97 protein-coding genes, 2 tRNA genes and 1 riboswitch are annotated in these 99,631 nt (G+C 72.2%); of the genes, 57 read left to right on the top strand and 42 right to left on the bottom strand.

Translation table 11 applies throughout. The features are described 5' to 3' along the window. The first annotated feature begins 446 nt into the window (after positions 1–446). The 4 genes from ACXN5W_RS12795 to ACXN5W_RS12780 all read left to right on the top strand — a co-directional run bounded on the left by ACXN5W_RS12795 (position 447) and on the right by ACXN5W_RS12780 (position 4,227). Positions 447–719 (top strand): GlsB/YeaQ/YmgE family stress response membrane protein, encoded by a 273-nt coding sequence (locus tag ACXN5W_RS12795; RefSeq protein ID WP_473158443.1) that lies wholly within the window; start codon positions 447–449, stop codon positions 717–719. Between the two features lie 261 nt (positions 720–980). Beyond that, positions 981–2,273: a sugar ABC transporter substrate-binding protein gene (locus ACXN5W_RS12790; protein ID WP_473158442.1), complete on the top strand. Its 1,293-nt coding sequence runs from the start codon at positions 981–983 to the stop codon at positions 2,271–2,273. Then, on the top strand, positions 2,270–3,286 hold the full coding sequence (locus tag ACXN5W_RS12785; RefSeq protein ID WP_473158441.1) for a carbohydrate ABC transporter permease: 1,017 nt from the start codon (positions 2,270–2,272) through the stop codon (positions 3,284–3,286). Before ACXN5W_RS12790 ends, ACXN5W_RS12785 begins: the two co-directional genes overlap by 4 nt. Before the next feature lie 107 nt (positions 3,287–3,393). Continuing rightward, complete coding sequence (locus ACXN5W_RS12780; RefSeq protein WP_473158452.1) at positions 3,394–4,227, top strand: carbohydrate ABC transporter permease; 834 nt, start codon at positions 3,394–3,396, stop codon at positions 4,225–4,227. Positions 4,228–4,233: 6 nt separating this feature from the next. Here ACXN5W_RS12780 and ACXN5W_RS12775 read toward each other — a convergent pair whose 3' ends face one another. From ACXN5W_RS12775 to ACXN5W_RS12765, 3 genes are all read right to left on the bottom strand, one after another. After that, positions 4,234–4,974 (bottom strand): SDR family NAD(P)-dependent oxidoreductase, encoded by a 741-nt coding sequence (locus ACXN5W_RS12775; protein ID WP_473158440.1) that lies wholly within the window; start codon positions 4,972–4,974, stop codon positions 4,234–4,236. A gap of 121 nt (positions 4,975–5,095) precedes the next feature. Next, entirely contained in the window at positions 5,096–5,923 is an 828-nt protein-coding gene (locus ACXN5W_RS12770; protein ID WP_473158451.1) for a hypothetical protein, read from the bottom strand. 87 nt (positions 5,924–6,010) lie between these two features. Next, positions 6,011–6,814 (bottom strand): enoyl-CoA hydratase-related protein, encoded by an 804-nt coding sequence (locus tag ACXN5W_RS12765; protein ID WP_473158439.1) that lies wholly within the window; start codon positions 6,812–6,814, stop codon positions 6,011–6,013. 18 nt (positions 6,815–6,832) lie between these two features. Between ACXN5W_RS12765 and hemW the strand changes: the two genes are divergently transcribed. Then, positions 6,833–8,056 carry a radical SAM family heme chaperone HemW gene (gene hemW / locus ACXN5W_RS12760; RefSeq protein ID WP_473158438.1) on the top strand — a complete coding sequence of 408 codons (1,224 nt, stop codon included), beginning with the start codon at positions 6,833–6,835 and terminating at the stop codon, positions 8,054–8,056. A 24-nt stretch (positions 8,057–8,080) separates the two neighbouring features. Here hemW and ACXN5W_RS12755 read toward each other — a convergent pair whose 3' ends face one another. After that, the gene (locus ACXN5W_RS12755; RefSeq protein ID WP_473158437.1) at positions 8,081–8,860 is read right to left on the bottom strand and encodes a DUF4870 domain-containing protein; all 780 of its coding nucleotides are present in this window, start codon (positions 8,858–8,860) and stop codon (positions 8,081–8,083) included. Between the two features lie 185 nt (positions 8,861–9,045). On the opposite strand from ACXN5W_RS12755, the gene hrcA reads away from it, so the two are divergent. The 3 genes from hrcA to ACXN5W_RS12740 are packed head-to-tail and all read left to right on the top strand — an operon-like array spanning position 9,046 to position 12,006. Then, the gene (gene hrcA, locus ACXN5W_RS12750; protein WP_473158436.1) at positions 9,046–10,068 is read left to right on the top strand and encodes a heat-inducible transcriptional repressor HrcA; all 1,023 of its coding nucleotides are present in this window, start codon (positions 9,046–9,048) and stop codon (positions 10,066–10,068) included. A 54-nt stretch (positions 10,069–10,122) separates the two neighbouring features. Further along, a complete protein-coding gene (gene dnaJ / locus ACXN5W_RS12745; RefSeq protein ID WP_473158450.1) occupies positions 10,123–11,262 on the top strand; it encodes a molecular chaperone DnaJ in 1,140 nt (379 codons plus the stop codon). Between the two features lie 9 nt (positions 11,263–11,271). Beyond that, positions 11,272–12,006: a 16S rRNA (uracil(1498)-N(3))-methyltransferase gene (locus tag ACXN5W_RS12740; RefSeq protein WP_473158435.1), complete on the top strand. Its 735-nt coding sequence runs from the start codon at positions 11,272–11,274 to the stop codon at positions 12,004–12,006. A gap of 76 nt (positions 12,007–12,082) precedes the next feature. Here the strand turns inward: ACXN5W_RS12740 and ACXN5W_RS12735 are convergent, their stop codons facing one another. After that, positions 12,083–12,835 carry an SDR family NAD(P)-dependent oxidoreductase gene (locus tag ACXN5W_RS12735; protein WP_473158434.1) on the bottom strand — a complete coding sequence of 251 codons (753 nt, stop codon included), beginning with the start codon at positions 12,833–12,835 and terminating at the stop codon, positions 12,083–12,085. Between the two features lie 111 nt (positions 12,836–12,946). Here ACXN5W_RS12735 and ACXN5W_RS12730 point away from each other — a divergent pair, with 111 nt between their 5' ends. The 7 genes from ACXN5W_RS12730 to era all read left to right on the top strand — a co-directional run bounded on the left by ACXN5W_RS12730 (position 12,947) and on the right by era (position 19,232). Beyond that, the gene (locus tag ACXN5W_RS12730) at positions 12,947–13,300 is read left to right on the top strand and encodes a histidine triad nucleotide-binding protein (RefSeq protein WP_473158433.1); all 354 of its coding nucleotides are present in this window, start codon (positions 12,947–12,949) and stop codon (positions 13,298–13,300) included. A 90-nt stretch (positions 13,301–13,390) separates the two neighbouring features. Then, positions 13,391–14,761, top strand: a complete 1,371-nt coding sequence (locus ACXN5W_RS12725; protein WP_473158432.1) for a serine hydrolase domain-containing protein — start codon at positions 13,391–13,393, stop codon at positions 14,759–14,761. A 168-nt stretch (positions 14,762–14,929) separates the two neighbouring features. Beyond that, entirely contained in the window at positions 14,930–15,979 is a 1,050-nt protein-coding gene (locus ACXN5W_RS12720) for a PhoH family protein (RefSeq protein WP_473158431.1), read from the top strand. A gap of 18 nt (positions 15,980–15,997) precedes the next feature. Further along, complete coding sequence (gene ybeY / locus ACXN5W_RS12715) at positions 15,998–16,465, top strand: rRNA maturation RNase YbeY (RefSeq protein WP_473158430.1); 468 nt, start codon at positions 15,998–16,000, stop codon at positions 16,463–16,465. A 2-nt stretch (positions 16,466–16,467) separates the two neighbouring features. After that, a complete protein-coding gene (locus tag ACXN5W_RS12710; RefSeq protein ID WP_473158429.1) occupies positions 16,468–17,862 on the top strand; it encodes a hemolysin family protein in 1,395 nt (464 codons plus the stop codon). Beyond that, positions 17,855–18,235 (top strand): cytidine deaminase, encoded by a 381-nt coding sequence (locus ACXN5W_RS12705; protein WP_473158428.1) that lies wholly within the window; start codon positions 17,855–17,857, stop codon positions 18,233–18,235. The genes ACXN5W_RS12710 and ACXN5W_RS12705 overlap by 8 nt, the downstream gene beginning before the upstream one ends. Positions 18,236–18,338: 103 nt before the next feature. Continuing rightward, on the top strand, positions 18,339–19,232 hold the full coding sequence (gene era, locus ACXN5W_RS12700; RefSeq protein ID WP_473158449.1) for a GTPase Era: 894 nt from the start codon (positions 18,339–18,341) through the stop codon (positions 19,230–19,232). A gap of 30 nt (positions 19,233–19,262) precedes the next feature. Here era and ACXN5W_RS12695 read toward each other — a convergent pair whose 3' ends face one another. Beyond that, positions 19,263–20,066, bottom strand: a complete 804-nt coding sequence (locus ACXN5W_RS12695; RefSeq protein WP_473158427.1) for a DUF4097 family beta strand repeat-containing protein — start codon at positions 20,064–20,066, stop codon at positions 19,263–19,265. Between the two features lie 187 nt (positions 20,067–20,253). On the opposite strand from ACXN5W_RS12695, the gene recO reads away from it, so the two are divergent. The 6 genes from recO to ACXN5W_RS12665 all read left to right on the top strand — a co-directional run bounded on the left by recO (position 20,254) and on the right by ACXN5W_RS12665 (position 23,826). Next, positions 20,254–21,099, top strand: coding sequence for a DNA repair protein RecO (gene recO / locus ACXN5W_RS12690; RefSeq protein WP_473158426.1), 846 nt, complete (start codon positions 20,254–20,256; stop codon positions 21,097–21,099). An 8-nt stretch (positions 21,100–21,107) separates the two neighbouring features. Then, a complete protein-coding gene (locus ACXN5W_RS12685; RefSeq protein ID WP_473158425.1) occupies positions 21,108–21,908 on the top strand; it encodes an isoprenyl transferase in 801 nt (266 codons plus the stop codon). Between the two features lie 283 nt (positions 21,909–22,191). Beyond that, positions 22,192–22,521, top strand: coding sequence for a hypothetical protein (locus ACXN5W_RS12680; RefSeq protein WP_473158424.1), 330 nt, complete (start codon positions 22,192–22,194; stop codon positions 22,519–22,521). 161 nt (positions 22,522–22,682) lie between these two features. Then, the gene (locus ACXN5W_RS12675) at positions 22,683–22,907 is read left to right on the top strand and encodes a thioredoxin reductase (RefSeq protein ID WP_473158423.1); all 225 of its coding nucleotides are present in this window, start codon (positions 22,683–22,685) and stop codon (positions 22,905–22,907) included. Next, positions 22,904–23,053 carry a hypothetical protein gene (locus tag ACXN5W_RS12670; protein WP_473158422.1) on the top strand — a complete coding sequence of 50 codons (150 nt, stop codon included), beginning with the start codon at positions 22,904–22,906 and terminating at the stop codon, positions 23,051–23,053. Before ACXN5W_RS12675 ends, ACXN5W_RS12670 begins: the two co-directional genes overlap by 4 nt. After that, the gene (locus ACXN5W_RS12665; protein ID WP_473158421.1) at positions 23,050–23,826 is read left to right on the top strand and encodes a pirin family protein; all 777 of its coding nucleotides are present in this window, start codon (positions 23,050–23,052) and stop codon (positions 23,824–23,826) included. The genes ACXN5W_RS12670 and ACXN5W_RS12665 overlap by 4 nt, the downstream gene beginning before the upstream one ends. 88 nt (positions 23,827–23,914) lie before the next feature. On the opposite strand, the gene ACXN5W_RS12660 is transcribed toward ACXN5W_RS12665, so the two are convergent. The 5 genes from ACXN5W_RS12660 to ACXN5W_RS12640 form a co-directional block, all read right to left on the bottom strand. After that, the gene (locus tag ACXN5W_RS12660; RefSeq protein ID WP_473158420.1) at positions 23,915–24,211 is read right to left on the bottom strand and encodes an MTH1187 family thiamine-binding protein; all 297 of its coding nucleotides are present in this window, start codon (positions 24,209–24,211) and stop codon (positions 23,915–23,917) included. 57 nt (positions 24,212–24,268) lie between these two features. Then, complete coding sequence (locus ACXN5W_RS12655; RefSeq protein ID WP_473158419.1) at positions 24,269–25,120, bottom strand: LLM class flavin-dependent oxidoreductase; 852 nt, start codon at positions 25,118–25,120, stop codon at positions 24,269–24,271. A 235-nt stretch (positions 25,121–25,355) separates the two neighbouring features. Further along, positions 25,356–26,204 carry an energy-coupling factor transporter transmembrane component T family protein gene (locus tag ACXN5W_RS12650; RefSeq protein ID WP_473158418.1) on the bottom strand — a complete coding sequence of 283 codons (849 nt, stop codon included), beginning with the start codon at positions 26,202–26,204 and terminating at the stop codon, positions 25,356–25,358. Continuing rightward, on the bottom strand, positions 26,201–27,781 hold the full coding sequence (locus ACXN5W_RS12645) for an ABC transporter ATP-binding protein (RefSeq protein WP_473158417.1): 1,581 nt from the start codon (positions 27,779–27,781) through the stop codon (positions 26,201–26,203). Before ACXN5W_RS12645 ends, ACXN5W_RS12650 begins: the two co-directional genes overlap by 4 nt. Before the next feature lie 3 nt (positions 27,782–27,784). Continuing rightward, positions 27,785–28,360: an ECF transporter S component gene (locus ACXN5W_RS12640; protein WP_473158416.1), complete on the bottom strand. Its 576-nt coding sequence runs from the start codon at positions 28,358–28,360 to the stop codon at positions 27,785–27,787. A 73-nt stretch (positions 28,361–28,433) separates the two neighbouring features. Beyond that, positions 28,434–28,540, bottom strand: a riboswitch (TPP riboswitch). A 177-nt stretch (positions 28,541–28,717) separates the two neighbouring features. On the opposite strand from ACXN5W_RS12640, the gene ACXN5W_RS12635 reads away from it, so the two are divergent. The 5 genes from ACXN5W_RS12635 to ACXN5W_RS12615 all read left to right on the top strand — a co-directional run bounded on the left by ACXN5W_RS12635 (position 28,718) and on the right by ACXN5W_RS12615 (position 34,067). Then, positions 28,718–29,539, top strand: a complete 822-nt coding sequence (locus ACXN5W_RS12635) for an alpha/beta fold hydrolase (protein WP_473158448.1) — start codon at positions 28,718–28,720, stop codon at positions 29,537–29,539. Continuing rightward, positions 29,536–30,585: an AAC(3) family N-acetyltransferase gene (locus tag ACXN5W_RS12630; RefSeq protein ID WP_473158415.1), complete on the top strand. Its 1,050-nt coding sequence runs from the start codon at positions 29,536–29,538 to the stop codon at positions 30,583–30,585. The genes ACXN5W_RS12635 and ACXN5W_RS12630 overlap by 4 nt, the downstream gene beginning before the upstream one ends. Continuing rightward, positions 30,582–31,331 (top strand): sugar isomerase domain-containing protein, encoded by a 750-nt coding sequence (locus tag ACXN5W_RS12625; RefSeq protein WP_473158414.1) that lies wholly within the window; start codon positions 30,582–30,584, stop codon positions 31,329–31,331. Before ACXN5W_RS12630 ends, ACXN5W_RS12625 begins: the two co-directional genes overlap by 4 nt. 102 nt (positions 31,332–31,433) lie before the next feature. Continuing rightward, on the top strand, positions 31,434–31,964 hold the full coding sequence (locus tag ACXN5W_RS12620; protein WP_473158413.1) for a DUF6328 family protein: 531 nt from the start codon (positions 31,434–31,436) through the stop codon (positions 31,962–31,964). Positions 31,965–32,090: 126 nt separating this feature from the next. Continuing rightward, on the top strand, positions 32,091–34,067 hold the full coding sequence (locus ACXN5W_RS12615; RefSeq protein WP_473158412.1) for an acyl-CoA dehydrogenase family protein: 1,977 nt from the start codon (positions 32,091–32,093) through the stop codon (positions 34,065–34,067). 97 nt (positions 34,068–34,164) lie between these two features. Here the strand turns inward: ACXN5W_RS12615 and ACXN5W_RS12610 are convergent, their stop codons facing one another. From ACXN5W_RS12610 to ACXN5W_RS12575, 8 genes are all read right to left on the bottom strand, one after another. Next, the gene (locus ACXN5W_RS12610; RefSeq protein ID WP_473158411.1) at positions 34,165–34,335 is read right to left on the bottom strand and encodes a hypothetical protein; all 171 of its coding nucleotides are present in this window, start codon (positions 34,333–34,335) and stop codon (positions 34,165–34,167) included. A gap of 79 nt (positions 34,336–34,414) precedes the next feature. Beyond that, on the bottom strand, positions 34,415–35,140 hold the full coding sequence (locus tag ACXN5W_RS12605) for a hypothetical protein (RefSeq protein ID WP_473158410.1): 726 nt from the start codon (positions 35,138–35,140) through the stop codon (positions 34,415–34,417). Then, complete coding sequence (locus ACXN5W_RS12600) at positions 35,128–35,529, bottom strand: Fur family transcriptional regulator (protein ID WP_473158409.1); 402 nt, start codon at positions 35,527–35,529, stop codon at positions 35,128–35,130. Before ACXN5W_RS12600 ends, ACXN5W_RS12605 begins: the two co-directional genes overlap by 13 nt. Positions 35,530–35,565: 36 nt before the next feature. Beyond that, positions 35,566–35,865 (bottom strand): ArsR/SmtB family transcription factor, encoded by a 300-nt coding sequence (locus ACXN5W_RS12595; protein WP_473158408.1) that lies wholly within the window; start codon positions 35,863–35,865, stop codon positions 35,566–35,568. 29 nt (positions 35,866–35,894) lie between these two features. After that, complete coding sequence (locus ACXN5W_RS12590) at positions 35,895–36,764, bottom strand: metal ABC transporter permease (protein WP_473158407.1); 870 nt, start codon at positions 36,762–36,764, stop codon at positions 35,895–35,897. A 43-nt stretch (positions 36,765–36,807) separates the two neighbouring features. Continuing rightward, positions 36,808–37,563 carry a metal ABC transporter ATP-binding protein gene (locus ACXN5W_RS12585; protein ID WP_473158406.1) on the bottom strand — a complete coding sequence of 252 codons (756 nt, stop codon included), beginning with the start codon at positions 37,561–37,563 and terminating at the stop codon, positions 36,808–36,810. A gap of 76 nt (positions 37,564–37,639) precedes the next feature. Further along, the gene (locus ACXN5W_RS12580; RefSeq protein ID WP_473158405.1) at positions 37,640–38,587 is read right to left on the bottom strand and encodes a metal ABC transporter substrate-binding protein; all 948 of its coding nucleotides are present in this window, start codon (positions 38,585–38,587) and stop codon (positions 37,640–37,642) included. A 62-nt stretch (positions 38,588–38,649) separates the two neighbouring features. Then, a complete protein-coding gene (locus ACXN5W_RS12575; RefSeq protein ID WP_473158447.1) occupies positions 38,650–38,919 on the bottom strand; it encodes a hypothetical protein in 270 nt (89 codons plus the stop codon). A 71-nt stretch (positions 38,920–38,990) separates the two neighbouring features. Here ACXN5W_RS12575 and ACXN5W_RS12570 point away from each other — a divergent pair, with 71 nt between their 5' ends. The 3 genes from ACXN5W_RS12570 (at position 38,991) to ACXN5W_RS12560 (ending at position 41,652) form a co-directional block, all read left to right on the top strand. Beyond that, complete coding sequence (locus tag ACXN5W_RS12570; protein WP_473158404.1) at positions 38,991–39,332, top strand: antibiotic biosynthesis monooxygenase family protein; 342 nt, start codon at positions 38,991–38,993, stop codon at positions 39,330–39,332. Positions 39,333–39,564: 232 nt separating this feature from the next. Then, positions 39,565–40,041 (top strand): Rv0361 family membrane protein, encoded by a 477-nt coding sequence (locus ACXN5W_RS12565; protein ID WP_473158446.1) that lies wholly within the window; start codon positions 39,565–39,567, stop codon positions 40,039–40,041. 231 nt (positions 40,042–40,272) lie between these two features. After that, the gene (locus ACXN5W_RS12560; RefSeq protein ID WP_473158403.1) at positions 40,273–41,652 is read left to right on the top strand and encodes a glycine--tRNA ligase; all 1,380 of its coding nucleotides are present in this window, start codon (positions 40,273–40,275) and stop codon (positions 41,650–41,652) included. Between the two features lie 127 nt (positions 41,653–41,779). Here ACXN5W_RS12560 and ACXN5W_RS12555 read toward each other — a convergent pair whose 3' ends face one another. Continuing rightward, the gene (locus ACXN5W_RS12555; protein ID WP_473158402.1) at positions 41,780–42,436 is read right to left on the bottom strand and encodes a type IV toxin-antitoxin system AbiEi family antitoxin domain-containing protein; all 657 of its coding nucleotides are present in this window, start codon (positions 42,434–42,436) and stop codon (positions 41,780–41,782) included. A gap of 178 nt (positions 42,437–42,614) precedes the next feature. On the opposite strand from ACXN5W_RS12555, the gene dusB reads away from it, so the two are divergent. Continuing rightward, complete coding sequence (gene dusB / locus ACXN5W_RS12550; protein ID WP_473158401.1) at positions 42,615–43,817, top strand: tRNA dihydrouridine synthase DusB; 1,203 nt, start codon at positions 42,615–42,617, stop codon at positions 43,815–43,817. A gap of 88 nt (positions 43,818–43,905) precedes the next feature. Further along, on the top strand, positions 43,906–45,321 hold the full coding sequence (locus tag ACXN5W_RS12545; protein WP_473158400.1) for an amino acid permease: 1,416 nt from the start codon (positions 43,906–43,908) through the stop codon (positions 45,319–45,321). Between the two features lie 72 nt (positions 45,322–45,393). On the opposite strand, the gene ACXN5W_RS12540 is transcribed toward ACXN5W_RS12545, so the two are convergent. Next, positions 45,394–46,929 (bottom strand): M4 family metallopeptidase, encoded by a 1,536-nt coding sequence (locus tag ACXN5W_RS12540; protein WP_473158399.1) that lies wholly within the window; start codon positions 46,927–46,929, stop codon positions 45,394–45,396. A 116-nt stretch (positions 46,930–47,045) separates the two neighbouring features. Continuing rightward, the gene (locus tag ACXN5W_RS12535; RefSeq protein ID WP_473158398.1) at positions 47,046–48,698 is read right to left on the bottom strand and encodes a beta-N-acetylhexosaminidase; all 1,653 of its coding nucleotides are present in this window, start codon (positions 48,696–48,698) and stop codon (positions 47,046–47,048) included. Positions 48,699–49,008: 310 nt separating this feature from the next. On the opposite strand from ACXN5W_RS12535, the gene ACXN5W_RS12530 reads away from it, so the two are divergent. The 5 genes from ACXN5W_RS12530 (at position 49,009) to ppdK (ending at position 57,124) form a co-directional block, all read left to right on the top strand. Further along, entirely contained in the window at positions 49,009–49,269 is a 261-nt protein-coding gene (locus ACXN5W_RS12530) for an acyl carrier protein (RefSeq protein ID WP_473158397.1), read from the top strand. Beyond that, positions 49,259–50,566, top strand: a complete 1,308-nt coding sequence (locus ACXN5W_RS12525) for a beta-ketoacyl-[acyl-carrier-protein] synthase family protein (RefSeq protein WP_473158396.1) — start codon at positions 49,259–49,261, stop codon at positions 50,564–50,566. The genes ACXN5W_RS12530 and ACXN5W_RS12525 overlap by 11 nt, the downstream gene beginning before the upstream one ends. Next, positions 50,559–51,650: a beta-ketoacyl synthase N-terminal-like domain-containing protein gene (locus ACXN5W_RS12520; protein ID WP_473158395.1), complete on the top strand. Its 1,092-nt coding sequence runs from the start codon at positions 50,559–50,561 to the stop codon at positions 51,648–51,650. Before ACXN5W_RS12525 ends, ACXN5W_RS12520 begins: the two co-directional genes overlap by 8 nt. A 69-nt stretch (positions 51,651–51,719) precedes the next feature. Continuing rightward, positions 51,720–53,912, top strand: a complete 2,193-nt coding sequence (locus tag ACXN5W_RS12515; RefSeq protein WP_473158394.1) for an AMP-binding protein — start codon at positions 51,720–51,722, stop codon at positions 53,910–53,912. 479 nt (positions 53,913–54,391) lie between these two features. Next, the gene (gene ppdK / locus ACXN5W_RS12510) at positions 54,392–57,124 is read left to right on the top strand and encodes a pyruvate, phosphate dikinase (protein WP_473158393.1); all 2,733 of its coding nucleotides are present in this window, start codon (positions 54,392–54,394) and stop codon (positions 57,122–57,124) included. 24 nt (positions 57,125–57,148) lie between these two features. Here ppdK and ACXN5W_RS12505 read toward each other — a convergent pair whose 3' ends face one another. Next, positions 57,149–57,658: a roadblock/LC7 domain-containing protein gene (locus tag ACXN5W_RS12505; RefSeq protein ID WP_473158392.1), complete on the bottom strand. Its 510-nt coding sequence runs from the start codon at positions 57,656–57,658 to the stop codon at positions 57,149–57,151. A gap of 241 nt (positions 57,659–57,899) precedes the next feature. On the opposite strand from ACXN5W_RS12505, the gene ACXN5W_RS12500 reads away from it, so the two are divergent. The 6 genes from ACXN5W_RS12500 (at position 57,900) to ACXN5W_RS12475 (ending at position 64,102) form a co-directional block, all read left to right on the top strand. Further along, positions 57,900–58,256 carry a VOC family protein gene (locus ACXN5W_RS12500; RefSeq protein WP_473158391.1) on the top strand — a complete coding sequence of 119 codons (357 nt, stop codon included), beginning with the start codon at positions 57,900–57,902 and terminating at the stop codon, positions 58,254–58,256. Then, a complete protein-coding gene (locus ACXN5W_RS12495; RefSeq protein ID WP_473158390.1) occupies positions 58,257–59,489 on the top strand; it encodes a deoxyguanosinetriphosphate triphosphohydrolase in 1,233 nt (410 codons plus the stop codon). Between the two features lie 69 nt (positions 59,490–59,558). Beyond that, the gene (locus tag ACXN5W_RS12490) at positions 59,559–60,392 is read left to right on the top strand and encodes a siderophore-interacting protein (protein ID WP_473158389.1); all 834 of its coding nucleotides are present in this window, start codon (positions 59,559–59,561) and stop codon (positions 60,390–60,392) included. Positions 60,393–60,737: 345 nt separating this feature from the next. Then, on the top strand, positions 60,738–60,956 hold the full coding sequence (fxsA, locus tag ACXN5W_RS12485) for an FxSxx-COOH cyclophane-containing RiPP peptide (protein WP_473158388.1): 219 nt from the start codon (positions 60,738–60,740) through the stop codon (positions 60,954–60,956). Positions 60,957–60,965: 9 nt separating this feature from the next. Next, a complete protein-coding gene (locus tag ACXN5W_RS12480; RefSeq protein WP_473158387.1) occupies positions 60,966–62,186 on the top strand; it encodes an FxsB family cyclophane-forming radical SAM/SPASM peptide maturase in 1,221 nt (406 codons plus the stop codon). Beyond that, a complete protein-coding gene (locus tag ACXN5W_RS12475; RefSeq protein ID WP_473158386.1) occupies positions 62,186–64,102 on the top strand; it encodes an HEXXH motif domain-containing protein in 1,917 nt (638 codons plus the stop codon). The genes ACXN5W_RS12480 and ACXN5W_RS12475 overlap by 1 nt, the downstream gene beginning before the upstream one ends. Here ACXN5W_RS12475 and fxsT read toward each other — a convergent pair. From fxsT to argS, 6 genes are all read right to left on the bottom strand, one after another. Next, the gene (fxsT, locus tag ACXN5W_RS12470) at positions 64,072–68,412 is read right to left on the bottom strand and encodes an FxSxx-COOH system tetratricopeptide repeat protein (RefSeq protein WP_473158385.1); all 4,341 of its coding nucleotides are present in this window, start codon (positions 68,410–68,412) and stop codon (positions 64,072–64,074) included. The two genes, ACXN5W_RS12475 and fxsT, sit on opposite strands and share 31 nt — an antisense overlap. Further along, a complete protein-coding gene (locus ACXN5W_RS12465; protein ID WP_473158384.1) occupies positions 68,409–69,470 on the bottom strand; it encodes an AAA family ATPase in 1,062 nt (353 codons plus the stop codon). Before ACXN5W_RS12465 ends, fxsT begins: the two co-directional genes overlap by 4 nt. 22 nt (positions 69,471–69,492) lie before the next feature. Further along, positions 69,493–70,935, bottom strand: coding sequence for a VMAP-C domain-containing protein (locus tag ACXN5W_RS12460; RefSeq protein WP_473158383.1), 1,443 nt, complete (start codon positions 70,933–70,935; stop codon positions 69,493–69,495). Between the two features lie 246 nt (positions 70,936–71,181). After that, a complete protein-coding gene (locus ACXN5W_RS12455; RefSeq protein ID WP_473158382.1) occupies positions 71,182–73,062 on the bottom strand; it encodes a caspase, EACC1-associated type in 1,881 nt (626 codons plus the stop codon). Then, positions 73,059–73,442, bottom strand: coding sequence for a hypothetical protein (locus tag ACXN5W_RS12450; RefSeq protein ID WP_473158381.1), 384 nt, complete (start codon positions 73,440–73,442; stop codon positions 73,059–73,061). Before ACXN5W_RS12450 ends, ACXN5W_RS12455 begins: the two co-directional genes overlap by 4 nt. Positions 73,443–73,522: 80 nt before the next feature. Beyond that, positions 73,523–75,325 (bottom strand): arginine--tRNA ligase, encoded by a 1,803-nt coding sequence (gene argS / locus ACXN5W_RS12445; RefSeq protein WP_473158380.1) that lies wholly within the window; start codon positions 75,323–75,325, stop codon positions 73,523–73,525. A gap of 546 nt (positions 75,326–75,871) precedes the next feature. Between argS and ACXN5W_RS12440 the strand changes: the two genes are divergently transcribed. From ACXN5W_RS12440 to ACXN5W_RS12400, 9 genes are all read left to right on the top strand, one after another. Next, positions 75,872–76,759, top strand: a complete 888-nt coding sequence (locus ACXN5W_RS12440) for an ABC transporter ATP-binding protein (RefSeq protein ID WP_473158445.1) — start codon at positions 75,872–75,874, stop codon at positions 76,757–76,759. Beyond that, on the top strand, positions 76,756–77,607 hold the full coding sequence (locus tag ACXN5W_RS12435; RefSeq protein WP_473158379.1) for an ABC transporter permease: 852 nt from the start codon (positions 76,756–76,758) through the stop codon (positions 77,605–77,607). Before ACXN5W_RS12440 ends, ACXN5W_RS12435 begins: the two co-directional genes overlap by 4 nt. A gap of 13 nt (positions 77,608–77,620) precedes the next feature. Beyond that, positions 77,621–77,875: a helix-turn-helix transcriptional regulator gene (locus ACXN5W_RS12430; RefSeq protein WP_473158378.1), complete on the top strand. Its 255-nt coding sequence runs from the start codon at positions 77,621–77,623 to the stop codon at positions 77,873–77,875. 60 nt (positions 77,876–77,935) lie between these two features. Further along, the gene (gene dnaG, locus ACXN5W_RS12425; RefSeq protein ID WP_473158377.1) at positions 77,936–79,819 is read left to right on the top strand and encodes a DNA primase; all 1,884 of its coding nucleotides are present in this window, start codon (positions 77,936–77,938) and stop codon (positions 79,817–79,819) included. A gap of 4 nt (positions 79,820–79,823) precedes the next feature. Next, positions 79,824–80,363, top strand: coding sequence for a hypothetical protein (locus ACXN5W_RS12420; RefSeq protein ID WP_473158376.1), 540 nt, complete (start codon positions 79,824–79,826; stop codon positions 80,361–80,363). 70 nt (positions 80,364–80,433) lie between these two features. Continuing rightward, positions 80,434–81,363 carry an ABC transporter ATP-binding protein gene (locus ACXN5W_RS12415; RefSeq protein ID WP_473158375.1) on the top strand — a complete coding sequence of 310 codons (930 nt, stop codon included), beginning with the start codon at positions 80,434–80,436 and terminating at the stop codon, positions 81,361–81,363. Positions 81,364–81,382: 19 nt separating this feature from the next. Next, positions 81,383–82,177 (top strand): ABC transporter permease, encoded by a 795-nt coding sequence (locus ACXN5W_RS12410; RefSeq protein ID WP_473158374.1) that lies wholly within the window; start codon positions 81,383–81,385, stop codon positions 82,175–82,177. Between the two features lie 9 nt (positions 82,178–82,186). Then, the gene (locus ACXN5W_RS12405; RefSeq protein ID WP_473158373.1) at positions 82,187–82,996 is read left to right on the top strand and encodes an ABC transporter permease; all 810 of its coding nucleotides are present in this window, start codon (positions 82,187–82,189) and stop codon (positions 82,994–82,996) included. Positions 82,997–83,108: 112 nt separating this feature from the next. Continuing rightward, positions 83,109–84,209 (top strand): YihY/virulence factor BrkB family protein, encoded by a 1,101-nt coding sequence (locus tag ACXN5W_RS12400; protein WP_473158372.1) that lies wholly within the window; start codon positions 83,109–83,111, stop codon positions 84,207–84,209. Positions 84,210–84,352: 143 nt separating this feature from the next. Here ACXN5W_RS12400 and ACXN5W_RS12395 read toward each other — a convergent pair whose 3' ends face one another. Continuing rightward, the gene (locus ACXN5W_RS12395) at positions 84,353–84,742 is read right to left on the bottom strand and encodes a hypothetical protein (RefSeq protein WP_473158371.1); all 390 of its coding nucleotides are present in this window, start codon (positions 84,740–84,742) and stop codon (positions 84,353–84,355) included. A gap of 294 nt (positions 84,743–85,036) precedes the next feature. Between ACXN5W_RS12395 and ACXN5W_RS12390 the strand changes: the two genes are divergently transcribed. Next, positions 85,037–85,109: transfer RNA gene (locus ACXN5W_RS12390), tRNA-Asn, on the top strand. 175 nt (positions 85,110–85,284) lie between these two features. Here the strand turns inward: ACXN5W_RS12390 and ACXN5W_RS12385 are convergent. Next, positions 85,285–85,920: an NADPH-dependent F420 reductase gene (locus ACXN5W_RS12385; RefSeq protein ID WP_473158370.1), complete on the bottom strand. Its 636-nt coding sequence runs from the start codon at positions 85,918–85,920 to the stop codon at positions 85,285–85,287. Then, a complete protein-coding gene (locus ACXN5W_RS12380; protein ID WP_473158369.1) occupies positions 85,917–86,225 on the bottom strand; it encodes an SDR family oxidoreductase in 309 nt (102 codons plus the stop codon). The genes ACXN5W_RS12385 and ACXN5W_RS12380 overlap by 4 nt, the downstream gene beginning before the upstream one ends. Here ACXN5W_RS12380 and ACXN5W_RS12375 point away from each other — a divergent pair. After that, positions 86,224–86,835, top strand: a complete 612-nt coding sequence (locus ACXN5W_RS12375) for a TetR/AcrR family transcriptional regulator (RefSeq protein WP_473158368.1) — start codon at positions 86,224–86,226, stop codon at positions 86,833–86,835. The genes ACXN5W_RS12380 and ACXN5W_RS12375 overlap by 2 nt on opposite strands. 173 nt (positions 86,836–87,008) lie before the next feature. On the opposite strand, the gene ACXN5W_RS12370 is transcribed toward ACXN5W_RS12375, so the two are convergent. After that, the gene (locus ACXN5W_RS12370; protein WP_473158367.1) at positions 87,009–88,301 is read right to left on the bottom strand and encodes a GAF domain-containing protein; all 1,293 of its coding nucleotides are present in this window, start codon (positions 88,299–88,301) and stop codon (positions 87,009–87,011) included. A gap of 607 nt (positions 88,302–88,908) precedes the next feature. On the opposite strand from ACXN5W_RS12370, the gene ACXN5W_RS12365 reads away from it, so the two are divergent. The 3 genes from ACXN5W_RS12365 to ACXN5W_RS12355 all read left to right on the top strand — a co-directional run bounded on the left by ACXN5W_RS12365 (position 88,909) and on the right by ACXN5W_RS12355 (position 92,575). Then, on the top strand, positions 88,909–91,137 hold the full coding sequence (locus ACXN5W_RS12365; protein ID WP_473158366.1) for an MMPL family transporter: 2,229 nt from the start codon (positions 88,909–88,911) through the stop codon (positions 91,135–91,137). After that, the gene (locus ACXN5W_RS12360; protein ID WP_473158365.1) at positions 91,112–92,356 is read left to right on the top strand and encodes an NAD(P)/FAD-dependent oxidoreductase; all 1,245 of its coding nucleotides are present in this window, start codon (positions 91,112–91,114) and stop codon (positions 92,354–92,356) included. Before ACXN5W_RS12365 ends, ACXN5W_RS12360 begins: the two co-directional genes overlap by 26 nt. A 142-nt stretch (positions 92,357–92,498) precedes the next feature. After that, positions 92,499–92,575, top strand: a tRNA-Ile gene (locus ACXN5W_RS12355). A 173-nt stretch (positions 92,576–92,748) separates the two neighbouring features. Here ACXN5W_RS12355 and ACXN5W_RS12350 read toward each other — a convergent pair. The 3 genes from ACXN5W_RS12350 to ACXN5W_RS12340 all read right to left on the bottom strand — a co-directional run bounded on the left by ACXN5W_RS12350 (position 92,749) and on the right by ACXN5W_RS12340 (position 94,802). Continuing rightward, the gene (locus ACXN5W_RS12350) at positions 92,749–92,943 is read right to left on the bottom strand and encodes a hypothetical protein (RefSeq protein WP_473158364.1); all 195 of its coding nucleotides are present in this window, start codon (positions 92,941–92,943) and stop codon (positions 92,749–92,751) included. Positions 92,944–93,741: 798 nt separating this feature from the next. Next, entirely contained in the window at positions 93,742–94,086 is a 345-nt protein-coding gene (locus tag ACXN5W_RS12345; protein ID WP_473158363.1) for a replication initiator, read from the bottom strand. 317 nt (positions 94,087–94,403) lie between these two features. Continuing rightward, the gene (locus ACXN5W_RS12340) at positions 94,404–94,802 is read right to left on the bottom strand and encodes a winged helix-turn-helix transcriptional regulator (RefSeq protein ID WP_473158362.1); all 399 of its coding nucleotides are present in this window, start codon (positions 94,800–94,802) and stop codon (positions 94,404–94,406) included. Between the two features lie 77 nt (positions 94,803–94,879). Here ACXN5W_RS12340 and ACXN5W_RS12335 point away from each other — a divergent pair, with 77 nt between their 5' ends. Beyond that, complete coding sequence (locus ACXN5W_RS12335; protein ID WP_473158361.1) at positions 94,880–95,812, top strand: NADP-dependent oxidoreductase; 933 nt, start codon at positions 94,880–94,882, stop codon at positions 95,810–95,812. A gap of 333 nt (positions 95,813–96,145) precedes the next feature. Here the strand turns inward: ACXN5W_RS12335 and ACXN5W_RS12330 are convergent, their stop codons facing one another. The 6 genes from ACXN5W_RS12330 to ACXN5W_RS12305 form a co-directional block, all read right to left on the bottom strand. After that, positions 96,146–96,580, bottom strand: a complete 435-nt coding sequence (locus ACXN5W_RS12330) for a PIN domain-containing protein (RefSeq protein ID WP_473158444.1) — start codon at positions 96,578–96,580, stop codon at positions 96,146–96,148. Further along, entirely contained in the window at positions 96,580–96,825 is a 246-nt protein-coding gene (locus ACXN5W_RS12325) for a FitA-like ribbon-helix-helix domain-containing protein (RefSeq protein ID WP_473158360.1), read from the bottom strand. Before ACXN5W_RS12325 ends, ACXN5W_RS12330 begins: the two co-directional genes overlap by 1 nt. Before the next feature lie 371 nt (positions 96,826–97,196). Next, positions 97,197–97,583, bottom strand: coding sequence for a hypothetical protein (locus ACXN5W_RS12320; protein ID WP_473158359.1), 387 nt, complete (start codon positions 97,581–97,583; stop codon positions 97,197–97,199). 5 nt (positions 97,584–97,588) lie between these two features. Next, a complete protein-coding gene (locus ACXN5W_RS12315; protein WP_473158358.1) occupies positions 97,589–97,828 on the bottom strand; it encodes a DUF7161 family protein in 240 nt (79 codons plus the stop codon). Positions 97,829–97,946: 118 nt separating this feature from the next. Next, on the bottom strand, positions 97,947–98,612 hold the full coding sequence (locus ACXN5W_RS12310) for a GAD-like domain-containing protein (RefSeq protein WP_473158357.1): 666 nt from the start codon (positions 98,610–98,612) through the stop codon (positions 97,947–97,949). Positions 98,613–99,120: 508 nt separating this feature from the next. Beyond that, a partial coding sequence (locus ACXN5W_RS12305; RefSeq protein ID WP_473158356.1) for an RICIN domain-containing protein occupies positions 99,121–99,631 on the bottom strand: 511 nt, incomplete at its 5' end.

The following is a 99,631-nucleotide window of genomic DNA, read 5'->3' as shown; positions in this document are numbered from 1 at the left end:
TTTTGTTTCTCCTCTTTCACTCCCTCTCTTTTTGGGTGGATAGGTTTGTTTGTTGTGTGTTCGCCCCCCCCCGAAAACCCCAGCGTGGGTGGGCCTGATTCCGTCGTGGGCGGGCCCGGCGGGACCCCAGCGTGGGTGGGCCTGATTCCGTCGTAGGTGTGTTCCGGGCGGACCTTCTGGGTGGGGCCTGGCTCGACGGGGTGGATTTTTGGGGCGGGTCGGCGGTGGGCTTCGGGCTGCGATTCGCCCGGGATCGGGCGTTCTGAGCTGCTCGAACGCGGCCGTGCCGGCGACGGCGGATCGGGCGGTAGCGGACACGCCGCGACAAGTTGGCCGGCGAGTTCGGTTTGAGTTTTCGGGCCCTCGGGAACTACGTGTGCAACACAGCAAGAACAACAGACATTGTGAATGTGTGACGCACCCTGAGGAGGGCGACCGTGACTGTAATGGGGATCATCACCGCGCTCATCGTTGGTCTCGTTGTCGGCGCGCTCGGCCGTCTGGTCGTCCCGGGCCGCCAGAACATGCCGATGTGGCTGCACATGGTGATCGGTGTCGGTGCCGCCCTGCTGGGCACCGTCATCGCCCGCGCCGCCGGGATCGCGACCGAGACCGAGGGCATCGACTGGACCGAGCTGCTGGTGCAGGTTGTCGTGGCCGCCATCGCCGTGGCGATCGTGGCCGGTGTCGGTGGCCGGCGCGGCGTGAGCCGGTACTGACGCACACCATCACCATCGGTTAACCCGCGAGGGGGGGGGGCAGGGGGGGGTCGCTCGTCGAACGGCTCGCGCCCCCCTCGACCGTTTCCGGCCTCCTGCGCGGTCCGCCGACGACCGGCACGGTATAACCCGTGTTCAGCGGGGTCGCGAGGGGTCCGGCGGAGCGACGGATCCGGCCTTGGTGCCACCCCTGTCGTAAAGGAATTTTTCCTACTAGGGTGCGGCAGAGAAGGTTAGTGCCAAGCGCGAGGGAGACGTGTCGTGAAGAGGTGGAGAGGGCTCGTCCCGGTCACCGCCGTGGCGGCCTCGGCAGCGATGCTGCTCGCCGCGTGCGGCGGGTCGGACGCCGACAAGGCGGCCGACAACAGCAAACTGACCGTCTGGATGATGGGTGAGGGCGGCGAGGCGCAGAACTCGTTCCTCGACGGCGTCGAGAGTGAGTTCAAGCAGAAGCACCCGGAAACCGACGTGGTCATCCAGTACGTGCCGTGGCTTGAGGCCCCGAAGAAGTTCCAGGCCGCACTGGCCGGAGGCGAGGGCCCCGACGTCACCGAGCTTGGCAACACCGAGACGCAGGGCTGGGCCCAGCAGGAGGCGCTGGCGGACCTCACCGACCGGATGTCCGGTTGGGCCGAGGGCAAGGACATCCTCCCGGACCTCGTGCAGAACGCCCAGCTCGATGGCAGGCAGTACGGGGTGCCGTGGTACGCCGGCGTCCGGGGCATCTACTACCGCACCGACTGGTTCGCCGAGGCGGGCATCAAGCAACCCCCGACCACCTGGGACGAGCTGGTCGCCGACGCCAAGGCCGTACAGGCCAAGAAGCCCGGCACGTACGGCATCGCCCTGCCCGGCAACTCCGAGCTGCCGTTCTACTCCTTCCTGTGGGCGGCCGGCGGAGAGATCGCGACCAAGCAGGGCGACACCTGGAAGTCCGGCTACACCACCCCGGAGGCGCGCCGCGCGGTCGAGTTCTGGACCGGGCTGGTGACCAGGGAGAAGGTGGCCCCGCCGGCCGCCGCCGGCTGGAACGAGGTCGACGCCCGGACCCAGTTCGCCAGCGGCAAGGCCGCGATGACCTTCGCGGGCAGCTGGCAACAGGGCGCCATGAAGAAGGACAACCCGGCCATCGAGAAGTCCTGGGGCACGTTCCCGATCCCGGGGCCGGACGGCAAGCCGGCGCCGGCCTTCGCGGGTGGTTCGGACATCGCGGTCTGGAAGGACAGCAGCCGCCAGGAACTGGCCTGGGACTATCTGACCGTGCTGCTGAGCAAGGCCAACGACGGCAAGTGGGCCAGCAGCCTCGGCTTCTTCCCGGTCTACCAGGACCTGGTCGCGGGTGGCACGTACGCGAGCGACCGGATGATGGCGCCGTTCGCGACCGCCATGCGGGACACCAAGCTCACCCCGCTCACCCCGAAGTGGGTCGAGGTCAGCCGGAACAAGACGGTCACCCAGGCGATGAACAGCGCGGTGATCAAGGGACAGAAGTCCGTCGACCAGGCCACCTCGGATGCGGCCACCGAGATGGAAAGCATCCTCAACAGCAAATGAGCGTCCTCACCAGGGACCGTACGAGAGCCGGGGTCGGTGGCCGGGTCCGCAGGACCCGCCGCTGGCCCCGGTCCGGACGGACGTCGTACCCGCCGCGACGGTCGTCGCTGCCGTACCTGCTGCTCCTGCCCAGCCTCGTCATCATCGGCGTGCTGCTGCTCTGGCCACTCGGCCAGGTCGTGGCCATGTCGTTCTTCCGGCTGAACAACGTCCGGCAGCTACGGGGTGACCGGGAGTGGCCGTGGGCGGGGCTGGACAACTACACGGAGATCCTGACCGACCCGTTCTTCCGGACGGTGCTGCGGAACACCGTGCTGTTCGCCGCGGCCAACGTGGTGCTCACGATGATCCTCGGCACCCTGGTGGGGTTGCTGCTCAACCGGCTCGGCCGGCGGATGGCGACGTTCGTCGGCAGCTGCGTGATGCTGGCCTGGGCCACCCCGGCGCTGACCGGGGCGATCGTCTGGAAGTGGATCTTCGACGACACGAGCGGCCTGGTGACCTGGCTGTTCAACGCCCTGCCCGACGGGTTGTCCACGGCGCTGTTCGGCCGCACCGACTGGACCGGTTACGGCTGGTTCAACTCGCCACTGCTGTTCTTCGCCATCCTGACCCTGGTGGTCGTCTGGCACTCGTTCCCGTTCATCGCGGTCAGCGTGCTGGCCGGGCTCAAGAGCGTGCCGAGCGAACTGCACGAGGCGGCCCGGGTGGACGGGGCGGGCCCGTGGCGGATCTTCTGGGCGGTGACCTTCCCGCTGCTGCGGCCGGTCTTCGGCATCCTCGTCGTGCTCTCCACGATCTGGGACTTCAAGGTCTTCACCCAGCAGTACGTGCTGGCCGGCGGCACCCAGGACCGGCCGACGTTCATGCTGTCCATCTACTCGTACGCCTCGGCCTTCTCGCCACCGCCGAAGTACGGCCTGGGCGCCGCGATCGCGGTGATCCTCACCGTGATCCTGCTCGTGGTCACTGGCCTCTACGTCCGCATGGTGCTCAGGCAGGAGGAATCATGACCGCGAGGCGCGCACGGACGGGCCGGACCGCGCGGCGGGCAGGGACGGGCCGGACCGCGCGGCGGGCAGGGACGGGCCGGATCGCGCGGCGGGCAGGGACGGGCCGGATCGCGCGGCGGTTCGCGCTCAACGGGGCCGGACTGCTGGTGGCGCTGTTCGCGGTGTTCCCGGTCTACTGGATGGTCGCCACCTCGCTGAAGTCCAACCAGGACATCTTCGCCGCCACCCCACAGCCGGTGCCGGCCCATCCCACCCTGGCGCACTACCGGGAGATCCTGACCGGCAACCTGATCCCCGGCGTCACCTTCCTGGACTTCTTCGTCAACAGCGCCATCGTGGCCGGGGCGACCGTCCTGCTCAGCGGCCTGGTCGCGCTGCTCGCGGCCACCGCGGTGGCCCGGTTCCGGTTCCGGCTGCGCACCACCTTCCTGATGCTGCTGCTCGTGGTCCAGATGATCCCGCTGGAGGCGCTGGTCATCCCGCTGTTCCTGATGATCCAGCGGCTCGGGCTCTACAACACCCTGCCCAGCCTCATCCTGACGTACCTCGGATTCTCGCTGCCGTTCGCGATCTGGATGCTGCGCGGCTTCGTCGCGGCGGTACCCAGGGAGTTGGAGGAGGCGGCGGCGATCGACGGTGCCAGCCGGCTCCAGACGTACCGCAAGATTCTGCTGCCGTTGGTTGCCCCCGGCCTCGTGGCGACGAGCATCTTCTCCTTCATCACCGCCTGGAACGAGCTGATCTTCGCGCTGACCTTCATCAACGACCAGCAGCGGTACACCCTCCCGGTGGCGATGACCTTCTTCTTCGGTCGGGACGACACGGCGTGGGGATCGGTGATGGCCGCCTCAACCCTGTTCACCCTGCCGGTCATCGTCTTCTTCGTGCTGGTGCAACGCCGGATGGCAGCCGGCCTGGTCGCCGGGGCCGTGAAGGGCTGAGCCGCGTCAGACGGCGAACCCGCCGTCGGCGTTGACGACGGCTCCGGTGACGTACCGGCCGTCGGCGCCGGCCAGGAACGAGACCACGGCCGCGATCTCGTCGGGTACGGCGTAACGGCCCAGCGTGGTCAGCGCGGCGATCGTTTCGGCGTTGGGTCCGTCCGCGGGATTGGCGTCGGTGTCCGTCGGACCCGGATGCACCAGGTTCACGGTGATGCCGCGCGGCCCGAGTTCGCGGGCGAGGCCCTTGGTCATGCCGACCAGGGCGGTCTTGGTCAGCGCGTACAGCGTCATTCCGCCGAACGGGACCCGCTCGGCGATGTTGCTGCCGATGCTGATGATCCGGCCACCGTCACCGAGGTGCCGGGCGGCGGCCCGCGACACCAGGTACGGGGCGCGGACGTTGACGGCGAGGGCACGATCGAGAGCCGCCGCCCCGAGGTCGGTCAGCGGACCCACCGGGAAGGTGGCGGCGTTGTTGACCACGATGTCCAGCCGTCCGAAGTGGTCCACCGCCCCGTCGACCGCGGCCGTCACCGCCGCCTCGTCGCCGCCGTCGGCCCGGACGGCCAGGCAGCGTCGTCCCGACCTTCTGACCTCGTCGGCGACCGCCGCCGCCCGTTCCTCGGCGCGCTCGTAGGTCAGCACCAGGTCCGCACCCTGGGCGGCCAGGCGCCGTACGATCGCCGCTCCGATGCCCCGGCTGCCGCCCGTGACCAGCGCGACCCTGTTCGTCAGTTCGTTCATGCGGTAGAGCCTGGCCGACCGTGGACGGCGCGTCTGGCGACAATCGGACCGGGCGTTGGGCTGCCGCCATTGGGTTAAGCGGGGGCCCTTCCTATACCGAAAGCGATAAAGGTGCCCTTCCTTACCGGAACACCTCGGCGATGACCAGGCCGGTGCTGGGCACGTCGTCGCGGACCGCCGACCAGGTGCCGTCGCCGGCGGTCCACTGGAGATCGGCGAAGCGGACCCGCTTGATTCCGTTGTCGTCGGCGTGCGACACCAGCCAGTGCGCGTACCGCCAGCCGGCCCGGGCGTCACCGGCGGTCAGGGTGAAGCCGGGCGAACGGTCCGGCGTGGAGGCCGTCACGGCACCCCAGTCCAGCGCGACCATGCTGGTCAGCGCGGTCGTCGCGGCGGCACCGCGCAGCGCCGGTTCCCGGGCGACGGTGCAGGCCACCGCGCCGGACGCATCGCCCAGCAGGGCCCGGGAAAGCACCGCGGCATCGTCGGCCCACTGCTGGTACGCCTCGGGGAAAGCCGAGCGCTGCACCCGCTGGGCCGCCTCGGTGATCCGCATGTGCTGCCAACCCCGGACCTTGGCCAGCGCCTTGTAGAACCGCTCGGCCGCGTAGCGCGGATCCCGGATCTGCTGCGGGGTGCCCCAACCCTGGCTGGGTCGCTGCTGGAACAGCCCGACCGAGTCCCGGTCGCCGCCGGTGAGGTTCCGCAGTCGGGACTCCTGAAAGGCGGTCGCCAGCGCCACCACCACGGCCTGCTCCGGCATGTGCCGCCGGATGCCGACCGCGGTGATGGTGGCCGCGTTGGCCATCTGGTCGGGGTCAAGGTTGACCGTGCCCTCGGCCTGTACCACGCAGCCGACCGCCCGGGGGAGTTGCCCCTTCAGCCCGTTGACGCCCGCGTACAGACCACCCACGACCAGCACCGTGACCACCACGGCGACCGCCACCATCGTCCGAGCCCGCAATACGTACCCCCTGCCGACAGGTTCCCCAGCCTACGTCGAACCGGACAGTGAGTTGATTGCACGAACGGTCATTCAGGCGTCGAGTCCCGGTTGGTCGTCGGGCACCCAGCGGGCCGGCCGCTTCTCCCGGAACGCGAGGACACCCTCCCGGCCCTCGTCGGAGCGGAAGTAGTCGACGGAGCGGGCGGACAGCTCGGCCAGTTCGGCGCGCAGGTCGGCGCCGACCGGCCGGCGGAGCAGTTCCTTGGTTCCGGCCAGCGCGTCGGGGGCGCCGCGCACCAGGGCGGCGCAGTACCGCCGTACCGTTCCGGCCAGCTCGTCGGCGGGCACGGCGGCGGTGACCAGCCCGACCCGTTCGGCGCGGACACCGTCGAAGACCTCGCCGGTCAGGTACAGCTCGGCGGCGGCCCGGGGGGCGAGCCGGCGCAGCACGGTGGCGGAGATGACCGCTGGGATGACCCCGAGGCGGACCTCGGTGAACGCGAATGTCGCGGCCGAGGCGCAGACCGCGAGGTCGGCCGCCGCGATCAACCCCAGGCCACCGGCCCGGGCCGGCCCCGCGACCTGGGCCAGCACCGGCTTCGGGCACTCCCAGATCGCCGCCAGCACCTCACCCAGCATCCCGGCCGGCACGGTGCCACTGGCGTACGCCGCCGCGGTCTCCTTGAGGTCGGCGCCCGAGCAGAACACCGGGCCGGTGTGGGCCAGCACGACCACCCGGACCGCGTCGTCGGCGACCGCCACCGCGAGCGTGTCCAGCAGCTGGGTCATCAGCGGGGTGGACAGCGCGTTGCGGTTGTGCGGGCTGTCCAGGGTGAGCGTGGTCACCCCGGCGGCGGTGGACACCCGGATGAGCTGGTCGACGGCCTCAGTCATGCGCGCACAATAGTCGTCATGCCCGGTGCCCTCCCAGATGGTGAACCCGTACCCGACGACGGCGCCCTGCCCCGGGCGGCGCTCGCCGACGTGGGCGGGCGTGGGTTCGGCGTGTACGTCCACGTACCGTTCTGCGCCAGCCGCTGCGGATACTGCGACTTCAACACCTACACCGCGAGCGAGCTGGGCGGCGGCGGGAGCCGCGAGACGTACCCGGATTCGGTGCTGGCCGAGCTGGCGCTGGCCCGGCGGGTGCTCGCGACCGCGCCGCCCCGTCGGGTGGACACGGTCTTCGTGGGCGGCGGCACGCCGACCCTGCTCAGCGCCGACGACCTGGCCCGGATCCTGGACGGCATCGACCAGACCTGGGGGCTCGCGCCCGACGTGGAGGTGACCACCGAGGCCAACCCCGAGTCGGTGACCCCGGAGTCGCTGGCCGCGTTGCGGGCGGCCGGCTACAACCGGATCTCCCTGGGCATGCAGTCGGCCGCGCCGGGGGTGCTGGCCGTGCTGGACCGCAGGCACCGGCCGGGGCGGGCCACCGCCGCCGCCCGGGAGGCCCGGGAGGCCGGGTTCGCGCACGTCAACCTGGATCTGATCTACGGAACCCCGGGGGAGAGTCCGGAGGACTTCGCCGAGTCGCTGGCCCAGGCGACAGCCGCGGGAGTCGACCATGTCAGCGCGTACTCGCTGATCGTCGAGGACGGCACCCGGCTGGCGGCCCGGGTGCGTCGCGGGGAGCTGCCGTACCCGTCCGACGACGTGGCCGCGGACCGCTACCTGGCGGCGGAGGCCGCGCTGTCGGCCGCCGGCTTCGGCTGGTACGAGGTGTCCAACTGGGCCACCTCGCCGGCGGCCCGCTGCCGGCACAACCTGCTCTACTGGACGGGCGCGGACTGGTGGGGCCTCGGCCCGGGGGCGCACAGCCACGTCGGCGGCGTGCGCTGGTGGAACGTCAAACACCCCACGGCGTACGCGAAGCGGCTGGCCTCGGGCCGCTCACCGGGACAGGGCCGGGAGGTGTTGACCGAGGCGGACCGGCGGACCGAGGACGTGATGCTGCGGCTGCGGCTGGCCGACGGGCTGCCACTGGCGACGCTGGACGAGTCGGGGCGGGCGGCGGCGAAGCGGGCGCTGACGGACGGCCTGCTCGAACCGGCGCCGTACGCCACCGACCAGGCCGTGCTCACGCTGCGCGGCCGGCTCCTCGCCGACGCCGTCGTGCGCGACCTCCTCCCCTGAGTCCCGGTCCGGTTTCCCGCGCGGTCAGCGCTTCACGAAGTCGTAGCTGGCCGGGTAGCGGTAGAGCTGACCCTCGTTGGCCTTGACGCCGCCGATGATGCCGAAGATCACCGGTACCAGCCAGACCAGCAGCGGGATGAAGAACAACAGCCCGCAGGTGATCCCGGCGACCACCCAGCCGAGCGCGACCGCGACCGCCCAGGTGATCTGGAAGTTCAGCGCGCCGATCGAGTGGGCCCGAACCGCCGGCGACTGCTGACCCCGCCCCATCAGGGCGACCAGCGGGGCGACCCAGCCGAGCAGACCGCCACCGACCACCACCCCGACCGGACCGCCGAAGTGCGCCACCAGCGCCCAGACCCGGTCGTCGTTGCTGGCGTACCCGCCGGGGACCGGGCCGCCGTATCCGCCGGGGCCGCTGCCTGGGCCGTACCCGCCGGGGCCGCTGCCTGGGCCGTATCCGCCGGGGCCGCTACCCGGGCCGTATCCGCCGGGGCCGTACCCGCCGCCCGGCGGATATCCGGGCCCACCGGGACCCTCGGGGCCACCGGGGCCGGGGCTTCCGCCGTAGCCCCCGGTCGGTGGTTGCGGGGCGTCGCCGGGTGGGTAGCTGCCGCCCGGCGGCGGATATCCGGCGGCCGGGGGAGCCGAAGCCGGGGGCTCGGGGTCCGGGGCGGCGGAGGGGGCCGGAAAAGCGGAAGTCGGGGATGCGGAGGACGGCGCCTGTGGTGGAAGCTGAGCGGTGGGGTCCGCGGACTCGTCGCCGGAACCGGGCGCGGCCGGTGGGCGAGGTGGTTCGGTCATGGGGTCACGGTAGGGGGCCCGCGCACCTCGCGCCAGCACCCCCGGATCGCCCGGCGTCGACCCGTGGGTGGCGGTTTCGGGCGCGGTGCGGAAAGCGATGATCGCGGTGACGGGACCGGGCGTCGTAGACTGGCACTCGCTACAGTCGAGTGCCAGGCACAGGTGTCGGCGGTCGGGAGGTGAAGATGGGTCTCGACGAACGCAAGCTCGACGTCCTGCGGGCGATCGTGGAGGACTACGTCGCCACCCAGGAGCCGGTCGGCAGTCGGGCGCTGGTCGAACGGCACCAGCTCGGTGTGTCGCCCGCCACGGTCCGCAACGACATGGCCGTGCTGGAGGAGGAGGGCTACATCCGGCAGCCACACACCAGCGCGGGCCGGGTGCCCACCGACCGGGGCTACCGGCTCTTCGTCGACCGGTTGTCCCGGGTCAAACCGCTCAGCCCGGCCGAGCGCCGGGCGATCGAGCGGTTCCTGGTGGGCGCGGTCGACCTGGACGACGTGGTGCACCGGACCGTACGCCTGCTGGCCCAGCTCACCCGCCAGGTCGCCGTGGTGCAGTACCCGAGCCTGGCCCGGTCCTCCGTGCGGCATCTGGAACTGGTGTCGATCTCCACCACCCGGCTGATGCTGGTGATGATCGCCGACACCGGCCGGGTCGAGCAGCGGTTGGTGGAACTGCCCGGTCCGGTGCCGGCCGAGGATGTGCTCGACCTGCGGCGGCTGGTCAACGAGAAACTGGTCGGGACCAAGCTGTCCGACACACCCCCACTGGTGCAGGCCCTCGTCGACGAGGCGGTGCCGCGCCTGCGGATGGCCATGGCCACGCTCGCCAGCGTGTTGCTGGAGACACTTGTCGAACGGCACGAGGAGCGGATCGCGCTGGCCGGAACGGCCAACCTGACCCGGGCCGGGCTGCTCGACTTCCAGGGGTCACTGCGACCCATCCTGGAAGCGTTGGAGGAGGAGGTCATCCTGCTCAAGCTGATCGGGGAGGCGGAGCCGAGCATGACCCGGGTCCGGATCGGCGACGAGAACGAGATCGACAATCTGCGGGCCGCGTCAGTGGTCAGCACCGGCTACGGCCCGGGTGCGACCATCGTGGGCGGGCTGGGTGTGCTGGGACCGACCCGGATGGATTACCCCGGCACGATCGCCACTGTGCGTGCCGTGGCACGCTACGTGGGTGACCTGCTGGCGCAGAACTGAACCGACCTGCCGACCGGCGGCCGACGCGAGATCGACATGGGGACACGGAACGCAGTGACCAGGGACTACTACGGGATCCTCGGCGTGAGCCGGGACGCCTCGGATGACGAGATCAAGCGCGCCTACCGCAAGTTGGCGCGGCAGTACCACCCGGACGTCAACCCGGACCCGGCGGCGCACGACCGCTTCAAGGAGATCAACGCCGCGTACGAGGTCCTCTCCGACGACCAGAAGCGGCAGATCGTCGACCTGGGTGGCGACCCGCTCGCCCCCGGCGGGGGTGGCGGGGCCGGCCCGGGCGGCGCCGGACCGTTCGTCGGGTTCCAGGACATCATGGACGCCTTCTTCGGTGCGGCGGGCGGCGGCGCGGGTCGTGGGCCACGGCCCCGGACCCGGCCCGGCTCGGACGCGATCCTGCGGCTCGAACTCGACCTGCACGAGACCGCGTTCGGGGTCGAGGCGCCGATCACCGTGGACACGGCGGTGCTCTGCACCACCTGCTCGGGGGCGGGCACGGCGGCCGGCACCCACCTGGCCACCTGCGAGACGTGCGGCGGTCGGGGTGAGGTCCAGTCGGTGCAGCGCACCTTCCTGGGCCAGGTGGTGTCGTCCCGGCCGTGCGCGGTCTGCCAGGGCTACGGGACGATCATCCCGCACCCCTGTCCCACCTGCGCCGGTGACGGCCGGGTCCGGACCCGCCGGTCGCTCACCGTCAAGATCCCGGCCGGGGTCGAGGACGGGATGCGGATCCGGCTGGCCCAGCAGGGCGAGGTGGGCCCCGGCGGCGGCACGGCGGGTGACCTGTACGTCGAGATCCACGAGCGACCGCACGACGTCTACTCGCGAAAGGGCGACGACCTGCACTGCCGGGTCACCGTTCCGATGACGGCGGCGGCGCTGGGGACCCGACTGACGATCAAGACGCTGGACAGCGAGGAACCGGTCGACGTGAAGGCGGGCACCCAGCCGGGCAGCACCCTGCGGCTGCGGGCCCGGGGCGTACCGCACCTGCGCGGCACCGGTCGGGGCGACCTCTACGTCCACCTGGACGTGCGTACCCCCACCAAACTCGACGCCGACCAGGAGCGGATGCTGCGCGACTTCGCCAAGACCCGGGGCGAGGAGGTCGCCGAGCTGACCAAGCAGGGCGGGTTCTTCTCCCGGATGCGGGACGCCTTCAACGGCCACGCCTGACCGGTACCGATGAGCGCGCCGTTGTTCCTGGTCGAGGCGTTGCCCGACGGTGAGACGTACCTGCTCGACGGTCCGGAGGGGCACCACGCGGCGACCGTGCAGCGGCTGCGGCCGGGCGAGGAACTGCTGCTCGCGGACGGGCGGGGTGGCACGGCCGGCGCGGTGGTCCGGGCCGTCGGCCGGGGCAGTCTTGAGCTGTCCGTCACCACCCGCTGGTACGCCGAGCCGCCCGACCCTCGGCTCGTGGTCGCGCAGGGGATCGCCAAGGGAGACCGGGGCGAGCTGGCGGTGCAGGCGATGACCGAGGTGGGTGTCGACGAGATCGTTCCGTGGGCGGCCGCCCGTTCGGTCGCGCAGTGGCGTGGCGACCGGGGCGACCGGGCCCGCCAGAAGTGGGTGGCCACGGCCCGGGAGGCGGCCAAGCAGTCCCGCCGGCCGTGGCTGCCGGTGGTTTCCGGCGACCCGGACTGCTCCACCGGGGGGCTCGCTGCCCGGCTGTCCGGCGCGAGCGCCGCGGTGGTGCTGCACGAGGAGGCCACCGAGCGGCTCACCGCGCTCGACCTGCCGCCAGGTGGGGAGATCATCCTGGTGGTGGGGCCCGAGGGTGGCATCACCCCGGACGAGCTGGCGACGTTCGTGGCCGCGGGCGCGGTGCCGGTGCGGTTGGGCGACGCGGTGCTGCGTACCTCGACCGCTGGCGTTGCCGCGCTGGCCGTGCTGTCGACCCGGCTGCGCCGCTGGTGACGCCCGTCCCTCGGTGACGGCCCGCACCACGAGCGGCGCCGGGGCGGTGTTCAGGTGGGTCTGTGCCGGGTGGTGTTCAGGTGCGCAGGTACGAGGCGCCGTTGAGGTCGATCACGGTGCCGGAGGCCCACTCCGCCGCTGGTGAGGCGAGCCAGTGGACGGCCGAGGCGATCTCCTCCGGCTGGGCCACCCGGCCGAACGGGCTCTGCGCCCGGATCGCGGCGCCGCGCTCGGCCTTGAGGTGTTCGTTCGTCATGTCCGTCTCGACGAAGCCCGGCGCGACGGTGGCGACGGCGATCCCGTGCGGCGCCAGCGCCACCGCGAGGGACTGGCCCAGCGCGTTGAGACCGGCCTTGCTCGCGCCGTAGGCCGGGGCGTCCGGCTCGCCCCGGAACGCACCCCGGGACGAGACGTTGATGATCCGCCCGCCACCCCGTTCCCGCAGGTGGCGTACGGCGCACCAGCAGGCGTTCGCCGGGCCGAGCAGGTTGGTGTCCAGGGTGCGACGCCAGTGCCGTTGCCACTGGTCGTAGTCCGTCTCCACGATGGGGTGCGCCGTGAACAGGCCGGCGTTGTTGACCAGGACGTCCAGCCCGCCCAGTTGGTCGGCGGCGCTGTCCACCATGGCCCGTACGGCGTCCGGGTCGGCCAGGTCGGCCTGGACCACCGTGTGCCCGCCGCCGGGCAGCGAGTCGCGCAACTGCTCGGCCAGCGCCGCCGAGTCCCGGTGGTGTACGGCCACCCGGTCGCCGTCGGCGGCGAACGCCATCGCGATCGCCCGCCCGATGCCCCGGGACGCCCCGGTGACCAGTACCGCCCGTCGCCTCATGCCGATCATCCTGCCCCACGACCGCACCGGGCCGGCTGCCGGACGGTGCCGTGCGCCGCCCGACCGTGCCGCCTGGCCGGGGGCCCTCACTTCGTGGCCTACCATGCGCTGGTGGGAAACGACGACTGCCTGTTCTGCCGCATCGTGGCCGGGGAGATCCCGGCGACCATCGTCCGGGAGACCGACACCACGCTCGCGTTCCGGGACATCAACCCGAAGGCCCCGGTACACGTGCTGGTGATCCCGAAGGAGCACTTCGCGGATGTGGTGACGATGGCCGAGGCTGACCCGACGGTGACCGCCGAGGTACTGGCCACCGCGGCGGTGGTCGCCGAGCACGAGGGGGTGGCGGCCGACGGGTTCCGGCTGATCTTCAACACCGGGCCGAACAGTGGGCAGGAGGTCGCGCACGCCCACGCCCATGTGCTGGGCGGTGCCCCGCTCGGCCCCATGCTCTGTCCCTGACCCGCCGACCGCCATGCTGAGCAGCGAGTGGGCCACCGGCCGGTACGCCGGGCCGGGTGACCGCGCCGGGCGGAGTCGGGGGACGCGGCGATGACGGACGTACAGCGGCAACTGGAACGGATGACCCGGCGGGTGCAGGCGTCCGGCCGGATACCCGCGTTGGCCGTCGCACTGCACCGGGCCGACCGGCCGCCGTGGTTCTGCGCGGTCGGCTCGACGGGCAACGACACCCCGCTCGACGCGGACACCCGGTTCCGGATCGGGTCGGTCACCAAGACCCTCACCGCGGTGCTGGTGTTGCAGTGCCGGGATGACGGGCTGCTCGACCTGGACGACCCGATCGGCCGCCACCTGGACGTGCCCGAGCATCGTGAGCTGACCGTGTCCCGGCTGCTGTCGCACACCGCCGGCCTGCAACGGGAGCCGCCCGGCGATGTCTGGGACACGCTGCGGAACCCGGACGTGGACCGGCTGCTGGCCGAGTTGGCCGAGGCCGAGCGGGTGCTCCCGCCCGGCCGGCGCTACCACTACTCGAATCTGAGCCTGTCCCTGCTGGGCCACGCGGTGGGCCGGCTGCGCGGCGGTACCTGGGCCGAGGTGCTGGCCGAGCGGATCCTCGGGCCGCTGGGTCTGACCGGCACCGGGATCGAGCCGGGACCCCGGGCGGCCACCGGGTTCCTGGTCGACGCGTACTCCGACGAGGCGCGGCCGGAGCCACCGATCGACCTCGACGCGGTCTCCCCGGCGGCGCAGCTGTGGAGCACGGCCGGCGACATGGCGCGCTGGGCGGCGTTCCTGGCCGACCCGGCGACCGTGGACCCGGACGCGAGGGTGCTGCGACCGGAAACCGTGGACGAGATGCGCTGGCCCCGCACGGTCGTCGAGGAGACCTCCTGGCGGGCCGGGTTCGGCCTCGGGCTGATGCTGGTGCCCCAGGGGGATCGGGTGGTACATGTCGGCCACGGTGGCGCCATGCCGGGTTTCCTGGCCGGGGTGTACGGCCGGCGTGGCGGGGCCGACACCCCGAAGGCCATGGGCTGCGCCGTGCTCGCGTCCTCCGGCACGGCGATCGAGATCGGCGAGTTGCCGCACGAGCTGATGGCGGTGGCGGTCCGGGACGATCCGGCCGACATCGAGCCGTGGGCGCCGGGTGAGCCGGCGCCCCCGGCGTACCGGGGGATGCTGGGACGCTGGTGGGGCGAGGGTTTCGAGTACCTCTTCTCCTGGCATGACGGCGCCCTGCGGGCCAGCGCCGCCGACAGTCCGGCGGGCGTCCCGCCGGCGGTTTTCGCCCCACTTCCGGACAATCCAGACATGTTTCGTACGGTTTCCGGGCGAGAGGTGGGAGAGCTGCTGCGGCTCACCCGGGACCGGACCGGCACGGTGGTACGGATGCACTGGGCCACCTACCGGTTCACCCGCCGCCAGGAGGCGTTCGACCGGTACGACTTCCGGGCCTGACCCCGGCCCACGATCCGGCGAGGCGGGCAGCGGACGCGGCACGGGCGGAAATGGGCGGGGTCGTCCCGGCGTTCAACGGATACGATGGTGGGTACGACCGCACGTCGCGCCACCGGGGCGCGGCACCGAGATCGAGAGCAGGTGGCGTAGGGCCGTACGGCCCGACCTATGACCGGCACTCCACCCCCCGGCCAGCCCCGGGTGCAGACCAGGATCACGGTGCCCGACCCGCAGATCATGGTCAACCTGCTGGGCGCCGGCGATGAGATCCTCCGACTCGTCGAGCGCTCGATCGGCAGCGACGTACACGTCCGTGGCAACGAGATCACGATCACCGGTGCGCCCGCCGACAACGCGCTCGCCGAGCGCCTCTTCACCGAACTCCTCGAACTGATCGAGAAGGGCGAGACACTGACCACCGACGCCGTCCGGCGTACCGTCGGGATGCTCGAGCAGGGCACCGCCGAGCGGCCCGCCGAGGTCCTGACGCTCAACATCCTCTCCCGGCGCGGGCGGACCATCCGGCCCAAGACGCTCGGGCAGAAGCACTACGTCGACGCGATCGACGTCAACACGATCGTCTTCGGCATCGGCCCCGCCGGCACCGGCAAGACCTACCTGGCCATGGCCAAGGCCGTGCAGGCGCTCCAGGCCAAGCAGGTCAGCCGGATCATCCTCACCCGACCGGCGGTCGAGGCGGGGGAGCGGCTGGGCTTCCTGCCGGGCACCCTGTACGAGAAGATCGACCCCTACCTGCGCCCGCTCTACGACGCGCTGCACGACATGCTGGACCCCGACTCGATCCCCAAGCTGATGGCGGCCGGGACGATCGAGGTGGCGCCGCTGGCGTACATGCGTGGCCGGACGCTCAACGACGCGTTCATCATCCTGGACGAGGCGCAGAACACCACCCCCGAGCAGATGAAGATGTTCCTGACCCGGTTGGGTTTCGGCTCCAAGATCGTGGTCACCGGCGACATCACCCAGGTCGACCTGCCCGGCGGCACGTCCAGCGGGCTGCGGGTGGTGCGGGAGATCCTGACCGGCGTGGAGGACGTCCACTTCGCCCAGCTCGGCAGCGCGGACGTGGTCCGGCACCGGCTGGTCAGTGACATCGTGGACGCCTACGCCAAGTGGGACGCCGAGCGGGAGTCGCAGCAGGGTCAGGGCGTACACGCCGTTCCGGGGCGGGCCGCCGGAACCAGCCGACGGCGCTAGAGCGAGCAGGGGAACGAGTTGTCCATCGAGATCGCCAACGAGTCCGGCGCCGACGTCGACACCGACGCGGTGCTCGCCGTCGCCCGGCACGCTCTCGACGAGATGGGGGTCAACCCGCTCGCCGAACTGTCCGTGCTGCTGGTCGACGTCGACTACATGACCGAGCTCAACCACCGGTGGATGGGTGGCGACGGGCCGACCGACGTCCTCGCGTTCCCGATGGACGAGGGCAGCGTCGACCACGGCCCCGGCGAGGTCAGCGGCGGTGAGCCGGGCCTGCTCGGCGACATCGTGCTGTGTCCGGAGGTGGCCGCCAAGCAGGCCGCCACGGCCGGTCATCCGACCGCGGACGAGCTGCACCTGCTCACCGTCCACGGCGTGCTGCATCTGCTCGGCTACGACCATGCCGAGCCTGAGGAGGAACGCGAGATGTTCGGCCTACAGGCCCGGCTGCTGTCGAGCTGGCGCGCGGCCCGGTCGTCGTAGCCATGCCCGGCCACTTAGCCACCCAGCTGGCGGCGGCGTCGACCGCCAGCACCGCCGGACTGCCCGACGGCCAGCTGCTGGCCTTCGGGGCGGCCCTCGTCGTGCTGGCCGGTCTGTTCGCGATGACCGAGTCGGCGCTGGCCGTGGTCTCCCCGGCACGGGCCGGGGAACTGGCCCGGGACGGCGGCCGGGGGGCGCGGGCGCTGCAACTGGTCGCCGTCGACGCGGTCCGGCACCTCAACCTGCTCCTGCTGCTGCGACTGCTGTGCGAGCTGACCGCCACCACCCTGGTCGCGCTGGTCGCCGTCGACACCTTCGGGGCCGGCTGGCGGGCGGCGCTGGTCACCGCCGGGGCCATGACGGTGGTGAGCTTCGTCGTCGTGGGGGTCGCCCCCCGGACGATCGGCCGGCAGCACGCCTACGCCGTGGGTCGGGTGGCCGCGCCGGTGGTCCGCGGGCTCGGCCGCGCGCTCAACCCGCTGGCCTCGCTGCTCATCCTGGTCGGCAACGCGGTGACGCCCGGTCGCGGCTTCCGGGAGGGTCCGTTCGCCACCCAGGTCGAGCTGCGCGAGCTGGTCGACCTGGCCGAGCAGCGCGGGGTGGTCGAGCACGGCGAGCGGCAGATGATCCATTCGGTGTTCGCGCTGGGCGACACGATCGCCCGCGAGGTGATGGTGCCGCGTACCGAGATGGTGTGGATCGAGGGTCGCAAGCGGCTCTCCCAGGCCCTCGCGCTCTTCCTGCGGTCCGGCTTCTCCCGCATCCCGGTGGTCGGCGACAGCGTCGACGACGTGCTCGGGGTGCTCTACCTCAAGGACGTCGTCCGACACATCCAGGGCGGCGACCAGGAGTTCCCGGTGGCCGAACTGATGCGCCCGGCCACCTTCGTGCCCGAGTCCAAGCCGGTCGACGACCTGCTGTCCGAGATGCAGGCCGCGCGCACCCACATGGTCGTCGTGGTCGACGAGTACGGCGGCACCGGTGGCCTCGTCACCATCGAGGACATCCTCGAGGAGATCGTCGGCGAGATCACCGACGAGTACGACGTGGAACGCCCGCCGGTGGAACGACTGCCCGACGGCGCCTTCCGGGTCACCGCCCGACTGCCGGTCGAAACCCTCGGGGAACTGTTCGACACCGAACTGCCGGCCGACGAGGTGGAGACCGTCGGCGGGCTGCTCGCCCAGGCGCTCGGCCGGGTGCCGATACCGGGTGCCGAAGCGGAGGTGGCCGGTCTGCGGCTGCTCGCCGAGGGGACCACCGGGCGGCGCAACCGGATCGACTCGGTCCTGGTCCACCGGGCCGACGGGCCCACCGAGCCGGACCAGGCGGGCGAGTCGGACCACGCCCGGGCCCACCCGCAACGTTCCGAGGAGAGGCAGCACGCCGATGCCTGAGACATCCGTACCCGCCGACCGGGCGACCACCCCCGGCCCGGAACTGGTCGCCGAGGACGCCAAGCTGGTCGTCCTGGCCCGGGGAGCCCGGGGACGGGTCGGCGCGGTCGAGGGCGCGGCCGTACGCGACCAGGACGGTCGCACGTACGCCGCCGCGACCGTCGCGTTGCCGTCGCTGACCCTCACGGCGCTGCAACTGGCCGTCGCGTCGGCGGTCGCCGCCGGTGCCACCCGGCTGGAAGCGGCGGCCGTGGTGTCCGAGGCGTCTACGCTCGACGGCGCGGGCCACGCGGCGGTCCGGGACCTGGCGGCGGAGGCGCCGATTCACCTGGCGGCCCCGGACGGTACCCTCCTCGGCACGGTGGTCGAGTAATTTCGCAGGTACGGCAGGGTGGGGCGCGAGGCCGGTCGGCCGCGCTCCGGGAACCGGCCGGCGAGCCAGTGCGACGGAGACGGGGCAGTACGTGAGCGATCCAGTGGCGCGGGCCGAGCGACCTTACCGGGCCGGGTTCGCGTGCTTCGTGGGCCGGCCGAACGCCGGGAAGTCGACCCTGACCAACGCGATCGTCGGGCAGAAGATCGCCATCACCTCAAGCAAGCCGCAGACCACCCGGCACGTGATCCGGGCCGTGCTGCACCGGGCCGACTCCCAGCTCGTCCTCGTGGACACCCCCGGCCTGCACCGGCCGCGTACGCTGCTCGGCGAGCGGCTGAACGACCTGGTCCGGCAGACCTGGAGCGAGGTCGACGTCATCGGCCTGTGCATCCCGGCCGACGAGCCGGTGGGGCGCGGTGACCGGTTCATCTCGCAGGAGATCGGCGAGTTGAAGGCCACGGTGGTGGCCGTGGTCACCAAGACCGACCTGGTGGACCGGCGCCGGCTGGCCGAACAGTTGCTCGCGGTGAGCGAGCTGGGCGACTTCGCCGAGGTGGTGCCGGTCAGCGCCGTCAGCGGGCACCAGGTGGACACCCTGGTCGACGTGATGACCAAATACCTGCCGCGGTCCCCGCAGCTCTACCCGGACGACATGCTCACCGACGAGCCGGAGCAGGTGCTGGTCGCCGAGCTGATCCGGGAGGCGGCCCTGGAAGGCGTCCGGGACGAACTGCCGCACTCCATCGCGGTGATCGTCGAGGAGATGATCCCCGAGGGCGACCTGATGAAGATCTACGCCGACGTGTACGTCGAGCGGCCCAGCCAGAAGGCCATCGTGATCGGGGCACGGGCCAGCCGGCTCAAGGACGTCGGCACCCGCTCCCGCCGGCAGATCGAGGAGTTGCTCGGCACCCGGGTCTATCTCGACCTGCACGTCCGGGTCGCCAAGGACTGGCAGCGCGATCCGAAGCAGCTCCGCCGGCTGGGCTTCTGAACCGACGACCGGCGCCGCCCGACGAAGCGGTCAGCTCCGCCGCACCGAGATGTCGCCGCTGCCGGTTTCGAGATCCAGCAGCAGGGTCGCGGTGGCGTCGTCGTCGACCGAGACGTGCCGGGATCCCGATCCGGTCTGCGTCCGTACCCGGTAGGAACCGGCCGGCACGGCGAGGGTGACCGAACCCGACCCGGCCTTGGCGCGGACCGAGTTGGCCGAGGTCAGCGTCAGGTCGACGTCACCCGAGCCGGTCCCGGCGGTGACCGCCCCGCCGCCCAGGGCGCGGCCGGTGACGTTGCCGGACCCGGCGTGCAGGGTCACCTCTCCCTTGACGCCGGTGACGGAGATGTCGCCGGAGCCGGTGCGGGCCTGCACCGCCCCGCTCACGTTCTCGATCCGCAGGTTACCCGAGCCGACCTCCAGGTCGACCGCGCTGACCCCGCTCAGCTCGACGTCCCCGGAGTGCCTGGAGTCCGAGCCCCGCACGGCCACGCCCGCTGGAGCGGCCACGTCGTACGAGACGGTGCAGTTGTGTCCGCAGTCGGTGTCGAGGATCAGGGACGAGCCATCGACCTTGTACGTCGCGTCCTTCGGCTCGCTCGTGCGGTACCGGACGACCCGCTTGATGGTCGTCCCGGTCCCGGACCCGGTGTGGATCACGACGTTCCCGGCACCGGGGCTCAGCACGATCGTGTCGATGGCGGCCGGCTCGGTGCGGGTGAAGTCCAACCGTTTCTCCGAGGCGGTGGACAGCGCGGAGCACCCGGTCAACGCCGCCAGCGCGGCGACGCCGGTGAGGGCTGTGGCGGTGACGGCGACCCGGGGAACTCTCATGACCGGAACCCTACGGACGGCCCGGGGTCGGTCACATCCGGGATTTCCACGGCGCCACCCCGGATCGAACCCTGAGATCACCCCCGGTCGCGGCGCCTACGACGCGCCCCGGCAACCCGGCGCGCTACGACGCGCCCCGCAACACCCACCGGGCGGCGGGCCGGGCCGGACCGGGCAGAATGGGGCGGTGCCCGGATACCGCCGCCAGCTCTACCGCGACGACGCGGTGGTGCTGCGCGTGCAGAAGCTCGGCGAGTCCGACCGGATCATCACGCTGCTGACCCGCCGGCACGGCCGGCTGCGGGCCGTGGCCCGGGGGGTACGCCGGACCAGTTCCCGGTTCGGGGCCCGGCTGGAGCCGTTCGGTCACGTCGACCTGCAACTCGCCGGTGATCCCGAGGGCAACATCGGCAGCCCGTTGCACACGGTCAGCCAGGTCGAGGGGATCGACCTGTACGGCAAGCGGTTCCTCGGCGACTATCCGCGGTACACGACGGCCAGCGCCATCGCCGAGACCGCCGAACGGCTCACCCCGGTGGAACGCGAGCCCTCGTTGCGGCTGTTCCTGCTCACCCTGGGCGCGCTGCGGGCGCTGGCCGAGGGCAGCCACGACAGCACCCTGGTGCTCGACGCGTACCTGCTGCGCGGGATGGCGCACGCCGGTTGGTCGCCCGCGCTGCTCGCCTGTGCCGTCTGCGGCACGCCGGGCCGGCACGGCGCGTTCTCCGTACCCGCCGGGGGGTCTGTCTGCCGGGACTGCCGGCCGCCCGGCGCGGCCCACCCGGCCCCGGCCACCATCGACCTGATGTCCGCGCTCACCAGCGGTGACTGGCGGGTCGCCGACGCGGCCGAACCGGGAGTACGCCGGGAGTGCAGCGGCCTGGTCGCGGCTCATCTGCAATGGCATCTGGAGCGCGGGTTACGCTCGCTGCCGCTGGTCGACCGGGGCGGGCCGGGGTCCGGTGGGCGGACGCCGGGGTTCGAACCGCGACCGCCGGCCGATGGGCAGACGAGCAGGGGGACGACGACGTGATCCGAGGTATGACCCGGCGGGACCGCCGCGAACCGGTGCCACCCACGCCACACCCGTCCGGTGCCCGGCCACCGGCGCTACCCACCGAGGCGCTGCCCCGGCACGTCGCCGTGGTGATGGACGGCAACGGCCGATGGGCCAAGGAGCGCGGGCTGCCGCGTACCAAGGGCCACGAGGCGGGGGAGCATTCGCTCTTCGACACCATCGAGGGCGCGATCGAGCTGGGCATCCCGTACCTGTCGGCGTACGCCTTCTCCACCGAGAACTGGCGGCGGTCGCCGGACGAGGTCCGGTTCCTGATGGGCTTCAACCGGGACGTGATCCGACGCCGCCGCGACCAGCTGGTCGACCTCGGCGTCCGGGTGGTCTGGTCCGGTCGGGCCGGGCGGCTCTGGAAGAGCGTCATCTCCGAACTCCAGACGGCCGAGGAGATGTCCCGGAACAACTCGACGCTCACCCTCCAGTTCTGCGTCAACTACGGCGGTCAGGCCGAGATCGCCGACGCCGCCGCGGCGCTGGCCCGGGAGGTGGCGGCCGGCCGGCTGCATCCGGACCGAATCACCGAGAAGACCATCGCGCGGTACCTCTACCACCCGGAGGTGCCGGAGGTGGACCTGTTCCTGCGCCCCTCCGGCGAGCAGCGGCTGTCGAACTTCCTGCTCTGGCAGTCGGCGTACGCCGAGCTGGTGGTGCTGGACACGCTCTGGCCGGACTTCGACCGGCGGCACCTGTGGTACGCCTGCGAGCTGTACGCGCAGCGGGACCGCCGGTTCGGCGGCGCGCTGCCGAACCCGGTCGCCCCCAGCTGACGACGTAAGGAAGGGCCCCCTGTTATCGCTTTTCGGATAGCAGGGGGCCCGCTTAACGCCCCGAGCGGTAAATCGGGTGCGTGCCCCGAGCGGGTCGGATACCTTCCTCGCATGCGCTTCTGACGCCCCTCTTTCCAGTCCGGCCCGCCCCGTCGTGGCGCGCCGATGACCCGGGCGTCCCGTAAAGCTTCCGACGTGTGATGTCGACGTGCCGTCCGGGTGGTCCCTTTTCGCCTGCCGTGATCGGCTTCGCGAGCACGGCTGACCCGTCAAGGAGGCACAGATGCCTGCCACCAGCCCCACCCCGGACGGCCCGGACCCGTACGCCGATTCCGCAGCGCTGGACCCGCACGCCGATTCCGCAGCGCTGGACCCGCATGCCGGCCATGGACCGCTGGGCCTGCGTGTCGACCCCGTGGCGCTGGCAGCGGACGCCCTGACCGGGCCCATCGCGGTACCGCTGCCCGATTCCACGGCGGCGGACGAGGCCGGCCTGGACCGGTCGGCCGGTACGCCGCGGAACGGACCGACGGAACGCGGCGGCAAGGGCCGCGGCGTCGGGCCCGGCCGTGCCGCGGGGCCCGGCCGCCGGTACGCCTTCCGGCGCAGCTGACCAGCAAGGAAGGGCCCCTTCCTATCGCTTTTTGTATAGGAAGGGGCCCTTCCTGACCTCGTGCCCGGTCTGATTCTCATGATCAAATTGGCGGTCGGCCCGCCGGCCCGGGACCGGTCCGTACGATCGCTGGAGGGGGAACATCGCGGACGGGGGAGGCTATGGACGAGCTTCGGTACAAGATGATCATGGGGCTGAACGCGGCTGATCTGGGTAGCCCGCTCTGCGAGCAGGTGGCCGAGATCTGTGCGGAGATCGCCGAACAACACTGCGCGCAGCTCAACCACATCGCCACCGCGCCGGCCGGGGAGATCGCCGAACTGGCCGGCGGCGAACCCGCGCTGGCCTGGAGCCCGGCGGCCGGTCAACCCGGGACCGCATGGTGACCGCTCCGCTCGGCGTACCAGGGGACCGGGTCGCGCCGCTCGGTGCGCCGGGGGAGTGGGCCGCGTCGCTCGGCGTACCGGGGCAGTGGGCCGTGGCCGCCGTGCTCCGGGATCGCACGGCAGGTGCGGCCGGGGGTGCGCCGTGACCGGCGCGATGGCGCTGTCGCCGTCGGTGGCGATACAGCGGGCCGACGACCGGTTCGCCACCCGACTGTCCTGGTTGGATTCCCGGCACTCGTTCTCGTTCTCCCGACACTACGACCCGGGCAACACCCACCATGGTCTGCTGCTGGTGAACAACGACGACGTGGTGCGACCGGGTACCGGCTTCGAGACCCATCCGCACGAGGACATGGAGATCGTCACCTGGGTGCTGCGCGGCTCGCTCGTACACCAGGATTCCACCGGGCACACCGGGGTCATCTACCCCGGCCTGGCCCAGCGGATGAGCGCCGGTACCGGGATCATGCACTCGGAGAAGAACGACGCCTGGCGGGTTTCGGACACGACCCCGCACTCCGAGCCGGTCCGCTTCGTGCAGATGTGGGTGTTGCCCGACGAGCCGGGGATCGATCCCGGGTACGAGCAGTTGGAGATCGGGGACGAGTTGCTGCGGGGTGGCCTCGTACCGGTCGCGTCCGGGATGGACGAGCACGACGGCGCCGCCGCGATCCGGATCCAGAACCGGTACGCGGCGCTGCACGCCGCCCGCCTCCAGCGAGGAGACACGGTCACCCTGCCGGACGCGCCGTTCCTGCACCTGTACGTACCGGTCGGAGCGGTCACGCTGGAGGGCGCGGGCGGGTTGACCGCCGGAGACGGGGCCCGGATCACCGCGTCCGGTGGCCAGCGGGTGACGGCCACCGAACCCGCCGAGATCCTGGTCTGGGAGATGCACGCGACCATCGGCGAGGCGTGACCGGGCCACGCCTCGCGGCGCCGGCAGGGCCGCACCGCGCGGCTGAACGGCCGGGGGTCGCGGGCCGGGTCAGGCGGTGGCGGGCCGCTCAGTCCTGCGCCAGTCGTGCCTCCACCCGGGCCACCTTGCCGGTCAGCGCGTCCGTGACGCTGTCGCGTACGTCGGCCTTGAGCACCAGGCTCACCCGGGGCGCCTGCGCGGCCACCACGTCGACGGCGCGTTTCACCACCGCCATCACCTCGTCCCACTCGCCCTCGACGAGCGTGAACATGGCGTCGGTCGAGTTCGGCAGGCCGGATTCGCGGACCACCCGGACCGCCTCGGCCACCAGGTCACCCACCGACTCGCCGGTACCGAGCGGAGTCACCGAGAACGCGATAAGCATGCCGTCGATCCTGCCAGTCGATCGACCGCGCCGCGATGACCCCGCCCGGACACTGGTTCAGCCCAGTACGTCGGCGAGCCGGTGTACCTGGTCAGGGTCGACGGCCCAGCAGTAGAGCATCAGTTCGTCCGCGCCGGTCCCGGCGATTGCCGAGACCGCCTCCCGGACACCGTCGGCGGTGCTCAGCATGCTCCGTGCCGCGTGCTCCGCGTACTCATTCGGTTGGTAGTAGGCGAGCAGGGCCCGGCGGGCGGCGTCGACCACGTCGTCGGGGCCGATGGCGACGTTGACCTGCGCGACCAGCCGTGGCCGGCCGGGCCGGCCGGCGACCGTCCAGGACCGTTCCACGGACCGGAACAGCCGGTCCAGCCCGGCGGGTGGGAGCGCCGCGCCGAGGAAGCCGTCGCCCCAGCGGGCGATCCGGGCGAGCGCTGCCGGTGCGAAGCCCCCGATCAGCACCTCGGGGCCGCCCGGCCGGGCCGGCCGGGGTCCGACGGGGGCGCCCGCCGCCGGGTGGGGCTCACCGGCCCAGAGCGTGCGCAGGGTGGCGAGCTGGTCATCCAGTCGACGTCCGCGGCGCCGGACGTCCAGCCCGGCCGCGGCGTAGTCATCGGTACGACCGCCGAGGCCGATGCCGAGGGTGAAGCGACCGGCGGAGAGCAGGTCCAGCGTGGCGGCCTGCTTAGCCAGCAGTGCGGTGCGGTGCAGGGGCGCCAGCAGCACCTCGGTCTGCAACCGGATCCGCTGGGTGGCTCCGGCGGTGACCGCGAGCGTGACCATCGGTTCGGGGTTGTGGTAGACCAGCCGGTCGAGCAGGCCGAGGGTGCGGAACGGGCCGGCGTCGGCACGCCGGGCCCAGGTGAGCAGGGACGTTGGGTCGTCGATGGGCAGACCGAGACCGAAATGCACGGTTTGTTCCTTCCGAAGGGTGTACGACATCGCTGCCGCCCCTTCGGACCGACCCTGGCCGGTTGTGCCCCCCGCGCTGCGGCGTGATTCCGGGGGAGCACCCGTGGAAGTTCCGTCACCCTAGCCCACCGGCCACCACCCCGGCACCCGAGATTCGGCCCGGTGCGCCGCGCCTTGCGACGGGCGGTAACAGGGGGCCCTTCCTATACAAGAAGCGATAACAAGGTGCCCTTCCTTACAGCAGGGGGCGGAAGGTTCCGGCCAGCACGCTCACCGTGAGCGCGGCACCGGCCAGGGCCGCCGCGCCGGCCACCAGCAGGACGTCGGCGGGTCCGAACCGCTGCAGCCGGGCCACCGTGCGGGGGGTGGCACTGTCGAAGCCCCGGGCGTCCATCGCGGTCGCCAGCCGGGTGCCCCGGCGGATTGCGCCGACCAGCAGCACGAACGCGGTGGAGGCGAAGAGTCGTACCCGGGCCACCGGGTTCCGGCCGGCGTCCAGCCCTCGGGCCCGTCGGGCCATGCTGATGGTCTGCCACTCGGCGCCGAGCAGCGGCACCAGCCGGAACGCCGCGAGCGTGCCGATGGCGAACCGGGCCGGCGCCCGGGTGTTCTGGATCAGCGCGTCGGCCAGGTCGGTCGGATCGGTACTGGCGAAGACCAGCACGCCGGGCAGCGCCACCGCGACCAGCCGCAGCCCGAGACCGAACGCGGTCAGCAGCACCCCGGTGGTCACCGTCACGGGTCCGAGCCGGGCCAGCACCGCACCGGACCGATCGACGGAGAACAGCACGAGTGTCAGGGTCAACCCGGCGAGGCTGGTCAGCACCGGCCAGCCACGCCGGGCCAGCTCCGCGTACCGCAGTCCGAACGCCGGCACCACCGCCAGTTCCATCGCGATGGCAAGGGCCGGGGTCAGCGGGTCCAGGCTGGCCACCAGCACCGCCGAGAAGAGCAGCGCGGCGGCCAGCTTGGCCACCGGGTTACGCCGGGCCAGCGGCGCCGGCACCGGGCCGGGTCGGGCCAGTGGCGCCGGCACCGGGCCGGGCCGGGTCGGCGGTGCCATCGGGGAGCCGGCGTCGGTCATCGTCGTACCTCCGGCTCCGTCCGACCTGCCTCGACCAGCGTCGCGGGCGCGGTCGGCCGGTCGGGACCGGTAGGGCCGAGCGGTACGCACCGGTCGGCCAGCGCCGCGACGAAGTCGGCGTCGTGGGTGACGGTCACGATGCCGTGACCGGCGTCCCGTAGTTCGGCCAGCAGGTCGACCAGTTCCAGCCAGGTGCGGCGGTCCTGGCCGAAGGTCGGTTCGTCGCAGACCAGCAGGCGGGGCGCGGTGGCCAGGGCGGTCGCGACGCTCAGCCGCCGCGCCTCGCCGCCGGACAGGGTGTACGGGTTGGCGCCGGCCAACCGGTCCAGCCGCAGCCGGTCGAGCAACTCGGCCACGGTGGTCCGGACCTGCACCTCGGTACGTCCGATCCGGCGCGGACCGACGGCGAGTTCGGCGGCGACCGTGCCGGTGACGAACTGGTGCTCGGGGTTCTGGAAGACCGATCCGATCCGGCCGACCAGCGTCGGCGCCCGCCAGCGGTGCGGCTCCGCGTCGTCCCGGTCGACGCGGCGTGCCCGCCAACGGCCCCCGGGCAGGCCGACGGCGTCGCCCGATCCGGCCTGGCCCGGCCGCGAACGGCCCCCGGTGACACGGTCCCGGTCGGTCAGGGCCGGGCTCGCCACCACCCGGCCGGTGCCCGGGCGCAACAGGCCACCGAGCAGCAGGGCGAGGGTGGACTTGCCGACCCCGTTCGGACCCAGCAGCGCCAGCGCCTCACCGGCCCGGACGGTCGTATCGACCGGAGGCAGCCGGCCCGGCAACCCGACCCGCTCCGCGCGCAGCAGCTCCGGCCCGGCGGTGCCCCGGGACCGCCGGTCCGGTACCTGGTAGCCGGGCACCCACACCCCGGCGGTGGTCAGCCCCGGGCCGTGTTCCGCGAAGATCGCCCCGGGTGGGCCGTCCGCCCGGACGCCGCCGCCGGCCGCCAGCACCACCACCCGGTCGACCAGCGGCAGCGCCTCGGCGACCCGGTGTTCCACCAGGATCATCGCGGTGTCCGGGGTGTGTGCCGCCGCGATGGCGCCCCGGACCAGTTCGGCGCCGGCCGGATCGAGGTTGGCGGTCGGCTCGTCCAGCAGCAGCAGACCCGGGCGCGGGGCGAGCGCGCCGGCCAGGGCCAACCGTTGCTGTTCGCCGCCGGACAGGGCGTTGGTGGGACGGTCCCGGTCGTACGGGAAACCGACCCGGCGCAGCACCTCGACGACCCGGGGCCAGATCTCCGGGGCCGGCACCCCCCGGTTCTCCAGCCCGAACGCGACGTCGTCGCCGGCCCGGCCGAGCACGATCTGGGCCTGCGGATCCTGGAAGACGATGCCCACCCGCTCGCGGGCGTCCGCCGGGGCGAGGCCGTCGATCCGGACGGTGCCCTCCTGCTCGCCGGAATCGGCCGCGAGCAGCCCGGCGATCGCGGCCAGCAGCGTGCTCTTGCCCGCTCCGGACTCACCGAGCAGCAGCACCCGTTCGCCGGCCTCGACCCGCAGGTCGACGCCGCGTACCGCCCAGGCCCGGCGGCCGGCGTGCCGCCAACCGAATCCGCGCAGTTCGACCGCGCTCACCCGTCAGACCGTGGCCCGTTCCCGGCCGGCGGGGAACCGGTCCAGCACGCCGGTGTTGGCCAGCGCCCGGGTCAGGGCCGCCCCGCCGAAGCCGGCGATCACGACCGAGCTGACCACCGTGAGGGCGAGGTACGGGATGCGGAAGCTGCCCCACGCGGTGTCCGGGTACCAGACGAAGACGTCGTAGAGCGCCGCCGCGAAGCCGGCCAGGGCGCCCGAGAGCAGCGCCACCGGCAGCCGGTAGACCCGGTAGCCGAAGATCGCGAAGGCCAGCTCACCGGCCGCCGCCTCCAGCGGCCCCTGCACCACCAGGGTCCAGCCCCAACTGGAGCCCAGGGCCACCGAGACCAGGGCGGCCACGGTGAGGGTGAAGAATGCCGCGCCCGGCTTGCGGATCACCAGCGCGCCGAGCACCGCCGGGACCAGCCAGACGCCGTAGAGCAGGGCCCGGCCGGGCAGCGGAATGGCGTCGGCCGGACCGTTCCAGAGCAGTCCCCAGGCCCAGAAGACGACGCCGAAGGCGATGCCGAGGACCGCGGCGACCACGATGTCGACGGTGCGCCACCGGTTGTTGTTCATGATTGTTGACTCCCAGTTCGTAGGAACCAGGCAAGACGCACGCCGCGTACCGGCTGGCCCGGTCCGCGGCGCGGCTGGAGGTCGACCGAACTCCCTGCGCTGGCATTACCCAGATCAGGTTCGAGGGTCTGCGGGCCGTGGCCCGCACTCTCAGCGCTGTGCGCTCCCCTGTCGGATGTGAAGTTGTCTCATCGACGCTAGCACCCCCTGACCTGCGCGGAAAGGAAGGGCCCCCGCTTATCGCTTTTCGTATAGGAAGGGTCCCCTCCTAACGTTTGACGGGCGTTGGCGGGCCGGAACGGCGGTGCGGTCCGGCCGATCGATAGGTACGCTCCGGCGATGCGCCCCGATCCGGACATCCGTCTCGACGTCCGTGGTCTGACCTTCGACGTGTACGCGGGCGGACCGGCCGACGGCGAGCCGGTACTGCTGCTGCACGGCTTCCCGCAGCACAGCGGCGAGTGGGCCGCCGTGACGCCGGGGCTGTGGGCGGCGGGGCTGCGCACGTACGCGCTGGACCAGCGGGGCTATTCGCCCGGCGCGCGCCCGGCGGCGGTGGCCGACTACCGGATCTCCGAGTGCGTGGCCGACGCCGTCGCCGTACTCGACGCGCTCGACGTGCCGGCGGCACACCTGGTGGCGCACGACTGGGGCGCCATTGTCGGCTGGCACCTCGCCGCCGGGCATCCGGACCGGGTCCGTACCCTCACCGCGGTCTCGGTGCCACATCCGGCGGCGTTCACGCACGCGCTGGCCACCGATCGCCGGCAGAAGGCGCGGTCGGCGTACATGTCGCTGTTCCGCCAGCCCGGCCGGGCCGAGACCGTGCTGCTCGCCCTGAACGCGGCGGTGCTGCGCCGGATGCTCGCGGGCGTCGGGCGGGACCGGGTCGAGACGTACGCCCGGCCGATGCGCGACCGGGCGGCGTTGACCGCGGCGCTGAACTGGTACCGGGCGATGTCCGGGTCCGAACTGGCCGCCGGCCCGGTCGCCGTGCCCACGACGTACGTGTGGAGCGACCGCGACGTGGCGGTGGGCCGGACCGCCGCGATGGCCTGCGCCGGGCACGTCACCGGCGACTACCGGCTGGTGGAGCTGACCGGGGTGTCGCACTGGATCCCCGACGAGGCGCCCGAGCCGCTGGTCGAGGCCATCCTGTCCCGGACCGGCGCGCGGTGAGCACCGGGTCGCCGGAGCCGGCCGGGGTGCCCGGACCGGTCGCGGTCGGCGGTGGCGAGGCGACCGGCGCGTACGGGCCGGCCGCCGCCGTCCAGCCGGTGCCGCACACCCGTGCCACGCTCGCGGCGCAGCTGCTCGCCCTCGGCGTACGGCCGGGCTCGGTGCTGCTGGTGCACGCCTCGACGCGGGCCCTCGGGTTCGTCTGCGGCGGTCCCCAGGCGCTGGCGCTGGCGCTGCGTGACGTGCTCGGTCCGGACGGCACCCTCGTGGTGCCGACGCACACGCCGGAGAACTCCGACCCCGCCGGCTGGCAGAACCCGCCGGTGCCCGAGAACTGGTGGCGGATCATCCGCGAGGAGATGCCCGGCTTCGATCCGGCGGTGACCCCGAGCCGGTACATGGGCGTGCTGGCGGAGTTGGTCCGCACCACGCCCGGTGCCCAGCGCAGCGATCACCCGCACGTCTCGTTCGCCGCCCTCGGGCCGGCCGCCGCCGAGATCGTCGGCGGGCACGAACTGGCCGACATGCTCGGCGAGGGCTCCCCACTGGCCCGTCTCTACGAGCGGTCGGCGCAGGTACTGCTGCTGGGCGTCGGCCATGACTCGAACACCTCGCTGCACCTGGCCGAGTACCGGCGTCCGGATCCACCACGGGAGCGGCTGGGCGCCGCCGTACGTACCGCCGACGGGGGCCGGCGGTGGGCCTGGTGGGAGGACGTGGCGTTGGATTCCGGGGTGTTCGACCGGTTGGGTGCCGACCTGGAGGCCGCCATCCCGGTCCGGGTCGGGCCGGTGGGTTCCGGCACGGCCCGACTGTTGGACCAGCGGTCCGCCGTCGACTTCGCGGTGCGCTGGCTGACCGGGAACACCGTCCCAACGCCCGCCGGCGGCCCAATGCCCGCCGGCGGCCCAATGCCCGCCGGCGGCCCAATGCCCGCCGCCGGCTCCCCGGCCGCGACCGGCGACGTCCCAGCCACGGGTACGGCCACCGCGGGCGACCCTGGGCCGGCCGGGCCGGAGTCCGCGGCGGCGGGGAGGACGGAATGACGCTGGACGCCGACGGCTACCTCGATGCGGTCACCGGGACGATCGTCCGGGTTTCCCAAGCGCAGCGGGCCGGTGTGCTGCGTGGCGCCGGGTTGCTGCACACCGCCCTGCGGGCCGGTGGCGTGGTGCAGGCGTTCGGCACCGGGCACTCCGAGGCGCTGGCCATGGAGATCGCCGGTCGGGCCGGTGGGTTGGTGCCGACCAACCGGATCGCCCTGCGCGACCTGGTGCTGTACGGCGGGGAGCCGGCCAGCGTGCTCGGCCCGACGCTGGAACGGGATCCGGCGGTGGCACACCGGCTGCTCGGGTTGGTTCCGCTCGATCCCCGGGACATCTTCGTGGTCGCCTCCAACTCCGGGGTCAACGGCGCCGTGGTCGAGCTTGCCAGGCTGGTCACTGAGCGTGGCCATCCGCTGATCGCGATCACCTCGGCGGAACACTCGGCCCGGATGGCGTCCCGACACCCGTCCGGCCGCAAGCTCGCGGATTTCGCCGACGTGGTGCTGGACAACGGCGCTCCGTACGGTGACGCGGCGCTGCCGCTGCCCGGCGGCGGCACGGTCGGCGCGGTCTCCTCGATCACCGCGGCGCTGCTGGCCCAGCAGCTGGTCGTGGAGGTGGTGGGCCGGATGGTGGCGGCCGGTGAGACGCCGCCGGTCTATCTCTCGGCCAACATGGCCGGCGGCGACGAGCACAACCGGGTGCTGGAGGAGCGGTACGCCGGGCGGATCCGCCGCGGTTCCTGACCGCCGGCCCGCCCGCTGTCGGGGTTTGTCCCGGTCGTCCGCTGGGAAAGATCATCCAGCACGCGGGCGGTCGACCGCGGGAGAAGCGGGCCGGAGGTGACGGTGAGCAAGGAGAGCGAGCGGGAGCGCTGGCAGCGCAACTTCGCCGACCTGTTGCAGGAGCTGCGGGTCGCCCAGACGGGCGTGCAGATCCTCTTCGCGTTCCTGCTGACGTTGCCGTTCAGCGCTCAGTTCAACAAGACCACGGACCTCCAGCGGGACATCTACATTGTCGCCCTGCTGGCCGCCTCCGGCGCCGCCGCGCTGATCATCGCGCCGGTGGCCTTCCATCGGGCGCTGTTCCGGCAGGGCCGCAAGCCCGAGCTGGTGGTGTACGCGCACCGGATGGCCACCTGGGGTCTGGTCTTCATGCTCGTGGCGATGGTCAGCTCGGTCTTCCTGATCACCGACTTCCTGCTGGACAGCACCATCGCGGTGCTCCTGTCCGGCATCACGGGCCTGTGGTTCGTCGTGTTCTGGATCGCGATGCCACTCTTCCGGCACCACTGGGCGGACGAGGACGCCGACGAGGAGTTCGCGGACGAGGAACACGAGGGCGCGGTTCGGGGAAAGACGTCGGCCGCCGACGACTGATCCGGCGGGTCGGTGGGCCCGTCGGCCGGCACTGACCAGCGGTGTCGAGGGACCTACCAGTGGGTAGAACTGAGTAGTAACGTCGGTTGTCGGGACCGTCGTACCAGCTCGGTAGGGGAGGCCGCCATGACCACGACCCAGGACCGCGGCGCGGCGAGCGACGCGGACGACGCGGCCGCGACCGGACCGCTGCCCGCCGAGGCGGGCCAGGTCTCCGAAAAGGAGGCCCGACAGGTCGCCGAGGCGGCCCGGGAGTCCGAGTGGGGCAAGCCCAGCTTCGGCAAGGAACTCTTCCTCGGCCGCTTCCGGCTCGACCTCATCGACCCGTGGCCCGCCGGTGACCCCGAGCGATCGGCCGCCGCGGCCGGGTTCCTGGACCGGCTGCGCGGATACCTGCGGTCCGAGGTGGACGGCCGGCAGATCGAGCGGGACGCCCGGATCCCCGACGAGGTCTTCCGGGGGCTGGCCCGGCTCGGCGCCTTCGGCATGAAGATCGACCCGTCGTACGGCGGGCTGGGGCTGTCCAACCTCGACTACTGCCGGGCGCTCATGCTGGTCGGTTCGGCCAGCCCGGCGATCTCGGCGCTGCTGTCGGCACACCAGTCGATCGGGGTGCCGCAGCCGCTCAAGCTGTTCGGCACCGACGAGCAGAAGCGCCGCTACCTGCCCCGGCTCGCCGGCGGGGAGGTGTCCGCGTTCCTGCTCACCGAGCCGGATGTCGGCTCCGACCCGGCTCGGCTGGCCACCACCGCCGAACCGACCGAGGACGGCCGTGGCTACCGGCTCAACGGCGTCAAGCTCTGGGCCACCAACGGGACCGTGGCCACCCTGCTGGTGGTGATGGCCCGGGTACCGGCCGGCGAGGGCCGGCGGGGTGGGATCACCGCGTTCGTCGTCGAGGGTGACGCGCCGGGCATCACGGTGGAACGCCGAAACGAGTTCCTCGGCCTGCGCGGCCTGGAGAACAGCCTCACCCGGTTCCATGACGTGTTCGTGCCGGCCGAGAACGTCATCGGTGGTGAGGGCAAGGGTCTGAAGATCGCCCTGACCACGTTGAACACCGGCCGGTTGTCGCTGCCGGCCATGTGCGTGGGCGCCGGCAAGTGGTCGCTGAACATCGCCCGGCAGTGGGCCAACGACCGGGTGCAGTGGGGCCGGCCGGTGGGTGAGCACGAGGCGGTGGCCACCAAGCTGGCGTTCATGGCCGCCACCACGTACGGCATGGAGGCCATGCTGCACCTGTCCTGCCGGCTCGCCGACGACGATCGCAACGACATCCGGATCGAGGCCGCCCTGGTCAAGTTGTACGCCAGCGAGATGGCCTGGAAGATCGCCGACGAGCTGGTGCAGATCCGGGGCGGCCGGGGCTACGAGACGGCCGAGTCGCTGGCGGCCCGGGGCGAGCGGCCGGTGGAGGTCGAGCAGATCCTGCGGGACCTGCGGATCAACCGCATCTTCGAGGGCTCGACCGAGATCATGCACCTGCTGATCGCCCGGGAGGCGGTCGACGCGCACCTGTCGGTGGCCGGCGACATCATCGACCCGGACGCCGGGCTGGCCCGCAAGGCGCGGGCCGGCGCGCGGGCCGGCGCCTTCTACGCCAGCTGGCTGCCGACGCTCGCGGTCGGTCGCGGCCAGCGCCCCACGGCGTACGCCGAGTTCGGCCCGCTGGCCGGGCACCTGCGCTACGTCGAGCGCTGCTCCCGAAAGCTGGCCCGGTCGACCTTCTACGCGATGTCCCGCTGGCAGGGCAGGATGGAGCGCAAGCAGGCGTTCCTCGGCCGCATCGTGGACATCGGCGCTGAGCTGTTCGCGATCTCGGCGGCCTGTGTACGGGCCCGGGCCGAGCGGGACGAGCGGCCCGAGGGCGTGGAGTTGGCGGACCTGTTCAGCCGCCAGGCGCGGCTGCGGATCGACGCCCTCTTCGCGGCGCTGTGGGAGAACACCGACACCGTCGACAACGCCGCCGCCCGACGGATCCTGGCCGGCCGGTACGCCTTCCTCGAGGACGGTGTGCTCACCCCGGACGACGACCGGCCCTGGGTGGCGCGTTGGGAGCCCGGCGAGTCCACCGTCGAGGACGTCCGCCGCCGCATCCAGTGAAAGGAAGGGCACCTTGTTATCGCTTTTTGTATAGCAAGGGCCCCCTGTTAACGCTGCCGGAGCCGGTGGAGCCGGTGGGCCGGATGACCCCGGTTGGTTACCGGCGGCTCACCGCCCAGGCGAGCAGGGCCGCGATGAGGACACCATTGAGCAGGAGCAGGCCCAGGTAGCCGGCCTGCGGGATCCGCCGCCCACGGCGGACGAACCAGAGCAACCCGGCGGCATACCCCAGCATGAGCAGACCGATGATCCCAAGTACGTACGGCACGAGCTGAAACCTTAGCGGTCGGTGCCCGAGGTTATCGAAGGTCGCGGCAAGTCGGCCCGGCGGAGACGGCGGCGGCGGGTCAGCGGGACGGCCGGAGTCCCAGCCCGCGTAACTCCAGCGCGGCCAGCGCGTCGAGGGTCGCATCGTCGCCGCGCCGCCACGCCTGCGCCACGTCGGGGTCGATGCTGGTCAGCCGGCGTAGCGGCTGGGTGGCCAGGGCGCGCAGCGCGAGCAGGTCGCGGCCGGCCGGCGCGGACCGGAGCCGGGCGGCGGCGCCGGCCCGGCGGATCCAGCGCACCCGCAGCGGCAGCCAGCCGAACAGCACCAGCCCGAGCGGGAAGACCAGCACGGCGATGGTCAGCGCCAGGGCCAGCTTGCCGACCAGTTGCTGCTGGTCGCGGCCGGCGTCGGCGACCGAGCGGGCCGCTTCGGCGGCCTTCTGGAACGGTGTGGTCAGCTCGTCGCCGACCAGCGGGACCCGGCCGACCTTGCCGCCCGCGTCGGCGAGGTTGCCGGCCAGTCCGGTCCCGGCCCCCTCCAGCTTCTGTCCGGGTACGGCGAGCTTCTCGACGAGATCGTGCACCCACAGCGCGAAGCGGACCGAGGCGTAGATCCAGACGACGACCAGCAGATCGGTGAGGAGTTGGCGGAGCGCGGTGGGGAAACGGTCGGCATAAATCTTCACGTCGGACAGCGTGCCACGCGCCGCCACCCCCGGCATTCCGCCGACGCTGGCCCCGGCCTTCGCCGCCGCCCCCGGCACTCCGCTGACGTTGGCCGCGGTGGCTCCGCTCAGCGGACGCACGCGGCGCAGTTGCCGAAGATCTCCAGGGTGTGGCTGACGTCCGAGAAACCGTGTTGGGCGGCCACCCGGTCGGCCCAGCTCTCCACGGCGGGCCCCTCGACCTCGACGGTACGACCACAGCCCCGGCACACCAGATGGTGGTGGTGCCCCTCGCTGCACCGGCGGTAGAGGTGCTCCCCGCCGGGCGGCCGCATCACGTCCACCTCGCCGGCGTCGGCGAGGGTCTGCAGGGCGCGGTAGACCGTGGTCAGCCCGATCCGCTCGCCACGGTCGCGGAGCATGGCGTGCAGATCCTGGGCGCTGTGGAAGCCGGTGACCTCGCCGAGCAGCCGGCTGACCGCGCTGCGCTGGCGGGTGTTGCGGACCGGCCCGCTCTCCGCGGTGGTCACGGCGTCTCCCCGGTGGTCACGGCGTCTTCCCGGCGGTCACGGTGCCTCCCCGGCGTGGCTGACGGCATCGGCGACGATGTGCGCGATGTGCTCGTCGACCAGGGCGTAGGCGATCTCCCGGCCGCGCCGCGAGCCGCGTACCACCCCGGCGCCGCGCAACACCCGCAGATGCTGCGAGACCAGCGGCTGGGGGGCGCCGAGCTTGTCCACCAGCTCGTGTACGCACCGCTCCCCGCCGGCCAGTTCGGTCACGATCGCCACCCGGATCGGGGCGGCCAGCGCGCGCAGGAGTTCACCGGCACCCTCGTACGCCTCATAGCCCGCCCTGCCGGTCACACCGTAACGATAACCAGTGTCGAGCATTGTCACCCGCGCAGGACAACCTCGGGCGGCTCGACCGGGACGGTCGAGGCGTCGGCCCGGTGCCGACGACGTAGGCGCTGCCGGGCCGTTCCGGCGACACCGAGGACCACGAAGGCGCCGATGGCGAGGACCACAATGGTGGCCCCGGGGGCGGTGTCGGCGTTTCCGGCGATCCACACCCCGGCACCGGCGGAGAGCACGCCGATGGCCATGGCCGCCATCATGGTGGTCAGGAAGCCCCTGGTCAGTTGCTGGGCGGCGGCGACCGGCACCACCATCAGCGCGCTGATCAGCAGCACCCCGACCGCCCGCATGGCGATGGTCACGGTGACCGCGGTGGTCACCGCGAGCAGCAGGTTGAGCGCCCGCACGGGCAACCCGGAGACCCGGGCGTACTCCTCGTCGTGGCAGATCGCGAACAGCGCCGGCCGCAGCGCCAGCATGGTGGCCAGGACCAGCACCCCGAGTACGGCGATGGTGGTCACGTCGGCCCGGGAGGTGGTGGTCAGGGACCCGAACAGGTACGCGCCGAGGTTGGTGCCGCGTCCCGACAGGCCGACCAGCACCACGCCGCCGGCGATCCCGCCGTAGAACAGCACCGCCAGGGCCATGTCGCCGGAGGTCCGGCCGCGTTCCCGGACCAGTTCGACGGCGATCGCTCCGAGTACCGCGACGACCACCGCCACCAGCACGGGCGACCGGTTGAGCAGCAGCCCGGCGCCGACCCCGGTGAGGGCCACGTGCCCGATGCCGTCCCCGATCAGGGCCAGTCGGCGCTGCACCAGGTAGATCCCCAGCGCGGGCGCGGCCAACCCGATCACCAGCGCGCCGACCAGGGCGCGCACCATGAACTCGTACTGAAAAAGGATCATGCCGACCACACCCCGGTCGTCCTGATCTGGCACTGGAAAAGGATCATGCCGACCACACCCCCACGGGTTCGTCCGGACCGTGCGGATGGACGTGGTCGTGGTCGTCGGCGGCATGGTGACCGGCCGGTTCCGGCACCGGTCCGTCGTGCGCGATCCGACCACCGTGTACGACCAGCGCGCGATCGATCAGCGGGTGCAGCGGCCCGAGTTCGTGGGCCACCAGCAGCACCGTTCCGCCGCGCCCGACGAAGCCGCCCAGCGCCTCGGCGAAGGCGTCCTGGCTGGCCGCGTCCACCCCGGCGGTCGGTTCGTCCAGCACCAGCAGCTCCGGCCGGCCGGCCAGCGCGCGGGCGATCAGCGTCCGCTGCTGCTGCCCGCCGGAGAGGGTGCCGACCGGGTCGCCGGCCCGGTCGGTCAGCCCGACCGCGCGCAGCGCCTCGGCCACCGCGGTCCGGTCGGCCGCGCCCGGCGGGCGCAGGATGCCACGACGACCCAACCGGCCCGCGCCGACCACCTCGGCCACGGTGGCCGGTACGCCGCTGCCGGCGCCGAGCCGCTGCGGGACGTACCCGATCCGGGCCCACTGCCGGAACCGCCGCTGCGGTACGCCGAACAGCTCGACGGAGCCGGCACGCAGGGGTACGAGCCCGAGCACGGCCCGGATGAGGGTCGACTTGCCCGAGCCGTTGGCGCCGAGCACCGCGACCACCTCACCGGCACCGATGGCGCAGGTGACGTCCCGGAGCACGAGTCGCTCGCCGTAACCGACGGCCCCGTGGGTGACGGTGACGACGCTCATGACGCCTCCTCGCTGCGCGCGGATCCGCCATGCGGCCGATCCGCGCTGATCTGGGTGATGAGGCCGCTGCGCTCGTTCATGAGCACTCCAGGGCGGTACGCAGGGCGGCCAGATTGGCGCGCATGACGGTCAGATAGTCCTCGTCGGCCCCGGCCGGCGGGCTTTCCAGCGGGTCCAGCACGGCGGTGCGGGCACCCACCTCCCGGGCGATGGTGTCGGCGACCTTGGGACTGACCAGGGTCTCGAAGAAGATCGTGGTGGTGCCGTGCGCGCGGGCCCGGTCGGCGACCTCGGCCAGGCGGCGTGGCGGCGGCTCCTGCTCGGGCGTCAACCCGGAGATGCCGATCTGGGTCAGCCGGTAGCGGTCGGCCAGGTAGCCGAACGCCTCGTGGCCGGTCACCAGCTCGCGTCGCTGACAGTCGCGCAGTCCGGTCGCGTACCCGGTGTCCAGGGTGGTGAGGTCGGCCCGCAGCGCGCGGGCTCGGGCCGCGTAGTCGGCGGCGTGTCCGGGGTCGACCGCGCCCAGCCGCTCGGCCAGCCGGTCGGCGATGCCGGCCAGCCGGGTCGGGTCGAGCCAGACGTGCGGGTCCTTGCCGCCGGTGTCCGAGTGCTCGCGCGCGGCGGCCGGCGCCACCGCACCATCGTGGCGGTCGGGCTCGGCGGCGTCCCGCAGCGGTTGCCCGGCCGCCACGTCGAAGGCGCGGCCGGCGGCGTTCTGCGCGACGGCCTCGTCCACGGCCGGCTGGAAGCCGCGCAGGTAGACCACGAGTTCGGCGCCGCTGACGCTGCCGACCTGTCGGGGGGTGAGTTCGAGGTCGTGCGGCTCGGCGCCGGGCTGCGCCAGCGTGGTGACCCGGACGGCGTCCCCACCGACGCGCTCGGTCACGAACCGCAGCGGATAGAAGGCGGCCACGACGTCGACGTGATCCGGATCGGTGTCGCGGGGGGAACCGCAGGCGGCGACCCCGACCAGGCCGGTCAGGGCGACGGCCGCGGCGGTCAGGGCTCGGGCTCGGCGGAACATGGGTCAACTCTGCGTGAAGATGACAATGATTGTCAAAAACGCATGAGTGTATGTGACGGTGCTCAGCCCACGATCTTGAGCAGGGCGACGCCGAGCAGCAGGGTCAGGATCACCAGGCGGATCAGCCGGGTGGCCGGGGACTGCACCGGCCAGGTGGTCGCGAGCAGGGCGAGCAGCCCGGCACCGAGCACCAGCAACAGGGCGCCGCCCACGATCCCGGGGGCGAACAGTCCGATCAACATCACCACCAGGGTGGCGAGGAACACGGTCGTGGGGTTCAACCGGGCCAGTCGGGCCAGGAACCGTGGCTGCGTAGGCTGCACCTCACGGATCCTACGGGCGCGGCCGTCGGTGGGGCCGTCGCCAACCCGGCCACCGGGCCGGTCACTGCGAGGAGGTACGGGTGCTCGTCACTAACCGGTTCCTGGTGGACGAGTCGGACGCGGAGCCGTTCACGGTCCGGGCCCACGCCGCGCTCGCCGCGTTGGCGGCCCGGCCGGGCTACCGGCGTGGGCAGCTGGCCCGGGCGCTGGACGACCCCCGGCACTGGTGCCTGGTCACCGAGTGGGAATCGGTCGGCAGCTACCGGCGGGCACTCGGCGGGTTCGACGTGAAGATCCACGCGACGCCACTGCTGGCCGAATCGCTCGACGAACCGTCCGCGTACGAACCACTGGCGAGCGCCGAACCGGACGGACCGGTCGAGATCACCGCGAGTGATCGCGCGACTGATCCGCACCGGTGAGAGGTAGGGCACTACCCTTGCGGTCATGACCGTTTCCGGACCGGGCGGCCGGTCGATGCCGACCGGGCACGACGTACCCGTGCCGTTCGGCTCCCCGGGCAGCGACCCGACGCCGGAGAGCCCCGGCGGCTGGCGTGGGCCGTCGGCGACCGGGGCGCCCGCCATCCCGACCGGGGCGCCGGCCCGGCCCGGCACGCCGACCGGGCTGCCCGGACCGCCAGCCGGGCCGGGTGTGCCGCCGCCACCCCGGGGGCCGGGCGTCACGCCGCCGTTCGCGGCCCCGCCGACCGAGGGGCGTACCACGCGGCTGTGGCTCGGGCTCGGTGCCGGGGCGCTGGTCGCGGCGATCTGCTGCGGCGGTGGCGGCGCCGCCCTGGTCGGATTCGTGGTCTCCACCACCCGGGCGGTCAACGAACAGGCCCGGGTCGTGGTCAGCGACTATCTCCAGGCGGTACGGGACAAGCAGTACGACAAGGCGTACGGGCTGCTCTGCGAGGTCGACCAGCAGCGCGAGTCACCGGGGGAGTTCTCCGAGCGCGTCTCCACGGAGCCGGAGATCAGCTCGTACCAGGTGGGCAAGGCCACCAGCCCGCCCGAGGTGACGGTGCCGGTGACCGTGACCTACGTGGGTGGACAGCAGCGCAGCGAGCGGGTCACGCTGGCCCAGGACAGCGACACCGGCCGGTTCGAGGTGTGTGGCATCAGCTGATCCACCCGTACCCTCGATCGTGGGCAGCGGCGCCCTGCGGCGCAGCCGGCCCCGGCGGGTGCTGGCGGCCCGGCGGCCCCGGCCGGCGGTCCGAGGTGGGCGGGCCGGTAATCTGCTGGGCTCGGGCCGGCGTGAGTCCGTACCGTGTGAGCCCGTAGCGTGTACCGAAGTCTTCGTCCGTATCGTCCCCGATCCGTCCCCGCCGACCGCCAGTCGGCGTAGGAGGTAACCATGCCAGCCGACCGTATCGACGCCGTCGTCAGCCTCGCCAAGCGCCGGGGCTTCGTCTACCCGTCCAGCGAGATCTACGGGGGTACCCGCTCGGCGTGGGACTACGGCCCGCTCGGCGTGGAACTCAAGGAGAACGTCCGCCGCCAGTGGTGGCGGACCATGGTGCAGCAGCGGGACGACGTCGTCGGCCTCGACTCCGCGATCATCCTGGCCCGGCAGGTCTGGGAGGCGTCCGGCCACATCGAGGAGTTCGTCGACCCGCTGACCGAGTGCCAGTCCTGCCACAAGCGGTTCCGGGCCGACCACCTCGAGGAGGCGTACGAGCACAAGCACGGCCGCCCGCCCGCGTCGCTGACCGAGATCAACTGCCCGAACTGCGGCTCCAAGGGCTCGTTCACCGCGCCGAAGATGTTCAACGGCCTGATGAAGACCTACCTCGGCCCGGTGGAGAGCGAGGAGGGCCTGCACTACCTGCGGCCCGAGACCGCCCAGGGCATCTTCGTGAACTACAACAACGTGGCCACCTCGGCCCGCAAGAAGCCGCCGTTCGGCATCGCCCAGATCGGCAAGTCGTTCCGCAACGAGATCACCCCGGGTAACTTCATCTTCCGCACCCGCGAGTTCGAGCAGATGGAGATGGAGTTCTTCGTCGAGCCCGGCACCGACGAGCAGTGGCACGAGTACTGGCTCGCCGAGCGCTGGAACTGGTACACCGGCCTCGGGCTGAGCGAGGCGAACCTGCGCTATTACGAGCACCCGCAGGAGAAGCTGTCGCACTACGCGAAGCGCACCGTGGACATCGAGTACCGGTTCATGTTCGGTGGCACCGAGTTCTCCGAGCTGGAGGGCGTCGCCAACCGCACCAACTTCGATCTCACCACGCACTCGAAACACTCGGGCGTCGACCTGTCGTACTTCGACCAGGAGAAGAGTGAGCGCTGGGTGCCGTACGTGATCGAGCCGGCCGCCGGGCTCACCCGGGCGGTGCTCGCCTTCCTGCTGGAGGCGTACGACGAGGACGAGGCGCCGAACACCAAGGGTGGGGTGGACAAGCGGACGGTCATGCGGTTCGACCCGCGGCTGGCCCCGGTGAAGGTGGCGGTGCTGCCGCTGTCCCGCAACGAGGCGCTGTCGCCGAAGGCCAAGGGTCTGGCCGCCGACCTGCGTAAGCGCTGGAACGTCGAGTTCGACGACTCGCAGGCGATCGGCCGGCGGTACCGGCGGCAGGACGAGATCGGTACGCCGTTCTGCGTCACCGTCGACTTCGACACCCTGGACGACAACGCCGTGACGGTGCGGAACCGGGACACCATGACCCAGGAACGCATCTCGCTGGACCGCGTGGAGACGTACCTGATCGAGCGCCTCCCCGGCTGCTGACGCTGTTGCAAGGAAGGGCCCCCTGTTATCGCATTTCGTATAGCAGGGGGCCCTTCTTAACGCCTGGGTCCGCTTCCGCCCGTCCGGCGCGGTCAACGGCCGGTCCCGTCGGGTTCGCCGGAGACGATCACCTCGGTGCGGACCCCGGCGGTCGGCCGGGAGCGGTACGCGTCCTCGACGATCCGCCGTACCCGGTCCGACTGCGCCGGGCCCGCCGTACCTCCTCTTCCAACCGGGCCAGGTCGGTGTGGCCGCGCTGCACCGCCTCCGCGACGATGTCCCGGACCGCGCGGAGCTGCCGCAGGGTACGGGCGGCGTCCACGACGGCGCGCGCCGGGGAACAGACCCGGTACAGGTCGGCGTCCCGGGCCCGCGGATCGAGGGTGAGCGCGCGGACGATCACGGCATGACCCGCCGAGGCGCGCCGGGTCTGGTGCGGGACGACCAGTTCGATCTTGTCGGTCGGCGGGCAGTGGCGGAAGCCGTACCAGATCAGGGCGGCGACCCCGGTGAGCTGCGCGTTCGGCCCGGCGTAGAGGGCCGCGGAGATCCGCCGCTGCTCGTCGGTGAGGACGCCGGTGACCAGGGCGTACGTGGCGGGCAGCACCCGTTGCCAGCGTCCGCGCCGGGCCTGCCGGTACATGTACATGTCGGTGATGCCGGCCATCAGCAGTTGGGCGCGGGTGACGATCTGGTGCTGGCGCAGCGCGGTCGCCTCGATATCGATCGTCGAGGCGCTGCCGGGACGCGCGTCGCCGTGGGATGCGTCTTCGAGAACAGTCATGGCGGGAGCATCTCGGCTGCCGGCGCCGGCCGGGAGTGCCTCCGGGTCGATCTGTGGACAACGGAGCCGCCTGTGCACAACCCCCGCGAGACCCGCGATTGTGATATGGCTCGCCGTTAAGCGGGGGCCCTTCCTATACAGAAAGCGATAACAAGGGGCCCTTCCTTACACTCGTACGGTGACAACCGCCGCTGCCGCTCCCGTCGTACGTCCGCTGACCATCGGGCGGTACGAGGTGCGCCCGCCGGTGGTGCTCGCCCCGATGGCCGGCATCACGAACGTGGCGTTCCGGCAACTGTGCCGGGAGCAGGGCGGCGGGATCTACGTCTGCGAAATGATCACCACGCGGGCGTTGGTCGAGCGGAACCCGAAGACGCTGCGAATGATCGCGTTCGGCGGGGACGAACGGCCGCGCAGCCTCCAGCTCTACGGCACCGATCCGAAGGTGACCGCCGCCGCCGTCCGGATGGTGGTCGACGAGGGGCTGGCCGACCACATCGATCTCAACTTCGGCTGCCCGGTGCCCAAGGTGACCCGCAAGGGCGGCGGTTCGGCCCTGCCGTGGCGGCGCCGGCTCTTCGCCCGGCTGGTCCGGGCCGCGGTCGAGGCGGCGGCCCCCGCCGGGGTCCCGGTCACGGTCAAGATGCGCAAGGGGATCGACGACGACCATCTGACGTACGTCGAAGCCGGGCTCGCCGCCCAGGACGCCGGGGTGGCCGCGGTGGCCCTGCACGGTCGTACGGCCGCCCAGCGGTACTCCGGCACCGCCGACTGGGACGCCATCGGGACCCTCAAGCAGGCGCTCGACGTACCGGTGCTGGGCAACGGCGACATCTGGGAGGCCGACGACGCGCTGCGGATGGTCGCGCACACCGGCGTCGACGGGGTGGTGGTGGGCCGGGGTTGCCTGGGCCGGCCGTGGCTGTTCGCGGACCTCGCGGCGGCCTTCGCCGGCCGGCCGCAGCGGCGGCTGCCGAACCTCGGCGAGGTGGCCACGACCATGCGGCGGCACGCCGAGCTGCTGGTCGCGGCGTTCGCGCCCAGCGAGGCCGAGGCGGCCGAGCGGCGCGGCGCCGGCCGGCCGGCGGATCCGGAACGGGACGGCTGCACGGATTTCCGCAAGCACGTCGCGTGGTATCTGAAGGGCTTCCCGGTGGGCAGCGAGCTGCGCCGGGCGCTGGCCATGGTGAGCACCCTGGCCGAGCTGGACGACCTGCTGGGCAAGCTGGATCCCGCCGAGCCGTTTCCCGTGGACACGCTCGGCCAGCCGCGCGGCCGGACCAACGCGCCGGGCAAGGTCTTCCTGCCCGACGGCTGGCTGGCGGACCGGGACAGCGACGAGGTGCCGACCGGCGCCGAACTCGCCGACTCCGGCGGCTGATCACGGTACGTCCGCGTTCCGCTGCGGTGCGACACGTTGATATCTACCATCGTCGACACAACGTGTGCCGGGCGACGGGAGGTCGACGATGACCGAGGAACGGTGGACCGGGTCGGGTGGCCGGGGGGTGTTCCGCCGCAAGCCCGTGGAGCGGTTGGTCGAGGAGCACGAGGGTGAGCTGTTCCGCTCGCTCGGCTTGTGGCAGCTCACCGCCATCGGCGTGGGCGGGATCATCGGGGCCGGCATCTTCGCCCTCGCCGGGGCGGTGGCCAACGAGACGGCCGGCCCGGCGGTGCTGGTGTCGTTCCTGATCGCCGGCGTGGCCAGCGCGGCGGCCGCGCTGTCGTACGCGGAGTTCGCCGGGATGATCCCGAAGGCCGGCTCGGCGTACACCTACGGATACGCCGTGCTCGGTGAGATCGTCGGCTGGTTCATCGGCTGGGATCTCCTGCTGGAGTACACCGCGATCGTCGCGGTGGTGGCGATCGGCATCTCCGGCTACTTCGGGTTCCTGGTCGGTCAGGTCGGGCTGGATCTGCCGGCCTGGCTGCTGGGTGCGCCGGGCACCGGTCACGGGCACGTGGTGGATCTGTTCGCGGTGCTGCTCTGCCTGCTCATCGCGTACCTGTTGAATCTCGGCATCCGCGCGGCGGCCCGGTTCGAGACGGTCGTGGTGGGAGTCAAGGTCGCGGTGGTGCTGCTGGTGATCGTGGTCGGCTTCTTCCACGTGAAGACCGGGAACTACTCGCCGTTCTTCCCGTTCGGCTTCGGCGGCGCGGTGACCGGCGCGGCGACCGTGTTCTTCGCGGTGTTCGGCTACGACGCGATGAGCACCGCCGCGGAGGAGTCCCGGGAGGCGACCCGGCACATGCCGAAGGCGATCCTCTACTCGCTGGGCGTGTCGATGGTGCTGTACGTGCTGGCCACCCTGGTGCTGACCGGGATGCAGAAGTACACCGACATCGACCCGGAGAGCGGGTTCTCCTCGGCGTTCGCCTCCGTCGGCCTGTCCGGCCTGGCCAGCGTGATCGCGGCCGGCGCGATCATCGGCATCCTGACGGTGATGTTCACGTTCATGCTCGGGGTGACCCGGGTCTGGTTCTCGATGAGCCGGGACGGTCTGCTGCCGGCCTGGTTCGGCCGGCTGCACCCGGTGCGCCGGGTGCCGACCCGGATCACCTGGATCGTCGGCGCCGGCTCGGCGGTGATCGCCGGGTTCCTGCCGATCCGGCAGGCGGCCGAACTGACGAACATCGGCATCCTGCTGGCGTTCGTCGTGGTCTGCGTGGCGGTGATCGTGCTGCGCTACCGCCGTCCGGACGCGCCGCGGACGTTCCGGCTGCCGTTCATGCCGGTGGTGCCGGCGGTCGGCGTCCTCTTCTCTCTGTGGCTGATCACCTTTCTCAGCGCGGTGACCTGGATCCGCTTCGCCGTCTGGTTCGGACTCGGACTGCTCGTCTACGCCCTGTACGGCTACCGCCGTTCCGCCCTGGCCCGGAACTGAGCCGGTTCGTCGGGCGTTAAGAAGGGCCCCCTGCTATACGAAAAGCGATAACAGGGGGCCCTTCCTTTCAGCTCAGTTGACGCTGACCGCGGACCAGGCGGCGGCCACGGTGTTGTACTCGGTGCTGCCCGAGCCGTACAGGTCGCGGGCGGCGTTCAGGGTCGCGGTGCGGGCCCCGGCGTACTTCGTGCTGGACGTCATGTAGACGGTCAGCGCGCGGTACCAGATGGCGCCGGCCTTGGCGTTGCCGATGCCGGTGATGGAGCTGCCGTTGCAGGTGGGGCTGGTGCCCCAGGACGACGACCCGCTACCCACGGCGAGCAGGTAGAAGAAGTGGTTCGCCACCCCGGAGGAGTAGTGGACGTCCTTGCTGCCCACCGTGCTGGACCAGCAGTCGGCCGAGTTGCCGTCCTTGGAGGGCTTGTCCATCCAGCGCAGCGGGGTGCCGGTGCTGCGCAGCTTCTCGCCGATCAGGTAGTCGCCGGGGTCCTTCGCGTTGTTCGCGTAGAACTCGACGAGCGTGCCGAAGATGTCGCTGGTGGCCTCGTTCAGGCCGCCGGACTCACCGCTGTAGGTCAGGCCGGCGGTGTTGCTGGTGACGCCGTGGCTCATCTCGTGCCCAGCCACGTCCAGCGAGGTCAGCGGGTACCAACCGGAACCGCCGTCGCCGTACGTCATGCAGAAGCAGGAGTCGTCCCAGAAGGCGTTGGCGTAGTTGCTGCCGTAGTGGACCCGGCTGTACGCCCCGACGCCGTCGCCGCGGATGCCGTTGCGGCCGAACGTGTTCTTGTAGAAGTCCCAGGTCTCCTGCGCCCCGTACGCGGCGTCGGCCGCGGCGGTGGAGGCGTTGCTCAGGGTGCCGTCGCCGAAGACGTTGGTGCTGGACGTGACCAGCGTTCCGGTGCCGAACCGGCGGTTGCCGAGGTTGTACGTCTTGTGTCCGCCCCGGCTGCCGTCGGTGAGCTGGTACGTCGAGCCGGAGGCGGTGCTGCCCACGGTCACGGTTCCGGAGTGGTACGTGTTGCCGGTGCCCGTCTCGATGGTGTCCCACGAGTCGCGGACCGCCCCGCTGGTCTCGTCGACCAGCACGTGCAGTTCGCTGGGGGTGCCGTCGGCCCGGACGCCGGCGACCACGACCTCGTACGCCCGGGTCGGGGTGCCCGAGCTGGCGTCGATCACGAGTTGGCTGCCCGTCACCCGCTTGTCGGCGGCGGTCGAGCTGGCCAGCGCGGCGGTGCCCGCGGCCTGCGCGCTGATGCCGCCCCGCCGGGCCAGCGTGCCGGCGGACGGCGCGGTGGTCAGGTTCTCGCTGGCACCGCGCCAGGTGTTGCCCTTGCCGAGGTGTACGACGAGGTCGCCACCGAGTACCGGCAGGCCCTGGTAGTAGCGGTGCATCCGGACGTGCTGGGTGCCGTCGGCGTCGGTGGTGACGTTCTTGAGGGTGAACGTCTGGTCGGCGCCGACGTGCGCGGCGCTGGCGTGGCTCTTGAGCTGTCCGACCGCGCGGCCGAAGAGGTCCGTGGGCGCCGCGTTGGCGGCGGTGGCACCGAGGGTCGTGACCAACGTCGCTGTGGTCAGCACACCCAGGGCAATGGCGGTACGACGCATGTCGCCTCCATCTATCGGAAGACGAACCGGGGGTATGGTCCGCCTGCCCGCGGGGTTAACGGGCGTTCATAATTCTCCATAGATGGATGGCGGAAAGAAATGGTTGCTTTGCCAAACTAGTTGCGGTATAGCGCGTCGGGGGCCCGTCGGGACCGACCCGCTCGCTGCCCGGGAATCGTCGGTTTCCGCGCTGGCCAGGGCACCTGCGGGGACGAATGAAAGGCGATTCCGGCGGCGTGCCAACGTGGCCCCTGGGCGGCCAGTCGGCGCCGAAAATCGGCCCAGTTCCGGGCGCTCGCGGCCGACCAACCCAGCTCGGCGATCGCCGGCAGCCGGGGGAAGGTCATGAACTCGATCTCATCGGAGGTCGTCACCGTCTCGGTCCACAGCGGCGCCTCGACCCCCAGCACCCGGTCGGCCGGGATGCCCTCCAGGTGGCTCGCGGGATCCCAGTCGTACGCCCGGTGGGTCTCGATGTGCCCGGCCCAGTCGTGGCCCAGCGGGGTGTCCGCCGCGTACTTCATGTCCAGATAGGTGCGGTCCCCGGGCGAGAGCAGCACCTCGGCGCCGCGCGCCACCGCCGCGGCCATCCCGGCGTCCTGCCGGCTGGTGCCCCAGTACTGCAACACCCGCCCGTCGACGTGCTCCACCGGGGCGATCTGGTGCCAGCCGAGGACCCGCTTGCCGGTGGCCGCGAGGATCCGCTGGGTCCGGCCCATGAACGCGGCGTACTCGTCGGGTCGCAGGGTGAACGCCTCGTCGCCGCCCAGGTGCAGGAACGGCCCGGGGGTGAGGTCGGCCAGCTCGCCGAAGACGTCGGCCAGGAAGGCGTACGTCCGGTCCTGGTCGACGGCCAGGGCGCTGAACCCGACCTCGGTGCCCGCGTAGACCCCGGGTGCGACGCCACCGGGCGTGAGTTCCGGGTACGCGACGAGCGCGGCGTTCGTGTGTCCGGGTACGTCGATCTCGGGCACCACGGTCAACTGCCGGCTGGCCGCGTGGGCCACGATCCTCCGGTAGTCCTCCCGGGTGTAGTAGCCGCCCGGTCCGCCGCCGACCTGGCTCGCCCCGCCGATCTCGGCCAGCCGGGGCCAGGAGTCGATGGCGAGCCGCCAGCCCTGGTCGTCGGTGAGGTGCAGGTGCAGATGGTTGATCTTGTATCGGGCGAGCTGGTCGATGAACCGGCAGACCGCCGCGACGTCGAAGAAGTGCCGGGCCACGTCCAGCATGGCGCCCCGGTAGGCGTACCGGGGGTGGTCCACGATCCGCGCGCCGGGGATCGACCAGGGGCCGGGTTGGGGCGTACCGGCGTCGATGGCCGGCGGGAGGAGTTGGCGCAGGGTCTGCGTACCGTTGTGCAGTCCGGCCGGGGTCTGGGCCCGGATGGTGACGCCCTCGGCGGTGACGTCGAGTTGGTAGCCCTCGGCTTGGTGGCCCTCGGCGCCGCCGCCCTCCGGCGCGATGGTGCCGGGGGTGAGCAGCAGCACGATGTCCCCCTCGGCGGTCGCCGATCCGGCCGGCCCGACCGGCAGGGGAAAGCCGGTCGGTCCCCGCAGCAGTTCGGCGAGCCGGTCGGCCACGGCCAGGGCGGCGGGCTCCGGGGTGGCGCGAACGCCGGTCCCCGGTGTCAACCGGTAGCTGACCCCGGGCAGCCGGTCGACCCGCACGGGCGCCGGCACCAGGGCGTCGAGCCGGGCCGCCCCGGCGTCGTCGGTGCTCTGGGGGTCGGGGGAGGAAAGATCGAGGGGGGTACGCGGACCGGTACTCACGGCCGTCTCTCTCTGCTGGTCGGCGGGGCCGGCTTGCCCCGAGGGGATGCGCCAAGGCTAGCCCGCGTCGGCCGGCACGGCTCCTGGGAGCGCTCCCATGTCCTCGTCCGAAAGGCCCGTGCCGGGACGGCGAGGCGCATTGTCCGGCAGTCGTGTCCGGTGCAGACTCCGCCGCAGGTGTCGGCGCCCGGGAACCGATGCCGGTGCGCCTCAACGTATCGACCGATACCAACTCGCATTCAGTACGTGGAAAATCCATGCGAAGTCGTGTGGTCGGCCGCCTGGGCAGCGGCGAGAGAGTGAGCGGGACATGCAGCAGGACCGGGAAATGACCGCCGCCGACGTACGGGCGATGGCCGCGGAGGTGTTCGAGGTGACGCCGGAGGAGATCACCGACGGCGCCGCGTTCTACGAAGACCTGGGAATAGATTCGCTTCAAAAGATCGAATTCGTGGTACAGATCGAACGGCGATTCGGAATACGACTCGCAGATTCTGAAGCAGCCGGATTGAAAGATTTCAGCGACGTGTTGACCGTCCTGCGGGACCGGGGAGTACCCCTTGCCGCCTGACCGGCTCACCCCCCGCGACCCGGTGGTGGTGACCGGGCTGGGCGCGGTCTCCGTGGCGGGCCTGGGCGTCGACCGGCTGTGGGCCGCGACGCGCGCCGGTCGGGTGCTGACCGGACCGGTGACCCGGTTCGACGTGTCCCGCTACCCCACCCGCCGGGCCGGTCAGGTGCCCGACGCCGCCGTGGCGGCGCTGGACGACCTGGTGCCGGCGCACCCGTCGCTGGCCGCCCGGTACCTCGCGGCGGCCGTCGCCGAGGCGCTGACGCACGCCGGACTGGACCCGACGGGACGGCCGTACCCCGGCGGTCCGCCGACCGGGGCCGCCGGGCCGGCCGGCGAATCCCCGCTCCGGCCGCGTTCCCCGGTGGGGCTGTACGTCGGCACGGTGCTGGCCACCCGACCGATCCTCGACCGGGGGATCGGACCGGCCGGGCTGACCGTGCCCGGCCGGGGCTGGGCGTGGCCGGCGGCGCTGCTCGACCCGCTTCGCGAAGTCGTCCCCGCCGCCGGGCCGGCCCTGCTGGTGGCGCCGGGCTGTTCCGCCGGCAACGCGGCGATCGCCGCCGGTCGCCGGGCGCTGCTGGCCGGTGAGGTGGACGTCGCGATCTGCGCCGGGGTGGAGGAACTGTCGCTGGAGGTCTTCGCGATGTTCACCGCGCTGCGGGCGCTGGCTCCGGACACCGTACGGCCGTTCGACGCGGACCGTCGGGGCACGATGCCGGCCGAGGGCGCCGGGGTGCTGGTGCTGGAGCGGGCGACGCGGTCGGCCGCCCGGGGTGCGCGGCCGCTGGCCACCGTGCTGGCCTGCGCCTCCGCCTCGGACGGGCACCACATGACCCAGCCGCACCCGGAGGGGTCCGCGCTGGTGACCACCCTCCAGACCGCGCTGGCCGAGGCCGGCGCCGAGCCGGACGAGATCGACTGGGTCTGCGCGCACGGCACCGGGACGCCGGCCAACGACGGGGTCGAGGCACGGGCCACCGCCAAGGTGCTGGCCGGGCGGGAACGTCCGGTGGTCTCCTCGGTGAAGGGTCAGCTGGGCCACGCGGCGGGGGCGGCCGCCGCGCTGGAGGCCGTGCTCGCGGTCCGGGCGCTGAACGAGGGCGTCATCCCGGGCAACGCGACCCTCCGGCGTCCCGACCCGGCGTGTGACGGACTCGATCTGGTACCCGCCGAGGGTCGGCACGGCCGGGTCGAGCTGGTGGCGAGCCCGGCGTACGGCTTCGGCGGCGCGGTGACCACGCTGCTGCTCGGCGCGGGAACCCGCGACGGACAGCCGGAGAACCGCGATGGATGACCCGACCCGGGGGACCGCGATGGCCGGCCCGGCCTGGGAGAGCACGGCCGGTGCCGGGACCGGGTGGCCGGTACGCGGCCTGGGTCTCCGGCTGCCCGGAGTCCGGGAGCCGGCCGACCTGGTCCGCCAACTCACCGGGGCGGAACCGGTACCGGGCGCGACACGACGGCTCGTCGCGCCGCACACCGACCTGCGGCCGGTCGACAGGTGGGTCGGCTCGCCGGTCGAGATCCGACTGCCCGCCGGCCTGTCGAGCCGTGGCCTACGCGGTTGGCCGGACGAGTCGCTGCTGGCCCTGGCCGCCGCGGCCGACGCGGTGGCCGGGAGCGACGGGTACACGCCGTCCTGGCCGGTCGGCGGGGAACCGGCGGCGGTGCTCTGGGCCAGCTCCACCGCCGGCCTTGCCGAGTACGCGGCCGTCTGCACCGACGCCGCGCTGCTCGACCCGGGGCTGACCAGCCCGCTCCTGGCGCCGCTGTCCGCGTTCAACGGTCCGACGTCGACGGTCTCGATCCGGCTCGGCCTCACCGGCCCGACCGAGACGATGGTCGGCGGCGTGACGGCCGGGGCGTCGGCGCTGGTCGAGGCCGTTCGGTTCCTGGCCGGCGGCGCCGCGACCCGGGCCCTGGTCGGCGGCTCGGCGTCGCTGAGCCGGTGGGGCGTGCCCGACGGGGAGGCCGGACCGGGCGTACCGGTCGAGGGCGCGGTCTGCCTTGAGCTTGGCCGCCGGCCCGGCCCGGCCGACGGGGTGATTGTCGACCGGGCGGAGCGGCTGGGGTACGACCCGGCCCGGCCCGCCGACCTCACCCGGCACCTCGACGACCAGGACCTGACCGGCGACCCGCCGCGGTGCACCGTGGTGTCGACGGCCGACCCGGCCGCCGTGGCGACGCTGGCCGGCCGGGGCGACGTGTGGCACGTCGAGGCGCGGCTGGGCGACTTCGGCGCCGCCGGTGGCCTCCTGGCGGTGGCCGCCGCGGTCGCGTACTGCCGGACCACCGGCGGCCCGGTGCGGGTGCGCGCCCTGGCGATCGAGCCCGGAACCGCGAGCATCATCGAGGTCCGAGGTACGGATGCGGACTGAGCCGGAACCGCTGGTGCGGAGCGAACCGGGACCGCGGGCCGCGCGGTCGGGACCGGAAGGGTGACCGAGATGACGGACTCAGCCCTGCTCGACCGGCTGCTGGTTGGTCACCTGGCCGACGACGCGGGTGCCGCGACGGCCTACGTCGACGCCGACGGCCGGATCAGCTACGCCCTGCTGCACCGCGCGGTGCGCTGGTACGCGGCCCGGCTGGCCGCCGCCGGCATCCCGCCCGGCTCGGCGGGGCTGGTGGTGGCCGACGACGCCATCCCGACCGTGGTGGCGATCCTCGCGATGTGGTGGCGGGGGATGGTCGCCGTACCGGTCAGCCCGCTGCTGACCGGCGCGGAACTGGCCTTCATCGCGGACGACTGCGGGGCCCGCTACCTGCACCTGGACGACCGGGCCGCGGCCGTGGTGCCGGCCGACGGCGCCCTCGACGTACCCCGGGGTGGGCCCGGGTGGGCCGATCCGGTCGACCTGCCGGCGCCACCGGCCGCGACGCCGGAGCCGGCCGAGGTGGTGCTGATCCAGTACACCTCCGGCAGCACCGGTGTGCCGAAGGGGGTGCTGCACACCGCTGACGGGCTGGCCGCCGTGCTCGACGGGTTCGGCCGGGTTCTCGACCTGACGCCGGCCGACCGGGTGATGTCCACGGCCAAGCTGTCCTTCGGGTACGGCTTCGGCAACTCGCTGATCTTCCCGCTGGCCGCCGGGGCCGGCGTCGTGCTCAACCCGGGCCCGCCCGACGTGTACGCGATCAGCGCGGGCGTGGCACGGCACCGGCCGACCGTGCTGACGGCGGTGCCCCGGGTCTACGCGGCGCTGCTCGACCGGGCCCGGGACGGTCAGCCGCCCGATCTCGGGTCGCTGCGGCTGGCCGTCTCGGCCGGCGAGCACCTGCCCGCCACGGTGTGCGCGGAGTTCACCCGGGTCTTCGGCGTCCCGCTGGTGAACGGGTTGGGCGCCACCGAGGTGCTGCACGTCGTGGTGGCCACCCGGGGCACCGAGCCGGGCTCGACCGGTAGGGCCGTACCGGGGACCCGGATCACCGTCCGGGACGACGCCGGCCGGGAGGTGCCGGACGGTACCGAGGGCCGGCTGCACGTGGCCGGTGGCTCGGTCGCCGCCGGCTACCTGGACCGGCCGGACGCGGCGGCGCTGACCTTCGCCGACGGTGGCGCGTACACCGGGGACATCGTCCGGCGGGCACCGGACGGCGACATCGGGTACGTCTGTCGCCGCGACGACCTGTTGAACATCGGCGGCTTCAAGGTCTCGCCGTTGGAGATCGAGGCGGCGGCGCGGGACGTACCCGGGCTCGCCCAGTGCGCCGTGGTCGGTTCCCGCGACGCGCACGGCCTCGAACAGGCGGTCGCGTACGTCGTGCCGGCCGCCGGTGTCGACCGCGAGCGGCTGCGCGGGGCGGTCCGCACGGCGTTCCGGCGCGGCCTGCCGCCGTTCAAGCGGCCGGCCACCGTCGAGGTGGTGGACGGCTTGCCGGTCACCTCGACCGGCAAGCTCGCCCGGTACCGCCTCCGGCCCACCGGCCCGGTGGTCCCCCCGGGGCGGGCTTCGGTGACCCTGCGGACCCTGCGGGAGGGGTCGGACCGGACGCTGATCTGCGTCCCGCACGCCGGCGGCTCGGCCGGTTCGTTCAGCCGGCTCGCCGGTCACCTGCCGGAAGGCTGGCGGGTGCTGGCCGGCGAGGCCGAGCACGATGGCGGCGCCGACCTCGATCGGATGGCCCGAGCCTGGTGGGAGGCGGTCCGGCCGTACCTTTCGGACCGGACGGTGCTGCTCGGCCACAGCCTGGGCGCGGTGCTCGTGGTCGCGCTGGCCGACCTCGCCGGCACGGCAGGGTTGGACGGCGCCCGGTTGCTGCTCGCGGCGCCGCCGCTGGCGGTCGGCGACACGCTCCGCAAGCTGCTCACCGAGCCGGACGACGCGGCCCTGATCGCCGGGCTGGCCGAGGTGGGCCTGCTGCCGGAGACCTCGTTGACCCACGAGGAGATCGGCCGGCTGCTGCTGCCCCGGTTCCGCCGGGACATCGCGCTGGCTCCGGCCGGCCTGGATCGGCCGATCGGGGCGCCGGTACACGTGCTGCTCGGCGCCGGCGACCGGCTGTGTCCCCCGGAGACCGTGGCCGAACGGCTGCCGGCGGCGCTGCTGGTCGACTGCCGGATCGTCGAGGGCGGACACTACTTCCCGACCACCCAGCCCGCCCGGGCGGCCACCGCGATCGCCGAGATGTTCCGCTGACCCGTCCTCGACCTGCTCAACGCGGCGCCCGCGGGTGAGATCGCCCCCAGCCCGCGGGTCCGCCCTTGCCGACTGGTACGTCAGCGACCTCAACCGGCCCAGTTGAGGTCGCTGACGTACCAGTGATCATGGGCGGCGCCCGACCGGTGCCCGACCGGCGCCCGACCGGCGCCCGACCGGCGCCCGACCGGTGCCGCCCCCGCCGGGGCGGCCGGGGCGGCCGGGTGGCGAAGGGGGGTCGTGCGCGGTTGTGCGCGGAGAAACGCTCCCATGCGCCCGGACGAACCGGGACAGCAGGGACGGTTGTGCGCATTGTCACCGAACGCTGTCCTATCACCCGGTGGTCGCTTAGCCTTCGCCCACCGAACGGCTCCACCAGGCCCGCGGGGCGTGCCGGTCGGCCCTGGTGGGGCCGGGTGGCAGCGGGGTAAGAACAGAACTAAGGCTTCGTTCAGCGTCGAACGACTCAGGAGGCTCCGGTGACCGCGCAGTCCAAGTACGTGTACGACTTCGCCGAGGGCAACAAGGAAATGAAGGACCTGCTCGGCGGCAAGGGCGCCAACCTGGCGGAGATGACCAACCTCGGCCTTCCGGTGCCACCCGGCTTCACCATCAGCACCGAGGCGTGCCGGGCCTATCTGGACAGTGGAGAGACGCCGGACGGCCTGGCCGGGGAGATCGGCACGCACCTCAGGGCGCTGGAGAGCGCGATGGGCCGGAAACTGGGCGACGCGGCCGATCCGCTGCTGGTCTCGGTCCGCTCGGGCGCGAAGTTCTCGATGCCCGGCATGATGGAGACCGTCCTCAACATCGGCCTCAACGACGAGAGCGTGTACGGGCTGGCCCAGCAGGCGGGTGCGGCGGAGGGCGCCGACCCGGCCGCCGCCGAACGGTTCGCCTGGGACTCCTACCGGCGGCTCATCCAGATGTTCGGCAGGACGGTCTGCGACGTGCCGGGGGAGGAGTTCGAGCACGCGCTGGAGGGCGCCAAGACGGCCAAGGGCACCAGCAGCGACCTGGACCTGGACGCCACCGATCTGCGCGGGCTGGTCGAGGCGTACAAGACGATCTTCGTGAAGCACACCGGGCGGGACTTCCCGCAGCACCCGCGTGAGCAGCTCGACCTGGCCGTCAACGCGATCTTCGAGTCGTGGAACGCCGAGCGGGCCGTGCTCTACCGCCGGCAGGAGCGGATCCCGGCCGACCTCGGCACCGCGGTCAACGTGGTGGCCATGGTCTTCGGCAATCTCGGCCCGGACTCCGGCACCGGGGTGGCGTTCACCCGCGACCCGGCCAGCGGTCACCAGGGCGTCTACGGCGACTACCTGGCCAACGCCCAGGGCGAGGACGTGGTGGCCGGCATCCGCAACACGGTGCCGTTGCAGGATCTGCAACGGCTCGACAAGCGGTCGTACGACGAACTGCTCGGCATCATGGCCCGGCTGGAGGAGCACTACCGGGACCTGTGCGACATCGAGTTCACCATCGAACGCGGCAAGCTGTGGATGTTGCAGACCCGGGTCGGCAAGCGGACCGCCGCCGCGGCGTTCGTCATCGCCGCCCAGTTGGTGGACGAGGGGCTGATCGACCCGGACGAGGCGCTCAACCGGGTGACCGGCGTCCAGTTGGCGCAGCTGATGTTCCCCCGGTTCGGTCCGGGGGCCAGGGCGGACCTGCTGGCCACCGGCATGAACGCGTCGCCCGGCGCCGCGGTCGGGCGGGCCGTCTTCGACTCGCAGACGGCGGTGCGGTGGTCGCAGTCCGGGGAGAAGGTCATCCTGGTCCGCCGGGAGACCAACCCGGACGACCTGGACGGCATGATCGCCGCCCAGGGCATCCTCACCTCACGCGGCGGCAAGACCTCGCACGCCGCCGTGGTGGCCCGGGGGATGGGCAAGACCTGCGTCTGCGGCGCCGAGGAGCTGGACGTCGACACGAAGGGCCGCCGGTTCACCGGTCCCGGCGACGTGGTGATCGAGGAGGGCGACGTCATCTCGATCGACGGCAGCAACGGGGCGGTCTACCGGGGTGAGGTCCCGGTGGTGCCGTCCCCGGTGGTCGACTACTTCGAGGGGCATCTCGACCCGACCGCCGAGGACGCTGACGAGCTGGTCCGGGCCGTACACCGGATCATGGCGTACGCCGACCGGGGTCGCCGGCTGGCGGTCCGGACCAACGCCGACACCCCCGAGGACGCCGAGCGGGCCCGCCGGTTCGGCGCCCAGGGCATCGGGCTGTGCCGTACCGAGCACATGTTCCTGGGCGAACGGCGGCAGTACGTCGAGCGGCTGATCCTGGCCGACTCGCAGACCGAGCGGGAGCAGGCGCTGGCCGCGCTGCTGCCCCTGCAGCGGGAGGATTTCATCGGCATCTTCGCCGCCATGGACGGCCTGCCGGTGACGATCCGGCTGCTCGACCCGCCGCTGCACGAGTTCCTGCCGGACATCACCGAACTGTCCGTCCGGGTGGCGGTGGCCGAGGAACGCGGTGAGGCGCACGAGAACGAGCTGCGGCTGCTCCAGGCCGTACACCGGCTGCACGAGCAGAACCCGATGCTCGGGCTGCGCGGCGTCCGGCTCGGCATCGTGGTCCCCGGGCTGTTCGCCATGCAGGTGCGGGCCATCATCGAGGCCGCCGCCGAACGGCGCAAGGCCGGCGGCGACCCGCGGGTCGAGATCATGATCCCGCTGGTCGACGCGGTGCAGGAGCTTGAGCTGGTACGCGAGGAGGCCGAGCGGGTCGCGCGGGAGGTGTGCGCGCGGGAGGGCATCGAGGTGCCGCACCTGATCGGCACGATGATCGAGCTGCCCCGGGCCGCGCTGACCGCCGGGCAGATCGCCGAGGCCGCCCAGTTCTTCTCCTTCGGCACCAATGACCTGACCCAGACGACCTGGGGATTCTCCCGGGACGACGTGGAGGCGGCGTTCTTCTCGGCGTACCTGGAACGGGGCATTTTCGGGGTGTCGCCGTTCGAGACCCTGGACCGGGACGGCGTGGGCCGGCTGGTGCGGATCGCCAGCGAGGAGGGCCGGGCCACCCGGCCGGACCTCAAACTCGGCGTCTGCGGCGAACACGGTGGCGATCCCGACTCGGTGCACTTCTTCCACGAGGTGGGCCTGGACTACGTCTCCTGCTCGCCGTTCCGGGTGCCGGTGGCCCGGCTGGAGGCGGGTCGGGCGGCCGTCCGGAGCGCTGGATCAGACAGCCGCTGACCTTCCGCCGCCGTCTTCCCGGGCTCAGGGGTGGCCGGGAGGGCGGCGGCGGCCGTCGTGGCTGGCGCGTGCGGTGGTCAACGGGGTTCGCACGGTACGCGGGTTGCGCAGCTCGGTGCCCGGTCGCGGAGCTGGCACGATCCCCGTGCCGGGCGCCGGCGGCCAGAGCGAGTCGACCAGCTCGCCGAGCCGGTGGGCGAGCGTCCTGGCCTCCGGGTGCAGCCGGTCCAGGTTGACCTGGGGACGGGTCACCACGGCCAGCAGCGCCTGCCAACCGGCGGGGTAGCAGACGACGTACCCCTCGGTGCCGTGTACCACGAACTCGCTGAGCTGGCCGTGTCCCACCGTTTCGGCGAACCGGCTGCCGAGCCCCGCGCCGGTGGCGGCCATCGCGGCCACGTGTTCGGGGTCGATCTTCGGCAGGTCACTGGTGATGTGCAGGCCGTCAACGCCGGCCAACACGGTGCCCGCCACGTCCGATCGACGGCGGCGCAACTGGTGCAGCTCGCGCCGCAGGGTGGCTTCGGCATCCACAGGCGTCTCTCCTTGCGGGCTGGCGGTCGCCGCTGCAACTCGGTCGACCTTCCGACATCCGGTGACGTTCCGCTTCCGGCACGCTACACCCGGGCCCGGGTGGATGTGTTCCCCGGTGCGCGGCGATCGGTCAGCAAACTCGGCCTATCGGAGGTTGTCATTGCTCGATCCGCGCGCGTCATGGAACGGGCGTAACCTGGCCGTCACATGGACGTGGCGTTCGGACGAGGAGGCGGTGCCGGTGGGCAGCGTGTGGGAGAACCTGGTGGTCGACGCCCAGGATCCGGCGCGGCTCGCGCGGTGGTGGGCGGAGGCGCTCGGCTACCAGGTCGTCAACGAGACGGACGACGAGGTGGAGATCCGCCGCGCTCCCGAAACCCTGCCCGCGGTCATCTTCGTGCCGGTCGGTCAGGAGAAGACCGGAAAGAACCGGCTGCACCTGGACCTGCGCCCGGACGACCGGGAGGCCGAGGTCGAACGGCTGGTGGACATGGGCGCCCGGCATGTCGACGTGGGACAGTCCCCGGAGGTCAACTGGACCGTGCTGGCCGACCCGGAGGGTAATGAGTTCTGCGTGCTCAGCTCGGCCCGGCGATAGATGCACGACGCGCTGCGGTGGGTGTCCGAGCCGGCCAAGGACACCGGCGCCGCCCGCAGCCCGTTCCAGCGGGACCGCGGCCGGGTCCTGCACTCCGCCGCGTTCCGCCGGCTGGCCGCCAAGACCCAGGTACACACCGCCGGTACCGATGATTTCCTGCGTACCCGGTTGACCCACTCGTTGGAGGTCGCCCAGATCGCCCGGGAACTGGGCCAGTGGCTGGGTTGTGACCCGGACGTGGTGGACGTGGCCGGCCTGGCCCACGACCTCGGGCACCCGCCGTTCGGGCACAACGGCGAAGCCGCGCTGGACGCCGTGGCCCGGGACTGCGGTGGCTTCGAGGGCAACGCGCAGACGCTGCGCGTACTCACCCGGTTGGAGGCCAAGGTGTACGGCCCGGACGGCCGCTCGGCCGGGCTGAACCTCACCCGCGCGGCGCTGGACGCCGCCGGGAAGTATCCCTGGCCGCGCCGGCCCGGCCGGCGCAAGTTCGGGGTGTACGCCGACGACGAGCCGGTGTTCCGCTGGCTGCGCGCGGGCGTGCCGGACGAGGTCCGCTGCCTGGAGGCGCAGGTGATGGACTGGGCCGACGACGTGGCGTACTCGGTGCACGACGTCGAGGACGGGGTACACGGCGGCTACCTCCGGGTCGCGCCGCTGGCGGATGACCCGGACGAACGGGCGGCGCTCTGCGCCGACGTGGCGGCGACGTACTCGCCGGAACCGGTCGACTACCTGGCCGGGGTCCTGGCGGACCTGCTGGCCGACCCGGCGCTGGCGCCGCTGTCCGGATACGACGGCAGTCACCGCGCCCAGGCGGCGGTCAAGGCCACCACCAGCGTCCTGGTGGGACGCTTCGTGGCCGCCGCCGTCGAGGCGACCACCGACCGGTACGGCCCGGGTCCGCTGCGCCGGTACGCCGCCGACCTCGTGGTGCCCCGGCCGGTGCGCGCCCAGTGTGCGCTGTTGAAGGGGATGGCGCTGCGGTACGTGATGCGTCGCAGCGGCGCCCGGGCCCGGTACGAGCGGCAGCGCGAGGTGCTGGCCGAGCTGGTGTGCCGGCTGGTCGAGCGGGCACCGGACGGGCTCGACCCGGTCTTCGCTCCCGAGTGGACGGCGGCGCCGGACGACGCGGCCCGGTTGCGGGTGGTGGTGGACCAGGTGGCGTCGCTCACCGACCCGGCCGCCGTGGCCTGGCACCGGCGGTTCGCCCGTGGCGGACCGACCGGTTGACCGGGGGCCCTTCCGGTACCGAAAGCGACAAGGAGGGGCCCTTCCTTTCGTTAGGGTAGCCTAAGTCGCATGGCGGAACGGAAGAGGAAGATCACCACGGCGCGAGTGGTGCGGACCGAGCGGCTCACCCCGCACATGATCCGGGTGGTGCTGGGCGGTGACGAGTTGGCGGGGCTGCCCGTCGGCGACTTCGCCGACCACTACGTGAAGCTGATCTTCCCGCGCCCGGAGGTGCGCTATCCGGAGCCCTTCGATCTCGACGTGATACACCGCGACCTGCCCCGCGAGCAGTGGCCGAGGCTGCGCTCGTACACGGTGCGGGAGTTCGACGCCGCAGCCCGTGAACTCACGATCGACTTCGTCCACCACGGCACCGAGGGGCTGGCCGGGCCGTGGGCGGCGGCCGCCCGGCCCGGCGACGTGATCCGGTTCCTCGGTCCCGGCGGCGGGTACGCGCCGGACCCGGCGGCCGACTGGCACCTGCTGGTCGGTGACGAGAGTGCCCTGCCGGCCATCGCGGCGGCCCTGGCGCGGCTGTCGTCCGGCGCCACCGCGCGGGTCTTCGTGGAGGTCGCTGACGGCGCCGAGGAGCAGAAGCTGCCGTCCGAGGCCGACGTCGAGATCGTCTGGCTGCACCGGGGCGCCGGTCCGGTGGGGGAGGCGCTGGTCGCCGCCGTCTCCGCGTTCGACTTCCCGCCGGGTGCCGTGCATGCCTTCGTCCATGGCGAGGCGGGGTTCGTCCGCCGGCTGCGCCGGTTGCTGCGGGTCGACCGGGCGGTGCCGGCCGAGCGGCTGTCCATCTCCGGTTACTGGCGGGCCGGGGTGGACGACGAGGGTTGGCGGGCGGCGAAGGCCGAGTGGAACCGCGTGGTCGAGGCCGAGGAGGTCGCGGCGCTGTCCTGACCGGCGCGTCCTGACCGGTGGTGTCCTGACCGGCGGTTGTGGGGCTGGTCGGCCGGTTCCTCGCGCCGAACGTACGCTCCGCTCCGTCGGTTCGGCCACTGACGGCAACTGGGCAAAACGGATCGATCCGGCTGGCTGGGGAGTACGCTGAGCGGGCCGAAGAATTTACCTCAGTACGTCGATATCCGGCCAAGTCGATCGCCCCGTCGGCGGCGCCGCGCGCCGACCGCGCGGGCCCGGCCGGTGACCGACATCCAGCGCCCGCATCGGGTGGTAGCGTTACCGCGCTCGCGGGTCCACCGGTACGGGCGCACGTCTGTAGCTCCTGCGTTTCTGGAGGCCGGCATGGGGTCGAGCGACGCCGACCAGGGCTGCCCGGTCGTGCCCACGGCGCGGCCGGCCGCCGACGGCGACCCGGTCTCGGACCTGGTCGACATCACCCGCGTGAGCCTCGCCGACCTGCGCGGTCTGCCCGACACGGCGATCAACCGCAGCCTCCGTCGCATCCTGGCCGAGATCGACCGCCCCCAGGACGCGGTCGCCGGCTTCCAGTCGGCCATCTGAGCGCCCGCCATGGCGGCCGCCGAGGTCCGTCCGGACATCGCGGGGCGGGCCACCGGCCGCCCGGTACCGTTCTCCGAGTTCGTCCTCAAAATGGCCAGCCGATGCAACCTGGCCTGTGACTACTGCTATCTGTACGAGTCCGTCGACCCGTGGTGGGCCGCCAACACCACCATGCCGGACCCGGTGGTCGAGCAGGCGTGCCACCGGATCGCCGAGCACGTCGCCCGTCACCGGCTGAGCCGGATCCGCGTTGTTTTCCACGGGGGCGAGCCGCTGCTGTCCGGAGTGGATCCGCTGATCCGGGCCGCCGCCCGGCTGCGCGCCCGGCTCGGTCCGGGCCCGGCGGTCGACTTCACCGTCCAGACGAACGGCCTGCTGCTGACCGAACGGCGGGTCACGGCGCTGTGGGAGGCGGGCATCCGGATCGGGATCAGCCTCGACGGCGGGCAGGCCGCCACCGACCGGCACCGGCGGCACGCCGACGGCCGGTCCAGCCATCCCGCCGTGCTGCGCGGCCTCGCCGCGCTCCGCCGGCACCCGGGGGCGTTCGCCGGCCTGCTCTGCGTGATAGACCTGGACAATCCGCCGGTCGAGACGTACGAGTCGCTGCTGGCCCACTCGCCACCGGCGGTGGATTTCCTGCTGCCGCACGGGAACTGGAGCGTTCCACCGCCACGCCGCCCGGCGGACTCCACCGCGCCGTACGGGCAGTGGCTGATCGAGGTGTTCGACCGCTGGTACGACGCCCCGCACCAGGAGGTCGGGATCCGGCTGTTCCAGGAGATCATCACGGGGCTGCTCGGTGGCGCGAGCCGGTCCGAGTCGGTGGGACTCAGCCCGGTCGGGGTGATCGTGGTGGACACCGACGGCGGCCTCGAACAGGTGGACACGCTGCGGACCACCTACCCGGGTGCGACGGCGACCACCCTGAACGTCTTCGACCACCCGCTCGACGCGGCGCTCACCCACCAGGCGGTGCGGGACCGGCAACTCGGGGTCGACGCCCTGGCCGAGGACTGCCGGAACTGCCCGCTGCACCGGGTCTGCGGCGGGGGCTACTACCCGCACCGCTACCGGGCGGACAACGGATTCCGCAACCCGTCGGTCTACTGCCCCGACCTGTATCGGCTGATCGCGTACATCGGGAGCCGGCTCAGCGCCGACGTGGCCCGGCTGACCGGACCCGCGCCGGCCCCCGGGATCCCACCGGTCGACACCGGGAGGTCGTGATGCGTACCCATGCCCTGACGGCCGCGCAGTTCGCCGGGCTGGCCGCCGGTCACGGCGACGCCGCCACCATCGCGGCGCTCCGGTCGGCGCAGGTCAGCCGGCGGCTGTTGCTGCTGCGTGGAATCCTCGACGCGGCGCCCGACCGGCTCGACGCGGCGTACCGGCTGCTGGTGGCCGCCCAGACCGCGGACCCCGGCGTGCTGGTCGACGCGGTGGCCGCGCCGCACTTCGGCACCTGGGCGGTGGCCGCGTCGCGGGTGGCCCGCGCCGCACCGGGGATCGCGGTGGCGCCCGCCGGGTCGGTGGCCGCCGCCGACCCGCTCGACCAGCTGCCGGCGATCGCGGCGGCGGCGGCGATCCGGGCCGGACTCGACATCGACCTTGAGGTGCCGGCCGTGGACGGCGCGGTGTACCTGCCGGGGCTCGGCCGGGCCGACACCGGACCGGGTACGCACCGGGTGACCGCCCGGTCCGGCCGGGTCCGGGTGGGTGCGGTGCCGGTGCCGGCCGAGCCGGGTGCCGACGCGCCGGGCTGGTCGGGGCTGCGCCGGCTGCGGTCGACCTGCGACGGTCTCGCCGTCGAGGTCCGGCTGGATGACCTGGACCCGTACCGGGACGCCCACCGGCTGGACGCGCGGGACCGGCTCACCCCGGCCGAGAGCGAGCGCTGGCAGGAACTGCTCGACGAGGCGTGGCGGGTGCTGGTCCGGCACCACCGCCGGTACGCCGTGCCGATCGCCGCCGGGCTGGTGAGCATCGTGCCGTTGACCCCACCGACCTCCGGAAACGGCATCAACGGCACCTCGATGCACGCCTTCGGTTCGATCTCGCTCACCATGCCCCGGGACGCGCTCGGCTTCGCCGCGTCCCTGTTGCACGAATTCCAGCACGCCAAGCTGGGCGCGCTGCTCGACCTGTATCCGATGTACGCCGACGACGGCGTCCGGCGGTACTACGCCCCCTGGCGGGACGACCCCCGGCCGCTCGGCGGGCTGTTCCAGGGGGTGTACGCCTTCCTCGGCGTCACCGACTTCTGGCGGGTGCAGCGGACCGTGCTGACCGGGTCCCGGGCCCGGTTCGCGCACTTCGAGTTCACCAGGTGGCGGGAACGGGTCTGGCGAACCTTCCTGGAACTCGACCGGTCCGGCCGGTTCGACGCCGACGGCCAGCGGTTCCTCGCCGGGATGCGCGCCGTCCAGCAGCCCTGGCTGGCCGAGCCGGTGCCGGCGGAACTCGCCCGGCTCGCCGCCGAGGCCGCCGAGGACCACCGGACCGGCTGGCGGCTGCGCAACCTGCGCCCGGACCCCGACCGGCTCGACCGGCTCGCCGCCGCCTGGCTCGCCGGCCGACCGCTGGGCCCGGATCCGCTGGCCGGGCTGACCACCCGGGTGGTGCCGGACGACGTCCGGGCGCTGGCCCGCAACGCCCGGCTCGACCTGGCACTGGACCGGCTGGCCGGGCCGGACGGCGCAGCGGGTGCCGGTGACCGGCCTGCGAACGCCGGGGACGGAGCAGCGGGCGCCGGGGACGGGCCGGCGGGTACCTGCGCCCAGCCCGGTGAGCTGGACCGGTCGGGCCCGGCCGCCAGCGCCGGTGACCACGCCTACGCGCGGGGGGACTTCGGCGCGGCCGTCGAGGCGTACCGGGGGCAGATCGATGTTGAGCCCGACGAGCGTGGCCACTGGCTCGGGCTCGCCCTGGCCGGCAGCCGGCTCGGCGGCCCCGCCGGCGGGCTGTGGCGCGATCACCCCGAGGTGGTGTTCGGGCTGCACCGGGCCGTCCGGGCGACCGGCGGACCGGCTCCGGACCCGGTCGACCTCGGCCACTGGCTGGCCGGCCCGGCAGCGGATCCGGTCGGTGCCGCCGGGGTCCGGCGGCGCACCGGTCAGGTTGGCGGCGGGTCGACCACGCAGTAGAGCCGGCGGCCGTGCAGCAGGTCGTCGATGTCCGGATGGTCCGCGTGCAGGCTGCGCCGCAGTCCGCGCAGGGTCTCCTCGCGCAGGTCCCGGGCGGCGTCCAGCTCGCCGATGGCCTGCAGGTCCAGCACCAGGTTCGCGGCGGCGGCCAGCCCCTCCGGGTGTTCCGGGCCGAGCACCCGGCGGGCCCGTTCCCACAGCTCGCTGAGCAGCGCGACGGACGCCTCGTGCTCGCGGGCCAACGCCAGGTTGTTCGACATGTTCACCGTCGCGCAGATGGTGTACGGATGGTCCGGGCCGAGGGCGGGCGCGGTGGACAACCCGTGCAACGCCGCCTCGTCCAACTCCCGGGCCCGCTGGTAGTCGCCGGCCATCCGCAGCACGATCGCCAGGTCGGTCATCGCCACGTAGGTGAAGGTGTGACGTTCTCCGATCACCCGGCGATAGCCGGCCACGGTCTCCTCGCCCAGCACCTTCGCCTCGGCCAGCCGGTCCGTCTGGGCGAGCACGGTGAACAGGGTGAGCATCGCACTCATCGTCTCGGTGTGGTCCGAGCCGTACCGGTCCCGTCGCCGCTCCACCACCGCCCGGGACAGCTCCAGCGCCTCGTGCGCCCGTCCGGCCTTGCGCAGCGAGGCGGCGTGGATCCGGGACGCGAGCAGCACGTTGGAGTGGTTGGGGCCGAGCCGTTCCTCCAGCACCGGCAGCCACCGCTGTTGCAGGTCGATCGCCTCGTAGTAGCGGGCCAGCCCGTACAGGTCCCGGGACACCCCGCCGAGCACCCCGAACACGTTGTCCGGATGGTCCTCCCCGAGCACCCGGCGACGCCGGTTCCAGGTCTCCAGGTCCAGCTGGTACGCGGCCCGGAAGTCGCCGAGCAACCGCAGGTCGACGGCGAGGTTGTTGGCCACCCGCAGGGTGTTCGGGTCCTCCTCGCCGAACACCCGTCGGTGCCGGACCAGCAGGTCCTCGTCCAGCGCCCGGGACCGGTGCCAGTCACCGGACAGCCGCAGGTCGGCGCCGACGCTGTTGGCGAGCGCCAGCGTGTGCTCGTGGTCCTCCCCGAGCGAGCGCCGGGCGATCTCCAGGGTCCGCTCGTTCAGGTCCCGGGTGGCGGCGAAGTCACCTGTGGAGCGCATCGCGTTGGCCAGGTACCGGGCCGTCACGATGGTCAGCCGGTGGTCGATGCCGAGCTTGCGGCTCCACACCTCGTACGCGGTCTGGCCCAGCTCCCTGCTGCTGACGTAGTCGCCGGTCACGTACAGGAAGCGAACCTGGTCGAGCACCACGTCCCGGATCTCCGGCGAGTCGCTCTGCACCGCCTCGGTGGCGGCGACGTGCGGGCCGAGTTCGGCGTGCCGGTCCCAGGTCTTCGGGTCGTCGGTCGGGTCACCCGGGTTGTACGCGGCCAGGATCTCCTGGACGCTGCGGCGGTACAGCACCCGCTGCGCCGGGTCGAGCCGGTCCCGCAGCACGGCCTGGACCAGCCGGTGCACCTGGACGCTGTTGCGGGTCGGGTTCACCCGGGCCAATCCGAGCCGCCCGATGTCCCGGACCGCCCGGCGCAGCGCGATGTCGTCCCGGACCGTGCTGTCGAGGACGCCCGGCAGGTTGCTGGCGTACCGGCCCATCGGCAGCAGTCGGATCGAGATCGGTTCGGCGCCGAAGAACGCGCACAGTTCCAGCAGTTGCAGCGCCGGTTCGTTCTGCTGGGCGAGCTGGTCCAGCGCCAGGCCGAAGACCGCCGACACTGGCGCGCCGTACGTGCCGGCCGTGCCCTCCCGCAGCGCGTCGACGGTGCGCTTCTCCAGCAGTTCGGTGTACTCGCCCACCGGTGTCGCGGTGCCGTTGATCCAGCTCACCGCCTGTTCGAGCGCCAGCGGCAGGTCGCCGAGCAGCTGCGCCAGCCGGTCGGCCTCCGGCTCGTCGAGCCCGGCCAGCCGGGCGGTGAGCAGCTCCATGCTCTCCTCCCGGGTGAACACGTCGACCTCAAGGGTCTGGGCGATGCCCGCCCAGCTGTAGTTGCGGGACGTGATCAGCAGGTGTCCGCCCGGGATGGACAGGAACGGCGACAGGTCCTCGGGCCGGTTGGCGTTATCGAAGATCAACAGCCAGCGCCGGTGCGGCCGGCCGGTGCGCAGCGCGTCGTACACCCGGTTGAGCGCCCGGCCGACATCGGCGTCGTCGGGCGCCACCAGCTCCAGCCGGACCGCGAGCGCGTTGAGGGACTGCCGGATCAGCGCCGGCTGGTCGGCCGGCACCCACCAGATCAGGTCGTACGCGTGGTCGTAGCGGTAGGCGTACTCGACGGCGAGCTGGGTCTTGCCCACCCCGCCGAGCCCGTGCAGCGCGTGCGGCAGCAACGCCGTGCGTACCCGCCCGGTCAGCTGCCGGCGCAGCGCCTTCAGCAGCTCCTCGCGGCCGGTGAAGTCCGGGTTGCGGGGCGGGATGTCGCCGCCCCAGACGGCCGGCCGGTGGGTGGCGCCGCCGGGGACGGTGGCACCGGGGTCGTCGGTGGGGGTCATCTGCTCTCCCTTCCGGTCCCGGATGGGCGGGCCGGATCGTGGGTCGTCGGTCCGGTGCCCGGCCGCGTCGGCGCCGGCGAGCAGCGGAGCGGTCGCCGGCAGCAGGTGGTCGGCCAGGGCGGCGTACCGGCCGCCGAGCGCCGTCAACACCTCCCGGGCCACCTCGGCGAAGGGCTGGCCGAGCCCGCTCACCGGTACGCCGTGCCGCTGCCCGGCCAGCAGCGCGGGAAAGTCGAACGAGGTGCCCATCCGCTGGTTGACGAAGTGCGAGACCTCGTCCAGGACGGTCAGCGCCTCGCCGGCCCGCAGCCCGGTGAGCAGCACCTGCCGCACGTCCGGGCGGAAGTCGTAGAGGACCCGGTCGGCGGGGATCGGCGGGTATGGCGGGGTCCTGCGGTACAGCAGCTCGCTGAGGAAGACCTCGGCCAGGTCCCGGGGCAGTGAGTCGGGCAGCATCAGCCGCTGCACCAGCCGCATCACCGGCAACGTCAGCGGCGCGGCGGCGAGGAACTCGGCGAGGTGCCGGGCGTTGGCCGAGGCGCCGGCCTGGAAGGCGCGGACCAGCTCGGTGGCCGGCAGGGTGGCCGGGTCCGGTGGTGGTGCCTCCTCGGCGGTGAGCCCGATGCCGCCGAGCGGGTCGGGCGGTTGCCGGGTCAGCAGGGCCACCGCGTTGACCCGGGCCGCGCGGCCGGTGATCAGCGCGGCGCCGGTCTCCAACCAGGGCGCCGTCAGTTCCAGCACCGGGATCGCCACCGCGTTGCGCGGCACCGGCGTGCCGTCCTCGCGGAACTCGGGCCGCATCCGGGCCATCGGCGCCCCCGGGCCGGGCGGATGCAGCGTGATGTGGTGCAGCGGCGGCCGGCAGCGGTGCCACAGCCGCTGCGGCAACGGCTGGACGATGGCCACCGGCCCGGCCCGGCCCCACCGGTCCAACCAGCGCCGCAGGTCGGGGCCGGCCCACATCGGCGCGATGCAGTCGCTGAACACCAGCACCAGCCGCCGGCCAGCCGGATCGACCAGCTCGCCCGGGTCGCGCGGGGTGTCGGTGGCCCCGGTGCCGAGCAGGGGCGCCGAGCCCGCGGCGTCCGCGCCCAGCCGCCAGACCCGGACCCCGCCGAAGGCGTTCAGCCGGCGGGCCAACGCCACCATCTCGCGGATCGTGGACTCCCAGACCACCATCGACGGGCTGGTGTCCACCACGAGGTCCAGGTCGAGCCAGTGGTCCCGGCCGGGCCGGTACGCGACCCGCAGGGTCCTGGTCTCGGCCACCAGCTCGGCGGTGCGATCCTCGTCGAACTCCAGCTCGCGCGGCGTCTCCACGGCCCGCCGCAGTCCGCTCAGCGCCCGGCCGAGGGCGAGCGCGTGGGGCAGCGCGGGGACGGCGGGACTGCCCGCGCGCAGCGCCCCGCGCGGATCGTCACCGGCCAGGTAGAGCTGGGCACCCCCACCCGCTCGCTCGGTACGGGTGGTGCCACCGCCGGTCGTCGTGTCCCCGTTCGGCCGGCCCGACCCGCGGGACGGTTCCGGCGGTGGTTCCCCACCCTCCGGCGGGACCGCCGGCGGTGCCGGGTCCGCACCGGCCGGGACGGTCTGTCCGGGCAGGTAGCGGGCCAGCCACAGGGCCTCGGCCAGCTCCTCGGCGGTGAGCGCCGAGGCCGCCTCACCCAGCTCCGAGATGAACCGGTCGAGCGTCGGAACCTCGTCGACCTGTCCGCGCGGCCCGTCGTCCCGGTGGGTCGACGACGGCGTCCGGGCACCTCGCGGGTCAGGTCGCGAAGGGTTCATTGCAGGCCGGTCGCGCTGAGGTCGCGGATGAGGTTGGCCCGCAGCCGGGCCCGGGTCGACTCCGGCGGCCGGATGCCGGAGGTGACCAGGTAGATGGCGTTGAGCAGCTGGTCGGTGGTCACCGCCTCCCCGCGGTCACGCTGGTCGAGGAACTGGCTGATCAGGTCGCCGCTGCGCTCGACGGCCTCCGGGCCGAGCAGCGACTCGACGATCCGGGCGAGGGTCCGCTCGTCGGGCGGCCGGATGTCCAGGCGCAGGCACCGGCGCAGGAACGCCTGCGGGAACTCCCGCTCGGCGTTGCTGGTGATGACCACGACGGGAAAGGCGTGGCAGGACACGATCCCGTCCCGCACCGGCACCCGCCCGGTGCCGTCGGCCGTCATCACCTCGACCAGCCGCTGGTCGGCCGGCAACCGGACCAGCTCGGGGATCTCGAACCGGCCCTCCTCGAAGACGTTGAGCAGGTCGTTCGGCAGATCGATGTCGCTCTTGTCCAGCTCGTCGATCAGCAGCACCCGGGGCCGGGCCTGCGGCAGCAGCGCCGTACCCAGCGGCCCGAGCGTGACGTACCGGCCGACGTCGGGGACGTCCCGCCCGTCCTCGCCGGTCTGGGGGGTTCCGGCGACCTGGACCAGGTTGCTCTCCTGGAGCCGGCCGATGGCGTCGTACCGGTAGAGGCCGTCGTCCAGCCGGGACCGGCTGGTGATCGGCCAGTGCAGCACCGGACCCAGCATCAGCTCCGCCGCGATGCTGTACGCCAGGGTGGACTTGCCGGTGCCCGGCTTCCCGGTGACCAGCAGCGGGCGCCGCAGATACAGCGCCGCGTTGACCATCTCGATGGCGTCGTCGGTGATCTGGTAGCCCTCGGCCCGGCGGACCCCCGGGTCGTCGGCCGGAAGTCGCGGTTCGATCAGCTCGCCGCCCCGGAAGCGCCGCCACCGGGGCGGGGGCGGCAGCCGGTCGATGTCGTCGTGCCGCTGCCCGCCACCTCGGTAGATCCGCCAGTCCAGGTCGGCACCGGTGGTCTCCGGGGCCGGTGGGCTCGTGTCGATGCTCACCGCTGTCCGCCTTCCTCTGCGGCTAGATCCGTTGGGCCGGGTGGTTGAGCCGGGTCCGCTCGTCCGGCGGGAGCCGGTCCCGTACGTCCCAGAGCAGGGCGATGTGCGTCCCCACATGTCCCGTCGAGGGGTCCGTCCCACCGGCGTCCTGCCGGAGCCGCCACACCGCGCCCGGCAGTGCCCGGATGCCGCCGCTGACCAGCACCGTGGGGATGTACGCCTCGAACCGGGTGGCGTGCTCGTCCGACCGGCACCAGGCGATCACCGGCAGCCCGGCGGTGAGCCACGCGCTGATGTTGCCCAGCACGTGCCGCTTGGCCGGGCCGAGCACGATGAGGCAGACCGGCCGCTCCGAATTCCGCATCAGCTCGGCGAACCGGACCGGATCGTCGGGATGCTCGAACCGGACGGCGCCGGCCACGGTGCCACCGCCGGTCGAGCGGTCGCCCTGGCGCAACGACTCGCAGCGGACCTGCCAGTTGTGCTGGTTGATCCGGTTCCGCATCCGGGCCAGGTCGCGGACCACCACCGGGTAGTGGACGCCGATCGGGCTCGAGTAGCCGGGCGCGGTCACCATCCACTGGTCGACGTCGTGGCCCAGCAGCGACCGGGGCAGGATGAACTCGACGGCCAGCGCGCCCACGTCGACCCGGTCGTCGCGGGCCAGCCGGCCGAGCTGCTCGTCCAGCAGGTCGCGGATCTCGGGCAGCAGGTGCGGGGTGTCCGAGGTGTAGCGCAGGTCCCAGGTGCCGTCCTCGCCGACCAGCCAGATGTGCAGCAGGTACCGGGAGTTCGTCCGCCCGTCCTCGGCCAGCCGCAGCACGAAGTGGTGCTGACCCGGTGGTCGGACCGGTGGCGGGTCCGGCACCGGCTCGGCCGGCACACCGGTGCGGTCCCCGACGCTGCTGACCAGCTCCGCGAAGTCCTCCCGGGCCGGCGCGGCGACCAGGCCGGCCAGGCGGCTGAGGAAGACGTACAGCGGATGCGCCCGGTCGGCCCCGGCGATCGAATCCTCCAGCAGCCGGACCACCGTGCCCGGATCGGTGGCCTCGGCGCGCAGTCGCGGCCCCCACCGGGTCAGCAGGTCGCGGAGCAGGTCGAGGACGACCGCCGGGTCCAGCTCGGACAGCAGCGCCTCCACCCGGGCCCGCTCGTCCGGTTCGAGCACCTCGGCGGGCCGACGGATGGACTCCAGCGCGCGGAGCCGGTCCAACTGCTCGGAGGGGCCTTCGATCAGGGCGATCGCCTCGACCAGCCGGGCCAGCCCGGACGGCTGCCCGGCGCACCAGGCGACCATGGCGGCGACGTCCTCCTCGGCCGGCTCGGACCGGGCGAACTCGGGCGGTGCGTCGAGCAGCAGGGACAGGGCGCTGACGTACCGGTCGCGGGTTTCCCGGTGCCGGCTGCCGGGGATCCGGAGCACGGCCGCCACGAATCGCTCGTGGTAGGCGGAGTTCGACGCCACTACCACCTCCGGCCGCAGCGATGGCGCCGCCGGCGCCCGGTCTCGATCACTGGCACAGGTCCACTCCTCGTACGAACACGACCGGGCGGGGTCGGCAAGGTCCGGATACCGGTGGCGTCGGCGGCCCGGGATCCGTTTCGGCTGCGGCACCTGGAAGTGACGTGCGTCTCTTCATGGTAGGGGCCGGACCGGGCTCGTCAGCCCCATCACCGGGCTGCTGTCCAAAGGTCGACAGCGGATTTTTTTTCACCGAGCGAATCGGGGCGGTATACCCAACGCGGTGACCGGGCTCGGCGCGTCGGTTCGGCGCAGCGCCTCGACGGCGGCCAGCTCCACCGCCCGTACGGTCTGGACCAGCGCCATGGCCCGGACGTCATAGGCGTGCGCGACCAGCTCACTGGCCAGCGCCGGCAGTCGCCCGAGCCGGTCGGTCAGCGCCGCCCGCTCCGTCGCCAGCGCGCGATGGCGGGTGTCGAGCCGATCCCGCACCGAACCGGTGTACGGCGCCGGCCCGGGGTCCCGGCCCGGTCCGAGGTCCCGATCCAGCCCGGCGATCCCGTTCCGGGCCTGGATGACGAGGTCCAGCCGCCGTTCGAGTTCGGCCACCGCGTCCCGCAGCGGCCGGTCGACGTCCAGTCCGACGACCGCGAAGTCGTCCGCCACCCGAGGGTCGAGCCGCAGGGCGAGGCTGAGCGCGGCCGGCTCCGAGCGGCGGCGGCCCCGGTAGGCGAGCAGTTGGGGACAGAACGGCGTCCGGCCGAGCCCGGCGTCGAGCACGTCGTCCGCCCGCGGACTGCCGGCGGCCGTGAAGGTGACCGCGCCCAGCAGGGCGGCCGCCGCGCACAGGCCCGCCGACTCCGGCGTCGCCGGGTCACCGTCGTACCCACCGAAGGGGTCGGCGCCGCTCGGGGCGGTGGCCGGGACCGCGCCGAGCAGGCCGCCGGTGTCCCACAGCAGCTCCGCGGCCAACCGGTCGGCGGCCCGCTCGAAGGCGGCGCCGGCCGCGTCCCACCGTTCCTCGGCGGCGTGGCAGATCGCCCGTCCCCACCACGCCGAGCCGGCATCGGTCGGGTCGGCCGCCTTCTCGAAGTAGCTCGCGGCGGTGGCCAGCTCCCCGTTGCGCAGGGCACCCCACCCGTACCGCTCGGCCGAGGTCCGCGCCCGGACGCTGACCAGCCGGTCCACCGCCAGGGTCACGGCGAAACTCCAGTCCAGCCGGGGTGCGTCCCAGGGCGTCCCGGTCTGGTCGGCCGGGCCGTCGCCGACCGTCGCCGGGCCCGCCGAAGGCCGGGTCGTCGGACCGTCCGCTGCCACGCCCCGGGCTGTCAGGTCCGGCGCCGCCGGGTCCGCCGACGTCGCCGCCCGTTCCGCGCGGTGCGCCACCACGAGGCTGCCACGGATCCAGTTCCACCGGCCCGGTGTCTGCGGTACGCCGGCCGCCCCCATCCGGCGGTACACGTACCCGTAGAGATCGTCGAACGTGATCCGGCCGTCCCGGTCGAGATCGGCGTCACCGGTGCGCAGGCCCTCGATCAACGCCTCCGCGAAGACCGAGTGGGACACCTCCGACTGGAGCGCGACCGGGTCGGCCGAGACGTCCAGGGCGTACTCCTCGGCCTGGCTGGCGGTGATGATGCCCAGGCCCTCGCCGTGGTCGTCGAAGAACCCGCCGACCGGCACCGTGGTGTCGTCGTCGCCACGGTGGGTCATCCCCCGGGAGATGGCGCCGCTGAAGCAGCAGTCCAGGACCAGCACGATCCGTCGGGACGGCGAGCGACTGATCAGGCGACTGAGCAGCTCGGCCGGGAGCGCGGTCGCCATCAGGTCGTCCAGTTCGGTGTCCGGCGCCGCCAGGTGCAGTTGGCCGCGGTCGTCCTTGTAGCCGTGACAGGCGAAGTGCAGCAGCAACGTGTCGGAGCGGTTGGCCGTACGCAGGAACCGGGACACCGCCCGCCGGATCTCCGCCTCGGGCCGGTTGACCAGCCGGTCGACCTCGAACCCACCGATGCCCGGGTCGCCCAGCACCGCCGCCAGGCCGTCCACGTCGTGGACCGGAGAGCGCAGCCGCCGGAATCGGCCGTCGGCGTACTCGGACGACGCGACCAGCAGGGCCCGGCGGGTGGTCACGGCGCCGGGCGGCGGTCGATCCAGTCCTCGACCAGCGCGTGCAGGTCCCGTTCGGACAGCCCGGTGAGTTCGATGCTCGATCCGTCGGGCCGGACCGCCCGGACGGTCCGGCCCGGCCGGCGTTCCGCGAAGCTCAGCAGCGCCCGCAGCGCCGCCAGCAGGTCCGGCACGGCCGGCAGCACGGCGACACAGACCGCGCCGATCGCCCCGATGTCCACCCCCCGGGTGTCGCCCGGGGCCGGCACCGGGGGCGCCGGCCGTACCGTTCCCACGCTCCACAACCGTTCGTTGAGCGAGGCCAGTTCCCAGTCGAGGTCGGCCGGTCGCTCGTCCGGTCCGCCGCCCAGGACGGCGGTCACCACCACCTCGTCCTCCACCACATCGCCTCCCACCGAGCCGCCCGATCAATCCCCGACCGGCCTCCCAGCATGACGCGCCGGGTCAACGACGTGAGCGGGCGTCACAGTTCCTCGGGCGCCGCGATGCCCAGCAGCTCCAGCCCGGTCCGCAGCACGTCGCCGGTGAGCGCGCTGAGCACCAGCCGGTTGCCGCGCACCTGTGCGGGCGCGGTCAGCACGGGACACCGTTCGTACAGATCGGTGTACGCCTGGGCCAGGCCGTACAGCCAGCCGCAGAGCCGGTGCGGCTCGCCGGTCGCGGCCACCTCGGTCAGGACGTCGGCGAAGCCGTCCAGCCACAGCACCAGGCGCCGCTCCGGGTCGGTCAGCGGCACCGTCGGCACCACCGATTCGGCCGAGACGTCCACCCCGGCCGTCGCGGCCGCGCGGCGCAGCAGGGACCGGATCCGGGCGTGCGCGTACTGCAGGTAGACGCCGGTGTTGCCGGTCAGCGCCAGCATCCGGTCCAGGTCGAAAATGTAGTCCCGGGTGCGGCTGGTGGACAGGTCGGCGTACTTGACCGCGCCGATGCCCACCTGCCGGGCCCGTTCGGTGAGCAGGTCGGGCGGCAGGTCCGGGTTCTTCGTCGCCACCACCGCGCGGGCCCGGTCGAGTGCCGCGTCGAGCAGGTCGGCGAGCCGGACGGTGTCACCGGCCCGGGTCTTCAACGGCCGGGCGTCGGCGCCGAGCACCGAGCCGAAGGCCAGGTGCTCGGCCGACACGTTCACCGGCAACCAGCCGGCCCGCCGGGCGGTGGCGAAGACCATCCGGAAGTGCAGCGCCTGCCGGGCGTCGGTCAGATACAGGATCCGGTCGGCGCCCAGCGTCGTCACCCGGTGCCGCAGCGCCGCCAGGTCGGTGGCGGCATACCCGAAGCCGCCGTCCCGCTTGCGCACGATCAGCGGTACGGGCATCCCGTCCGCGCCCCGCGCGTCGTCGAAGAAGACGCACAGCGCGCCGTCGCTGACCCGCGCCACGCCCGCGCGTTCGAGTTCGGCGGCGATCCAGGGCAGTTCGTTGTTGTAGGCGCTCTCACCCCGCAGGTCGGCGTCGGTGAGCAGCACGCCGAGCAGGTCGTACAACTCGGTGAAGTACCGGGTGGACTCGACCACCATGGTCCGCCAGGCGGCGACACTGTCCGGGTCACCGGCCTGCAACGCCACCACCCGCAGCCGGGCCCGCTCGGCGAACGCCGGGTCCTCGTCGAACCGGAGCCGGGCGTCCCGGTACAGCCGGGTGAGCCGGCGTACGGCGACCGCCCCGGCCTCCGCCGCCGCCTCGTCCTGCGCCGCCTCGTCCTGCGCCGGCTCGTCCTGCGCCGCCGGTCCGATCTCCGGCTCCTCCAACCGGTGCTGGATCAGCATGCCGAACTGCGTGCCCCAGTCGCCGATGTGGTTCTGCCGCACCACCGTGCCGCCGACGAAGTCGAGGATCCGGGCCAGCGCGTCCCCGATGATCGTCGACCGCAGGTGCCCGACGTGCATCTCCTTGGCCACTCCCGGCGAGGAGTAGTCGATGACGGTCCGTACGCCGTGTTCCGGCGTCCCGACCCCGAGCCGGAGGTCGGCCCGCTGCCGCTGGACCCGCCGCCACAGCGCGGCGTCGTCGAGCGTGACGTTGAGGAATCCGGGACCGGCCGCGACGCAGGAGGCGACCAGCCCGTCCGGCTCGATCCGGGCGGCGACCGCCGCGGCGAGTTCGCGGGGCGGCCGGCCGTACGTCCTGGCCACCCCGAGCAGGCCGTTGGCCTGTAGATCGGCGTGCTCGGAGCGGCGTACCTGCGGGTCGATCTCCTTGGCGTCGGGCAGCACCAGGGCGGTGGCGGTGGCGATCCGGTCGGCGACGAGTTCGGGGAGGCTGGGCATCTGTCGTCCTTCGTGGACAGTCGGAGAACGGATTCTCGCCGGTGGGCGTCCGGCTCGGCTGGGGTCGCGTCGACGTACGGCGGGAAACGACCGACGACGTACGGCCGCAAACATCGGTACGGACGTCCGGTGGACGGCGTCGCCGGCCTGGTCCGGGCGGGGACCGGCCAGCGTCGACACGCGGCGTCACCCGGTCAGTGGGGCTGCCGGTGTCGTCGGGTCGGGTGCCGTTCCGGTGCTCTCGTCAGCGTCGGTGGCGCTTCATCTTCGGCGGCGCTTCATCGTCGACGCAGCGCGTGGTGCCGGCTGTCGCGTGTCATCACCGACCACCGTCCTCCGCGCCTGTCGGCACCGCCTGGACCGGCGCCGGTTGTCGGGAACCCTACCGGAATTCAGGGTTTCTCGCGATGTAGTATGTCTACTACATTACGAGGCACTGATCTGGTCTTCAGGGGGAGAGCTGTGACGGCGGTGCGGGAGCGGGATCCGATTCATGAGGTCGACCCGCCGGATGACAACCGGGTGCTGGACGTTCGTGACCTGCGCATGCGATACGGCTCGACCGACGTGCTCCACGGCGTCAGCTTCACCGCCCGGCGTGGCGAGGTGCTGGTGCTGCTCGGGCCCAACGGCGCCGGCAAGACGACCACCATCGAAATCCTGGAGGGCTTCCGGATGCGCTCGGCCGGTCAGGTCAGCGTGCTCGGTGCCGACCCGGGCCGGGCCGGCGAGGACTGGCGGGCCCGGATCGGGGTGGTGCTGCAGTCCTGGCGGGACCACGGCAAGTGGCGGGTCCGTGACCTGCTGGCCCACCTCGGTTCCTTCTACGCGGCCTACTCCACCGACCGGATCCGCCGGCCCTGGGACACCGACGAGCTGATCGCCACCGTGGGCCTGGTCGAGCAGGCGGATCGCCGGGTACGGCAGTTGTCCGGTGGCCAGCGCCGCCGGCTCGACGTCGCGGTCGGCATCGTCGGCCGGCCCGAGCTGCTGTTCCTGGACGAGCCGACCGTCGGGTTCGACCCGGCCGCCCGCCGGGAGTTCCACGACCTGGTGCACCGGCTCGCCGATCTGGACGACACCACCATCCTGCTGACCACCCACGATCTGGACGAGGCGGAGAAGCTGGCCGACCGGATCCTGATCCTGGCCGGCGGCCGGATCATCGCGGACGGTTCGGCGGACCAGCTCTCCCGGCAGGTGGCGGCCGAGGCCGAGGTGCGCTGGACGCTCGACGGGGAACGGTTCGTACACCCCACCGCGGACGCCACCCGGTTCGTCCGGGACCTGTTCCGCCAGCACGGTGACGCGGTCGCCGACCTGGAGGTACGGCGGGCGAGCCTGGAGGACACCTACATGGCGATGGTCCACGAGCACGAGTCGGGCGCCCGGGGTGGCGCGGCCGTGCGCGCACTGGAGGAACTGGGACGATGAACCCGACGATCATCGCTGTCCGCGCCGGCGTCTCGCGCGGCTGGATCGAGCTGCGCAACACGTTCAGCAACGCGCAGGACCTGTGGAGCTACTTCTTTCCCACCGTCATCCTGCTGATCGTGATGTTCTTCACGCGCAGCGCCACGGTGCCCGGCACCAGCTTCTCGCTCGGCACCCGTACGCTGCCCAGCACCCTCGGCATGGGGCTGGCCTTCACCGGGCTGATCGGGGTGGCCCAGCAGCTCATCGTGGACCGTGAGGACGGCACGCTGCTGCGGGCCAAGGCCATCCCGAACGGGATGCTCGGCTACCTCGTCGGCAAGGTCTTCTCGCTCTCCGGGGTGGCGCTCATCGGGCTCGTCCTGCAGGTGGTGCCGGCGGCCCTGTTCCTCGACGGTCTCTCGCTCGACGGCGTGGGTGGCTGGCTGACCCTGCTCTGGGTGGTCGCGCTCGGGCTGGTGGCGACGCTGCCGATCGGCGCGGTGCTCGGTTCGCTGTTCGAGGACCCGCGGAACATGGGTCTGATCATGCTGCCGCTCATGGGCAGCATCGCCATCTCCGGCATCTTCTACCCGATCAACAGCCTGCCCGGCTGGGTGCAGGCCGTCGCCCAGGCCCTCCCGTTCTACTGGCTAGGGTTGGGAATGCGATCGGCGTTGCTGCCGGACGGCATGTCCGCGGTGGAACTGGGCCACTCCTGGCGGCACCTGGAGACCGTGTTCGCGCTGGGCGTCTGGGCGGTCCTCGGGCTGGTGCTGGCCCCGGTGGTGCTGCGCCGGATGGCCCGCCGGGAGTCCGGCTCCCGGGTCGCCGCGCGGCGCGAGAAGGCCATGCAGCGGGTGCACTGAGAGGCGTGGGGCGATGAGTGAGACGGTCTACAACCGGATCGCCATGCTGCGCGCCGAACGCGGCATCTCCCGCCGGCAGCTCGCCGACGCGCTGGGCGTGCACTACCAGACGGTGGGCTACCTGGAACGCGGCGAGTTCCGGCCCAGCCTCCACCTGGCGCTGCGGATCGCGGCGTACTTCGAGGTCCCCGTCGAGGTGGTCTTCTCGGTGGAACCGTTCCCCCGACTCGGCGAGGTGGGCCCGGCGAGCGCCGGACGGTCCGCCTGACGGCCCGGCTTGGCCGAGATCAACCCCGCAGGGCAGGATGTACGCCGGAGGGGGGTGCAGATGGCTGGTCGGATCCGGGACGAGGACATCGCACTGGTCCGGGAGCGCACCTCGATCGCCGACGTCATCTCCGAGTCGGTCACGCTGCGGTCCGCCGGCGGCGGCAACCTCAAGGGCCTCTGCCCGTTCCACGACGAGAAGTCCCCGTCGTTCAACGTCTCGCCGGCCCGCAACGTCTGGTACTGCTTCGGCTGCGGCCAGGGTGGGGACGCCATCAAGTTCCTGATGGACGCCGAGCACCTGACCTTCATCGAGTCGGTCGAACGGCTGGCCGACCGCGCCGGCATCCAACTGCGGTACATCGAGGCCGGTCCCGCACCGGTCCGGGCCCAGCAGGGCCAGAAGCAGCGCCTGGTCGCCGCGCACGCCGCCGCCGCCGAGTTCTACGCGGCCCAGCTCGGCATGCCACCGGCCCGGCCGGCCCGGGAGTTCCTGGCCCAGCGCGGCTTCGACCGGGCCGCCGCCCAGCGGTACGGCTGCGGCTTCGCCCCGGACGGCTGGGACCCGCTGACCAGGCATCTGCGGCAGAAGGGGTTCACCGGCCAGGAGCTGATCACCGCGGGCCTGTCCCGGGAGGCCCGGTCGGGTTCGCTGATCGACCGGTTTCGCCGCCGGCTGCTCTGGCCGATCCGGGAGCTGACCGGGGACGTCATCGGGTTCGGCGCGCGGAAGCTGTTCGACGACGACGACGGCCCGAAGTACCTGAACACCCCCGAGACGCCGATCTACAAGAAGTCACACGTCCTGTACGGCATCGACCAGGCCAAGCGGGAGATCGCCAAGCAGGGCCGGGCGGTCATCGTGGAGGGCTACACCGACGTGATGGCGTGTCACCTGGCCGACGTGCCGGTCGCGGTGGCCACCTGCGGCACGGCCTTCGGCGCCGACCACATCGGGGTGCTGCGCCGCCTGCTGATGGACACCGACGCGGTGGCCGGTGAGATCATCTTCACCTTCGACGGGGACGCCGCCGGGCAGAAGGCGGCGCTGCGCGCCTTCGAGGACGACCAGCGCTTCGTCGGGCGTACCTTCATCGCGGTCAGCCCCGACAACATGGACCCCTGCGAGCTTCGGCTGGCCAAGGGCGACGCGGCGGTGCGCGACCTGGTCGCCCGCCGCGAGCCGCTCGTCGACTTCGCGCTGCGCCAGGTGATCAGCCGGTACGACCTGGACACCGTCGACGGCCGGGTCGAGGCGATGCGCCGGGCGGCCCCGCTGGTCGCGAAGATCAAGGACCGGGAGAAGCGTCCCGAGTACGTTCGCAAGCTGGCCGGTGACCTGGGCATGGAGATCGAGCCGGTGCAGCGGGCGGTGCTCGCGGCCGCGACGGCTCCCGCCGCACCGGCCCGGGGCGAGGCCGGTGGCCGGGGCGCCGAACCGGCACCGGCCCGCCGGCCCGCGCCGGGCGTCGACAGCCCGCAGTCCCTGGTCGAGCGGGAGGCGCTGAAGCTGGCCCTCCAGGTGCCGGTGCTGGCCGGTCCGATGTTCGACGCGCTGGAGGCCCCCGCGTACGCGCACCCCGTACACGTCGCGGTGCGGACCGCGGTGGCCGGGGCCGGCGGCGCCGCGGCGGCGGCCGGCGGCGCGGTCTGGATCGAGCAGGTCCGCGACGCCTGTGCCGACCTGGCGGCGCGGGCGCTGGTCAGCGAGCTGGCCGTCGAGCCGTTGCGGATCGACGGCGAGCCCGATCCCCGGTACGTCTCCATCACGCTGGCCCGGTTGGAGCTGGCTTCGGCGACCGGCCGGATCCGGGAACTCAAGTCGAAGATCCAGCGGGTGAACCCGGTGGCGCACAAGGACGAGTACTTCGCGCTCTTCGGCGAGCTGCTGTCGCTGGAGCAGCACGCCCGTGCCCTGCGCGACCAGGCGGCGGGAGGGCTGTAGCAGGATGGCGATCTTCCGACGCCGGCCGAAACTACCGGCCGGCCGGGCACCCCGACTTGCCCCCGACGAGCGGGTGCTGGCCTGGGCCGAGGCGGGTGAGTCCGGCGGCGGGGACGGCGTGCTGGTGGTCACCAACCGGGGGTTGTGGCTGCCGGACTCCACCGAGCGGTTGGGCTGGCACGAGGTACACAAGGCGGTGTGGTCCGGCCGGGAACTTGCGGTCACGCCGGCCGGCCGGGTCACCGAGCGGGACGGTTACCTCGTGGTGGCCGACGAGCCGGTGCGGACGTACCTGCTGCTGTCCCCGGGCGACGTGCCCGAGCAGGTCCGGGCCCGGGTGACCCGCTCGGTTGGCTACACCGCGCACCACCGGCTCGACGATGGCGGCGTGCGGGTGGCGGCCCGCCGGGTGCCCGGGGTGGACGGCCTGACCTGGACCGTCCGGTACGACCCCGGCACCCCGGCCGACGACCCCCAGGTGCTGGCCGTGACCGACGAGCTGGTCGCCGCCGCCCGGGCGGCCACCGCACCCACCGGTCTCTGACCGGACCCGGCGGGGTCGGGTTCGAGAAACCCGGTGAGCCCTGTCGGACCCGGCGGCTAGGGTCGGCGCCGTGGGACAGGATGCGCTCATCCGCGCGCGTAATCTGGTCAAGCGGTTCGGCGACTTCACCGCCGTGGCCGGGATCGACGTGGAGGTGCGGCCCGGCGAGGCGTTCGGCTTCCTCGGGCCCAACGGCGCCGGCAAGTCCTCCACGATGCGCATGATCGGTTGCGTCTCGCCGCCGACCGACGGCGAGCTGCGGATCCTCGGCCTGGACGCCCGGCACGACGGTCCGGCGATCCGGTCCCGGCTGGGCGTCTGCCCGCAACTGGACAACCTCGACCCCGAGTTGACGGTCCGGGAGAACCTCACCACCTACGCGCGCTACTTCGGCATCCCGCGCCGGATGGCCCGGGCGCGGGCGGCCGAACTGCTGGACTTCGTCCAGCTCGCCGAGCGGGCGGGCAGCAAGGTCGAGCCGCTGTCCGGTGGGATGAAACGCCGGCTGACCATCGCCCGGGCCCTGGTGAACGAGCCGGACATCGTGCTGTTGGACGAGCCCACCACCGGGCTGGACCCGCAGGCCCGGCACCTGGTCTGGGAGCGGTTGTTCCGGCTCAAACAGCAGGGCGTGACGCTGGTGCTGACCACCCACTACATGGACGAGGCCGAGCAGCTGTGCGACCGGCTGGTGGTGATGGACGGCGGCCGGATCGTGGCCGAGGGCTCACCGCGGGACCTGATCGAGCGGCACTCCACCCGCGAGGTGGTGGAGCTGCGGTTCGCGGCCGAGTCCCAGGAGGCGTTCGCCGACAAGCTGGCCGGGATCGGGGACCGGGTCGAGGTGCTGCCGGACCGGGTGCTGCTGTACGTGTCCGACGGTGACGCGGCCGTCGCGGCGGTGCAGTCCCGCGCGCTCAACCCGGCCAGCGTGCTGGTCCGGCGCAGTGGTCTGGAGGACGTGTTCCTGCACCTGACCGGTCGTACCCTTGTCGACTGAGAAAGCGCGGGTGGGTGTGGTGGCGGTGGATCAGCGGGTGGTGCCCCGGGTGCCCCGGTGGCCGGCGTTGGCGGTGCTGGAGTACCACCTGGTCGGTTACCGCCGGACCTGGCGGGCCAGCGCCCTGTCGTCGTTCCTGCTGCCGGTGCTCACCATGCTCGGCTTCGGCCTGGGCGTCGGCGCGTACGTCACCGGCGGCGTGGACGGGGTCCGCTACTTCGACTACGTGGTGCCCGGCTTGATCGCCTCGACCGCTGCCCAGGTCGCGATCTTCGAGGCGACCTGGCCGGTGTTCAGCTACTTCGAGTGGATGAAGACCTACTTCGCCCAGGCGGCCACCCCGCTGCGGACCCGCGACATCCTGGCCGGGCACCTCGGCTACCTCTGCCTCCGGGTGTTCACCACCAGCGCCGTCTTCCTCGCCGTGGCCGCCGCCTTCGGCGGGGTGCGGTCCGGATGGACCCTGGCCACCCTGCCGGTGGTGCTGCTCGTCGGGCTGGCGGTGGCCACGCCGGCCGCCGCGTACACCGCCGGCGTCTCCACCGACAGCTACCTCGCCCTGCTGTACCGGTTCGCCGTGATCCCGATGACGCTGTTCTCCGGGGTGTTCTTCCCGGTGGAGTCGCTGCCGGCGGTGCTGCGCGCCGTGGCGTACGCGCTGCCGCTCTGGCACGGCGTGGACCTGTGCCGGGCGGCCACCCTCGGCGTCCCGCCGCGGTGGTCGGTGGCCGGGCATCTGATCGTCCTCGTCGGCTGGTCCACCGTCGGTTGGCTGCTGGCGCGGGTTCGGTTCCGCCGCCGGCTCGTGGTCTAGGGAGGGCCCGTGGTCAGTCTCGTCCTGCCTCGGCTGGTCAGTTTCGAGGGCGCCCCGCGCCGGTCGGCCTCGGTGGCCGAGCGGAACGTCGCCGCGCTCAAGTCCGCGTACTGGATCGTGTTGATCTCCGGCTTCTTCGAGCCGCTGCTCTATCTGCTCTCCATCGGCGTGGGGGTGGGCGCGCTGGTACACCGGATCACCCTGCCCGACGGGCGGGTGGTGGGCTACGCGGCCTTCGTCGCCCCGGCGATGCTGGCCTCCTCGGCGATGACCGGCGCGCTGGCCGAGACCACCTTCAACTTCTTCGGCAAGATGAAGTACATGAAGCTGTACGACGGGATCCTCGCGACCCCCGTGCAGCCCTTCGAGATCGCCCTCGGCGAGCTGTCCTGGGCCATGGTGCGCGGCACGCTCTACTCGGCGGCCTTTCTGGTGATCATGGTGCTGCTGGACCTGACCTCAGCGGGTCGGGCGCTGCTCGCCCTGCCCACCGCGGTGCTGATCGGGTTCGCCTTCGGTGCGCTCGGCATGACCCTCACCACCTTCATGCGAAGCTGGCAGGACTTCGACCTGATGGGGTCGGCCCAGTTCGTGCTCTTCCTGTTCTCCGGCACCTTCGTCCCGGCCGGCGCCTATCCGACGGCGCTGCGCTGGCTGGTCGAGGTGACCCCGCTCTACCGGTCGGTCGATCTGGTCCGGGGCATCACCACCGGCGGTGGCGGATGGACCTGGCTGGTGGACGTCGGCTACCTGCTCCTGCTCACCGTGGTGGGGCTGTCCGTCGCCGCCCGCCGGATGGGATCGATGCTCTACAAGTAGGTGCGGGTTCTGCAAGCTGTCAGCCGCCGGTCGCGCCAGGAATGACCGGTGCGCGGTTAATCACGCGGTGGGCCGGGCATAGTCGGACACGACCGACGACGAGGAGGCTGCCATGGCCGACCAGCCCGCCAGCGGTCGCGCGCCGGGACACGGCGCCGACGACCCGGACACCGGCACCGGCACCGGCACCACCGGCCCGGCCGCGGCCGACGCCCCGGGCGGGACCGGCCACGCGGGCCGGCGCGGTGGGCACCCGGTCGGCCCGGACGAGGGCCCGGACAGCCCCACCCAACTGCCCGGCACGTCCATCTGGGCGGCGCTCAAGCGGACCGTGCGGGAGTTCCAGAAGGACAACCTGACGGACTGGGCGGCCGCGCTCACCTACTACGCGGTGCTGTCACTGTTCCCCGCGTTGCTGGTGCTGGTCTCGGTGCTCGGCCTGCTGGGCGAGGGGACGCGGCATTCGGTGCAGGACACCCTGACCGGCATGGTGCCGCAGCCGGAGGTCAAGAAGATCGTCGAGGACGCCCTTCGCCAGCTCGGGGAGAGCCAGGGCGCCGGACTGGCCGCCGTGCTCGGTCTGCTCGGCGCGTACTGGTCGGCGTCCGGGTACATCGGGGCGTTCATGCGGGCGGCCAACGCCATCTACGACGTACCCGAGGGCCGGCCACTCTGGAAGACCCTGCCGATCCGGGTCGCCATCACCGGTGTCGTCGGCCTGATGGTGCTGGCCAGCGCCCTGATCGTGGTGTTCACCGGACGGTTCGCCGAGAAGGCGGGTGGCGCGCTCGGGCTCGGTTCGACCGCCGTGACGGTCTGGAGCATCGCCAAGTGGCCGGTCCTGCTGGCCCTGGTGAGTCTGATCTTCGCCATCCTCTACTGGGCCGCGCCGAACGCCCGGCATGGCGGCTTCCGCTGGATCACCCCGGGCGGCGTCTTCGCGGTGGTCATCTGGCTGGTCGTCTCCGGTGCCTTCGCGCTCTACGTGGCCAACTTCGGCTCCTACAACAAGACGTACGGCACGCTGGCCGCAGTGATCATCTTCCTGGTCTGGCTCTGGCTCACCAACCTGGCCATCCTGCTCGGCGCGGAACTCGACGCCGAACTGGAACGCAGCCGGGCCATCGAGGCCGGCCTGCGCCCACCGGACCGTGAACCGTTCGTCGAGTTGCGCGACGATCGCACCCTGCGCGACGACGACCGGCGGAGCTGACCTCGGCCGGGGGGACACCCGGTCCCAGTCCCCGTGGTGTCCCGGTGTTCCGGGCTTCCGGCGGGCCCCGACACGGCGGACGGCCGGTGACCCGAAGGTTACCGGCCGTCCGCACCCCGGTCAGAAAGTGCTGCTGTGGTGGTTCAGAGAGGGCTGCCGTTGGTGCCGCTGCCCGACGTCTTGGCCCGCGGGCCGGTACCGCTCGACGTCGTGCTGGTGCCGCTGGAGGCGGACCCGGTGGATCCGGCGCCGGCCGGGGTACCGGCGAAGGCGTTGTCCGCGGCGGTCAGCTCGGAGGTGTCGGTGCTCGTACCGAGCTTCTCGCCCAGCTTGGTCTGGCTCAGCCGGTCCTTGCCCTCGGCGTAGAGGCGGTTGGCCTGTGCCTGGGCGACACCGGCGGCCTCCTGGACGGTCGGGTGGTCGAGAACCTTGCGGCCCTTGAGGACCAGCTCCTCGTACTTCTCCCGGCCCGCTCGGGCGCCCAGGACGAAGCCCGTGGCCAGCCCGCCGATGAACAAGAGCTTTCCGCGCATGGCGGCTCCTTTCGGTCCTGACGCTCCGTTGTTCCCGGATTCTGCTTCCGGGCGTCATGGTGTCGCGCCTGCGTCGTCTGTGCTCGGTAACCTACCCATCCTCCTCGCGGCTCATACCTGTTCGTGGCCGGACGCGATGAAAGACGTCGGTAGTACACCCGGGCGACCGAGCCAGGCGGCTGTCGATGATCCGGCCGGGGCGGGCGTCGGGAACCCGGTGGACCGGACGGCCCGATCGTCCTGTACTCTTATGCCGTCGCGCGGTGCGGGAGAGATCCCGCACCGGTTGTGCGATCCCCTGTAGCTCAATTGGCAGAGCAGCCGGCTGTTAACCGGCAGGTTATTGGTTCGAGTCCAATCGGGGGAGCTTCTGACCAGGATGGCTCCCGGCCTGCGGGCTGGCGAGAACTGGGACTCCGGACAGCGGAATCAAGATCACCAGTAGGTAGGGCTGCCGTGTGTGACCCGGATTTCGCTCACCTTTCGTCGCCCTGATGTGGCGGTGGGTACTTCCATGGCGGGCGCTCTCCTCCGGTAATCCGTCAACCGTCCGCTCGGCCGGGAAGTTCGGTGACGCTGAGGGCGAAGTCCAGGTTCCCCACTCCGTGGTTGGCGAGGCCCACCGTGACCACGCCCGCTCCCTCCAGCCAGTGCGCCATCTTCAGTCCGCCGGCGTCCAGTGGGCGTAGCCCAAGACTCTCGATGAACGCCGCCACGCTTGCCTTGGCCTGCGCACTGTCGCCAGCGATGAAGACGTCGGGCCGGCCCGTCTCCAGGACATGACGGAAGACGGTGTTGAACGCCTTCACCACGCTGGCGCTGCTCGGGGCCACCTTGGCGACTTCCTGTGCGATCGAGGTCTCCGCGCGGTGGGTCAAGCCGTCGAATGTGGAATTGAAGGGGTTGCTGATGTCGACGATGATCTTGTTCGCGAGGGCGTCTCCGTACTGAGTGACGACCGGCACGACACCGTCGTACAGCAGGGCCACGATGACGATGTCCCCGGCCGGGGCGGCGCCCCATTCTCCTGTCGTGGCGCCGCCGCCGAGCGCCTTGGCCAGGTCAGCGGCCTTGGCCTGATCGCGGCCCATGACCTCGACGGTGTTCCCGCCCGCTGTCGCCCGCGCACCGATGGTGCGGGCCATGTTTCCGGTGCCGATGATGCTGATGTTGCTCATGGGATGTCCTGCCCTGGTCGTGGGTGTTGTCCGGTCCAGCTGGCGATGGTCCCACCGTCGGCTACGAGTTCCATGCCGTTGACGTAGCTGGAGTCGTCGGAGGCGAGGAAGAGGGCGGCGGTGGCGATCTCGTCGGGGCGGCCCATCTGGCCGCGCCATGGTCTCCCCTTTGAATCGCTGGTGCTGTGTGCACCCGGAGTGACGGTGTTATGTACACCGACCCGTGTGCCTACGGTACGGGGCGGGTGGCCGGAGTGCAAACTAAGTACACCGGTCGTTACCTGATGGGGGTACCATCGACCCATGACGGAGTTGGAGAAGGGCCCCACGGGCCGCCGCCGTGGGCGAGGGGCCCGCGAGCGCATCCTCAGCGCGTCCCAGCAGCTGTTCCGCGAGCAGGGCATCAACCGCACCGGCATGGACGAGCTCTGCGCGGTGGCCCAGGTGTCCAAGCGCACGGCCTACCAGCACTTCACCGGCAAGGACGAACTCGTCGCCGAATACCTGCGCCGGTTCGACCCCTCCGTTCTGTCCGACGTGTTCGACCGGACCGACCTCACGCCCCGCGAACGGCTCCTCGCCGCCTTCGACATCCCCTCCACCACCCCCCTGTGCCCCTACATCGCCGCCGCCGTCGAACTCCACGACCCTCAGCACCCCGCATCGCGGCACGCACGCGACTACAAGAAGGCCGTCGCCGCGCGGCTCGCCGACACCGCCCGCGAAGCCGGCGCCGCCGACCCCGAGCAGCTCGGCGAGCAGCTCGCGCTGCTCATCGACGGTGCCGCGGCCCGTACCCGGGTCCTCAACGCCGACGCCTTCCCCACTGCCGCCGCCATCGCCGCCGTCCTGATCGACAACGCCCTCCCCGCTGCGGCCAGCGATGACCGGCGACGGGAGGAAGTGCCGAGTTGACCTGGCACTCCGTGGCCAGGCTGGATGCGCTGCCGCACCCGCCGACAAGCGACACGGGTCTGTCGCGGGGCAGGGCAGGTCGGCTACTGAGCCAGGTCCCGTGCCCGTCGGTCAACCCGGGCAAGGGGTCCCCGGGCCGGCGGTGGCCGGCGTCCCGCCCGTTACCGTGCGGGTCAGCGGTTGACGTAGGCGGCCAGGCCGCCGAGTTCTTCGTTGGCGATGAACACCGACCGCACGTTGATGATGGCTTCTTCGACGTGGTCGGGGCAGCCCCATGCCGAGTCGCCCCAGGAATCGGCGATCTTGATCTCGGCTGGTGCGGTGCATCCGGTGGTGCCGCCGAGTTGACATTGCTCGGGGTGCGGCATGGTGGCCTGCGCGGCCGCGGCGGTGCGTATCCGGGCGGCGAGTTCCGCTGCTGCCGTGGCGCGCTGCTCGGCCTCGGCGCGTAGTTCCCGTTCCACGCGGACGGCCTTGGCCAACTCGTCGTGGGCTGCCCTGGCGCGCGCTTCGGCGGCCTGCTGTGCCTGCTCGATGTGGTGGCGTTCGATGGCCAGGGCCGCGGTGCCGGTGAAGACCCGGGCGAGAGCGAGATCCGTGTCGTGGGGGACACGGGGAGTGCGGTGGTACATGGCGAACGTGCCCAGCAGGGCGCCGTCGCGGGCCAGGATCGGTGTGGACCAGCAGGCGGCCAGGCCGGCTCGGCCGGCCAGGTCCCGGAAGTCGTCCCAGAACGGGTCGGTGGTGATGTCGGTGACGATGACCGGTTCCCGCCGGTGTGCGGCGGTGCCGCAGGAACCGACGCCTTCACCGGTGGCGATCCCGTCGATGGCCTGGTTGTAGAAGTCCGGCAGGCTGGGCGCGGCGCCGTGCCGCAGGTGCCGGCCGTCAGGATCGGCGAGCAGTACGGAGACGAGCACCTCTTGCGGCGCGAGATCCTCGATACAGCGGGCCATTCCGTCGAGGACTTCGGTCAGAGGTGCCTGCCGGGCGATCTGCTCCAGCAGGGCACGGTGTTCGGCCATCAGATGCTGGGCATGTCTGACCTGGGTGGTCTCCACGCCGATCACCCCGATTCCGGTCACGGTGCCGTCGGCGGCCCGGCGCGGCTCGTAGGTGAAGTCGAAGAACGCTTCCCGCGCGTGCGTGCCGGTGCCCAGCACGACCGGTGCGTCCCGACCCGTGTAGGGCTCACCCGTGCGGTAGACCCGGTCCAGTCGAGCGATGAAGCCCTGACCGGCCAGTTCAGGCGCCAGTTCGGCGAGCGCAACCCCGGTGCGCCCCCGTCCTTCGCCGATGGCGGCGAAAAACGCCGGGTTCGCCGTCTCCACCGTATGCGCCGGTCCGGCGAGCGACGCGAAGACGGCGATGGACTGTCCGAACAACGCCCGCAGATCCTCTTCGGCTGCGCGCCCGGCAACCGCCGGATCCGCAGCGACCGGTTGCTGGTCTGATGGCGCCGTCATGGTGGGGTTCTGCCTCTCATCGGTTGGCGGATGGTCGATGGTGTGCCGTGGACGCCGTGCTCACGGTTCCGTACCGCGACGGCCCACCGGGGGGCGGCACACCAGGACCAGCCGGACCCACGGGTCGTCGGCTGCTGTTCATGAATCCATGTCGATGGCCTCCTGGACAACGACCTCGATGATCCTAGCGAGGTGTTCGGACCGGACGAACCCGGCGGCCAGCGGGCCGCACGGGTTCCGCCGGCTCGTCGACGCCGTCCGGAACGCTTCGACGGCGTCGACGATGCGAGTCCACCAACACCAGGGCGGCGGTGTCATACCTGCTCGGGGACTGGATCTGGCGATGATCAGCCGCGACAGCGATAGATATCGGCAAATTCAGCAGGTTACTGGTTCGAGTCCGATCGGGGGAGTTGTTCTCCGATCACCGCCCGCCGACCGTTGCCGGCGGGCATCGTCGTTTCCGGGGTTCGACCGTCCTCGGTGGGGCATCTTCGTCGTCGAACGAGCGTCCCCGGCGCGACCGGGCCGGTCCGCTGCGCATCCGGGTCGAGCACCCTAGACTCCGATGCGTCGTTTTCTGCGTCGATAACCTGGCTGGAGGCGGATGATGCGGACCCGTACAGCGGTGTCCATCGCCGTGGCGGTGGTCGTGGCCTGGCTGGCGGTCGGCGCCTTCGCCGGCCCGTACTCCGGCAAGCTCGCCGAGGTCAGCACCAACGACAACGCCTCCTTCCTGCCGGCCGACGCCGAGGCGACCAAGGCGCAGAACCTGGCCAAGGGCTTCGTCGAGCGGCAGACCACCCCCGCGCTGGTGGTGTACGAGCGACCCGGTGGCGTCACCGCCGCGGACAAGACCCGGGCCAACTCCGACGCGCAGCGGTTCGCCCAGGTCCCGGGCGTGATCACCCCACTGTCGCCGCCGATACCGAGCGAGGACGGGCAGGCGTTGCAGATCGTCGTACCCATCGACAGCTCCGAGGGTGAGCAGATCCGATCGGTCACCGACCAGCTCCGGTCGATCACCGGCGCGAACACCGACGGACTCTCCGTCCACGTGGCCGGGCCGGCCGGAATCCTCGCCGACCTGATCGACGTATTCTCCTCGATCGACGGCCCACTGCTGCTGGTCACCCTCTGCGTGGTGCTGGTCATCCTGCTGATCGTCTACCGCAGCCCGATCCTGTGGATCATCCCGCTGCTGGCCGCCGGCATGTCGTACACGATGGCTGCCGTCGCGGTCTACTTCATGGCCAAGGCCGATGTGGTCAAGCTCAACGGCCAGTCCCAGGGCATCCTCACGGTGCTGGTCTTCGGCGCCGGCACCGACTACGCGCTGCTGATGATCGCGCGTTACCGGGAGGAACTGCACCATCACGCCCGCCCGGTCGACGCCATGAAGGCGGCCTGGCGCGGGGCCGCGCCAGCGATCGGCGCGTCCGGTCTCACGGTCATCGCTGGCCTGCTCTGCCTGCTGCTGTCCGGCCTCAACTCGAACCGGTCGCTCGGCCCGGTCACGGCGGTCGGCATCGCGGCCACCCTGGTCGTGATGCTCACCCTGCTCCCGGCCCTGCTGCTGCTCGGCGGGCGCTGGGCGTTCTGGCCCCGGATGCCGCGCGACGACGACCAGCCGAGCACCGGACGGATCTGGGGGTCGATCGGCCGGTTCGTCGGCCGCCGGTCCCGGCCGGTCTGGCTGACCACCTCGCTGGTGCTCGTCGCGCTGGCGTTCGGGCTCACCCAACTGGGCGCGACAAAGCTGGGCCAGACCGACCAGTTCACCGAGAACACCGACGCGAAGACCGGTCAGCAGGTCATCAGCCGGCACTTCCCCGGCGGACAGGGCAGCCCGGTGACCATTTTCGCGGTGGCCGGCAGCGCCGACCGGGTGGCCGGGGTGGTGAAGGGCGTGCCGGGGGTGGCCTCGGTGCAACCGCTGCCCGCCCAGGGCGGCCCGGGCGGCGCCGCCGACCCCGGCGGCTCCGGCCAGCCGGGTGCGAAACCAGGCCAACCCGGTCAGCCGGGTACGGCACCAGGCCAGCCGGGCCAACCCGGTGGATCGCCGGGTCAGCCCGCACCGGCGCCGAAGGTCGTCGACGGCCGGATCCAGCTCCAGGCCACGCTGTCCGCCGCGGCCGACAGCCAGCAGGCGGAGGAGACGGTACGGAAGATCCGTACCGCCGTCCACGCGGTGCCCGGCGCGGACGCCGTGGTGGGCGGCTTCACGGCGATCGACCTGGACACCGCCGACGCCTCGGTGCGGGACCGGAACGTCATCATCCCGGTGGTCCTCGCCGTGATCGCGGTGATCCTGGCCCTGCTGCTGCGCTCGATCGTCGCGCCGATCCTGCTGATCATCACGGTGGTGCTGTCGTTCCTGGCCACCCTCGGGCTCTGCTCGCTGCTGTTCACGTACGTCTTCGGTTTCCCGGGGGTGGACGCGGCGTTCCCGCTGTTCGCGTTCGTCTTCCTGGTCGCGCTCGGCATCGACTACAACATCTTCCTGATGACCCGGGTCCGGGAGGAGTCCGGGAAGCGCGGCACCCGGACCGGGGTGCTCAAGGGTCTCGTGGTCACCGGTGCGGTGATCACCTCGGCCGGGGTGGTGCTGGCCGCGACCTTCTCGGCACTCGCCGTCCTACCGCTCGTCGTGCTCGTCGAGATCGGGGTCGCGGTCGCCGCCGGGGTGCTGCTCGACACGATCGTCGTCCGCTCGCTGCTGGTGCCGGCCCTGACGTACGACATCGGTCGGTGGATCTGGTGGCCCGGCGCGCTGTCCCGGACCGATCCGACCGAGGAGGGCAACCAGCGTGACCGGGCCGTCGGACAGCTGTGACGTCGTCATCGTCGGCGGCGGCCTGGCCGGCCTCGCCGCGGCCCGCCGGCTGCACCAGGCCGGCCTGTCCTGGCGCCTCGTCGAGGCCGCCGACCGGCTGGGCGGCCGGGTCGCCACCGACGAGCGGGACGGGTTCCTGCTCGATCGCGGCTTCCAGGTGCTGAACAACTCGTACCCGAGGCTGCGTCGGCTGGTCGACGTGCCGACGCTGCGGATGGGCTACTTCACCTCGGGAGTGCTGGTCCGACGCGGCGACCGGCTGCACCGGCTGAGCCACCCCCTGCGCGAACCCACCGGGGCCGTGGCCGGCGTGCGCGCCGGGGTGGGCACCCTGGTCGACCGGGTACGCTTCGCGGCGCTCGCCGCCGGCTACGCCACCCTGCCGGTGTCCCGGCTGCTGGCCGCGCCGGAGACCGACGCCGAACGCGCGCTGCGCCGGGCCGGGCTGTCCGACCGGATCATCGAGGAGGTGCTCCGGCCGTTCCTGTCGGGCGTCTTCGCCGACCGTCGACTGGAGACGTCCAGCCACGTCCTCGCGATGGTGCTGCGATCGTTCGTCCGGGGCCGGATCGGGATACCTTCCGGCGGGATGCGCCGGCTGCCCGAGGCCGTCGCCGCGCCCCTGCCCGCCGAGCGGATCCGGGTCGGGGCCCGGGTGACGGCGGTGGCACCGGGCCGGGTGCGGACAGCCGACGACGAGCTGCGCTGCCGAGCCGTACTGGTGGCCACCGATCCGGGTGGCGCGGCCGACCTGCTGCCGACGCTCGACCGGCCCCGGATGCACGCGCTCAGCACGTACTATCACGCGGCGCCGGTCGCCCCGCTGGCCGAGCCGATCCTGCTGCTCGACGGCGACCGGCGGGCGATCGTCGCGAACACCGTCGTGCTCAGCAACGCCGCGCCGTCGTACGCGCCGCCGGGCCGGCACCTGATGGCGACCTCCGTGGTCGGCCCGGTCGCACCGCCCGAGCCGGTCGTCCGGGCCGAGCTGACCCGACTGTACGGTCGGGACACCGCCGACTGGACCCACCTGTCGACTGTGGAACTGCCGAACGCGCTGCCGGCCGCCCCGCCGCCCCGAGGCCGGCTACGGGCGCAGGTGGCCCTCGGCGACCGGATCTGGGTAGCCGGAGATCACCGCGACAGCCCGTCGACCCAGGGCGCCCTGGCCAGCGGCTGGCGCTCCGCCGGCGCCATCATCCGCGCCCTCCACCGCTGACCCCGCCCCCGGGCCTCCTGCTTCCCGGCCTCGCTCTCCGGACTCTGTTCCTGGACGGCCCTGCGACCCGCTCCACGTCGATGGTCGGGCGGGTCGGGCGCTGGGGCGGCGCGGCCGGGTAGGTTAGGCTTTCGCCCGGCAGGGGGCGGTAGCTCAGCCGGTTAGAGCAGGGGACTCATAATCCCTCGGTCGCGGGTTCGAGTCCCGCCCGCCCCACCAGGCAAACGTCCAGCTCAGCCATGCTGTTGCCGGTCCGGACGAACCGCGTCAAGATCCGGACCGACGCCATCAGTCCGCACTGAGTCCGCAGCAGCACGACCCGCCGCCCGGTCGAGCCGGTCCGCCACCCTGGTCCAAGTCGTCCTCGGACAGGTCCGCGTACACGTCCAGCGTCATCGCCACCGAGGCGTGCCCGGGGACGTGAACACCAGCTCGTCAGCGGTGCGGCCGGCGATCTGTGCGGCGATCGGTTCGACCAGGAACCGGGGGAGCGGCACCGACCGGCGTTGGTGCGTCTTCGGCGTACCGAACACGGCCCGGCCGTTGACCTCGGTCACCGACTCCGCTACCAGCAGCCGACGCTTCACCAGATCGACCCGCCGGACCCGAAGCGCGGCCAGCTCCCCCCCAGCGCAGCCCCGTGTAGGCCAGCACCCGGATGATGAGCCCGTGCGGCTCTGCCGCTGCCGCCAGCTCGCCCACCTGGCCGTGCGTCAGGAACACCTTGTCCGCGCGCCCGACGCGGGGAAGGCGCACACCGGCCGCGACGTGGCGAGTGAGCCGACCATCCCGAACCGCCAGAGCCAGTAGCAGCGAGAACACCCGATGTGCTTGCCGAACCGTGGACGGCGCAAGACCGCCCTGCGTCATGCGTCGCACCCACTCACCAACGTCGGCGTGCGTGACTGCCGAAAGCGGGACGCGCTCCCACACCGGGAGCACCTGCACCCGCAGGAGACTGCCGTACCGCTGGCGAGTCGACGGCTTGAGCTGCACCTGGTTGACGAGCCACCGGGCAGCCCAGTCGCCCACGGTAACTCGTGCGAGAGCCGGATCGACCCACTCGCCGCGGGCAAGCGCCGTCCTCATCGCGGCGTGCCACCGATCGGCGTCGACCTTGCGGTCGAAGTGCCGAGCGTGCTCCTTGCCGGCGGCATCCCGGTACCGGGCACGCCACTTACCGTTGGGGCGCTTGACCACGCTCATCGGTCTGCCGCCTCTTCCAGCCAGGCGCGCACGTCGGCCGGGTCGTACGCAGGTGCCGGCCGACCCGAGATGCCTTCGGTCCGATCTGCGGTACCGCCACTGGTAGAGGGTGCTCACTGGGATGCCGAGGAAGGTCGACACGTCCTCAGCCGTACACAGCGGTTCGATGGTCCGGGTCTTCATGCTGCTCCCTCCTGCGCTGTGGCGGTTGCCGAGACGTCGGGTGGTGCCTGGTTGCGTCTGGCGGTGTCGAGTTGTGCGCGCCATTGGATGCGTTCGGAGATGGCCCGCAGGACCCGGTGCCCGAGCGGGGCGACGTCCGGGTCGGTGGGTTTGGCGAGTTCCCAGGCGTGGCGTTGTTCGCCGCCGGCCGGTGCGGTGTCGGCGTCGGTGGTGACGCCGAGCTGTGCTTTGACCCAGTCGCGCCGGTCGGCCCGGTGGTCGGTCAGCGTCTTGCCGGACCATTGCCGCGAGATGAGGACGCGTCGGCCGCCGATGCCGAGGGTTCCCCTGTCTAGTCCCACCACATGCTTGACGGATGCGTCCGCCCCGGCCTGCTGGCGACCTCCGGCCGGCATCGGCCGGGCCGGCAGGGAACGCCGGGCGATGCAAGAGCGAAGACCTCGGGGCTCTGCCCCGAACCCCGACCCTCCTCAGAGGTGATCCTCTCCGCAGCCCGAGTGAGTCAGCCTTTGGTGCCGGCACCGCCTGTCATCAATCCGGATCGCAGCTCTCGCCTTGATGCAACGCACAGCTCACTCATCGATGCGTGCGGCCCTGTCCCTGACCTGGGCCATCGTGTCTGAGCGGGCGACGGGAATCGAACCGTGGCGGTGTCGGGCTACTCGGTGGCGTCGTACCCTGCCCGAGCGGCGTGGACGGCCTCGATGTGGCTCTCCGCCCAGGTCTTGATGGCCCGCTGGAGCGGAAGCAGGTCGTGACCAAGGCGCGTGAGCTCGTAGTCGACCCGCGGCGGGACCGAGGCGGTGACGGTGCGCTCGACCAGGCCGTCACGTTCCAGCTTGCGAAGGGTCTGGGTGAGCATCTTCTGGCTCGCGCCGGCGACGATGCGCGAGACCTCGCTGTGTCGCAGCGGCCCGTCGGCCAGGGCACTGATGACCAGCGTGACCCATTTATCACTCAGTGTCGCGAGCACTTCGTGGCCGGGGCATTCGGCTAAGTTGGCGTTGTACTCGCGCCTACGGGTCTCCCGCTTCTCCGCAGCGCTGATGGTTGCCATGACGGCTCCTCCGGGTGCCCTGGGCACTTCTGAGTGCCGTCTTCTCGGTCGAGCGATCGCTACCTAGCGTTGATCCTATGAAGTCGATCATCGTTCGCCAACCAGGCGATCCGAACGTACTCGAAGTCGCCGATCTGCCACTCCCCGAACCCGGCCCCCACCAGGTCCGGGTCAAGGTCGCGGCCTCCGCTGTCAATCCCATCGACCTGTCCGCCCGAGCCGGCCGCCTCACCGCCGCCGGCCTCATGCCGCCAATGCCGCAGTACGGGCTTGGCTGGGACGTAGCCGGGCACGTCGACGCCACTGGGTCGGATATCGTCCGGTTCCAGCCCGGCGACGAGGTGATCGGGCTGCGCGACCTGCTGTTCGCTGGTGGCACACACGCCGAATACGTGGTGCTGGACGAGTCCGCCGTCGCGCCCGCCCCGACATCGGTGCCGCTGACCGACGCGGCCACGCTGCCGCTGAACGGGTTGACGGCAGATCGCGCACTTGACCTCGCCGGGCTGGCACCGGGGCAGACGCTTCTGGTCACTGGTGCCTCCGGTGGCGTCGGCGGATTCGCCCTCCAACTCGCGGCGATCCGGGGGCTGCGTACGGTCGCGCTAGCCCGCCCGCACGACGCCGACCGCGTACGCGCCCTGGGCGCGTCGGAGATCGTCACCTCGTCGGACGATCTCGGTGCCGCCGTACGCCGGATCGTCCCCGGCGGCGTGGACGCCGTGATCGACGCTGCGATCCTCGGCATCACCGCCCATCAGGCACTCCGTGGCGCCGGCACTTTCGTTGCGCTCGTCGCCCCCTTCGCCCCGCCGCCCATCCGTGGCACGCGCGTCGTCGTGCAGGAGGTCTTCGCTGACGGGAACCGGCTCACCAAACTGTCGAAACTCGTCGACGATGGTGTGCTCACCCTCCGCGTCGCGCGAGCCTTCCCGTTCGACCAGGCCCGTGAGGCGCACGAACTCTTGGAAATGGGGGGCGTCGGCGGGCGCATCATCCTGACGCCCTGACGGACCGACCCGTGCACCCCAGAGCCCCATCCAGCTGCACGATCTCTTCAACCTGCTCAAGCAGGACTTCCACAACCAGATCGCTAGGTGTTTGCCGTTGGCTTGGCTGTACAGCCATCCGTACAGCCGAATCCGGCTGCTTGATCTCATGATCCCTCGGTCGCGGGTTCAAGTCCCGCCCGTCCCACTCGATGATTTGACCTCGAGGCTGACCTGGGCGGTTGCGGTTCTCATGACGAGTCCGTCAAGGCAGGACGGCGATTGACGGTGGCCTTTCGCCGGGAATCACGATCGGAGATCGTGTCGATGGTCGCTCGGACGCCGCAGAGCGGTTCAGCGCCCGCTGGCGGTCGTCTCCTGCCAGGGATCGATGACCTCGATGCCAGTGTCGGCGAAGTCCTTGACGTTTCGGGTGGCGAGAGCGGCAACCTGGGTGCGGCAGATGGCGGCGATCTGGGCGTCGAAGCCGTCGATCGGCTGGCCGAGTCGGTCTCGACCAGCGACCACGTCGGCATAGGAGCTGGCTGCCGCGAGATCGAAGGGCAGCACCTGTCGCGGGAAGGCGGCGAAGATCTCGTTGGCGGCCTGGTGCAGCGATTCCCTGCGTTGGCCCTCGGGTAGCCGTGCGATGCCGTAACGGATCTCGGCGACAGTGACGACTGTGGTGTACAGGCCGACGCCTGCATGCTGCCGAAGCCACGCGAGCACTGTAGGGGCGGGCTCAACCCGCATGAGTTCGGAGACGACGTCGGTGTCGAGGACGATCATCACTCGGGCAGACTCGCCGCGCGGGGTGGAGTCGATCGGGCTGGCAGGTCCAGCTCGACGCCGCCCAGCCTGGCGAATCGGTCGACCAGTGCGCTGAACAGATCGTTGCCTGGCGCATCCTCGGCGACGGCGGCGGTGAGGATGTCCCGAATTTCGGATTCCATGGACTTGCCGTGCTGCGCTGCGCGGACCCGCAACTTCTCGCGGACCGCGTCGTCGAGATCTCTGATGCTCAGGGCTGCCACGATCCCTCCTTCACGTCCGCACGGTTGACAGCAATGCTAGCAGCCCGTGAGTGGTGTCAGTACCATCAGCCGATGGCCGGTCGTGTGCTGTCTCGTGACGACGGCTGTTCGAGATCATCTTGAGGCTTTGAACTGCCGGGAGCAGCGGCAGCGGCGTGCCTGCGAAGGTCGCTGGTTGGTTCGCATGGTGGTGCCTCCGGCCCAACCCACCGTGGTGGACGATCCGATGGCCTACGCGGCCGACGGCAGTTGGCTGGCAACGTTCGGTCGGCCGTTGCTGATCTTTGCCGAATCCAGTGCGGTCGGGGATCCATCGAGCGACGAGTGCTCTTCGACACCGGACAGGACGTCGGCTTCGCGCTGCTGCCGCTCTAACCGACAATCGTCCAGGTCACCAGTGCCGGCAGGGTTAGCAGGTAGGCGGTACCGCAGAACCGGAACGCCTTATCCGTGGCGCTACCGGACAGTCCACGGCTGCCGACGAGCACCTGTAGCGGACTTGCGGATGTGTTGTCGCCGCCGTCTTCGAACGTCAACGCGCACACCAGAAGCAGAAGGTCTGCCGCGATAAGCAGGGGCCAGGCAGACTGTGGCGCGGAGAATCCGGCGTAGATCAGCGGCCCCAGCACGATCGCGGGCACGATGCCGAGCGATATGGCGCTCACGATGACCGCGATGATGGCGAACCAGCCGAATGCTGTCAGTCGCAGAAGCACGGCCAAGCCGACGACCGCGATCTGAATCACTCCCATTGACACCGCAGTCACCCTTCTACGGACGCATCGCGTACAGCGAGCTGGTCAAACCTCACCCACGTGTTCTTCGGCGCGGCGCCCCCGCTGGTCTGCACTTTCAGAGTGGCTGTCGGGTTGGGAGTGTCTTCGACGATGACCACTTCCGTCGTACCGGCCGGCAGATCGGCCGGCCATCCCGCATCGTCGGTCGGCTCACTGGTCAGTAGGCGCGCGACACGTCCATGCAGGCCTGTGTCGGTGGCCCGCACTGGACGCCACACCGTCAACGCCGGCCTTCTCGGCTGCTGGACGGGCACCCGCCGGTGAGGCGCGGCCGTGCTCGGTGGTGCTCAGCTGCCGTCCGGCCGTCGGCGGCGCCTGGGCCGGTCACTGACCGATCCACATGCGCAGGAGGTCTTCCTTGTCCACGATGCGACGCTCGGAGAACTCGGCGAGCAACTCCAGATGGACGGGTCCGTTGAAGATCTCTGCCCGGTCGGGTCGCGGCGCCCCGCCGAGACCCAGGGCCGGGACAAAGCCATAGATGGTCTCGGGGCCCACCGGGCCACGCAGTGCGCGTATCCGATCGAACAACGGCTTCTTGTCGGTGCCGTCAAGGTCAACACTGCGGCGGTCCTGGCACATCAACAGCGCGTAGATCCGGTTATCGCGGTCATCGTCTGACATCACGCGGCCCAACCGATACGAAGGGACCACCCATCCGTACTGCGCGGTGATCGCCAACCGTGAACCCGTCTGCTGTCCCCACACCTGCAAATCGCCGAACGCACTGCGGCTCACCGCGATCCATCGTTCTTCTCTCGGTAGGCCAAGGCCGTTCGTCCATGCGTCGACCGCCGGCTGCCACACTTCGGGATCGCACAACCAGAACAACCCATTACCGAAGCCGGCGAATCCGTACCTACGCCAATACGCCAGCAGCAGACCGGGCACAACGCCCGCAAATTGAGCCAGCCGATCATCGCTGACCGGATCTGAATAGGTGGGAGGCCCCCATATTTCAGCCAATTCCGCTACTTCATCGTCCACCATTTGTATGTCTTCCCCTTGTGTCGCGAACCACTTTCCTGCCCTACCGAAGCGTCGCAGCCCGTTCGCCGCGGTCTGCGGCATCCCGCGCCGGTCGGCCTGGCGCAACGCTGGTCAGGCGTGTCGGGCACCAGCGTGGTGCACCCATCTCGGTACGGGGAAGGGCGGTGGTCATGGCCAGCACGGTACCGGCGACGCATGGCGGCGGGCGGGGGCGGCTTGACCGAGCAGCTGACCTACTGGACAGACTGATCAGTGACGGCGGCGAGGACGGCTGCTGCGCGATGGTGCAGCTCGCCGAGGTGCGATTCGAGCAGGGTCGTCGGTGATCGTGGTGGCGTGGTTCGCGTGGCGGTACCTCCGGCTCACCCTCGGCTGAAGCGCCGGTCGGCACCGAAGCCCGTATCGGAGCCTCGTCACTGGTCATTCCTCGGATTCGATGGCGGGTCGCGACACGCGTATCGCCGCTGTCCCGACCCGGGCCGGGCCGGGACAGCGGCGCGGAGATGACCTAGCTGCGCAGGCTCCACCGCTGGTTGGAGCCGCCGTTGCAGGCCCACAGGATCAGCTTCGTCCCGTTCGCCGTGCCGGCGCCATTGGCGTCGAGACACAGGCCGGACTGCTGGCCGGTGATCGAGCCGTTGGAGTTGACGTTCCACTGCTGGTTGGTGCCACCGTTGCAGTCCCAGATGATCACCGTGGTGCCGTTGGTCGTGCCCTTACCGTTCGCGTCCAGGCACTTGTTGCCGTACACCTGCAACTGCTTGCCCGAGGTGTAGGTGAAGCGCTGGCCCGTGGCGCTGCCGCAGTCCCACAACTGCACCTGGGTGCCGTTCGTGGTGGTCGAGTTCGGCACGTCCACACACCGACCCGACTGCCCACCCACGATCTGCTGGCCCCCGCCGGGAGGCGCGCTGGTGGGTGGGTTGCTGGTCGGGGGTGCGCTGGTGGGTGGGTTGCTGGTGGGTGGGGTGCCGGGGACGGTGGTGGTGGCGTTGTTGAGGGCGTTGAGGACTGCGGTG

This window comes from Plantactinospora sp. A48 (genome assembly GCF_055793945.1).
The sequence above is the reverse complement of the archived record's forward strand: the minus strand, read 5'-3'. Positions and strand labels throughout refer to the sequence as shown.

Bases quoted from the DNA above. Each gene is read 5' to 3' on its own strand.
- ACXN5W_RS12795 (WP_473158443.1), top strand. From the start codon at position 447: ATGGGGATCATCACCGCGCTCATCGTTGGTCTCGTTGTCGGCGCGCTC.
- ACXN5W_RS12785 (WP_473158441.1), top strand. From the start codon at position 2,270: ATGAGCGTCCTCACCAGGGACCGTACGAGAGCCGGGGTCGGTGGCCGG.
- ACXN5W_RS12775 (WP_473158440.1), bottom strand. From the start codon at position 4,974: ATGAACGAACTGACGAACAGGGTCGCGCTGGTCACGGGCGGCAGCCGG.
- ACXN5W_RS12770 (WP_473158451.1), bottom strand. From the start codon at position 5,923: ATGGTGGCGGTCGCCGTGGTGGTCACGGTGCTGGTCGTGGGTGGTCTG.
- ACXN5W_RS12765 (WP_473158439.1), bottom strand. From the start codon at position 6,814: ATGACTGAGGCCGTCGACCAGCTCATCCGGGTGTCCACCGCCGCCGGG.
- hemW (WP_473158438.1), top strand. From the start codon at position 6,833: ATGCCCGGTGCCCTCCCAGATGGTGAACCCGTACCCGACGACGGCGCC.
- ACXN5W_RS12755 (WP_473158437.1), bottom strand. From the start codon at position 8,860: ATGACCGAACCACCTCGCCCACCGGCCGCGCCCGGTTCCGGCGACGAG.
- hrcA (WP_473158436.1), top strand. From the start codon at position 9,046: ATGGGTCTCGACGAACGCAAGCTCGACGTCCTGCGGGCGATCGTGGAG.
- ACXN5W_RS12740 (WP_473158435.1), top strand. From the start codon at position 11,272: ATGAGCGCGCCGTTGTTCCTGGTCGAGGCGTTGCCCGACGGTGAGACG.
- ACXN5W_RS12735 (WP_473158434.1), bottom strand. From the start codon at position 12,835: ATGAGGCGACGGGCGGTACTGGTCACCGGGGCGTCCCGGGGCATCGGG.
- ACXN5W_RS12725 (WP_473158432.1), top strand. From the start codon at position 13,391: ATGACGGACGTACAGCGGCAACTGGAACGGATGACCCGGCGGGTGCAG.
- ACXN5W_RS12720 (WP_473158431.1), top strand. From the start codon at position 14,930: ATGACCGGCACTCCACCCCCCGGCCAGCCCCGGGTGCAGACCAGGATC.
- ACXN5W_RS12710 (WP_473158429.1), top strand. From the start codon at position 16,468: ATGCCCGGCCACTTAGCCACCCAGCTGGCGGCGGCGTCGACCGCCAGC.
- ACXN5W_RS12705 (WP_473158428.1), top strand. From the start codon at position 17,855: ATGCCTGAGACATCCGTACCCGCCGACCGGGCGACCACCCCCGGCCCG.
- ACXN5W_RS12695 (WP_473158427.1), bottom strand. From the start codon at position 20,066: ATGAGAGTTCCCCGGGTCGCCGTCACCGCCACAGCCCTCACCGGCGTC.
- ACXN5W_RS12685 (WP_473158425.1), top strand. From the start codon at position 21,108: ATGACCCGGCGGGACCGCCGCGAACCGGTGCCACCCACGCCACACCCG.
- ACXN5W_RS12680 (WP_473158424.1), top strand. From the start codon at position 22,192: ATGCCTGCCACCAGCCCCACCCCGGACGGCCCGGACCCGTACGCCGAT.
- ACXN5W_RS12675 (WP_473158423.1), top strand. From the start codon at position 22,683: ATGGACGAGCTTCGGTACAAGATGATCATGGGGCTGAACGCGGCTGAT.
- ACXN5W_RS12660 (WP_473158420.1), bottom strand. From the start codon at position 24,211: ATGCTTATCGCGTTCTCGGTGACTCCGCTCGGTACCGGCGAGTCGGTG.
- ACXN5W_RS12650 (WP_473158418.1), bottom strand. From the start codon at position 26,204: ATGACCGACGCCGGCTCCCCGATGGCACCGCCGACCCGGCCCGGCCCG.
- ACXN5W_RS12640 (WP_473158416.1), bottom strand. From the start codon at position 28,360: ATGAACAACAACCGGTGGCGCACCGTCGACATCGTGGTCGCCGCGGTC.
- ACXN5W_RS12625 (WP_473158414.1), top strand. From the start codon at position 30,582: ATGACGCTGGACGCCGACGGCTACCTCGATGCGGTCACCGGGACGATC.
- ACXN5W_RS12615 (WP_473158412.1), top strand. From the start codon at position 32,091: ATGACCACGACCCAGGACCGCGGCGCGGCGAGCGACGCGGACGACGCG.
- ACXN5W_RS12590 (WP_473158407.1), bottom strand. From the start codon at position 36,764: ATGATCCTTTTTCAGTACGAGTTCATGGTGCGCGCCCTGGTCGGCGCG.
- ACXN5W_RS12585 (WP_473158406.1), bottom strand. From the start codon at position 37,563: ATGAGCGTCGTCACCGTCACCCACGGGGCCGTCGGTTACGGCGAGCGA.
- ACXN5W_RS12580 (WP_473158405.1), bottom strand. From the start codon at position 38,587: ATGTTCCGCCGAGCCCGAGCCCTGACCGCCGCGGCCGTCGCCCTGACC.
- ACXN5W_RS12560 (WP_473158403.1), top strand. From the start codon at position 40,273: ATGCCAGCCGACCGTATCGACGCCGTCGTCAGCCTCGCCAAGCGCCGG.
- ACXN5W_RS12555 (WP_473158402.1), bottom strand. From the start codon at position 42,436: ATGACTGTTCTCGAAGACGCATCCCACGGCGACGCGCGTCCCGGCAGC.
- ACXN5W_RS12545 (WP_473158400.1), top strand. From the start codon at position 43,906: ATGACCGAGGAACGGTGGACCGGGTCGGGTGGCCGGGGGGTGTTCCGC.
- ACXN5W_RS12540 (WP_473158399.1), bottom strand. From the start codon at position 46,929: ATGCGTCGTACCGCCATTGCCCTGGGTGTGCTGACCACAGCGACGTTG.
- ACXN5W_RS12530 (WP_473158397.1), top strand. From the start codon at position 49,009: ATGCAGCAGGACCGGGAAATGACCGCCGCCGACGTACGGGCGATGGCC.
- ACXN5W_RS12520 (WP_473158395.1), top strand. From the start codon at position 50,559: ATGGATGACCCGACCCGGGGGACCGCGATGGCCGGCCCGGCCTGGGAG.
- ACXN5W_RS12515 (WP_473158394.1), top strand. From the start codon at position 51,720: ATGACGGACTCAGCCCTGCTCGACCGGCTGCTGGTTGGTCACCTGGCC.
- ACXN5W_RS12495 (WP_473158390.1), top strand. From the start codon at position 58,257: ATGCACGACGCGCTGCGGTGGGTGTCCGAGCCGGCCAAGGACACCGGC.
- ACXN5W_RS12490 (WP_473158389.1), top strand. From the start codon at position 59,559: ATGGCGGAACGGAAGAGGAAGATCACCACGGCGCGAGTGGTGCGGACC.
- fxsA (WP_473158388.1), top strand. From the start codon at position 60,738: ATGGGGTCGAGCGACGCCGACCAGGGCTGCCCGGTCGTGCCCACGGCG.
- ACXN5W_RS12480 (WP_473158387.1), top strand. From the start codon at position 60,966: ATGGCGGCCGCCGAGGTCCGTCCGGACATCGCGGGGCGGGCCACCGGC.
- ACXN5W_RS12475 (WP_473158386.1), top strand. From the start codon at position 62,186: ATGCGTACCCATGCCCTGACGGCCGCGCAGTTCGCCGGGCTGGCCGCC.
- fxsT (WP_473158385.1), bottom strand. From the start codon at position 68,412: ATGAACCCTTCGCGACCTGACCCGCGAGGTGCCCGGACGCCGTCGTCG.
- argS (WP_473158380.1), bottom strand. From the start codon at position 75,325: ATGCCCAGCCTCCCCGAACTCGTCGCCGACCGGATCGCCACCGCCACC.
- ACXN5W_RS12440 (WP_473158445.1), top strand. From the start codon at position 75,872: ATGCGATACGGCTCGACCGACGTGCTCCACGGCGTCAGCTTCACCGCC.
- ACXN5W_RS12435 (WP_473158379.1), top strand. From the start codon at position 76,756: ATGAACCCGACGATCATCGCTGTCCGCGCCGGCGTCTCGCGCGGCTGG.
- ACXN5W_RS12430 (WP_473158378.1), top strand. From the start codon at position 77,621: ATGAGTGAGACGGTCTACAACCGGATCGCCATGCTGCGCGCCGAACGC.
- dnaG (WP_473158377.1), top strand. From the start codon at position 77,936: ATGGCTGGTCGGATCCGGGACGAGGACATCGCACTGGTCCGGGAGCGC.
- ACXN5W_RS12420 (WP_473158376.1), top strand. From the start codon at position 79,824: ATGGCGATCTTCCGACGCCGGCCGAAACTACCGGCCGGCCGGGCACCC.
- ACXN5W_RS12400 (WP_473158372.1), top strand. From the start codon at position 83,109: ATGGCCGACCAGCCCGCCAGCGGTCGCGCGCCGGGACACGGCGCCGAC.
- ACXN5W_RS12395 (WP_473158371.1), bottom strand. From the start codon at position 84,742: ATGCGCGGAAAGCTCTTGTTCATCGGCGGGCTGGCCACGGGCTTCGTC.
- ACXN5W_RS12385 (WP_473158370.1), bottom strand. From the start codon at position 85,920: ATGAGCAACATCAGCATCATCGGCACCGGAAACATGGCCCGCACCATC.
- ACXN5W_RS12375 (WP_473158368.1), top strand. From the start codon at position 86,224: ATGACGGAGTTGGAGAAGGGCCCCACGGGCCGCCGCCGTGGGCGAGGG.
- ACXN5W_RS12380 (WP_473158369.1), bottom strand. From the start codon at position 86,225: ATGGGTCGATGGTACCCCCATCAGGTAACGACCGGTGTACTTAGTTTG.
- ACXN5W_RS12370 (WP_473158367.1), bottom strand. From the start codon at position 88,301: ATGACGGCGCCATCAGACCAGCAACCGGTCGCTGCGGATCCGGCGGTT.
- ACXN5W_RS12365 (WP_473158366.1), top strand. From the start codon at position 88,909: ATGATGCGGACCCGTACAGCGGTGTCCATCGCCGTGGCGGTGGTCGTG.
- ACXN5W_RS12340 (WP_473158362.1), bottom strand. From the start codon at position 94,802: ATGGCAACCATCAGCGCTGCGGAGAAGCGGGAGACCCGTAGGCGCGAG.
- ACXN5W_RS12335 (WP_473158361.1), top strand. From the start codon at position 94,880: ATGAAGTCGATCATCGTTCGCCAACCAGGCGATCCGAACGTACTCGAA.
- ACXN5W_RS12330 (WP_473158444.1), bottom strand. From the start codon at position 96,580: ATGATCGTCCTCGACACCGACGTCGTCTCCGAACTCATGCGGGTTGAG.
- ACXN5W_RS12310 (WP_473158357.1), bottom strand. From the start codon at position 98,612: ATGGTGGACGATGAAGTAGCGGAATTGGCTGAAATATGGGGGCCTCCC.